At 69.9% G+C, this 93,034-nt stretch carries 83 protein-coding genes and 1 pseudogene (1 of these 84 running past the window's edge); 44 read left to right on the top strand and 40 right to left on the bottom strand.

The genetic code is table 11. The features are described from left to right. The 3 genes and pseudogenes from AB0M51_RS24435 to AB0M51_RS24425 all read left to right on the top strand — a co-directional run. Nucleotides 1-1,795, top strand: a pseudogene (locus AB0M51_RS24435) (hypothetical protein); the annotation flags it as partial. Further along, nucleotides 1,795-2,280, top strand: a complete 486-nt coding sequence (locus AB0M51_RS24430; RefSeq protein WP_344195036.1) for a hypothetical protein — start codon at nt 1,795-1,797, stop codon at nt 2,278-2,280. The pseudogene AB0M51_RS24435 and the gene AB0M51_RS24430, both read left to right, overlap by 1 nt. Then, nucleotides 2,281-2,556, top strand: a complete 276-nt coding sequence (locus tag AB0M51_RS24425; RefSeq protein ID WP_344195038.1) for a hypothetical protein — start codon at nt 2,281-2,283, stop codon at nt 2,554-2,556. It abuts the gene before it with no gap. A gap of 1 nt (nt 2,557) precedes the next feature. Here the strand turns inward: AB0M51_RS24425 and AB0M51_RS24420 are convergent, their stop codons facing one another. After that, the gene (locus tag AB0M51_RS24420) at nt 2,558-3,385 is read right to left on the bottom strand and encodes a hypothetical protein (protein WP_363750490.1); all 828 of its coding nucleotides are present in this window, start codon (nt 3,383-3,385) and stop codon (nt 2,558-2,560) included. 242 nt (nt 3,386-3,627) lie between these two features. On the opposite strand from AB0M51_RS24420, the gene eccCa reads away from it, so the two are divergent. From eccCa to AB0M51_RS24390, 6 genes are all read left to right on the top strand, one after another. Further along, entirely contained in the window at nt 3,628-7,575 is a 3,948-nt protein-coding gene (eccCa, locus tag AB0M51_RS24415) for a type VII secretion protein EccCa (protein WP_344195042.1), read from the top strand. Further along, nucleotides 7,572-7,973, top strand: coding sequence for a hypothetical protein (locus AB0M51_RS24410; RefSeq protein WP_344195044.1), 402 nt, complete (start codon nt 7,572-7,574; stop codon nt 7,971-7,973). Before eccCa ends, AB0M51_RS24410 begins: the two co-directional genes overlap by 4 nt. Before the next feature lies 1 nt (nt 7,974). Next, a complete protein-coding gene (locus tag AB0M51_RS24405; protein ID WP_344195046.1) occupies nt 7,975-9,024 on the top strand; it encodes a DUF6177 family protein in 1,050 nt (349 codons plus the stop codon). A gap of 28 nt (nt 9,025-9,052) precedes the next feature. After that, nucleotides 9,053-10,375: a type VII secretion integral membrane protein EccD gene (eccD, locus tag AB0M51_RS24400; RefSeq protein ID WP_344195048.1), complete on the top strand. Its 1,323-nt coding sequence runs from the start codon at nt 9,053-9,055 to the stop codon at nt 10,373-10,375. Between the two features lie 12 nt (nt 10,376-10,387). Next, a complete protein-coding gene (locus AB0M51_RS24395) occupies nt 10,388-11,785 on the top strand; it encodes a hypothetical protein (RefSeq protein ID WP_344195050.1) in 1,398 nt (465 codons plus the stop codon). 125 nt (nt 11,786-11,910) lie between these two features. Beyond that, on the top strand, nt 11,911-12,444 hold the full coding sequence (locus AB0M51_RS24390) for a Rieske (2Fe-2S) protein (RefSeq protein WP_344195052.1): 534 nt from the start codon (nt 11,911-11,913) through the stop codon (nt 12,442-12,444). A 60-nt stretch (nt 12,445-12,504) separates the two neighbouring features. Here AB0M51_RS24390 and AB0M51_RS24385 read toward each other — a convergent pair whose 3' ends face one another. After that, the gene (locus tag AB0M51_RS24385) at nt 12,505-13,719 is read right to left on the bottom strand and encodes a S8 family peptidase (RefSeq protein WP_344195054.1); all 1,215 of its coding nucleotides are present in this window, start codon (nt 13,717-13,719) and stop codon (nt 12,505-12,507) included. Nucleotides 13,720-13,868: 149 nt separating this feature from the next. After that, a complete protein-coding gene (locus AB0M51_RS24380) occupies nt 13,869-14,324 on the bottom strand; it encodes a DUF6194 family protein (protein WP_344195056.1) in 456 nt (151 codons plus the stop codon). Nucleotides 14,325-14,406: 82 nt separating this feature from the next. Between AB0M51_RS24380 and uvrC the strand changes: the two genes are divergently transcribed. From uvrC to yvcK, 3 genes are read left to right on the top strand one after another with little or no spacing between them, the layout of a single operon-like run. Next, a complete protein-coding gene (uvrC, locus tag AB0M51_RS24375; protein WP_344195058.1) occupies nt 14,407-16,431 on the top strand; it encodes an excinuclease ABC subunit UvrC in 2,025 nt (674 codons plus the stop codon). Between the two features lie 6 nt (nt 16,432-16,437). Further along, nucleotides 16,438-17,304, top strand: a complete 867-nt coding sequence (rapZ, locus tag AB0M51_RS24370) for an RNase adapter RapZ (protein WP_344195060.1) — start codon at nt 16,438-16,440, stop codon at nt 17,302-17,304. Further along, a complete protein-coding gene (gene yvcK, locus AB0M51_RS24365) occupies nt 17,301-18,233 on the top strand; it encodes a uridine diphosphate-N-acetylglucosamine-binding protein YvcK (protein WP_344195062.1) in 933 nt (310 codons plus the stop codon). Before rapZ ends, yvcK begins: the two co-directional genes overlap by 4 nt. Before the next feature lie 82 nt (nt 18,234-18,315). On the opposite strand, the gene AB0M51_RS24360 is transcribed toward yvcK, so the two are convergent. Together AB0M51_RS24360 and AB0M51_RS24355 are read right to left on the bottom strand one after the other, a co-directional pair. Next, complete coding sequence (locus AB0M51_RS24360) at nt 18,316-19,734, bottom strand: hypothetical protein (RefSeq protein WP_344195064.1); 1,419 nt, start codon at nt 19,732-19,734, stop codon at nt 18,316-18,318. After that, the gene (locus tag AB0M51_RS24355) at nt 19,731-20,237 is read right to left on the bottom strand and encodes a SigE family RNA polymerase sigma factor (RefSeq protein WP_344195066.1); all 507 of its coding nucleotides are present in this window, start codon (nt 20,235-20,237) and stop codon (nt 19,731-19,733) included. Before AB0M51_RS24355 ends, AB0M51_RS24360 begins: the two co-directional genes overlap by 4 nt. Before the next feature lie 125 nt (nt 20,238-20,362). On the opposite strand from AB0M51_RS24355, the gene whiA reads away from it, so the two are divergent. From whiA to AB0M51_RS24315, 8 genes are all read left to right on the top strand, one after another. Continuing rightward, on the top strand, nt 20,363-21,346 hold the full coding sequence (gene whiA / locus AB0M51_RS24350; protein ID WP_137256843.1) for a DNA-binding protein WhiA: 984 nt from the start codon (nt 20,363-20,365) through the stop codon (nt 21,344-21,346). An 83-nt stretch (nt 21,347-21,429) separates the two neighbouring features. Further along, a complete protein-coding gene (locus tag AB0M51_RS24345) occupies nt 21,430-21,816 on the top strand; it encodes a hypothetical protein (RefSeq protein WP_344195070.1) in 387 nt (128 codons plus the stop codon). 212 nt (nt 21,817-22,028) lie between these two features. Beyond that, a complete protein-coding gene (gene gap, locus AB0M51_RS24340) occupies nt 22,029-23,033 on the top strand; it encodes a type I glyceraldehyde-3-phosphate dehydrogenase (RefSeq protein WP_344195072.1) in 1,005 nt (334 codons plus the stop codon). A gap of 71 nt (nt 23,034-23,104) precedes the next feature. Next, nucleotides 23,105-24,298: a phosphoglycerate kinase gene (locus AB0M51_RS24335; RefSeq protein WP_344195074.1), complete on the top strand. Its 1,194-nt coding sequence runs from the start codon at nt 23,105-23,107 to the stop codon at nt 24,296-24,298. A 5-nt stretch (nt 24,299-24,303) separates the two neighbouring features. Further along, complete coding sequence (gene tpiA / locus AB0M51_RS24330) at nt 24,304-25,116, top strand: triose-phosphate isomerase (RefSeq protein WP_344195076.1); 813 nt, start codon at nt 24,304-24,306, stop codon at nt 25,114-25,116. Next, on the top strand, nt 25,113-25,346 hold the full coding sequence (gene secG / locus AB0M51_RS24325; protein WP_209695429.1) for a preprotein translocase subunit SecG: 234 nt from the start codon (nt 25,113-25,115) through the stop codon (nt 25,344-25,346). Before tpiA ends, secG begins: the two co-directional genes overlap by 4 nt. Before the next feature lie 15 nt (nt 25,347-25,361). Then, nucleotides 25,362-25,721 (top strand): RNA polymerase-binding protein RbpA, encoded by a 360-nt coding sequence (locus AB0M51_RS24320; protein ID WP_209695430.1) that lies wholly within the window; start codon nt 25,362-25,364, stop codon nt 25,719-25,721. A gap of 94 nt (nt 25,722-25,815) precedes the next feature. Further along, nucleotides 25,816-26,808 carry an SMP-30/gluconolactonase/LRE family protein gene (locus AB0M51_RS24315; RefSeq protein WP_344195080.1) on the top strand — a complete coding sequence of 331 codons (993 nt, stop codon included), beginning with the start codon at nt 25,816-25,818 and terminating at the stop codon, nt 26,806-26,808. On the opposite strand, the gene AB0M51_RS24310 is transcribed toward AB0M51_RS24315, so the two are convergent. After that, entirely contained in the window at nt 26,789-28,489 is a 1,701-nt protein-coding gene (locus AB0M51_RS24310; protein ID WP_363750480.1) for a BCCT family transporter, read from the bottom strand. The genes AB0M51_RS24315 and AB0M51_RS24310 overlap by 20 nt on opposite strands. A 137-nt stretch (nt 28,490-28,626) precedes the next feature. On the opposite strand from AB0M51_RS24310, the gene AB0M51_RS24305 reads away from it, so the two are divergent. Next, nucleotides 28,627-29,487 (top strand): LLM class flavin-dependent oxidoreductase, encoded by an 861-nt coding sequence (locus AB0M51_RS24305; RefSeq protein ID WP_344195084.1) that lies wholly within the window; start codon nt 28,627-28,629, stop codon nt 29,485-29,487. Nucleotides 29,488-29,544: 57 nt separating this feature from the next. On the opposite strand, the gene AB0M51_RS24300 is transcribed toward AB0M51_RS24305, so the two are convergent. After that, the gene (locus AB0M51_RS24300) at nt 29,545-29,748 is read right to left on the bottom strand and encodes a cold-shock protein (RefSeq protein ID WP_134100749.1); all 204 of its coding nucleotides are present in this window, start codon (nt 29,746-29,748) and stop codon (nt 29,545-29,547) included. 423 nt (nt 29,749-30,171) lie between these two features. Here AB0M51_RS24300 and AB0M51_RS24295 point away from each other — a divergent pair, with 423 nt between their 5' ends. Then, complete coding sequence (locus AB0M51_RS24295; protein WP_344195086.1) at nt 30,172-30,447, top strand: protealysin inhibitor emfourin; 276 nt, start codon at nt 30,172-30,174, stop codon at nt 30,445-30,447. Between the two features lie 11 nt (nt 30,448-30,458). Here the strand turns inward: AB0M51_RS24295 and AB0M51_RS24290 are convergent, their stop codons facing one another. The 3 genes from AB0M51_RS24290 to AB0M51_RS24280 are packed head-to-tail and all read right to left on the bottom strand — an operon-like array spanning nt 30,459 to nt 33,847. Further along, nucleotides 30,459-31,904, bottom strand: coding sequence for a beta-N-acetylhexosaminidase (locus AB0M51_RS24290; protein WP_344195088.1), 1,446 nt, complete (start codon nt 31,902-31,904; stop codon nt 30,459-30,461). A 52-nt stretch (nt 31,905-31,956) separates the two neighbouring features. After that, entirely contained in the window at nt 31,957-32,670 is a 714-nt protein-coding gene (locus AB0M51_RS24285; RefSeq protein ID WP_344195090.1) for a fructosamine kinase family protein, read from the bottom strand. Continuing rightward, complete coding sequence (locus AB0M51_RS24280; RefSeq protein WP_344195092.1) at nt 32,645-33,847, bottom strand: MFS transporter; 1,203 nt, start codon at nt 33,845-33,847, stop codon at nt 32,645-32,647. Before AB0M51_RS24280 ends, AB0M51_RS24285 begins: the two co-directional genes overlap by 26 nt. A 48-nt stretch (nt 33,848-33,895) precedes the next feature. On the opposite strand from AB0M51_RS24280, the gene AB0M51_RS24275 reads away from it, so the two are divergent. Continuing rightward, entirely contained in the window at nt 33,896-34,570 is a 675-nt protein-coding gene (locus AB0M51_RS24275) for a CGNR zinc finger domain-containing protein (RefSeq protein ID WP_344195094.1), read from the top strand. A gap of 170 nt (nt 34,571-34,740) precedes the next feature. Then, entirely contained in the window at nt 34,741-35,157 is a 417-nt protein-coding gene (locus AB0M51_RS24270) for a VOC family protein (RefSeq protein WP_325035707.1), read from the top strand. A 45-nt stretch (nt 35,158-35,202) separates the two neighbouring features. Here AB0M51_RS24270 and AB0M51_RS24265 read toward each other — a convergent pair whose 3' ends face one another. Next, entirely contained in the window at nt 35,203-35,937 is a 735-nt protein-coding gene (locus AB0M51_RS24265) for a phytanoyl-CoA dioxygenase family protein (RefSeq protein WP_344195098.1), read from the bottom strand. Nucleotides 35,938-36,006: 69 nt separating this feature from the next. Between AB0M51_RS24265 and AB0M51_RS24260 the strand changes: the two genes are divergently transcribed. After that, complete coding sequence (locus AB0M51_RS24260) at nt 36,007-36,822, top strand: AraC family transcriptional regulator (protein WP_344195100.1); 816 nt, start codon at nt 36,007-36,009, stop codon at nt 36,820-36,822. On the opposite strand, the gene AB0M51_RS24255 is transcribed toward AB0M51_RS24260, so the two are convergent. Further along, on the bottom strand, nt 36,788-37,648 hold the full coding sequence (locus AB0M51_RS24255; protein ID WP_344195102.1) for a DinB family protein: 861 nt from the start codon (nt 37,646-37,648) through the stop codon (nt 36,788-36,790). The genes AB0M51_RS24260 and AB0M51_RS24255 overlap by 35 nt on opposite strands. Nucleotides 37,649-37,707: 59 nt before the next feature. Here AB0M51_RS24255 and AB0M51_RS24250 point away from each other — a divergent pair, with 59 nt between their 5' ends. Then, nucleotides 37,708-38,649 (top strand): WYL domain-containing protein, encoded by a 942-nt coding sequence (locus tag AB0M51_RS24250; protein ID WP_344195104.1) that lies wholly within the window; start codon nt 37,708-37,710, stop codon nt 38,647-38,649. On the opposite strand, the gene hrpA is transcribed toward AB0M51_RS24250, so the two are convergent. Both hrpA and AB0M51_RS24240 read right to left on the bottom strand, forming a co-directional pair. Next, the gene (hrpA, locus tag AB0M51_RS24245) at nt 38,646-42,551 is read right to left on the bottom strand and encodes an ATP-dependent RNA helicase HrpA (protein WP_344195106.1); all 3,906 of its coding nucleotides are present in this window, start codon (nt 42,549-42,551) and stop codon (nt 38,646-38,648) included. The genes AB0M51_RS24250 and hrpA overlap by 4 nt on opposite strands. Before the next feature lie 232 nt (nt 42,552-42,783). Next, nucleotides 42,784-43,188 (bottom strand): universal stress protein, encoded by a 405-nt coding sequence (locus AB0M51_RS24240; RefSeq protein WP_344195108.1) that lies wholly within the window; start codon nt 43,186-43,188, stop codon nt 42,784-42,786. Nucleotides 43,189-43,251: 63 nt separating this feature from the next. Here AB0M51_RS24240 and AB0M51_RS24235 point away from each other — a divergent pair, with 63 nt between their 5' ends. Further along, nucleotides 43,252-44,034 (top strand): LLM class flavin-dependent oxidoreductase, encoded by a 783-nt coding sequence (locus AB0M51_RS24235; protein ID WP_344195110.1) that lies wholly within the window; start codon nt 43,252-43,254, stop codon nt 44,032-44,034. Here AB0M51_RS24235 and AB0M51_RS24230 read toward each other — a convergent pair. From AB0M51_RS24230 to AB0M51_RS24220, 3 genes are read right to left on the bottom strand one after another with little or no spacing between them, the layout of a single operon-like run. Continuing rightward, a complete protein-coding gene (locus AB0M51_RS24230; RefSeq protein ID WP_344195112.1) occupies nt 44,021-45,676 on the bottom strand; it encodes an AMP-binding protein in 1,656 nt (551 codons plus the stop codon). The genes AB0M51_RS24235 and AB0M51_RS24230 overlap by 14 nt on opposite strands. Continuing rightward, nucleotides 45,673-46,551 carry an SDR family NAD(P)-dependent oxidoreductase gene (locus AB0M51_RS24225; protein WP_344195114.1) on the bottom strand — a complete coding sequence of 293 codons (879 nt, stop codon included), beginning with the start codon at nt 46,549-46,551 and terminating at the stop codon, nt 45,673-45,675. The genes AB0M51_RS24230 and AB0M51_RS24225 overlap by 4 nt, the downstream gene beginning before the upstream one ends. A 40-nt stretch (nt 46,552-46,591) precedes the next feature. Beyond that, a complete protein-coding gene (locus AB0M51_RS24220) occupies nt 46,592-47,368 on the bottom strand; it encodes an alpha/beta hydrolase (RefSeq protein ID WP_344195116.1) in 777 nt (258 codons plus the stop codon). A gap of 78 nt (nt 47,369-47,446) precedes the next feature. Between AB0M51_RS24220 and AB0M51_RS24215 the strand changes: the two genes are divergently transcribed. After that, nucleotides 47,447-48,574 carry a Xaa-Pro peptidase family protein gene (locus tag AB0M51_RS24215; protein WP_344195118.1) on the top strand — a complete coding sequence of 376 codons (1,128 nt, stop codon included), beginning with the start codon at nt 47,447-47,449 and terminating at the stop codon, nt 48,572-48,574. Here AB0M51_RS24215 and AB0M51_RS24210 read toward each other — a convergent pair. Beyond that, nucleotides 48,571-49,548: a helix-turn-helix domain-containing protein gene (locus tag AB0M51_RS24210; protein WP_344195120.1), complete on the bottom strand. Its 978-nt coding sequence runs from the start codon at nt 49,546-49,548 to the stop codon at nt 48,571-48,573. The two genes, AB0M51_RS24215 and AB0M51_RS24210, sit on opposite strands and share 4 nt — an antisense overlap. A 70-nt stretch (nt 49,549-49,618) precedes the next feature. Here AB0M51_RS24210 and AB0M51_RS24205 point away from each other — a divergent pair, with 70 nt between their 5' ends. The 3 genes from AB0M51_RS24205 to AB0M51_RS24195 all read left to right on the top strand — a co-directional run bounded on the left by AB0M51_RS24205 (nt 49,619) and on the right by AB0M51_RS24195 (nt 53,628). Continuing rightward, on the top strand, nt 49,619-50,893 hold the full coding sequence (locus tag AB0M51_RS24205) for an MFS transporter (protein ID WP_344195122.1): 1,275 nt from the start codon (nt 49,619-49,621) through the stop codon (nt 50,891-50,893). Between the two features lie 47 nt (nt 50,894-50,940). Continuing rightward, complete coding sequence (gene soxR, locus AB0M51_RS24200) at nt 50,941-51,420, top strand: redox-sensitive transcriptional activator SoxR (protein WP_344195124.1); 480 nt, start codon at nt 50,941-50,943, stop codon at nt 51,418-51,420. Nucleotides 51,421-51,501: 81 nt separating this feature from the next. Continuing rightward, nucleotides 51,502-53,628, top strand: a complete 2,127-nt coding sequence (locus tag AB0M51_RS24195; protein ID WP_344195126.1) for a DEAD/DEAH box helicase — start codon at nt 51,502-51,504, stop codon at nt 53,626-53,628. On the opposite strand, the gene AB0M51_RS24190 is transcribed toward AB0M51_RS24195, so the two are convergent. The 6 genes from AB0M51_RS24190 to AB0M51_RS24165 form a co-directional block, all read right to left on the bottom strand. Beyond that, nucleotides 53,625-54,923 carry a sulfatase-like hydrolase/transferase gene (locus AB0M51_RS24190; protein ID WP_344195128.1) on the bottom strand — a complete coding sequence of 433 codons (1,299 nt, stop codon included), beginning with the start codon at nt 54,921-54,923 and terminating at the stop codon, nt 53,625-53,627. The genes AB0M51_RS24195 and AB0M51_RS24190 overlap by 4 nt on opposite strands. Nucleotides 54,924-54,937: 14 nt before the next feature. Next, nucleotides 54,938-55,960, bottom strand: coding sequence for a LacI family DNA-binding transcriptional regulator (locus AB0M51_RS24185; protein ID WP_344195130.1), 1,023 nt, complete (start codon nt 55,958-55,960; stop codon nt 54,938-54,940). Nucleotides 55,961-55,962: 2 nt separating this feature from the next. Next, complete coding sequence (locus AB0M51_RS24180; protein ID WP_344195132.1) at nt 55,963-56,853, bottom strand: carbohydrate ABC transporter permease; 891 nt, start codon at nt 56,851-56,853, stop codon at nt 55,963-55,965. After that, nucleotides 56,850-57,773, bottom strand: coding sequence for a sugar ABC transporter permease (locus AB0M51_RS24175; RefSeq protein WP_344195134.1), 924 nt, complete (start codon nt 57,771-57,773; stop codon nt 56,850-56,852). The genes AB0M51_RS24180 and AB0M51_RS24175 overlap by 4 nt, the downstream gene beginning before the upstream one ends. Next, on the bottom strand, nt 57,770-59,047 hold the full coding sequence (locus AB0M51_RS24170; RefSeq protein ID WP_344195136.1) for a sugar ABC transporter substrate-binding protein: 1,278 nt from the start codon (nt 59,045-59,047) through the stop codon (nt 57,770-57,772). Before AB0M51_RS24170 ends, AB0M51_RS24175 begins: the two co-directional genes overlap by 4 nt. A 134-nt stretch (nt 59,048-59,181) precedes the next feature. Beyond that, entirely contained in the window at nt 59,182-59,961 is a 780-nt protein-coding gene (locus AB0M51_RS24165; RefSeq protein WP_344195138.1) for a metalloregulator ArsR/SmtB family transcription factor, read from the bottom strand. A gap of 103 nt (nt 59,962-60,064) precedes the next feature. On the opposite strand from AB0M51_RS24165, the gene AB0M51_RS24160 reads away from it, so the two are divergent. The 3 genes from AB0M51_RS24160 to AB0M51_RS24150 are packed head-to-tail and all read left to right on the top strand — an operon-like array spanning nt 60,065 to nt 62,334. Beyond that, on the top strand, nt 60,065-60,850 hold the full coding sequence (locus tag AB0M51_RS24160; RefSeq protein ID WP_344195140.1) for a GNAT family N-acetyltransferase: 786 nt from the start codon (nt 60,065-60,067) through the stop codon (nt 60,848-60,850). 13 nt (nt 60,851-60,863) lie between these two features. Then, nucleotides 60,864-61,598 (top strand): SDR family NAD(P)-dependent oxidoreductase, encoded by a 735-nt coding sequence (locus tag AB0M51_RS24155; RefSeq protein WP_344195142.1) that lies wholly within the window; start codon nt 60,864-60,866, stop codon nt 61,596-61,598. Then, complete coding sequence (locus tag AB0M51_RS24150) at nt 61,588-62,334, top strand: TioE family transcriptional regulator (RefSeq protein WP_344195144.1); 747 nt, start codon at nt 61,588-61,590, stop codon at nt 62,332-62,334. Before AB0M51_RS24155 ends, AB0M51_RS24150 begins: the two co-directional genes overlap by 11 nt. Here AB0M51_RS24150 and AB0M51_RS24145 read toward each other — a convergent pair. Further along, the gene (locus AB0M51_RS24145; protein ID WP_344195174.1) at nt 62,285-63,853 is read right to left on the bottom strand and encodes an adenylate/guanylate cyclase domain-containing protein; all 1,569 of its coding nucleotides are present in this window, start codon (nt 63,851-63,853) and stop codon (nt 62,285-62,287) included. The two genes, AB0M51_RS24150 and AB0M51_RS24145, sit on opposite strands and share 50 nt — an antisense overlap. 128 nt (nt 63,854-63,981) lie before the next feature. Here AB0M51_RS24145 and AB0M51_RS24140 point away from each other — a divergent pair, with 128 nt between their 5' ends. Further along, nucleotides 63,982-65,748: a M1 family metallopeptidase gene (locus AB0M51_RS24140; RefSeq protein ID WP_344195176.1), complete on the top strand. Its 1,767-nt coding sequence runs from the start codon at nt 63,982-63,984 to the stop codon at nt 65,746-65,748. Between the two features lie 24 nt (nt 65,749-65,772). Here the strand turns inward: AB0M51_RS24140 and AB0M51_RS24135 are convergent, their stop codons facing one another. After that, nucleotides 65,773-66,633, bottom strand: coding sequence for a GNAT family N-acetyltransferase (locus tag AB0M51_RS24135; protein ID WP_344195178.1), 861 nt, complete (start codon nt 66,631-66,633; stop codon nt 65,773-65,775). Nucleotides 66,634-66,717: 84 nt separating this feature from the next. On the opposite strand from AB0M51_RS24135, the gene AB0M51_RS24130 reads away from it, so the two are divergent. Further along, a complete protein-coding gene (locus tag AB0M51_RS24130) occupies nt 66,718-67,398 on the top strand; it encodes a GntR family transcriptional regulator (protein ID WP_344195180.1) in 681 nt (226 codons plus the stop codon). Here the strand turns inward: AB0M51_RS24130 and AB0M51_RS24125 are convergent. The 7 genes from AB0M51_RS24125 to AB0M51_RS24095 all read right to left on the bottom strand — a co-directional run bounded on the left by AB0M51_RS24125 (nt 67,380) and on the right by AB0M51_RS24095 (nt 75,184). Beyond that, a complete protein-coding gene (locus tag AB0M51_RS24125) occupies nt 67,380-69,131 on the bottom strand; it encodes a gamma-glutamyltransferase (protein WP_344195182.1) in 1,752 nt (583 codons plus the stop codon). The genes AB0M51_RS24130 and AB0M51_RS24125 overlap by 19 nt on opposite strands. Next, nucleotides 69,128-70,111, bottom strand: a complete 984-nt coding sequence (locus tag AB0M51_RS24120) for an ABC transporter ATP-binding protein (RefSeq protein WP_344195184.1) — start codon at nt 70,109-70,111, stop codon at nt 69,128-69,130. The genes AB0M51_RS24125 and AB0M51_RS24120 overlap by 4 nt, the downstream gene beginning before the upstream one ends. Further along, nucleotides 70,112-71,080: an ABC transporter ATP-binding protein gene (locus tag AB0M51_RS24115; protein WP_344195186.1), complete on the bottom strand. Its 969-nt coding sequence runs from the start codon at nt 71,078-71,080 to the stop codon at nt 70,112-70,114. Further along, nucleotides 71,077-71,955: an ABC transporter permease gene (locus AB0M51_RS24110; protein WP_344195188.1), complete on the bottom strand. Its 879-nt coding sequence runs from the start codon at nt 71,953-71,955 to the stop codon at nt 71,077-71,079. Before AB0M51_RS24110 ends, AB0M51_RS24115 begins: the two co-directional genes overlap by 4 nt. Further along, nucleotides 71,955-72,908: an ABC transporter permease gene (locus AB0M51_RS24105; RefSeq protein WP_344195190.1), complete on the bottom strand. Its 954-nt coding sequence runs from the start codon at nt 72,906-72,908 to the stop codon at nt 71,955-71,957. The genes AB0M51_RS24110 and AB0M51_RS24105 overlap by 1 nt, the downstream gene beginning before the upstream one ends. Then, nucleotides 72,905-74,578: an ABC transporter substrate-binding protein gene (locus AB0M51_RS24100; RefSeq protein ID WP_344195192.1), complete on the bottom strand. Its 1,674-nt coding sequence runs from the start codon at nt 74,576-74,578 to the stop codon at nt 72,905-72,907. The genes AB0M51_RS24105 and AB0M51_RS24100 overlap by 4 nt, the downstream gene beginning before the upstream one ends. 111 nt (nt 74,579-74,689) lie before the next feature. Beyond that, entirely contained in the window at nt 74,690-75,184 is a 495-nt protein-coding gene (locus tag AB0M51_RS24095; protein ID WP_344195194.1) for an N-acetyltransferase, read from the bottom strand. Between the two features lie 170 nt (nt 75,185-75,354). Between AB0M51_RS24095 and AB0M51_RS24090 the strand changes: the two genes are divergently transcribed. Beyond that, nucleotides 75,355-76,044 carry a DUF4232 domain-containing protein gene (locus AB0M51_RS24090; RefSeq protein ID WP_344195196.1) on the top strand — a complete coding sequence of 230 codons (690 nt, stop codon included), beginning with the start codon at nt 75,355-75,357 and terminating at the stop codon, nt 76,042-76,044. Between the two features lies 1 nt (nt 76,045). Here the strand turns inward: AB0M51_RS24090 and AB0M51_RS24085 are convergent, their stop codons facing one another. From AB0M51_RS24085 to AB0M51_RS24070, 4 genes are all read right to left on the bottom strand, one after another. After that, the gene (locus AB0M51_RS24085) at nt 76,046-77,188 is read right to left on the bottom strand and encodes an SWIM zinc finger family protein (RefSeq protein WP_344195198.1); all 1,143 of its coding nucleotides are present in this window, start codon (nt 77,186-77,188) and stop codon (nt 76,046-76,048) included. Then, the gene (locus tag AB0M51_RS24080; protein WP_344195200.1) at nt 77,185-80,043 is read right to left on the bottom strand and encodes a DEAD/DEAH box helicase; all 2,859 of its coding nucleotides are present in this window, start codon (nt 80,041-80,043) and stop codon (nt 77,185-77,187) included. Before AB0M51_RS24080 ends, AB0M51_RS24085 begins: the two co-directional genes overlap by 4 nt. Before the next feature lie 103 nt (nt 80,044-80,146). Next, nucleotides 80,147-80,338, bottom strand: a complete 192-nt coding sequence (locus AB0M51_RS24075; RefSeq protein ID WP_344195202.1) for a hypothetical protein — start codon at nt 80,336-80,338, stop codon at nt 80,147-80,149. Between the two features lie 16 nt (nt 80,339-80,354). Then, the gene (locus tag AB0M51_RS24070) at nt 80,355-82,274 is read right to left on the bottom strand and encodes an ABC transporter ATP-binding protein (protein ID WP_363750825.1); all 1,920 of its coding nucleotides are present in this window, start codon (nt 82,272-82,274) and stop codon (nt 80,355-80,357) included. A gap of 178 nt (nt 82,275-82,452) precedes the next feature. On the opposite strand from AB0M51_RS24070, the gene AB0M51_RS24065 reads away from it, so the two are divergent. The 5 genes from AB0M51_RS24065 to AB0M51_RS24045 all read left to right on the top strand — a co-directional run bounded on the left by AB0M51_RS24065 (nt 82,453) and on the right by AB0M51_RS24045 (nt 89,268). Then, the gene (locus AB0M51_RS24065; protein ID WP_344195204.1) at nt 82,453-83,121 is read left to right on the top strand and encodes a TetR/AcrR family transcriptional regulator; all 669 of its coding nucleotides are present in this window, start codon (nt 82,453-82,455) and stop codon (nt 83,119-83,121) included. Beyond that, nucleotides 83,121-84,854 (top strand): ABC transporter ATP-binding protein, encoded by a 1,734-nt coding sequence (locus AB0M51_RS24060; protein ID WP_344195206.1) that lies wholly within the window; start codon nt 83,121-83,123, stop codon nt 84,852-84,854. The genes AB0M51_RS24065 and AB0M51_RS24060 overlap by 1 nt, the downstream gene beginning before the upstream one ends. After that, the gene (locus AB0M51_RS24055) at nt 84,851-86,944 is read left to right on the top strand and encodes an ABC transporter ATP-binding protein (RefSeq protein ID WP_363750462.1); all 2,094 of its coding nucleotides are present in this window, start codon (nt 84,851-84,853) and stop codon (nt 86,942-86,944) included. Before AB0M51_RS24060 ends, AB0M51_RS24055 begins: the two co-directional genes overlap by 4 nt. Nucleotides 86,945-87,035: 91 nt before the next feature. Continuing rightward, complete coding sequence (locus tag AB0M51_RS24050) at nt 87,036-88,358, top strand: hypothetical protein (RefSeq protein WP_363750460.1); 1,323 nt, start codon at nt 87,036-87,038, stop codon at nt 88,356-88,358. Beyond that, a complete protein-coding gene (locus AB0M51_RS24045; protein ID WP_363750458.1) occupies nt 88,288-89,268 on the top strand; it encodes a nucleoside hydrolase in 981 nt (326 codons plus the stop codon). The genes AB0M51_RS24050 and AB0M51_RS24045 overlap by 71 nt, the downstream gene beginning before the upstream one ends. Nucleotides 89,269-89,362: 94 nt before the next feature. On the opposite strand, the gene AB0M51_RS24040 is transcribed toward AB0M51_RS24045, so the two are convergent. After that, nucleotides 89,363-90,559 carry a M20 family metallopeptidase gene (locus AB0M51_RS24040; protein ID WP_363750456.1) on the bottom strand — a complete coding sequence of 399 codons (1,197 nt, stop codon included), beginning with the start codon at nt 90,557-90,559 and terminating at the stop codon, nt 89,363-89,365. Then, nucleotides 90,556-91,476 (bottom strand): 5'-3' exonuclease, encoded by a 921-nt coding sequence (locus tag AB0M51_RS24035; RefSeq protein WP_363750823.1) that lies wholly within the window; start codon nt 91,474-91,476, stop codon nt 90,556-90,558. The genes AB0M51_RS24040 and AB0M51_RS24035 overlap by 4 nt, the downstream gene beginning before the upstream one ends. A gap of 71 nt (nt 91,477-91,547) precedes the next feature. Between AB0M51_RS24035 and AB0M51_RS24030 the strand changes: the two genes are divergently transcribed. Next, nucleotides 91,548-91,988, top strand: coding sequence for an Lrp/AsnC family transcriptional regulator (locus AB0M51_RS24030; protein ID WP_344195212.1), 441 nt, complete (start codon nt 91,548-91,550; stop codon nt 91,986-91,988). Further along, nucleotides 91,985-92,641 carry an HAD family hydrolase gene (locus AB0M51_RS24025; RefSeq protein ID WP_344195214.1) on the top strand — a complete coding sequence of 219 codons (657 nt, stop codon included), beginning with the start codon at nt 91,985-91,987 and terminating at the stop codon, nt 92,639-92,641. The genes AB0M51_RS24030 and AB0M51_RS24025 overlap by 4 nt, the downstream gene beginning before the upstream one ends. 27 nt (nt 92,642-92,668) lie before the next feature. On the opposite strand, the gene AB0M51_RS24020 is transcribed toward AB0M51_RS24025, so the two are convergent. Then, nucleotides 92,669-93,034, bottom strand: the final stretch of a protein-coding gene (locus AB0M51_RS24020; protein ID WP_344195216.1) for a hypothetical protein. It continues 1,191 nt past the right edge of the window; only the last 366 of its 1,557 coding nucleotides appear in the window; the start codon falls outside the window, past its right edge; its stop codon occupies nt 92,669-92,671.

Here is a 93,034-nt window from a genome sequence, read left to right as displayed (position 1 = left end):
GCAGCCGGCGTACAACCCGGGGCAGCAGCACAACCCGGGCCAGCCGGCGTACAACCCGGGGCAGCAGCACAACCCGGGCCAGCCGGCGTACAACCCGGGGCAGCAGCACAACCCGGGCCAGCCGGCGTACAACCCAGGTCAGCCGTCGTACAACCGGGGCGAGGGGCAGCCGTATAACTCGGGCGAGCCGCAGCAGCCGTCCGGGGCTTGGCAGCAGGGGCAGCCGGAGTACCGGCCGGGGCCGGTGGATCCGCGGTACGCGCCGCCGGGGTCGTTCGGGCCGCAGCACCCGGGATACAACCCGGAGACTGACTTCGGGCCGCGGGGCGGCCAGCAGCCAGGGGAGTTCCCGTCGGGCGGGTACGACCCGCACCGGCAGCCGGCGTACGACCCACGGCAGCCGCAGCAGCCGACGTACGACCCGAGGCAGCCGCGGCAACCTGAATACGATCCCCGACAGCAGCCTGGGTATGACCCGCGGCAGCAGGCGCCTGCGTACGATCCGCGGCAGGCCGGATACGACCCGCGGACGCAGCAGTACCCGGAGCAGCCGGGCTACGCGCCGCATCAGCAGCCGGTGCACGACCCGCGGCAGCCGCAGCAGCCGGGGTATGAGCCGCAGGGTGGTTTCGGGCCGCGAGGGCATCAGCCTGAGCAGCCTGGGTTTGGGCCGACCGGGCATCAGCCCGAGCCTGGGTATGGTCCTGGCGGGCACGCGCCGCACCAGCAGCCTGGGTATGACCCGCGTCAGCCGCAGTCGGCGTATGACCCGCGCCAGCAGCAGCCTGGATACGATCCGCGGCAGCCGCAGCAGGCTAGGTACGAGCCTCGGGTGCAGGAGTACCCGAGCCGGCCGGGGTACGAACCGCAGGGCGGGTTCGGTCCGGTTGGGCATCAGGGTGAGCAGCCTGGGTTCGGGCCGACGGGGCATCAGCCTGAGCAAGGGTTCGGTCCGGTCGGGCATCAGCCGGGGCAGCCGCCGTACGGCGGTCAGCCGCACGGCGGCGAGCCGTCCTATGAGTCTCCGTACGGCGGGCAGCCGCACGGTGGGGAGCCGTCCTATGGTGGTTCGCCGCGTGATGGGCAGGCGCCGTACGGAGGTCAGCCGGGCGGTGGAGAGTCTCCGCACGGGGTTCACGCGCGTGGTGAGCAGCCGTTTGGTGGTCAGCCCGCTCATGGTGGCAGGCCGGGTGGACAGGCCGCCTCTGGCGGGCAAGACCAAGGCCCGGCCGACGCACCGCACGAGACGAACCCCGCGCAGGCAGCGCAGCAACCCGGGGGGGAGCAGGGCTGGCGGGGTGGGGATCCCGCGTATGGGATCAGTGACAAGGCCGGGTTCGATCCTGCCTTCCATCACAAGGCGCTGGGGGACGAGTTCGCGCCCGGTGTGCAGGATGCCGGGAACGTGTTCAGCCCCAAGGAGCGAGCGATCGGGGATCGGCTGGCGGAGGAAGGGTGGCGGGTGGATGCTCGCCGCCCCGACCACACCGTCGACAATCTGAAGAATCCCGAATGCATGCTGCGCAAGGACGGTACCGACGAAGGCCTGATCGCCGAGTACAAGACGTTGGAGAGCGACTCCAACAACGCCGTGAAGCGGAACATCAACGCTGCCAGTGAGCAGGTTCCGGCGGACGGTGAGGTGGTGATCGACGGGCGGGCCGTCGGTCTGACCGAGGAGAACGCGGCGCGAGCCTGGAAGCGGGCGGTGTTGCAGCAGCAGAAGACGGTGGCGAGCGCGGTGCACATCATTCTCGGCGACGGCCGGATGGTGACTTACGTGAAGGAGAGCTGATGGCCGAGCGGGAGAACATCTTCGTGCGGTCCGCGTCCGCGGTGCGGGACGAGGCAGACGGGCTGCAGCAGCTGCTCGGGCTGGAGCCGATCCCGAACACCGAGGGTGCCTTGCCGGACCAGTACGGTCTGCGCGGGCCGGCGACCGCGGTCGCCGGCACCGTCGGGTACCTGGTCCAGCCGAACGGTCACGTCGACCCGGACGCGGAGCCCGAGGACGCCCAGGCGTTCGACAGCTACCCGGTCGAGATCGACATCTGGCTCGGTACGCGGGGGCCGGAGCAGGCCGCGGAGGCCCGCCTGGTGTTCGACCGGCTGGTGGCGGCGCGTCCTGACGTGCCGATGCTGCTCTGTCACGACTTGGACCTGCTGGTCGCGGCGTACCGGCCGGGGCAGGGAGTTCACGATTTTCCCGAGGGTACGACGGTGGACACGCCGGACGCGGACGAGTGGCGGCCGTGGGTGGCCGTGGACCAGGAGGCCTGAGTGTCGGGCGCATACGGAACGCAGGTCATCGAGTCGGTCGCCGTACGCCGGCGCCGGCTGCGGGAGGCGTGGCTCTTCGGGGCCGAGCGGGCCAAGAACACGTTGAACGAGCAGACCGGGAAGGTGCTGGCCAGCGTGATGATCGGTGCGCTGGCGTGTGCCGGATGTGCGGGGGTCTCGTACTTCAAGTCGGCGCAGGCCAAGGAGAAGGACAAGCAGCAGCCGACGCCGGCCCAGACCACGAACGGACCGGTCAGCCCGTCACCGGCGCGGTAGGTCAGCCGCCGAGATCGCCCGACTGCCGACTGAACAGGTGCCGCAGCCAGGTCCGCCGCGGCTGCGGCTTGAGCGCCGCCGGCACCAAGGCGGTCGGGGGAGTCCCCAACGTCACCGGCACCTGCACCATCTGATCGCCCTGCAGCCAGTACAGGTCCGGCGAGCACTGGTCGGTCGCGGAACGGTAGCTCTCGGCAACCATTCCGGCGAGGGTGTCGGCGCGCTCCTGCCCGGCGTCGGCGGCGCAGTAGAGGACCTCGCTCAGCCGCGGTACGCCGATCAGCACGCCCGCGCCCAACGATGCCTCCGGCAACAGGTTGTCCCGGTCGACGACCGCCATCGACACCAGCGGGTCGCCGTCGCGGCGGAGGACCGAGATGCCGTTCTGCTGCTCCGGCCGCAGGTCCGAGATCGCGGCCAGGCTGAGCTGGACGGGCGACGGTACGTCGGGATCCCCGAGCCCGAGCATGGATCGCCGTACGACGGTGAGCCGCCGGAACTGGTCGCCGGTACCGACGAACACCACGACCTCGAAGTGGTCGCCGAACGGGATCAGCGCGTCCGCGACCGGGCCGGCCGTCCGCGCCGACCAGCCGCGCTGGACGAGCACCGCACGCTGCCGTTCCGCGACGTCGCCGAACCGGTGCTCCTCGGTGGCGAGCTCGCCCTCGGCGACCACGGCGTGCAACCAGGCCTCGATCTGCTCCGCCCACCGGGCCGTTGGTAGCTGGAGGCAACGATCGACGATCTCCCCGACGCCGACCACGGCAGACATCTGCAGCGCGCCACGACCCCAGCCGACCTCGACGGTGCGCTGCGCGACGTCCACAACGCAACCCGGTAACCAGATCGGTGCCAGTTCCGCAATCATTTCGACCACGGTTGAATCGCTCGTGTCTGTCATGTACTGACCTCACCCACCACTACAGTGTCTCGCACATCCGTCTGTAAGAAGTACGAAGTCCCCCGCGCAACCGCGGGCTGGTCCAGCGGAGGAATACCTTAGTGGCAAGCCGGATGGTGCACCGCCCGGCGCGGCGTACACCTGTCCCCGCGGGACAGCAGCAGCGCGTGATCGAACCGGCCCCGAGTCTCGGCGGCGGTGGCGGCGGAGGTGGCGGCAGCGCGATGCAGATGCTGCTGCCGATGGTCGGCAGCGTGGGCTCGGTCGCGATGATGACGATGGGCCGGTCCGGTCCGATGGTGATGGTGGGCGTCGGCCTGCTCGCGTTGACCCTGCTCGGGTCGATCGGCGGCATGATCACCTCTCGCGGGAAGGGCGGCAAGGACCGGAAGAACCAGCGCACCCGCTACCTGGACTACCTCGAGCGGATGCGCGACGACTTCTCCACCCAGGAGCGTACGGCGCGCGCGGAGGCTCTGGAACTGAATCCGCCCCCGGACGCCCTGCTGGACTGCGTCGCCGACGTGTCCCGGCTGTGGGAGCGGCGCCGCACGGACAGCGACTTCCTGCAGCCGCGGTGCGGCAGCGGCCGGGTCCCGGTGGTGCCGGCGATGGTCGGTCAGGGCGGTTCCGCGATGGAGCCGCCGGACCAGTTCATGATGGCCGAGGCGAACGCGCTGGTACGGCGTTTCACCGAGATGCCGAACATGCCGCTGACCGTCCCGCTGGACCACGTCGGCAACGTCAGCATCGTCGGCGACCGTGAGGGCGTCGTCCGGGTGGCCCGCTCGCTGCTCGTCCAGACGGCCGTGTTCCACGCGCCCGAGGACGTGTCGATCGCGGCGGCGTTCCCGGGCCAGGCGCTGCCGGACTGGCAGTGGATGAACTGGCTGCCGCACGTCCAGGACCCCGAGCGCCGCCAGGGCGCCGCGCCGTTCCGACGGATCGCGGAGGACCCGCGGAAGCTGTCGCAGTTGCTGTCCGACGACCTGGCCGAGCGCGTCCAGTGGGCGACCGAGTCGCGGCGCGGTTCGGTGAACTTCGAGGACCGCCGCAAGCTGACCCGCCGGCTGCTCGTGCTGCACGACACGTACGGCGGTGTCTCGGCCGAGGTCCGTCCGGACGCCGACGACACGCTCGTCCCGGGTGAGCTCGGGGTGACGGTGCTGCACCTGGTCGCCGACCGGGTCCAGGAGCCGAGTGCGGTGACGATGCGGATCACGGTGTTCGGCGACGAGGTCCGGATCGAGGACCTGCGCGGGCAGTACCCGATGGTCGCCAGCGGCCAGGTGGACCAGCTGGACGCCGCCGTCGCGGAGGGGATCGCCCGCGAGCTGGCGCCGCTGCGGCTGTCCGCGGAGTCGCTGGACCAGGACGGCCAGCACGACGACGTCGACTTCATGGGCCTGATCGGGATCCAGGACGTGGCTCGGCTCGACTTCGGGCAGCTCTGGCAGCCGCGGTCCGAGCGGGCGTTCCTGCGGGTGCCGCTCGGTGTCGACGACAGCGGCGGCATCGTGCAGGTGGACCTGAAGGAGTCCGCCCAGCTCGGTATGGGTCCGCACGGACTGTGTGTCGGCGCGACCGGTTCGGGGAAGTCCGAAGTACTGCGGACGATGGTGATGGCGCTGATGGCCACCCACAGTCCGGAGGACCTGTCGTTCGTCCTGGTCGACTTCAAGGGCGGTGCGTCGTTCGCGCCGTTCGAGCGGGTGCCGCACGTGGCCGGCATCATCACGAACCTGCGGGACGACGCCAGCCTGATCGAGCGCGCGTACAAGAGCCTCGAAGGCGAGGTGCTGCGCCGCCAGCAGGTGCTGAAGGACGCCGGCAACATCGCGAACATCACCGACTACCGGCTGTACCGGCAGCAGCGGCCGGACATGGAGCCGCTGCCGCACCTGTTCGTGATCATCGACGAGTTCGGCGAGCTGCTGAACGAGCGGCCCGACTTCATCGACCTGTTCCTGTCGATCGGCCGGATCGGCCGGTCGATCGGCGTACACCTGCTGTTGTCCAGCCAGCGCGTGGAGTCCGGCAAGCTGCGCGGCCTCGAGACGTACCTGTCGTACCGTCTGGGCCTGCGGACGTTCTCCGAGGAGGAGAGCCGCACGGTGCTGGACAGCACGGACGCGTTCCACCTGCCGCCGCTGCCGGGCTTCGGGTTCCTGAAGGTCGACACGAGCGTGTACCAGCGGTTCCGCGCGGCCTACGTGTCCGGTGCCTACGTGCCGCCGAACGACGAGGTCGTCGAGGACGCGCAGGTGGACGTCCGGCCGCTCGAGATCCCGCCGTACCAGCTGTCCGAGGCGGAAGTCGACGTGTCCAAGCCGCTGGAGGCCACCGAGCGTACGACGGGGCCGACCGAGCTGAACGTGTTCGTCGACCAGGTCCGCAAGGCGGCGCAGCAGGTGCTCAAGATCTGGCTGCCGCCGCTGCCGAAGGCCTGCACGCTCGACGGGCTCGCCGGTCGCACCGACTTCGTCGACGGCCGGGGGCTGCAACTGTCGGTCCGGGCGCCGCAGATGCAGCCGCCGGTCGCGGTGGTGGACGACCCGGCCAACCAGCAGCAGTCGGTGTACCGGCTGGACCTGACCCGGGCCGGCGGGCACGCCGCGATCGTCGGCGGCCCGCAGTCCGGCAAGACGACCGCGCTCCGCACGCTGGTCACCTCGCTGGCGCACACGCACACGCCGCGGGAGGTCGCGATCTACGCGCTCGACCTGGCCGGCGGCGGGATGCAGGCGCTGTCCGAGTTGCCGCACGTCGGCGGCGTCGCGCTGCGCACCGACCGGGAGCGGATCCGCCGGACGGTCGAGGAGATCCGCGGCATGATCGACGAGCGCGAGCAGGTGTTCCGCAAGCACGCGCTCGACACGATGGAAGGCCTGCGCCGGGACCACGCGGCGGGCATGCTGCCGGAGCTGCCGGTCGCCGACGTGGTGCTGGTGATCGACAACTTCGGCGCGATCCGGACCACGTTCGACGAGCTCGACGAGCCGATCACCGACATCCTGCAGCGCGGCAGCAGCTACGGCGTGCACGTGGTCGCGTCGATGATGCGCTGGAACGACGTCCGGATGCAGAACCAGGCGATGTTCGGCACGATGCTCGAGCTGCGGCTGAACGACCCGACCGACTCGAACATCGACCGGCGGCTGCAGGAGGTCCTGCGGAAGGCCGGCCCGGGCCGGATGCTGGTACCGGGCAGCAAGCTGTTCGCGCAGTTCGCGCTGCCGCGGGTCGACGGCGTCGCCGACGACGAGAACCTGTCCGAGATCCTCGAGGCGCAGGCGGTGACGGTCCGGTCCACCTGGCAGGGGCCGCGGGCGCCGGAGGTCCGGATCCTTCCGCTGCAGCTGCCGCGCGATCAGGTCGGGGACGACGTCCGCCGGCCGGCCGTCGTACCGATCGGTCTGGACGAGCGCGCGATGGCGCCGGTGTACCTGGACCTCGAGGGCCGGGACACCAACCTGGTCGTGTTCGGCGACAGCGCCTCTGGCAAGACCAACATCGTCCGGCTGATCGTCCAGCAGCTCGTCGAGCGGCACACCTCGGACCAGTTGGTGTTCGCGGTCCTCGACCCGAGGCGCGGGCTGCGCGAGTTCGTCCCGGAGCCGTACCTCGGCGGGTACGCCCCGACCGGACGGGTCGCCGCCGGGCTCGCGGCCGGGGTGTCGCAGGAGCTGGCCAAGCGGATGCCGGACGACACCGGCGCGATCCCGGAGGCGGGCCAGGGCGGCCCGCGGATCGTCGTACTGGCCGACGACTACGACCTGCTGACCTCGGGCGGCCAGTCGCCGATGGACCCGTTCCTGCCGTACGTCGCGGCCGGCCGGGACATCAGGCTGCACTTCATCGTCACCCGGCGCGCGTCCGGTGCGTCGCGGCAGCTGTACGAGCCGTTCCTGTCCGCGGTGATGGAGTCCGGCGCGGCCGGGCTGGTGCTGTCCGGCGACCGCAGCGAGGGACAGCTCTTCACCGGCGCGTACCCGGGCGACTACCCGCCCGGCCGCGGTTTGTTCGTACGACGAGGCGATGGACCGGAGCTGGTCCAGACGGCGCTGGCCGACGCGGCGCAGTCCGTGAGCCGGAGCAGCGAAGGAGCGATATGACCTACGATCTGGTGGCCCTTGTGGACGGGCGGCCGTCGAGCGAGGACGTGCTGGCCGGCCTGGCCGCCGCGGGGGAGGACCTGGGGGTACGCGCGGTCAGCGGCGGGGCCGTCGTCCAGCTGTGCGGCGACGACAACCTGCCGCTGGTGTCGATCGAGCTGCCGCTGCTGATCCAGGTGCCGGGCGAGGTCGAGCGGATGCTCGGTACGTCGGTCGGCGTCGTGGACACCCCCGCCTGGTGGGTGGAGATCCGCGCCACCTCGCAGGACGGTGCGCGGGAGATCGCCGAACAGTACGCGAGGACGTTGATCAAACGGCTCGGCGGCAAGGTGTGGACGTCGGAAGGCGTCCGGACCGCGGACGAGTTGCCGGCGAGTGCGACCGAGGGAACGAACTGAGATGCCGAACGAACTGACCTTCAGCCCGGGTGTCGACCTGATCACCGACAAGGTCGCCGTCGTCATGCAGGACCGCCCGGTGATCGGCATGTCCGCCTGGCTCAGCGACGCGCTGACCTCGGCGCGGATGGAGGACCGGGACGTCCAGCTGGTGACCCCGAAGCACTCGCGCCTGACCTGGCCGGTGCGGTCCGCACTCTTCACCGGCGTGTTCTCGCGCTGGGTCGTGATCGGCAGCGACGGCGAGTACTTCGACGGTCTGAACGGCATCCGGCTGAAGTGGAACGGCGAGCAGTTCCTCGCCAAGGAGCCGGCTGTCGCAGGCCAGTCGACCTCGGACATGCACCCGGACTACGGCGTCCAGGACGAGCTGGTCGGCCACCTGCAGTTCACCGTGCGGGTGCGGCACAAGCCGGTCGACAGCCTGCTGCTGGGCGGCGTGGCCGAGAAGCTGTTCACCGCGGCGACGGGCAGTGGCCCGGCCGGCTGGTCCACCTCCGAGCCGGTGACGCAGCCGTGGAGCGCGGAGGCGCTCACCGAGTACTGCCGGGATCGGGCGCCGAGCCCGACCTGGCTGATCGTGTCGGGTCAGCCGGGGGCGGAGTTCCGGCCCGCCGTCGGAACGCTGGAGGTGCGCCGGGTGAAGTCCGGCGTCGACGAGACGCTGACCCTCTCGGTCGCGCAGCCCGGCCTGGAGTTCCCGAACGTGAACCAGATCGGCGAGTGGATCGACGCGATCGCCGACGACCTGGAACTGGTCTCGGCGATGGTGCTCGGGGCGAACGGCGAGGCAGACGGGACCTGTCGGCCGCGGTTCCTCGCGATGCCGTGCCCGATCGGGCTGGCCGCCGGGAACGAGGCCGTGCAGGAGCACGGGCTGGACAAGATGCTCGGTCTCGAGGCCGGGAACCGGGCGATGGCGATCGGCCCGGCGCACACCCCGGCGGTCTGGTATCCGATCGGCGACGGGCGGAGCCCGCGCGACTGGGACACCTACTCGGCACTGATGCGCAGCCTGATCCCGTCGGGAGCGCAGGCGGCCAAGGCGTGACGAACCACCAGGACAGGAGAGATCAGCGATGAGCACCTACAGCCGCGTGACGGTGATCGGTGAACGCCGGCGGCTGGACGCCGTGCTGCCCGCCGACCAGCCGCTCGGCGTACTGCTCCCGGACCTGCTGCGGATGCTCGAGGAGCCGATGCAGCAGACCCCGCAACGCCGGTTCCTCACCACCGCGACCGGGGTGCTGGTGCCGCCGGAGGGGACCCTGTCGTCGGCGCAGATCATCGACGGCACCGTGCTCCGGCTGGCGTCGGAGGGCGAGCTGCCCCCGCCGCCGACCGTGTACGACGTGACCGAGGAAGCCGTCGAGGACCTCAAGCGCCGGGGTGCCACGTTCAAGCCGAAGCACCGGCAGATCCTGGCCGGTGCCGGGCTGGTGTTCTCGATCATCGCCGGCGGCATCTCACTGCTGGTCGCGGCGCCGCACGGCCTGACCTCCGCGATCCTGCTGGTGGTCGCGGCGATCTGCGCGTTCGTCGGGATCGCGCTCGGGCGCAGCGACAACAAGCTGGTCGCGGTGCCGCTGGTCAGCGTCGCGACGGTGCTGCTGGCGCTGGCAGTCGGCTTCTGGGCACTGCAGGCGGGCTGGGAGCTCGGGCTGGTCATCACGGTCGGCGCGTTGTGCCTGGCGTTCGGGCCGATGTTCTACGCCGCGGCCGGGGTGGCCGGCGGCGGAGTGGTCGCGGGTGCGACCTCGGTGCTGTTCGTCGCGGTCTGGATGATCGGCGCCGGGACCGGGCTCGCGATGGACCGGACCGGCGCGCTGGCCGGGCTGCTCGCCGTACTGCTGCTCGGGTTGCTGCCGCGGATGGCGCTGTCGTTGTCGGGGCTGGCCAGCCTGGACGACAAGCGGGCGTCGGGCGGCGAGATCATGCGCGGCGACGTCCAGAGCGCGCTGAACGCGGCGCACCTCGGGCTGGCGCTGGCGACCGTGCCGATCGCGTTGTCGTCGGCCGTCGCCGGGATCATGCTGCTGAAGGCGGGCGGGCCGTGGGCGGTCGCTTTGGCGCTGGTGCTGGCGTTCCTGCTCGCGTCGCGGTCCCGGCTGTACCCGCTGGTGAGCGAGGTCGCGGTGCTGTTCGCAGCGGCGTTCACGATCGTCTCGGGGTGTGTACTGATCGCCGCGGTGAACGGTCAGGGCGGCGCGTTCATCGCGCTCGGGCTGCTGGTCGTCGTCGCGATGGTCTGCGCGTTCGGTCTCAGTTTCACACCGGCGGAGTACGTCCGCGCGCGGCTCACGCAGTTGCTCGACTATCTTGAGGTGGCGGCCATCATCACGATGGTCCCGCTGGCGCTGGGAGTCTTCGGCGTCTACTCCAAGCTGCTGCACGCGTTCTGACGTTCGGATGGAATGACTGAATCGAACTGGCAGGGGGACATGCTGCGCCGGATGGCGGAGCAGTCACCGGCCGACCACCCCGACCAGCCCGAGGCTGCCCAGGAAACACCTGCCCAGCAGGCACCTGCGCCACAGCCCCCTGCGGCCCAGCAGCCGACCCCGCCGGAGCAGTACCAGCACCCGTATCCTCAGCCATATCAGCAGCAGCAGTACGAGCAGCCCTATCCGCAGCAGCCGTACCAACAGCCTTACCAACAGCCCTATCCACAGCAGTACCAGCAGCCACCGCCACCTCCTCCGCAGTACCAGCAGCCACCACCACCATCGCAGTACCAGCAGCCACCTCCTCCTCCGCAGTACCCGCCGCAGCAGTACCAGGAGCAGTACCAGCAGCAGTACCCGCCGCAGGGGTACCAGCAGGAGCCGCAGTACCAGCCGCAGTACCAGCAGCCGCCGTACGAGGAGTATCCGCCGCAGGGGCAGCACAACCCGGGCCAGGTGCCGTACCAGGACTACTACGACCAGGTGCCGCCGGAACCCACCGGCGGGACGTGGTCGACGCCACCGACCCCGCAGTCCGACCAGCTCGGCCGGCCGCAGGGGTCCGACGGGGACTCGGTGTTCCGCCGGTTCCGCCGGATCGCGTCCGAGGCGGCGTACGTCGTCGGCGGTTCCGGCCGGATGCGCCGCGACGTGAACCACCTGGCGACCGTCCGCCGCCCGATCGCGATCATGCGCCGGGTCGGCGTGCTCAGCCCGATCACGAACGCCGGTACGTCGACCGTCAGCGCGCTGCTCTCCACGATGCTCAGCACCCAGCGCTCTGACCGGGTCGTCGTGGTGGACGCGGACCCGGCCGGGGCCGAACTGTCCCGGCGGCTGGAGGTGTCGTTCGGAGCCGGGCCGGTCGAGGGCGTCTCACTGGTCCGCAGCGAGAGCACCGCCGAGGCGATCCGTTCGACGCTGGCCGAGGTCCAAGGCCAGGGCGCGCGCGACGTCGGCCTGGCGGTCGTCGACTGCCCGGGCAGCATGTACGACCCGATCGGATCGGAGATGGCGGTCTCCGCGCACTGCGCGGTGCTCGTCGTACCGTCCGCCCAGCAGTTCGCGCAGTACTGCCTCGCGCAGCTCGACCAACTGCCGCCGGAGGGCCAGGACGTCCTGCTGCACCGCGGCGTCATCGTGATCACCGTCGTCGAGAACGTGCCGCCGGATTCGGTGGACTGGCTCGTCGAGGCGTTCCGGCAGCGGGGTCTGCAGCCGGTCGTGCTGCCGTACGACGAGCACATCGTCACCGGCTGGCCGCTGCGGTCGGACCAGCTCCGGTCCGAAACCCGGGACGCCGTGCTCGAGCTGGCCGCCCGGGTCGTCGGCACAGTGACCGGCACGAGGACCGGCGCTCCCAGCTGACTCACAGGAAACCTTCAAACAGCGGTTCAACCCGGATCGGGTGAACCATTCGGCTGATCCGGTCGTTTGAGTAGACGGACAGCGTTCAACAACTTCGATCAGCAGGCTCCTGGAGGTCCAGATTCATGAGCGATGACACGACGGCATCGACCACCCCATCGGCGGACGGCGGGCTGCGGGACCGCAGGACGGTGCTGCGCTGCGCGGCGATGGTCGCCCTGGCGGGTGCCGGCGCGCCGATCCTCGCGGCCTGCGGTGGCAGCGACACGTCCGGGAACGGGAGCACCGGGGGCGCCGGCACGGGTACGTCGCCGTCCGCGACCGGCTCCGCTCCGAGCGCGAGCGCCTCGTCGAGCGCGGGTGGCAGCGGTACGGTGCTCGGCCCGGTGTCCGACGTACCGGTCGGCGGCGGGAAGGTGTTCGCCGACGCGAAGGTCGTGGTGACGCAGCCGACCGCGGGCACCTACAAGGGGTTCTCGGCGGTCTGCACGCACCAGGGAAACCCGATCGGCTCGGTGGAGGGCGGCCAGATCATCTGCCCGTTCCACAACAGCCACTTCAGCATCAAGGACGGCAGCGTGGTCAGCGGACCGGCGCCGTCGCCGCTGCCGGCCGTCAACGTGAAGGTCGAGGGCGGCAACATCGTCGAGTCCGCCTGACACGCAGCCCCGGACATGGCGAAGGCCCGGTCACCGGGGGACCGGGCCTTCGGCGCAGGGTCAGGACTGGTCAGACGCCCCGACGTACAGCAACTTGTTCGGTGAGCCGGTGCCCGGGTCGCCCACCTTGTCGGCGGTCGAGCCGGTGACCAGCGCCTTCGCGACGTCGGCCGGGGTGGCGTCCGGGTGGTCGGCCAGGTAGAGCGCGATTCCGCCCGCGACATGCGGTGTCGCCATCGACGTACCGCTCATCTTCGCGGTCGCGTCCGGGCCGGTGATGCCGACCGAGGTGATGTCCACCCCCGGGGCGAACAGGTCGACGCACTTGCCGTAGTTCGAGAACTCCGCGCGCTGGTCCTGGTCGTCGGTGGCGCCGACCGTGATCGCCGACGGCTCCTTGGCCGGCGAGCTCTGGCAGGCGTCCGCGTTGTCGTTGCCGGCAGCAACGGCATAGGTGATGCCGGCGCCGACCGACGCCTTCACCGCGGCGTCCAGCGCGTCGTCCGCGCCGCCGCCGAGGCTCATGTTCGCGACCGCGGGCTTCTTCGCGTTCTTGGTCACCCAGTCGATCCCGGCCACCACGGACTCGGTCGAGCCCGAACCCTTGCAGTCCAGTACCCGGACCGCGATCAGCTTCGCGGCCTTCGCCAGCCCGTACGTCGTACCGCCGATGGTGCCGGCCACGTGGCTGCCGTGGCCCATGCAGTCGACGCCGTTCTGGCCGTCGCCGACCGTGTCGGTGCCGACCGACGCGCGGTCGCCGAAGTCCTGGTGCTTGGCGTAGATGCCGGTGTCGATGATGTAGACGTTGACGTTCTTGGCGTCCGTCGACGGCTCGTACTTCTTGTCCAGCGGCAGGTCCCGCTGGTCGGCACGGTCCAGGCCCCACGGCGGGTTGTCCTGGGCAACCGTGATCTTCTGGTTCTGCTGGACGTACGCGACCCGGGAGTCGCCGGCGACCTTCTTCGCCTGGTCCTCGGACATGGTCGCCGAGAAGCCCTTGATGGACGCGTCGTACTGGTCCTTGACCTTGACGTCGTAGCTCGCCGCCAGGCTCTGGGTGGCGACCCGCGTCTGGGCCCGGGTGGTCGCGTCGTTCAGCACGACGATGTAGCTGCCGGGGATCGCGTTCGGGTTGCCGGCGCCGCGGATACTCACCGGTGCGGGCTGCGCCGCGTTGCTGCCGGTGGCAGCAGAGACGATTCCGGTGACGGCCAGCGCCGACGCTGCGACGATACCGAACAATGCGCGTGGTCTGCTAAGGGAAGGGGACATGGGCGGAACTCCCTCGAGTCAGCGCAAGGCCTTGTTGCCTCACGCAAAGGACCTGCACATCTACCCTTGTCCACAAGTAAGACAGCTCGCCCATCCCAGCCGGGGATAAATCTCGACTTATGAGCCAACCCGAAACAGGACCGCAATCTTCAGCTCGTTTGCCGGGCCTCGTGGTTGGCGTACTTCCGGGCCGCGAACCCGTACGCCTCCTCGATCAACGGCAGCAGCCGGTCCAGACCGGTCGGGTTCACGATCGCCACCCAGTACTGCGAGGCGTAGAACGGATGCGGCATCAGGGTGTCGCGGGCCGTGTAGTCGTGGCCGGAGTCGAGCACCCAGTCGGCGTCGCGGTCGGTGGGCACCGGGCCGAAGAGCTCGCCGTACGTCGCCTTGGTGAGGCCGAGGTTGAGCCGCCAGGCGCCCGGCTGGTCGAGGTTCGACACCTTCTCGTAGTGGTCGCCGGTGACAATGGTGGCGAAGGGTTGCTGCCGCTCCGGTGGCAGGTCGCCGGCCGGGTCGTACAGGTAGAAGAGGTCGTCCTGGGCCTCGAGCACCCGGACGCCGTCGTACGCGCGGATCGTCCGATCAACATCTCCGAATCTCATACCTTCAAGTGTGTCATTTAAGCGCCCATTGAAGCTTTGTGCCGATTCCGGGTTTGTCGGCGGGCCGAACTAGGGTGGTTGGGTGGCTGATCCGTCCTCGTACCGTCCCGCTCCGGGTTCGATTCCCGATTCGCCCGGCGTCTACCGCTTCAGCGACTCCGCCGGCCGGGTGATCTACGTCGGCAAGGCGAAGAACCTGCGCGCCCGGTTGTCGTCGTACTTCCAGGACCTGGTGAACCTGCATCCCCGGACCCAGGCGATGGTGACGACCGCCTCGAAGGTCGAGTGGACCGTGGTCGGCAGCGAGGTCGAGTCGCTGCAGCTGGAGTACTCCTGGATCAAGGAGTACGACCCGCGCTTCAACGTGAAGTACCGCGACGACAAGTCGTACCCGTGGCTCGCGATCACCCTCAACGAGGACTACCCGCGGGTGATGGTCGGCCGCGGCCAGAAGAAGAAGGGCGTCCGGTACTTCGGCCCGTACAGCCACGCGTGGGCGATCCGCGAGACCGTCGACCTGCTGCTCCGGGTGTTCCCGATGCGCTCGTGCAGCAAGGGCGTGTTCAACCGGCACCGCCAGATCGGCCGGCCCTGCCTGCTCGGGTACATCGGCAAGTGTGCGGCTCCCTGCACCGGACAGGTCAGCCAGGAGGAGCACCGCAAGATCGTCGACGACTTCGCGGCGTTCCTGTCCGGGCAGACCGCGACGTACGTGCGCCGCCTGCAGAAGGAGATGCAGGCCGCGGCCGCCGAGCTGGAGTACGAGCGGGCCGCGAAGATCCGCGACGACCTGGCCGCTCTGGAGAAGGCACTGGCGAAGAACGCGGTGGTCCTCGGCGACGGCACCGACACCGACGTGATCGCGCTCAGCGAGGACCCGCTCGAGGTCGCGGTGCAGATCTTCTACGTCCGCGGCGGCCGGATCCGCGGTGAGCGTGGCTGGATCGCCGACAAGGCCGACGGTACGGCGACCACCGGGGACCTGGTCTCCCGCTTCATCCAGCAGATGTACGCCGACGACTCGGTGGACGCGATCCCGCGGGAGATCCTGGTTCCGACCGTGCCGGAGGACGCCGCGGCGTTGACCGAGTGGCTCGAGGGGATCCGGGGCGCGCGGGTGTCGATCCGGGTCCCGCAGCGCGGCGACAAGAAGTCGCTGATGGAGACCGTCGAGCGGAACGCGCTGCAGACGCTGACCATGCACAAGACCAAGCGCGCCAGCGACCTCACCACCCGGAACCAGGCGCTCGAGGAGATCCAGGCGGCGCTCGACCTGCCGGAGGCGCCGCTGCGGCTGGAGTGCTACGACATCTCGAACCTGCAGGGCACCGAGGTGGTCGCGTCGATGGTGGTGTTCGAGGACGGCCTGCCGCGGAAGAGCGAGTACCGGCGGTTCGTGATCAAGGGCGTCGACGGGCAGAACGACGTCGCCTCGATCGCCGAGGTCCTGACCCGCCGCTTCAAACGCCTCCTCGACGAACGCGCGACGATCACCGACGACGACGATCCGAACGCGGCCCTGATCGACCCGGAGACCGGTCGTGCGAAAAAGTTCGCCTACGCGCCGGGACTCGTGGTCGTCGACGGCGGTCCACCCCAGGTAGCGGCAGCCCGGCAGGCGATGGACGAGCTCGGGGTCGGCGACATCCCGGTCGTCGGCCTGGCCAAGCGCCTGGAGGAGGTGTGGGTCCCGGACGAGGAGGACCCGGTGATCTTCTCCCGGACCTCCGAAGGCCTGTACCTGCTGCAGCGGCTCCGTGACGAGGCGCACCGGTTCGCCATCACCCACCACCGCAACCGGCGGTCCAAGTCGATGGTCGAGAGCACCTTGGACGAGGTGCCAGGACTGGGTGAGGTGCGGCGTAAGACGTTGCTGCGCCATTTCGGCTCGCTGAAGAAGTTGCGCGGCGCCACCGTCGGCGAGGTGGCCGAGCTGCCCGGTTTCGGGCCGCGGCTCGCGGAGTCCGTCGTACTGGCGGTTAACGCTGCTGCAACGAAGGCGGAAACCGGCCGTGCTCCGGCGGTCAACACGGCGACAGGCGAGATACTGGGCGACGACGTCCCGGCGCCTGCCGAGGCGCCCGACGGGGATGCAGGGGAGAACTGAGAACTGATGGACGACACGGGCGGCAACCTGATCATCGTGTCCGGGATGTCGGGCGCGGGCCGGAGTTCGGTCGCCGACGTACTGGAGGACCTCGGCTGGTTCGTGGTGGACAACCTGCCGCCGATGTTCCTGACCACGCTCGTCGAGCAGGTCGTCGGGACCGGCGCGGCGCCGCGGCTCGCGGTCGTCGTGGACGTCCGGACCGGGCTGTTCTTCGAGGAGCTGAGCTCCGCGATCCACGACCTGCGGCTGAAGGGGTACCGGCCGCTGACGCTGTTCCTGGAGGCGTCCGACGACGTGATCGTCCGCCGGCAGGAGAGCGTCCGCCGGCCGCACCCGTTGCAGGGCGAGGGCCGGCTGCTGGACGGGATCCAGCGTGAGCGCGAGCTGCTCGGCGACATCCGGGCCGGCGCCGACCTGGTGATCGACACCTCCGCGCTGAACATCCACCAGCTGGCCGCGAAGATCGTGAACGCGTTCGGCGACGAGGAGAACGCCGAGCTCCGGGCCACCGTGGTGTCGTTCGGGTTCAAGTACGGCATCCCGGTCGACGCCGACGTGGTCGCCGACATGCGGTTCATCCCGAACCCGTACTGGCAGCCGGACCTGCGCCCGATGACGGGCCAGGACAAGCCTGTGTCAGACTTCGTGCTCGGCCATCCGCTGGCCCAGCAGTTCCTGCAGAACTACGTGGACGTGCTGGACACCCTGCGGACCGGCTACCTGAACGAGGGCAAGCGCTTCGTCACCGTCGCGATCGGCTGCACCGGGGGTAAGCACCGCAGCGTCGCGATGGCCGAGGAGATCGCCCGCAGGCTGCGCGAGAAGGGCTCACCGACGTTGGTAGTGCACCGGGATCTGGGGCGCGAGTGACGCGGGTCGTCGCTCTGGGCGGCGGACACGGACTGGCGGCCTCGTTGTCCGCGCTGCGGCATGTCACCGACCAGCTGACCGCGGTCGTCACGGTCGCGGACAACGGCGGCTCGTCCGGGCGGCTGCGGCGCGAGCTCGGCGTACTGCCGCCCGGCGACCTGCGGATGGCGCTGGCCGCGTTGTGCCGGGACGACGAGTGGGGCCGCACGTGGGCCGACGTACTGCAGCATCGTTTCCGCAGCGACGGTGAGCTGCACGACCACGCGGTCGGCAACCTGCTGATCGTCGCACTGTGGGAGCTGCTCGGCGAGGCGGTCGACGGGCTCGACTGGGTCGCCCGGCTGCTCGGTGCGCAGGGCCGGGTGCTGCCGATGTCCGCCGTACCGCTGGACATCACCGCGCGCGTGCTCGGCCTGGACCCGGAGCACCCGGAGGCGATCGCCGAGATCCGCGGCCAGGCGGAGGTGGCGTCCACCGACGGCCACGTGGTCGACGTCGCGCTCGACCCTGCCGACCCGCCGGCCTGCCCCGAGGCGCTGATCGCGATCGCGGAAGCCGACTGGGTCGTCGTCGGGCCCGGCTCGTGGTTCACCTCGGTGATCCCGAACCTGCTGGTCCCCGAGCTGTGCCGCGGCCTCGAGCAGACCAGCGCCCGCCGGCTGCTCACGCTCAACCTCGGCGAGCAGAAGGGCGAGACCGCCGGCTTCTCACCCGAGACCCACCTGGAGGTGCTGGCCGGCCACGCCCCCGACCTCCGGATCGACGTCGTCCTCGCGGACGCCGGTCACGTGCCCGACCCCGAGTCGCTGCGCCGTACCGCGCAGTCCCTCGGAGCCGAGCTCGTGATCGCCGACATCGCCGACGACGACCGCGACCTCCACCACGCTCCCGACAAACTCGCGAAGGTCTACCGGGAGATCTTCAGCTAGGACCTGTCTGGTAATCCAACGCCTACTGCGGGGCACTCGGCACGGCATCTCCTCGCTACGACGCTGGATCACCAGACAGGTCCTAGTCGAAATCGGCGTCGATCTGCTTGGTCGCGGTGTAGATCTGCTTCCCGTGTGCGTCGTACCCCCGGACCCGCACGTTCTGCAGGTCAGAGTTCCCACCGGTCAGGCCCCAGATGTAGAACCCGTTGGAGACCAGGGCCCGGGTCGGTCCCTGCTTCGGCAGATCCACCACGAGTTGCGCAACGCCGTCGGGCACCATCCCGAAGTCGAACGAGTCCGCGAACTTCCCGTTCGCCTGCACAGCACCCCGTGTGTAGTCGTACGGTCCCTTGGCAGTCGCGCCGAGCATGTGGCACCACGCGAACACCTTCCGGTCCGGCGAGATCAGTACGGCGGTCAGCTTGTCGCCGGTGCCGGTCTTGAGCGCGACCTTCCAGTCCTTGGTGAGCGGTCCGGCGGCGGTGATGCGCGGGTCACCCGACGGGTTCTGCATGTAGATGTCGTCGACGCCACGGCACCGCGTCCTGACCTGGTCGTCGGTGAGTGGGCTCGCCGGTGGCGCCGGCACGAGAGCCTTGCCGGTCAGCGGGTCCTTCGTCAGTACGGCGTCCGGGATCACCGGCGCGGCGGTCTTGAGCGTGACGTTCGACGGGACCGTGGGCTGCACGCGTGCTGTTTCCGGGGTCGGGATGGTGACGTCGTAGGTCTTGTGACCCGCTGCGTCGTACCCACGGATGCGCTGGATGCGCGAGGGGAGAGGCAGATCGCCCAGGCTGTAGAAGCCGTCTGCACCGACGAGCGCCTGCCGGGCCTCACCGCCGCCTTCGAGATTCACCACCACCCGGCTGACGTCGGCGGGCACCCGCGGGGCGTTCAGGCTCGCCTCGGAGGGGACCTGCCCGGTGATGGCCTTGGTCGGGAAGCGTCCGTAGGCCTGCACCAGACTGACGCCCGACAGCATGCAGGTGGCGGCGATCGACCCGTCCGGCGACAAGAAGGTGGCCTGCGCGGAGTCGCCGGTGCCCGACTTCACCATGACTTTCCAGTCCGCGGCGAGCGTTCCGGCCTTGTCGGGATCGTTCCCGCCGTGCTCCTGCGCGGCGTCCCGGAACTCTTGGTCGCCGGGCTTGCACCGGTCACGCAGTTCGGCGTCACTCAGGTTGCTGACCGGCGGGGGTGCCAGCACCGGCTTGCCCGTCTCGTCGTCGAGGATCTGGCCGGTCTTCACGTCGATCGTCAGCGTCACGCCAGGCGTCGGCGTACCGACCGGGCCGTTGCCATCGGTGCGGTTCGCGGACCAGGTGGTGACGCCGGCGATGATCGCGCCGGTGGTGAGGACGGCGGTGGAGACCGTCGCGATCCGGGTCTTCCGGACGGAGCGCCGGGCGCGGACCAGCAGGTCGTCGACGTCGGTACTCAGCGGACGGTCGGTGTCGTCGGCGGCCGCGGCCAGCAGACGTTCGATATCGGTGCTCACGAAGCGCTCCTTTCGGTCTGGTCGATGAGTTCACGGAGGCGGGTGAGGGCTCGGGAGGTTTGGCTCTTCACGCCGCCGGTGCTGATGCCGAGGACGTCGGCGGTCTGTTCGAGGCTGAGGTCGGCGTAGTGCCGCAGGACGACGCAGGCTCGTTGGCTCGGCGGGAGCGCGGCGAGGGCCTGTACGACGAACAGCCGGTCGTCGACCGTGCCGGCCGGATCGGGCAGGCGGGTGGCCTGGTCATCGGCATCCACGAGGCGTTCGCGGCGCCACGGCCGGCGGGACTGGTCGAGTACTGCGGTCACCAGACACTTGTGGGCGTACCCGTTCAGGCCTTGCGTACGGTCGATCCGGTGCCAGCGCCGATACACCTTCACCAGCGCGTCCTGCGCGGCGTCCTCGGCGCGGTGCCAGTCGCCGCACATCAGGTACGCCGTACGGCGCAGGCGGCGGATCGCCGACGTCGCGAACTCGGTGAACTCGGCTTCGTCCGGTGCCTTCATGCCCCTCCTCTCAGGTTGTCGACGAGGTAACGGGACCAGCCGCGCGGAAGGTTGCAACGTAACCGCGGCACGCGGCGCCCGTTGGTCCTCCGAGGGTCTTTGACATGGGTGGGAGGATGCTTTCTATGGCGATGACAGCACAGGTGAAGTCCGAGCTGACCAGCATTCAGGTCACGAAACCGTGTTGCCGCAAGGCTGAGGTCTCGTCGATCCTGCGGTTCGCGGGCGGGCTGCACCTGGTGTCCGGGCGGATCGTCGTGGAGGCGGAGCTGGACAGCGGCGCCGCGGCCCGGCGGTTGCGCAAGGACATCGCCGAGATCTTCGGGCATCCGTCGGACGTCGTGGTGATCTCCCCGTCCGGCATCCGCAAGCAGACGAAGTACGTCGTGCGCGTGGTCCGCGACGGTGACGCGCTGGCGCGGCAGACCGGCCTGGTGGACAACCGCGGCCGTCCGGTCCGCGGCCTGCCGCCGGCGGTCGTGTCCGGTGCGTCGTGCGACGCGGTTGCCGCGTGGCGCGGCGCCTTCCTGGCGCACGGTTCGCTGACGGAGCCCGGCCGGTCGTCCTCGCTCGAGGTGACCTGCCCGGGTCCGGAGGCGGCGCTCGCGCTGGTCGGCGCGGCCCGCCGGCTCGGCATCGGTTCGAAGGCGCGCGAGGTCCGCAACGTCGACCGGGTGGTGATCCGCGACGGCGACGCGATCGGTGCGCTGCTGACTCGGCTCGGCGCGCACGAGTCCGTGCTCGCGTGGGAGGAGCGCCGGATGCGCCGCGAGGTCCGCGCCACCGCGAACCGGCTCGCCAACTTCGACGACGCGAACCTCCGCCGCTCGGCCCGGGCCGCGGTGGCCGCGGGTGCGCGGGTGGAGCGTGCGCTGGAGATCCTCGGCGACGACGTACCCGATCATCTGCAGGTGGCCGGCAAGCTCCGGCTGGAGCACAAGCAGGCAAGCCTCGAGGAGCTCGGCCAGCTGCACGAGCCGGCCCTCACGAAGGACGCCGTCGCGGGCCGGATCCGGCGGCTGCTGGCCATGGCGGACAAGCGCGCCGCCGACCTCGGCGTCCCGAACACCGAGGCCAACCTGACCCCGGAGATGCTCGACCCGGCCTGACCGGATCGTTATCTTCACGGGCCCGTACGACGCTTGCGAAGTTGATTGGATCGGCGCAACGGGGGTTGCCATCCGATGAACACGTGAGGACGACGATGGGTACCCAGGAAGAAGAAGCCGCTGCGCTGGCGGAACTCGAACGCGTACGGACCGAGAACGCGATCAAGGAGATGCAGCGCGCGGAAGAGCTGCGGAAGCTCCAGGAGCAGCAGCAGAACAAGATGGTCGCCGACGGCCGGCCGGCGGTCAGTTGGCCGGACAACGAGGTGCAGGCCGCACCTGGTGCGCTGGACAAGGTGGCCGGCGCGCTGCGGGTCGGGAAGGCCGGGGACGCGGCGTTCGCGCATGACCTGCTGAGCAGTGGCCAGACGCCGTTGGGCGGGGTTTCGAAGCCCGAGCAGGGCGCCGACGGAGCCCGGCAGCAGCAGGCCCGCGGGCGGGCCGCGAACCCCGCACTCGGCCTCGGTTGAGCGGTCGATCCGGCACCAGCTGGTCAACTGGTATTCACGACGTGGCCCGGGTCTGTTTCCGGGGCCTTGTCACGTCGGGGTGGTCTGCTCCGACGGCTACCGACCGGTTGCGGTGGTCTGATGTGGACGCTACCAGTTGGCCAGGTGGGCTGTTGGGCTAGGGTTCGGAATGTAGCGGCAGTGAAAAGCCAGTTCAGAGGAGACGTAGTCCCGTGACCGTACGCGTAGGTATCAACGGCTTCGGCCGCATCGGCCGTAACTTCTTCCGCGCCGTGCAGGCGTCCGGTGCCGACATCGAGGTCGTCGCCGTCAACGACCTGACCGACAACCAGACCCTCGCTCACCTGCTGAAGTACGACTCGATCCTGGGCCGTTTCCCGGGTGAGGTCTCCGCCACCGACGACGAGATCACCGTCGCCGGTCACTCGTTCAAGGCGTTCGCCGAGCGCGACCCCGCGAACCTGAAGTGGTCGGATGTCGGCGCCGACGTGGTGATCGAGTCCACCGGCTTCTTCACCGACGCCACCAAGGCCAAGACGCACGCCGACAACGGTGCCAAGAAGGTCATCATCTCCGCCCCGGCGAAGAACGAGGACCTGACGATCGTGATGGGCGTGAACCACGAGCTGTACGACGCCGAGAAGCACACCGTGATCTCGAACGCGTCCTGCACCACGAACTGCCTGGCCCCGATGGCGAAGGCGATCCACGACGCGTTCACGATCGAGCAGGGTCTGATGACCACGATCCACGCGTACACCCAGGACCAGAACCTGCAGGACGGCCCGCACAAGGACCTGCGTCGCGCCCGCGCCGCGGCCCTGAACATCGTGCCGACCTCGACCGGTGCCGCGAAGGCGATCGGCCTGGTGCTGCCGGAGCTCAAGGGCAAGCTGGACGGCTACGCGCTGCGCGTCCCGACGCCGACCGGCTCGGCCACCGACCTGACCGTGAACGTCGGCCGGGAGACCTCGGTCGAGGAGGTCAACGCCGCCGTCAAGGCCGCCGCCGAGGGCCCGCTCAAGGGTTACCTGAAGTACACCGAGGACGAGATCGTCTCCACCGACATCGTCACCGACCCGGCCTCCTGCATCTTCGACGCCGGCCTGACCAAGGTGCTCGGCAGCCAGGTCAAGGTCGTCGGCTGGTACGACAACGAGTGGGGCTACTCGAACCGCCTCGTCGACCTGGTCAACCACGTCGGCGCCTCGCTCTGACGCATCCCGTCGCCCTGCGTCCGGACGAACTGTCCCGGACGCAGGGCTCGTTCACCCGAGGAAGCTGAACTGTGAAGACCATCGAAGATCTCGGCGACCTGGCGGGCCAGCGGGTACTGGTCCGGTCCGACCTGAACGTGCCGATCAAGAACGAGGTGATCGGCGACGACGGCCGGATCCGCGCCTCGCTGCCGACCCTGATCAAGCTGGCGAAGGCCGGCGCGAAGGTGATCGTCACCGCCCACCTCGGCCGCCCGAAGGGCACGCCGAACCCGGAGTTCACCCTGGCCCCGGTGGCCAAGCGACTCGGCGAGCTGCTGCAGCCCGAGGGCATCACGGTGCGTTTCGCCACCGACGTCACCGGTGACGCGGCCCAGTCCGCCGTGCAGGACCTGGACGAGGGCGAGGTCCTGCTGCTGGAGAACGTGCGGTACGACCCGCGCGAGGAGAGCAAGGACGAGGCCGAGCGCGGTGCGCTGGCCGAGGAGCTCGCGGCGCTCGCGGACGTGTTCGTCAGCGACGGCTTCGGTGTCGTGCACCGCAAGCAGGCCAGCGTGTACGACGTGGCCCGCAAGCTCCCGCACGCGGCCGGCGGCCTGGTGCTCGCCGAGGTCGACGTACTGAAGAAGCTCACCGAGGACCCGGCCCGGCCGTACGTCGTGGTGCTCGGCGGCGCGAAGGTGTCGGACAAGCTCGCGGTCATCGACAACCTGCTCGCCAAGGCCGACAAGCTGCTGATCGGCGGCGGCATGGTCTTCACGTTCCTCAAGGCCCAGGGCCACGAGGTCGGCAAGAGCCTGCTCGAGGAGGACCAGCTGGACGTGGTCCGCGGCTACCTGAAGGAGGCCGGCGACAAGATCGTGCTGCCGACCGACATCGTGGTCGCGCCCGAGTTCAAGGCCGACTCCCCGGCGACGGTGGTCGCGGCCGACGCGATCCCGGCCGACCAGCTCGGCCTGGACATCGGCCCGGAGTCCGGCAAGGCGTTCGCGGCCGAGGTCGCGACCGCGAAGACGGTGTTCTGGAACGGCCCGATGGGCGTCTTCGAGATGGCTGCGTTCGCCGGCGGAACCAAGGCGGTCGCACAGGCGTTGACCGAGGTGGACGGCCTGAGTGTCGTCGGCGGCGGGGACTCCGCGGCCGCCGTCCGGCAGCTAGGCTTCGCCGACGACGCGTTCGGCCACATCTCCACCGGTGGCGGGGCGTCGCTCGAATACCTGGAGGGCAAGGAGCTCCCGGGTCTCGCCGTACTGGAAGAGGACTGACACCGATGGCCGACCCCACAGCTGCCCGGACGCCGTTGATGGCGGGCAACTGGAAGATGAACCTGAACCATGTCGAGGCCGTGCACCTGCTGCAGAAGCTGAGCTGGACGCTGCAGGACAAGAAGCACGACTTCGACCGGGTCGAGGTGGCGGTGCTGCCGCCGTTCACCGACATCCGCAGCGTGCAGACGCTGGTCGACGGTGACCGGATGAAGATCAAGTACGGCGCCCAGGACGTGTCCACGCACGACTCCGGGGCGTACACCGGCGAGATCTCGGCGTCGATGCTGACCAAGCTCGGCTGCACCTACGTGTTGACGGGCCACTCGGAGCGCCGGCAGCACCACCACGAGACCGACGAGGTCGTCAACGCGAAGACCGCGAAGGCGATCGAGGCCGGGCTGACCCCGATCATGTGTGTCGGCGAGGGCCTGGAGGTCCGGAAGGCCGACGGCCACGTCGAGCACTGCCTGGGCCAGGTCGACGCCGGACTGGCCGGGCTGAAGCAGGACGACGTCCGCAAGCTCGTCATCGCGTACGAGCCGGTCTGGGCGATCGGCACCGGCGAGGTGGCCACTCCGGAGGACGCGCAGGAGGTGATCGCCGCGATCCGTGGCCGGATCGAGGAGACGATTTCACCCTCGGTCGCCGACTCGGTACGGATTCTTTACGGTGGATCGGTGAAGATGGCCAGTGCAGGTGGCATCATGGCCCAACCGGATGTCGACGGCTGCCTGGTCGGAGGTGCGAGCCTTCAGGTGGACGAGTTCGCCGGCATCTGCCGTTACCTGGACCTTCAGTTAGGCTACTCCTCGTGATTCTCGCTTTCTCGATCGTCGTGATCGTCTGCAGCCTCATGCTGACGTTGCTCGTCCTGCTGCACAAAGGCCGCGGTGGCGGTCTGTCGGACCTCTTCGGTGGCGGTGTGTCGTCCAGCCTGGGCGGCTCCTCGGTCGCCGAGCGGAACCTGGACCGGATCACCATCGGCATCGGTCTGGTCTGGTTCGCTGCCATCGTCGCGCTCGGCCTGCTCTACAAGCTCGGCTGAGGGGAGTAGGTTCCCGTGGCTGGTGGTGGCAGTGCGATTCGTGGCAGCCGGGTCGGTGCCGGGCCGATGGGCGAGGCGGAGCGCGGCGACACCGCGCCCCGGCAGCGCATCGTGTTCTTCTGTGCGAACGGGCACGAGACCGCGACCTGGTTCGCGGTCGAGGCGGCCATCCCGGAGGAGTGGGACTGTCCACGGTGCGGTCTTCCGACCAGCACCGATGTGAACAACCCGCCTCCGCCGCCGAAGATCGAGCCCTACAAGACGCACCTGGCCTACGTGAAGGAGCGCCGCTCCGAGCAGGAGGCCCAGGAGATCCTCGGCGAAGCGCTCGAGAAGCTCCGTGCCCGCCGCGCGCGCGGCGAGGTCATCTACTAGCAGCATCGTGAACAGCCCGGCCGGATCCGGCCGGGCTGTCTCCGTTTCTGTACCGCTTGTGGCCGGACGGCTGCAGCGCGCTAAGGTCGGCGGCATGAAGTCGCCGATCGCTCCGGTCCGCTGGACGCCGCCGCCTGCCCCGCCGGTGCGGCACCCGGCGAACCTCGACGTCGAGGTCGTCGAGCTGCCCGGCCCCGGCCCCGAGGACACGTTGATCGACACCGACGGCAGCGTCCTCACCGGTCTGTACGACGGCCGCATCCTGCGCGTCTCCGCGGACGGCCGCACGATCAGCACCCTCGCCGACACCGGCGGCCGCCCGCTCGGGCTGGAGTGGTTGCCGGACGGCAAGGTCCTGATCTGCGACGCGAACCGCGGCCTTCTCACGCTGGACCGGGACAACCGGATCGCCACGCTGCTGTCCGAGGTCGACGGCCGCCCGATGCGGTTCTGCAACAACGCCGACGTCACCGAGGACGGCACGATCTACTTCACCGACTCGTCGACGCGGTTCGGCATCGACGAGTGGATGGCCGATCTGCTCGAGCACTCGACGACGGGCAGCGTGTACCGCCGCACGCCCGACGGCGAGGTCACCCGGCTCGCGACCGGGCGGGGCTTCCCGAACGGCGTGGCCCTCAGCGCGGATCGCCGCTCGCTGTTCTGGGCCGAGACCGCGACGTACGGGCTCTACAAGCTCGACCTCACCACGGACGGGGTCGAGCCGGTGCAGGTCGCCACGATCCCCGGCCTCCCGGACAACATCGCGCGCGGCTCCGACGGCCTGATCTGGGTCGCCGTCGGGTCGCCGCGGAACGCCGTACTCGATCTGCTGCTGCCGAAGCATCCGGTGTTCCGCAAGCTGGTGTGGTCGTTGCCGGACGCCCTGAAGCCGAAGGCCGCGGACATCATCGAGATCCAGGCGTACGACGAGACCGGCAGGCTGGTGCACGACCTGCGCGCGAAACACCCGGCGTTCCACATGCCGACGGGCGTCCGTGAGCGCGACGGGAAGGTGTGGCTAGGCAGCATCGGCACCAGCTCCCTAGCCACGTTCCCGACGCCGGCTACTCCTGCTGGGGCTTGACCACCAGGGCGAAGTCCTCGCCGTGGTTGCTGACGCCTTCGATGACCGCCGCCTCGACGGCCTCCGAACCGATCGCGTCCCGAAGCATCAACGGGTCGGTGCGCAGGTCCTTCGCGAGTGCGACCGCCAGGCCGACCATCACGACCGCGAACGGCAGGGCCGCGACGATGGTGACGTTCTGCAGACCTTGCAAGGCGTCCGAACCGCCACCGCCGGCCAGCAGCATGACCGCCGCGACGGCGCCGGTGAGGACGCCCCAGAACACCACCAGCGGCTTCTTCGGCTCGATCGCGCCACGCTCGGACAGGGTGCCCATCACGATCGACGCGGCGTCCGCGCCGGAGACGAAGAAGATCGCCACCAGCATCACGACCAGGATCGTCGTCACCGCGCTGAGCGGGAGGTGGTCGAGCATGCCGAACAGCTGGCCTTCGGTGGTCGACGCGCCGGCGATGTCGGTCCCGCCGCGCTGGATGTCGATCGCCGTACCGCCGAAGATGCAGAACCAGATCAGGCTGACCAGCGACGGCACCAGCAGAACGCCGGTGACGAACTGGCGGATCGTCCGGCCCCGGCTGATCCGGGCGATGAACATGCCGACGAACGGCGTCCACGAGATCCACCACGCCCAGTAGAAGACGGTCCATCCGGACAGCCACTTGGCCATCGCGTCACCGCCGCTGGCCTCGGTCCGCGCCGCCATCTCGGCGAGATCGCGGAAGTAGTCGCCGATCGCGGTCGGCACCAGGTTCAGGATCAGCACCGTCGGACCGACGACGAACACGAACACGGCGAGCACCACGGCGAGCACCATGTTGATGTTCGACAGCCACTGGATGCCCTTGGCGACGCCGGAGACGGCAGAGGCGACGAAGGCGGCGGTCAGGACGGTGATCACGCCGACCATGACCCCGTTGCCGGTCTTGTCCAGCCAGCCGAGGATCCGGACGCCGGAGCCGATCTGCAACGCGCCGAGGCCGAGCGAGGCGGCCGATCCGAACAGCGTCGCGAAGATCGCCAGCCCGTCGATCAGCTTGCCGATCGGTCCTTCGGTACGACGTCCGAGCAGCGGGGCGAAGGCCGCGCTGATCAGCTGTGACCGGCCGCGCCGGAAGGTGCCGTACGCGATCGCGATCCCGACGACGGCGTAGATCGCCCACGGGTGCAGTGTCCAGTGGAACAGTGTGGTCGCCATCGCGGTCTCGAGAGCCTGCGACGACCCGCCTTCGACAGTGCCGGGCGGCGGACTGGTGAAGTGCGAGAGCGGCTCGCTGACGCCGAAGAACATCAGGCCGATGCCCATGCCGGCGCTGAACATCATCGCCACCCAGGACACGGTCCGGAACTCGGGCTTCTCGTCGTCGCGGCCGAGCGGGATCCGCCCGTACCGGCCGGCGGCGAGCCAGATCACGTAGACGACGAAGCCGGAGGCCAGCAGGACGAACAGCCAGCCGGTGTTCTGCTCGACCCAGCCGAGGGCCGAGGTGGACGCCGTACCGAGGCCGGCGGCGTCGACGATGCCCCAGGCGACGAACGCCAGGGCGATGACCGCGGTGACCCCGAAGGTGACGCGGTCGAGGCCGGAGCCGCGACTTCGGCTGCCGGGAGGTGGTGGAGTTGCGATAGCGGGATGTGTTGCGGGGTCGGGGGTGTCTGCCTGGCGGTCGATATCGATGGCCACAGGTAAGTCACGCCTCGCTCGGGCGCGCCTCCGTTCTCTCGTCTCGGGATAAGTGCCATCTGACCGTGTCGGAGATCGTGGCGAAACGCAACAATCGTGGTTTCGGCCACACTGCGGGCACCCGCTAGGGTGCGGGCATGCGTTTCGGGATTGCGATTCTTCCGGAGTACCGGTGGCGGGACGCCGCGCCGCGGTGGCGGCGGGCCGAGGAGTACGGGTTCGACCACGCCTGGACGTACGACCACCTGACCTGGGCCGGGTTGCAGGACTCGCCCTGGTACGGGACGACGCCGACGCTGACGGCGGCCGCGACCGTGACGTCGACGATCAAGCTCGGCACGTTCGTGACGTCGCCGAACTTCCGGCATCCGCTCGCGCTGACCCGGGAGATCCTCGCGATCGAGGACGTGTCCGACGGCCGGTTCCTGTGCGGGATCGGCGCCGGCGGCAGCCTGGACGCGACGATCCAGGGCGGGCCGGAGCTGACCCCGCGGCAGCGGCAGGACCGCTACCAGGAGTTCGTGAAACTGCTGGACATCCTGCTGACGACCGACGGCGTGGACTTCAAGGGCGAGTACTACGAGACCCGCAACGGCCGCACTCTGCCTGGTTGCATCCAGCAACCAAGAGTGCCGTTCATCCTCGCCGGTAACGGCCCGCGCTCACTCCGGTTCGCCGCCGGGCACGGCGACGGCTGGATGACGACCGGGGGAGCGGCTGACGACCTGGACGGCTGGTTCCGGTCGGTCGCCGACCTCAGCCACCGACTCGACGACCTGGTCGAAGGCCGCCCGTTCGATCGGTACCTGTCCCTGGACTCGGTCGTCTACGCCCTCTCCAGCCCGGCGGCTTTCGAGGACGCGGTAGGCCGCGCCGCCGCCCTCGGCTTCACCGATGTCATCACCCACTGGCCACGTGCCGAGGGTGTGTACGGCGGCTCCGAGGAGGTCATGGAGCAGGTCGCGACGGACGTGATCCCGAGACTGCGCCGAGCATGACGAAGGGGCCGCACGCCGGTCGGTGTACGGCCCCTTCGTGGTGTGCTGGAAGGGCGATCAGATCGCGCGGATGTTCTCCGCCTGCAGGCCCTTCTGGCCCTGGGTGATCTCGAACTCGACGCGCTGGTTCTCGTCCAGCGAGCGGAAGCCCGACATCTGGATGGCCGAGTAGTGCGCGAACACGTCCGCGCCACCGTCATCCGGGGTGATGAAGCCGAAGCCCTTGTCAGCGTTGAACCACTTGACAGTACCGACAGCCATTTGTCTATCTCCTCGATGGCTATTAACAATCCGTGGCCCACACCTCATGGACCACGCGTCGCCGAAAGGCCCCAGACGACAGACCGGCCATGCAGCACAGCAAAGTCAGGGAGTCCAAAACTGCAACGCCATAACTGTAGCCGTTCTGCGGCGCGATGGTAGGGGTGACCACAAACACGTGTCGCTGATTGTCGCGAATCGCTACCCTCCGTGGCCGGCCGATCCGGGGCGTCCTGGGCCTTGCCCGGAACCGGAAATCCGGCGCCGACCTGCTGTTTCGCGGGCGGCGCCGGGTGCGGGAGATTGGCAACGTCGGACAATTGACCGGTACGCCGGGTGATGGGCGCAGGATTCTGATCGAATTTCCCGGCGTGTCGCGCGGCTGTGGACAGTTGCGCGAAGTGCAACAACAAGGAGACGGAAATGATAGTGACAGTGACGCGGAGTGGTGGTTTCGCGGGACTCACCAAGCGCGGCGAACTGGACACCGCGGGGCAGCCCGACGCCGACCGCGTCGAGTCAGCGGCCCGCGCGCTGGCCGCCAAGGACCTGGGCTCCGGCCGGCCGCAGCCGGACCGGTACGTGTACCGGCTGGAGGTGCGTGACGGCCAGAGCGCGGCCGTCACGCAGCACACCGTCGCCGAGCAGGACGTGGACCCGACCACCGCCTGGCTGCTCGACCGGGTCCTCGACCACTAGGGCACGTCCCACTAGGCCCAGTCGATCTCCGGCGCCCGGTAGAAGTTGACGCCGAGGACGTCCCAGCGCGGACCCTGTTCGGCAAGCCGGCTCTTGTACGCCGTCCAGTCGAGCGCGTCCTCCGCCGACCACCCGAGCTCCGCGATCCCGGGCAGCCGCGGGAACACCATGAACTCGACCTTCGCCAGGTCGTCGAGTGTCTCCGTCCACAGCGGCGCCTCGACGCCGTCGATCGCGCTCGCGGGCACGTTCGGGATCAGCGTGGCCGGGTTCCAGCTGTACGACTGTTCGACGCTGACCAGTCCCGCCCAGTCCAGGCCGAGCGGCGTCTCCGCGTGGTACTTCATGTCCAGGTACGACCGGTTCGCGGGGGAGAGGACCAGCGTCGCGCCCTGCTCGACGGCCTTGACGGCGAGTGCCTGCGCCTTCTCGTCCTCGGTGCCCCAGTACTGCACCACAGTCCCGGCCGGCAGCGGTGCGTCCGCGATCTCGTGCCAGCCCATCACCCGCTTGCCCTGCTTCACCACCAGTTGGGCCGCCTTCGGCACGAAGGTCAGGTAGTCCTCGTGCGGTGTCGAGTGCGCCTCGTCTCCGCCGAGGTGCACGACCTCGGCCGGCGTCTGCTCGGCGACCTCGCGGAACACGTCGTCCAGGAACTCGTACGTACGGTCCAGGTCGACCGTCAGCGTGCTGAAGCCGACCTCGGTCTCGGTGTAGAGCTTCGGAGCGACCCCGTCCGCGTTGAGTTCTGGGTACGACGCCAGCGCCGCGTTGGTGTGCCCGGGCGTGTCGATCTCCGGTACGACGGTGACGTAGTGCTCCCCGGCGTACCGGACGAGCTCGGCGTACTCGTCCTTCGTGTACGAGCCGCCCGTACCGCCTCCGACCTGCAGGCTTCCGCCGTACTGCGTGAGACGTGGCCAGGAGTCGACCTGGATGCGCCAGCCCTGGTCGTCGGACAGGTGGAGGTGCAGCCGGTTGATCTTGTAGAGCGACACCAGGTCGATGAAGTGCTTCACCTGGTCGACGGTGAAGAAGTGCCGGGTGACGTCGAGCATCACGCCGCGGTAGCCGTACCGCGGGGCGTCCGTGATCGACGTACCGGCCACCTGCCACGGCCCGTCCTGCTGGGTGGTGGCCTCTGCTTTCGCGGGCAGGAGTTGGCGGAGCGTAGTGACGCCGCGGAACACGCCTTCGGCGGTGCCTGCCGTGATCGTCACGCCGGATGCGTCCGCGTGCAGCTCGTACGCCTCACCCGCCTGGGAGCCTTGCGTGGAGAGCGTGATCGTGCCGGCGCCGTCCTGCACCGGGAGTGGGTAGCCGGTCGAGCGGCGGAGCCTGGTGGCGAACTGGTTGGCGATCGCGCGTGCGGCGGGGTCAGTGCCGATGGTGGCGTCGGGCTGCAGTGTGAACGTCTGCTCGGGAAGCGCCTGCTGCGCGGTGGGCTGCGGAATCATGCTCGTGAGTGTTCGCGGCGCACACGGTTACGTCAAGAGGCTTCAATATCGCTCAGTATCGCCGCGCGACGTCGAGCGCCTGGCTGATGTAACCGCCGCCGAACAGTTCCGCGTGCACCAGGAGCGGATGGAGTTGGTGCAGCCCGACCCGGTCCCGCCAGCCGTCGGCCAGCGGGTGCACCTCGTCGTACGCGCGGAGCACCCGCTCGAGGTGCGGCAGGCCGAAGAGGGCGAGCATGGCGAGGTCGGACTCGCGGTGTCCGCCGTGCGCGGCGGGGTCGATCAGGTGGACGCCGTCCGGGGTCCAGAGCACGTTACCGGACCACAGGTCGCCGTGGATCCGGGCTGGCTCGTCGGCGGCGTCGTACGCGCCTGCTTCCAGCCGCTCGCAGAGGCGCTCCACACCAGGCAGGCCGTACGGCCGGAGCCGCAGGTTCGCGTAGAACGCGCCCCACGAGGCTGACGGCTCCCTGGCGTGAGGCAGCGGCAGGGCGCCGATGTAGCCGTCTCCGTCCCACCCGTCCGGCGGTACGCCGAAGTAGCGGGCGCCGGCGTCATGCGTGACGGCCAGCCGCCGGCCGAACTCCTCTGCGGCAGCCGCGGTCGGCGGAGCCGTGTCCAACCTGTTGGTGGTCAGGTGCGTGGCTGAGACCTCAAGCGGCTCAGCCACGGGCACTCCGCCTGGTACTGCGAGCCACCGCAGCCCTGCGGCCTCTACCTCGAAGAACCCAGCTGGTGCGTCACGCCGGCTCTTCACAAAGGTCATGCGGCGACTCTTGCACGCCCGTACGCCGCCTTGTCAGCAGGGGCTCGCTCAACATCACCAAAGCCGCGGCCGCGGTCAGCAGCCCGCCGACGAGTGCTACAGCTCGTACGGACGTGTGATCGATCAGTGCGCCACCTACGAACGCTCCTGCCGCGATCCCGACGTTGAACGCCGAACTGGTCCCGGCCGACGCCATGTCCGTACTGCCAGGCGCGACATGCAGCGTCCGGCTCTGAGTGGCGACAGCCAGGCCGCTGAACGCCAACCCGATCACCGCGATCAGGGCCACCGTGACGACCTGCACCTGGCCCAACGCGAACAGCAGGAACAAGCAGGCCGTGAGCAGACCCAGCGGAATCACCACAGCGCCCCACGGGTACCGATCGAGGACGCGCCCCACGACCAACGTGCCGACCAGCCCACCAGCGCCGCTCGCCATCAGCATCGGACCGAGCGCGTCAGGCGAAAGTCCGGTGATGTCCAGCAGGAACGGCGTGACGTACGTGTTGAACGTCAGGAACCCGGTCACGCCGACAGCTGACGTGACCAGCAGTACGACGTACCGCATCCGGTCGGGGGCGGTACCTCGCCGGGACGGGCTGTCCGCGACCTCGGTGCGCGGCAGCAGGACGACGATGCCGGCACAGGCCGCCGCGCCGAGCACGGTCATCACGACGAACGGCATCCGCCAGCCTGCCTGCTCGCCGAGCCAGGTGCCGAGCGGGATGCCGAGGATCGGCGCGAGCGCGGTACCGATCGCGAGCCGGGCAACCACCCGGCCGCGGAACTCGGGCGGGAACAGGCCGGTCGCGATCGGCGGCGCGATCGACCAGAACAGCGCCTGCGAGACAGCGATCAGGAGTCGCGCGGCGAACAGCAGCTCGTACGACGGGGCGGCCGCGGAGAGCGCGGTGGCGACGGTGAGGACCCCGAGCGTTCCGGACAGCACGAGCCGGCGGGGGAGGTGGTGGGTCAGTCGGGCGAGCGGGAGGGACGCGAGCACGACGACCGCGGCGTACCCGGTGACGAGCAGACCGACCTGCGAGCGGGAGCGGTGCAGGTCGTCGGCGATCACGGTCAGCAGACCGATCGGGAGCACCTCGATGGTCACGAACGAGAAAGTCGAGACGCCGAGGAACGCCAGGGCGGCGTTCGCTCGACGGGACGAGAGGGGCATGAGTCACCTGATCCCGGCATGAGTAGGGTTACTGGTAGCGTCTCACCTATGGCCGACAGGTTTCACGGGGAATTCCGCATCGTGGGCGGGCATCCTGCGCTCGACCTGGTGAACACCGTCACCCCGCGGCTGCGCGGCGGCGATCCGGAGCACGACTACCTGACGTCGGCGGCCGACCTGCTCGCCTGGAGCCGCCGGGTCGAGCTCGTCGACACCCGCGATCTCAGCTCGGTCGAGGGCACCTGGCGGACCACGCCGGAGCTGGCCGCGAAGGCACTGCGCGCCACGCTGGAGATCCGCGAGGCGACGTACGACGTGCTCGCGAAGCGCGCCGACGGGGCGGTGGCCGCGGGTCCCGGAGGCAACCGCAGTACGGGTTCCGCGTTCGAGCGCTTGATGTTGCGATGGTCGGCGGCGGCCGCGCGGTCGATGCTGATCCCGGACCGGAGCCGCGAGCGCGGAGTGGCGGAGCTGGTGGTCGGGACGTCGCCGGCCCAGCTGATCCCGGACCGCCTGGTGGTGGCGGCGGTCGAGCTGGTGCGGACGGTCGACCTGCGGCAGCTGAAGGCCTGCCCGGTCGACGACGGCGGGTGCGGGTGGCTGTTCCTGGACCGGAGCCGGAACGGTTCGCGGCGCTGGTGCGCGATGGAGGACTGCGGTACGCGGGTCAAGATCCGCAAGCTCGGTGAGCGCCGGCGTGCTACCGGCGTACCGGCTTTTTAGTGGTAGTAATACCGTCAGCTACGGGCTCACTACGCGAGAACGCGTGTCGAAAGGTGCGAATTGTCCTCGCGACCTGTCATCGTAGGCGGCCGGGCCTTCCGACCAAGTGGGCCTTGGCCCGTCCTGCCCCACCACGGAGCAGGGCGTACGAAACAGGATGTGGAGGACAGATGACGCAGGTGGCAGAGCAGCCGGGCAGTACTGCCGGGCGGCTCGGCTCGGTGGTGCTGGACTGCCCGGACCCACTCGAGCTCGCCCAGTTCTACTCGGCGCTGCTGGGGCTGGACATCGACGAGAACGGCGACGAGGACTGGCGGAGCCTGACCGGCCCGGGTTCCTCGCTGGGGTTCTCGACGCTGGCCTTCCGGCGCTCGGAGGAGTACGTGCCGGCCACGTGGCCGGGCACCGAAGCGCAGGACCTTCACCTCGACCTGATCGTCGAGGACATCTCCAGCGGTCACGCAACGGTCGTCGCCCTCGGCGCCGAGCCGCTCGACCCGCTGGACCCGCCGCCGGCCGAGAACGCTCGCGGCTGGCGGATCTACGCCGATCCGGCGGGGCATCCGTTCCGGATCTGTCTCGAGTAGGTCACCGACGAAGGGCCCGCCGCAGGAGACGGGCCCTTCGTCATGTCAGGCCCCGCTGTAGTTGAAGTGCCGGGAGGCGTCGTACCGCGGGACCGGCTGGTAGCTGTTCACCCCGGGCTCCCCGCGCAGGTGGAACGCGCTCGGGTACGGCGTCTCCGGGTCGGTGATCCGCGTCGACGTCGGGATGTACCGGATGGTCAGCCCGCAGCGCCGGTGCGGGGACGTGTTCGCGTTGCTGCCGTGCACGATGTTCGGGTGGTGCACCTCGACGTCGCCGGGCGCGAGCACCATGTCAACGGCCTGCGCCTCGTCGACCTCGACCGCGATCTCCTTGCCGAGCACGCTCTCCACGGCGGTGTTGTCGCGCATTCCTTCGATCCCTGAGCGATGACTGCCCGGGATCACCCGGACGCAGCCGTTCTCCGGCGTCGAGTGGTCGACGGCCAGCCAGAGCGTCACCACCTCCATCGGGTCGAGCGGCCAGAACGCGGCGTCCTGGTGCCACAGCACCGGCTGGCCGGAGTACGGCGGCTTCGAGATGTAGTGCGACGCGAACAGCGCGATGTCCGGCCCGATGAACTTCTCGGCGATGTCGACCAGCCGGTCGTCGCTCACCAGCCGGACCCAGAACGGGTCGTCGCGCAGATAGACGTGCCCGAGCTGCTCGGGCCGTACGTCGGGGTGCCGGGCCTGCAGCCACTCGACATGATCGTTCACTTCCTTGATCAGGTCCTGGTCGATGACGTTGCGGAAGATGGCATAGCCGTCGGTTTCGAACATGCATCCAGCGTGGGGGACAAGGGTGTGGGGAACTAGCAGCGGTACGACGAGAATTTGTACTGTGTTGAGGTGGAGCAGGTCCTGCGGTTCGAGGCGCACGCGTTCGGCCGGCCGTACCATGCGGCCCGGGTGCGGATCCCGGCGCGCGCCCGGGACACCGAGCTGCACACGCATGCGGACTTCCACGAGTTCATGGGCGTCGTGTCGGGCGGTGGCGAGCACCTGTTGACGACGGGCGTCGAGGAGCTGCGGGCCGGGGACGTCGTACTGGTGCGGCCGAGTGACCGGCACGCCGTCCGTGGGTCGGCGGACGGCCTGGAGTTCGTCAACGTGGCGTTCCCGAGCTCGCTGTGGCAGGGGTTCCTCGACCTGACGCGCACCGCTGGATGGTCCTCCCGCGGCCCGGTCGGCTTCCATCAGCCGGCCGCCGTCCCCGTCTTCGAGCGGGCGCTGGACCGCTTCCAGACCAACCCGAGCACCTATGACCTGTTGCGCTTCTGGACCGATCTGCTGGAACTGCTCACCCCCGGGGAGCCGGGCGCTCCCGGCGTCCCCGACTGGCTGGCCAAGGCGTGTACGGCGATGCGTGCCGAGGAGAACCTCCGCGGCGGAGTCCCGCGACTTCTCCAGCTGGCAGGAGTCAGCGCCGCGCATCTCTCGCGCTCGCTGCGGGCCGCGTACGGCGTGACGCCGACGGCCTTCGTCGCCGATCTCCGGCTGGAGCACGCCGCATCTTTGCTCGCGGCAACCAACACCTCGATCGCCGGCATCGCGAGCCGCTGCGGCTTCAGCAGCCAGTCGTACTTCACCCGCTGCTTCAGCACCGCGCACGCACTCACCCCGAGTGAGTTCAGGCACCGCTCCCAGCGCGCCTTCGTGCCGTGAGGTAGTCGGTGACCTCACGCTGCTGGAAGAACTCCGCCCAGCCGGGGACGTCGACGTCGTACTGCGTGTCCTTCAGCGACAGGTCCGCGCCGCGGTCGATGAGGAAGCGCAGCGTGTCGAGCTCGCCGGTCCCGGCGGCGAGGTGGGCGGCGGTCATGCCGCCGGCCGTCCGCTCGTCGACGCCGAAACCGCGGTCGGCGAGCTGTCGTACGACGTCCCAGCGTTGGGCCGCGGCCGCCTCGGCGAGGAGCCCGGGGCGGTCGGCCGGAGTGAGATCCCCGGCGAGCGCGGCCGGGAACGGATCGTCGGGGTTGAGCCCGCGGTAGAAGTCGCGGACGGTGCCGACCTCGGCGCCGTGGTGGACGAGCTCGTCGAGGATGTGCAGCGCGAACGAGGTGCCGTCGCTCTCGGCGTACGGGCCGGCGATCGGACCCATCGCCCGGTCGAGATCGTCCTGGCTGAGCGCGTCGAGCCGTCCTCGCCAGATCTCGTACGCCCGGTCGAGGGCGGCCAGCGCGTCCGCGGCGGATCCGGGGACGGGCGGCGCCTCGCCGGTCGCGGTGTGCCCGAACCAGGTCGCTGTACGTTCGGCTTGCAGGATGTCGACGATGTGCGTGATCCGCCAGGCCAGGGTCGTGAACGGAGCCGGTGCGGGCGGGATCCGCGATCCGTCGGCGGCGTACCCGCCGGCGGTCCTCCGTACCGTCCAGCAGCCGTCGAACGGTTCCCAGAAGTACTCGTCGTCGGTCAGCCCCTCGACCCGCTGCCGCAGCCGTTGCCAGGCGAAGTCCGACAGGTCCAGGAGGTTCTGCGAGAGCGTCGTCATGTCCTCACGGTAGGACGACCTGCGGACAGGATCGGTCCGCAGGTTGCAGAATATTGACGATGGACACCGCGACCCGGTTGCTGCGCCTGCTGTCCTTGCTGCATTCGCGTCCCCAGTGGGACGGCGCGGAGCTGGCCGCAAGGCTCGAGATCACGCCTCGGACCGTACGGCGGGACGTGACGCGGCTGCGTTCGCTCGGCTACCCGATCGAGGCGGAGGCCGGGATCGGCGGCGGCTACCGCCTCGGCCCGGGCGGCCGGCTGCCACCGTTGCTGCTGGAGGACGCCGAAGCCGTCGCGATCGCGGTCGGCCTGCGCGTCGCGACCACCACGACCGTGTCCGGCGTCGAGGAGGCGGCGATCTCCGCGCTCGCCAAACTCCACCAGGTGCTCCCCGTTCGGCTCCGCGAACAGGTCGACGCGATCGGCGCCCACACGACCCAGCTCCCGCAGGGCGAACTGCCCGCCGTGGACGCCGGCGTACTCGTCACGCTCGCCGCGGGCTGCCGGCGTACCGAGGGGATCCGGTTCGGTTACCGAACCCACGACGGCACCGAGTCCGAGTGCAGCGTCGAACCGTTGCAGATCGTGCACACCGGCAAGCGCTGGTACCTGGTCGCCCGCGACCGTGACCGGCAGGCGTGGCGCACGTTCCGCGTCGACCGCATCACGCATCCCGAGCTGACCGGCTCCCGGTACCGGTTCGACAACCCGCCGGACCCCGCCGCACTGGTTGCCGAAGGCACCGGAGTCGCCCCGTGGGACCTCGTCGCCCGGCTCCGCGTCCGGGCCCCCGCCGAGACCGTCGCTCGGCTGATCCCACCCACCCAGGGAGTCGTCGAAGCTCTGGACGCCACCACCTGCGAGGTCCGCTTCGCCGCGAACGACCTGGGCCCGCTGGTCGCCCAGGTCACCCGGATCTACTGGCCCTTCGAGATCCTCGACCCACCCGAACTACGAGCCGCCGTCCACGACCACGCCCGGCGCCTGCTCGACTCCTAGCTCTCGGCCAGCGCCTTCCGGATGCGCTTCTCGGAGACCGGGTACGGCGTACCGAGGGTCTGGGCGAACAGGCTGACCCGGAGTTCTTCCAGCATCCAGCGGACCTCGAGGAGGGCGGGACTCGGGTACTTGCCGGTCGGGACCGCGCGGAGCTTCTTGCGGTACTCGTCGGTGAGCATGTCGACGACGGCCATCCCGGACCGGTCCCGGGCCGCGTTGGCGCCGAGCTTGTCCAGGCGCTGCTCCATCCCGCGCAGGTACCGAACCAGATCGGGCAGCCGCTTGGCGCCGGTCTCCGTGATGAAGCCCGGGTGCACGAGCCCTTCGAGTTGCCCGCGGACGTCGGACAGAGCGGCGAGCAACGCCGGCGACGACGCGCGGGAGATCTGCTTGTCGACGGTCCGCGCATGCGCCAGCACCTGCTCCACCTGTTGCAGGATGGTCAGCACGGTGTCCGCGAGGTCCGACCGCACGGCGTCCCGCAGGATCGAGAACGCCGTGAGATTCCACGCCGGTCCGCCCGCGGCCGCCATCAGTTGATCGACGGCTGCGCCGATCGCGTCGTCCAGCAGCTCGCCGACGTTGCGGTGCGGCCCGGCCATCAGCGTCATCTTCTGCTGGTTGCTCAGGTGACGCTGCACGACGTCGATCACCGACGGCATCGTGAGCAGCAACAGCCGCCGCGTCCCCGCCCACATTGCCGCCGCCTGGTCCCGCTCGGTCTCCTGCAGGCGGATCGCGACACTCTTGCCCTCGTCGTAGAGCGCGGGATACCCGGCCACGGTGAGACCGTTGCGGTGCTCGGAGAAGCTTCGGGGGAGATCGCCGAAGGTCCAGTCGGTCAGCCCGGACCTCTCCAGCCCGCTGACCGCCTTCGACGCGACCTGGGAGATCGCGGCCGTCGTCTTCGGCTTCAGCTTCTCCTTCAGCCTGGCGAGATCCTTGCCCTCGGCCACCGTCTTGCGCTGGTCGTCCTCGACCCGGAACGTCATCCGCAGATGCTCCGGCACCCGGCTCCAGTCCCAGTCGCCGGTCTCGATGACCACGCCGCGCAGTTCCTGGAGCGCGCGGGCCATCGCGTCGGTGAGCGGCCCGGACGCCGGATCCAGCTCGGGCAGGATCTGCCGCGCGTGATCGGGCGCGGGCACGATGTTCCGCCGTACTGCCTTGGGCAACGACTTGATCAGCGTCGTGACCAGTTCCTCGCGGAAGCCGGGCACGGTCCACTCGAAGCCGTCCGCGGTGACCTGGTTCAGCACCAGCAACGGGATGTGGACGGTCACGCCGTCGGCGTCGGTGCCCGGCTCGAACGCGTAGGTGAGGTCGAACGTCATCCCGTTCTGCGTCCAGTGCAGCGGGAACTCGTCCTCCTTCACCTCGGCGCCCTCGCGGACCACCAGCGAACGCTCGAAGTCGAGCAGGTCGTGGTCGCGCTGCCGGGCCGTCTTCCACCAGGTGTCGAAGTGCCGGCCGGTGACGACCTCGGCGCCGATCCGCTCGTCGTAGAACGCGAAGAGCGTCTCGTCGTCGACCAGCAGGTCGCGCCGCCGGGTCCGCTCCTCGAGCTCCTCGACCTCTTCGATCAGCTTGCGGTTCTCGTGGAAGAACTTGTGGTGCGTGTCCCAGTCGCCCTCCACCAGCGCGTGCCGGATGAACAGCTCGCGGGACACCTCCGGGTCGACCTTGCCGTAGTTCACCTTGCGGCGGGCAACGATCGGCACGCCGTAGAGCGTGACCTTCTCGTACGCCATCACGGCACCGGCCTTGCGTTCCCAGTGCGGCTCGGAGTACGAGCGCTTGATCAGGTGCGGGGCGAGATCCTCGGCCCACTCGGGCTCGATCTTCGCGTTCACCCGGGCCCAGAGCTTCGACGTCTCGACCAGCTCGGCGGCCATCACGAACTGCGGCGGCTTCTTGAAGAGACCGGAGCCCGGGAAGATCGCGAACTTCGTCCCGCGGGCGCCGAGGTACTGGTGCTGGTTCGCCGGGTCCTTCATGCCCAGGTGGGAGAGCAGCCCGGACATCAGCGAGATGTGCACGCTCTGCGGGTCGGCCGGCTCACCCGAGTTCAGCTTCACCCCGATCTGCGAGGCGACCTGACGGAGCTGCGCGTAGATGTCCTGCCACTCACGGACGCGCAGGTAGTTCAGGTACTCGCTGCGGCACATCCGGCGGAACTGGTTGCCGGACAGCTCCTTCTGCTGCTTCTTCAGGTAGCCCCAGAGGTTCAGGTACCCGAGGAAATCGCTGTTCGGGTCGCGGAACCGGGCGTGCGCCTGCTGTGCCTGCGCCTCGGCGTCCGTCGGGCGCTCGCGCGGGTCCTGGATCGAGAGGGCGGCGGCGATCACCATCACCTCGCGGACGCAGGCGTGCTTGTCCGCCTCGACGATCATCCGGGCCAGCCGCGGGTCGAGCGGGATCTGCGCGAGCTGCCGGCCGATCGGGGTCAGCCGGCCGCCCTTCGGGTTCTCGATCGCGCCGAGCTCGGTGAGCAGCTGCAGGCCGTCGGTGATACTGCGCCTGTCCGGCTCGTCGATGAACGGGAACGCGGCGATGTTGCCGAGCCCGATCGCGGTCATCTGCAGGATCACCGAGGCCAGGTTCGTGCGGAGGATCTCCGGATCCGTGAACTCCGGACGGTTCTCGAAGTCCTCCTCGGAGTACAGCCGGATGCAGATGCCGTCGCTGGTCCGGCCGCTGCGGCCCTTGCGCTGGTTGGCGCTCGCCTGCGAGACAGGCTCGATCGGGAGGTGCTGGACCTTGGTGCGGTGGCTGTAGCGCGAGATGCGCGCCGTACCGGGATCGATGACGTACTTGATGCCGGGGACGGTCAGCGAGGTCTCGGCGACGTTCGTGGCGAGGACGATCCGGCGGTTCGAGTGCGGCTGGAACACGCGGTGCTGCTCGGCGTTCGACAACCTGGCGTAGAGCGGGAGGATCTCGGTGGTCCGGCGTTCGCCGCGGAACTTGTCGTTCAGTGCGTCGGCCGTGTCCCGGATCTCGCGCTCACCGGACAGGAACACCAGGACGTCGCCGTCCGCCTCGTACTCGAGCTCGTCGACGGCGTCCAGGATCGCCTGGGTCTGGTCGCGGTCGATCGTGCTCGGGTCGTCCGGGTCGTTGACCGGGCGGTACCGCACCTCGACCGGGTAGGTCCGGCCGGAGACCTCGACGATCGGAGCCGGCGTACCGTCGGCGGCCGCGAAGTGCGCGGCGAACCGCTCCGGGTCGATGGTCGCGGAGGTGATGATCACCTTGAGGTCCGGGCGGCGGGGGAGCAGCCGCTTCAGGTACCCGAGGATGAAGTCGATGTTGAGGCTGCGCTCGTGCGCCTCGTCGATGATCAACGTGTCGTACCGGGTCAGGTCGCGGTCGCGCTGGAGCTCGTTCAGCAGGATGCCGTCGGTCATCAGCTTGACCAGCGAGCGTTCGCTGACCTTGTCGGTGAACCGGACCGCGAACCCGATCGTCTCACCCAGCTCGGTGCCGAGCTCCTCGGCGATCCGCTCCGCCACCGTCCGGGCCGCGAGCCGCCGGGGCTGGGTGTGCCCGATCATGCCGTGGATCCCGCGACCGAGCTCGAGACAGATCTTCGGGATCTGGGTGGTCTTCCCGGATCCGGTCTCGCCGGCGACCACGACGACCTGGTGGTCGCGGATCGCGTCGGCGATCTCGTCCTTGAGCCGGCTGACCGGGAGCTCCTCCGGATACGTGATCTCCGGCACGGCCTGGCGGCGTACCTCGACCCGTCGCTCGGCCTGCTCGACCGCGGTGACCACGGCGCGCAGCTCGTTGGCCCGCTTCTGCTCTTCCTTGGTACGCCGGACCCGCTCGAGCCGCCGCCCGAGCATCTCGCGGTCGTACGCCGTCAACCCGTCGAGCCGGCCGGCGACCTCGCTCAAGCTGGAGGTGTCGCCACCCTCAGCGCCGCCAGGCGTCGGGCTACTGCCTTGGGAAGCGCCGGACGGCGTGTCGGCGGGACTCCTGCGGCCCTTGCCGCCGCGGCGGCGCCGACGGGACGCCGGGGCCGGGGAAGTGGGGGCTGGGGAAGTGGACTCGGTCCGGGCATCAGGCATAACCCGACCAGTTTAGGCGGCCGCCGCGAACCCCTCACCCTGATTACCCGGCGGCCTGTCAGTCGTGCGGAGAGGGGACCTTGACGGCGAGGACCGGGACCGGTGACTCCAGCAGCACACGCTGGGCGGTGCTGCCGAGGATCAGCTTGCCGACGGGGCTGCGGCGGCGGAGGCCGAGGACGATCAGCGCGACGTCGTCCGCCGCGGCGGCCTTCAGGAGCTCGCCGGCCACGTCGCCCTCGGAGAGCGCCTGCTGGATCGTCACCTCGACACCCTGCGCGCGCAGCTTCGCCTCGGCGGCGGCCAACTCGTCGGCGTTGGCGTAGCGGGCGTCGATATAGGTGTCGCCGCGGCTGGTGTTCAGCAGCAGGATCGAGGCCCCGCGCAGCTCGGCCTCGGCCGCCGCCGCGGTGAGCGCCGCCTCACCCTCGGGCGTTGGTACGTATCCGACGAGAATCTTCACGGCCCCCACTCTTCCATCAATCACCCGCTCCGGCGGGCAACCCGCCCCGCATAAGGTCGTACCATGCCCGAACTCCAAGTGGTCCTCCCGAACGAGTCCGCCGCGATGCCGCCGGAACGCCTCGTCGAGCTGGCGATCGCCGCCGAACAGCTCGGCTACGGCACGGCCTGGCTGCCCGACCATCTGCTCCCGCCGGGCGAGTTCGGTTCGACGTACGGCGGTGTCTACGAGCCGCTGGTGACGATCGGCTACCTCGCGGCGCGGACGACCCGGATCCGGTTCGGTACGTCGGTGCTCGTGCTGCCGCTGCGCAGCCCGTACGCCGTGGCGAAGCAGGCCGCGACGTTGCACCGGCTGTCCGGCGAACGTCTTGTGCTCGGTGTCGGCCTGGGATGGGTCGAGGCCGAGTTCGCGGCGGTGGGCGCGGTGTTCGAGGAGCGAGGCCGGCGTACGGACGAGTCGCTCGGGATCATCCGGGACCTGTTCGAAGGCCGGGACCGGGGCGGTGTGTTCGAGCCCGCGCCGCGCGCTCCGCTGCCGGTGATGGTCGGCGGTACGACGGGACCGGCGTTGCGTCGGGCCGCTCGGTACGGGGATGAGTGGCAGGGGCTCGGGCTGGACGGTGCCGGGTTCGCGGCGGCGGTGTCGCGGTTGCGGTCGTACGGCGATCGGCCGGTGCGGGTCGGGACGCGGCTTGACTGGTCCGCCGGTGATCCGGGCCCGGTTGTCGCGATGGCGCACGAGTTGGCCGAGGCGGGGGCGGAGACGTTGGCGGTGTCGTTCGGGGAGGAGAGCGGGGCGCTGGATCGGATGACGCGGTTTCACGCCCTGTTCACGGCGGGGTGAGGCGGTTGCGGAGCACCTTGCCGGTGCCGTTGCGGGGGAGTTCGTCGAGGATCACGATCTGACGCGGGGTCTTGTAGCGGGCCAGGTTCGCCTTCACGTGCGCGATGAGCTCGTCCTCGGTAGCCGGCGCGGCGAGGACGACGTACGCGATCAGTCGCTGGCCGAACTCGTCGTCGGGTACGCCGGCGACAACCGCCTCCGCGACGGCGGGATGCGCGGCGAGGCACTGCTCGACCTCGACCGGATAGACGTTCTCGCCGCCGGACACGATCATGTCGTCCTCGCGGCCGTCGACGTACAGCCGGCCGCCCGCGTCGAGGTGGCCGAGGTCGCCGGTGCTCATCCGGCCGTCGACGACGGTCTTGTTCGAGCCGTCGGAGTACCCGCCGAACACCAGCCCGCCGCCGGCGAAGATCCGTCCGGTCGTGCCGGCGGGCACCGGGCGGTCGTGGTCGTCGAGGATGCGGATCGAGCTGCCGAGACAGGGCCGTCCGACGGTGCCGGGCGCTTCGACGAGGTCGGCGGCGGTGGCGATGGTGGCGATGCCGACCTCGCTGGATCCGTACGCGTCGCACAGGACCTTGCCGAACCGCTCGATGAACTCTCCGGCCAATGGCGCGCCGAGTTGCGCGGCGCCGGAGATCACCGCGCGAAGCGAACGCAGGTCGTACTGCGCGGTCGCCGTCGGCCCCAGCTCGAGCAGCCGCCGCAACATCACCGGCACCGCGACCACCGATCCCGCCCGCGTCGCCTCGACGTCCGCGAGCAGCGTGCCGGCGTCGAACCGCGGCCGCAGCACCAACGGCGACCCGAGGAACAACGCCAGCATCGACATCAACAGCCCGACCCCGTGGAACAACGGCGGAGCGATCACCATCGGCTCCCCGGCCCGCAGTCCGAACCGCTGCAACGCGCTCCCGGTCAACCCCGCCAGCCCGAGTGCGGTAGGCACCCGAGGAGCACCCTTCGGCGCACCCGTCGTCCCTGACGTCAGCAACACGATCCGCCCGACCTGCGTCCCCACTGGCGCCGGTGGCGCATCACTCAGGGCAAGCTCGCGCAGGGTTGCAACTGCCGAGCCGGCCCGGCCTTCCCCCTCCCGGTCCGGCGCCGCAGCAGGAGTGGAGTAGATGGACGGGACTTCGGCGGGTGGGGTGAATTCCGGATCGTGGATGAGGACGTCGGGTTTGTGCTGGTCCAGGACGGCCCGGAGCTGGGGTGCGGCGAATTCTGTGTTGACGAAGAGGACGTCGGCGCCGAGTCGGGAGGCGGACAGCGTGGCCGCGAGGAAGCCGGCGTGGTTGCGGCAGAGGACGGCGACCTTGCTCCCGGCAACGATTCCGTGGTCGGCGTGCAGCCCGGCCGAGATCCGCTCGCACCGGGCGTCCAGCTCGGCGTACGTGAGCTGGTCCTCCCCGCAGATCACCGCCGCCCGCTGCGGGAACCGGATCGCCGCGACCGCGCCGAGAGCGGCCATCGACTGACCCCACGTCCGCAGCGCCCGCTCGATCCGCACCAGCTGCGCGGGGCCGGCCGAGCGCCACACCCCGGACCGGATCAGCGCCACCGACAGACCGCCCACCTCGGCCGCGCCCTGCACCAGCCACCCCGGCGGGCGGAGCGGTCCGATCGGGTGGATCATCGCTTCTTCCCGCCTCCCGTACGCCGGTAGTACTGCTCCAGCAACCGATCCGTCGGCACCCGTAGCAGGTTGCCCACGGCATCGGCCGGCCGGACGAACGGCGGCGTGATGTTGTGCGGCCGGTCCGCGACCGCCGTGCACACCTGGTCGGCGGCCTGCTCCGGCGACAACCCGGGCATCTTGTTCAGCAGCGGTGTCGGCTCGCTCATCCGCGTGTGCACCAGCCCCATGTAGACGGTCGACGTCGTCACGCCGTCGCCGCGCACCTCCTGCGCGACGCACCGCAGCCACACGTCGAACGCACTCTTCGACGCCAGGTAGGCCGACCACCGCGCCATCGGCGGCGTCCGCACGCCGGCTGTCGACACGTTCACGATGTGCCCGGACCGCCGCTCCCGCATCGACGGCAGCAGTTCGAGGACGAGCTTCGCCGGCCCGAGGTAGTTGACCGCGTTGGTCCGCTCGATGTCGTGGAACCGCTGGTACGTGTCAGCGATCGACCGCCGGATCGACTTGCCCGCGTTGTTCACGAGTACGTCGACCCGCCCGTGCTCGGCCAGCACGATCCGCACGAGCTCCTCGACCGCGCCCGGATCCGCCAGGTTCGCCGGATACACGTACGCCGACCCGCCGCCCGACCGGATGTCGTCGGCCACCACCCGCAGCTGTTCCTCGGTCCGCGCGACCAGCAGCACGGTCGCGCCGGCCGCGGCCAGCCGGCGTGCGGTCGCCTCGCCGATCCCGTACGACGAGCCCGTCACCAGGACGACCTTCCCGCGCACGGCAGCAGCGAGCCGTTCGTCGGAGATCCGGGTCCGCCCGTTGGTCAGCGCGACGAGCAACGGCCACCCGATCGGACGCTTCGAAGCCACCATGCCGCCGACATTACCCGCTGGTAGTCATCGGCGGGAGCCCTCAACCCACCCTGAGCAACCACTCCCTGACGAACGCGCGCAGCAGCTCGGGCTGCTCGATCTGCAGGTTGTGCCCGGCAACGTCGAGGACGGCGTACGTCGCGCGCGGATAGTGGGGGAGCAGCGGGAACAGGTCCTCGAACCCGGTCACCGCGTCCTGCCGCCCGCACAGGATCAGCGACGGCCCGACGTACGGCGGGCCGCTTTCCGGCGCGATCGTCAGCGCCCAGTTCTTCTGGATGCGCTCCATCGCGGCCTCGTCGGCGACCGCCAGTCCGGGCGCCACGTCGGCGCGGTAGGCCGCCAGCGCCGCCGCGGTCCGCACCACCGCCAGGTCGGTGAAGTCCTCGCCTTCCTCGAGCGACTCGAGCACGCCGGGCTCCGTCCGGAGCACGACGTGCTCGGGCAGCTTCCGGTCCTTGTGCCAGAGCTCGCCGATCGGGCAGATCATCGCCAGGCCGCGGACCTGCTCGGGTCTCTCCGCGACCAGTCCGCGCGCGAGGTACCCGCCGTACGACTCGCCGACCAGCAGGAACGGCTGGTCGCCGATCTGCTCGTCGATGAACTCCCGCAGCGCCGCCATGATCCCGTCCGAGCTGTCGATGTCGCCGGCCGGGCTCTGGCCCATCGCGGGCAGGTCCGGATACAGCCTGCGGTAGCCGCTCAGCTCGCTGAAGATCGGCTCCAGACAGCCGGTCATCAGCCGGTGGTCCGGCGTCCATCCGTGGATCGCGAGGACCGGTACGCCGTCGCCGTGGGACACGAAGTGCAGTGTCATCGAGGTGCCTTTCGCCGAGCAGGGGTTGAAGCGAAACCCAGTTGTAGCAAGCCCTTCGGACAGTTTTAGAGTCTGACCATGGCCCGTCGCTCAGCACTTCCCCCGATTCCCGATGCCGCCGTACTCCGTGCCCGCCTGGACCGCGCCCGCGAGGCCGCGGCCGGCGCCGGTCTGGTGATCGCGCCGGGCTCCGACCTGCGCTACCTGATCGGTCAGGCGGGCGGTTCGTTCGAGCGGCTCACCGCGCTGCTGATCCCGGCCGACGGCGCCCCGGCACTCGTCGTGCCGAAGCTCGAAGCACCCGGGTACGGCGGCCTGCCACTCGAGGAGCTCGGCGTCGAGGTCGTGACGTGGGTGGACGGTGTCGACCCGTACAAGCTGGCCGCGGAGCGGCTCGGCGGTGCGGCCGAGGTCGCGGTCAGCGACTTCACGCCGGCGCTGCACGTGCTGGCGATCCGGGACGCGCTGCCGAAGGCCGAGCAGGTGCTGGCCGGCCCGATCGTCCGCGAGCTCCGGATGCGCAAGGACGCCGCCGAGATCGACGCCCTGCGGAAGGCGGGCGCCGCGATCGACCGGGTACACGCCCGGGTCGGCGAGTGGCTGCGTCCCGGCCGGACCGAGGCGGAGGTCGGCGCCGACATCGCGGCCGCGATCGTCGCGGAAGGCCACACCGAGGCGGACTTCGTGATCGTCGCAAGCGGCCCGAACGGCGCCAGCCCGCACCACGCGTTGTCCGACCGCGTGATCGAGGCCGGCGACGTGGTGGTCGTGGACATCGGCGGACCCGTTGCCGAGGGCTACAACTCGGACTCCACCAGGACGTACTCCGTCGGCGCGCCGCGGGACACCGACGTGACCGCGACGTACGCCGTACTGCAGGAGGCGCAGCAGGCCGCGGTGGACGCCGTACGGCCCGGCGTGACCGCCGAGGCGATCGACGCGGCCGCGCGGAACGTGATCGCGGCGGCCGGGTTCGGCGACTACTTCATCCACCGGACCGGGCACGGGATCGGGCTGGACGTGCACGAGGACCCGTACATCGTCGCGGGCAACGACCTGACACTGGAACCGGGGATGGCGTTCAGCATCGAGCCCGGCATCTACCAGGCCGGTCGCTGGGGTGCGCGCATCGAGGACATCGTCGTGGTCACCGCGGACGGCGTGGAGCCGCTGAACAAACAGCCCCACGACCTGGTCGAGGTCTAACCGGCTCGGAACGTCTTGCGGTAGGCGAGCGGGGAAACCCCGAGCTCTGACCGCAGGTGGTGTCGCAGGGAGGCCGCCGTGCCGAGGCCGGCCTCCTCGGCGATCCGGTCGACGGACAGGTCGGTCGTCTCCAGCAGGTGGCAGGCGTGCCGCACCCGCTGCTGCAGCAGCCATGTCCCGGGTGACTGACCGGTCTCGGCCTTGAAGCGCCGGCTGAACGTCCGCACGCTCATCTGCGCGTACGCCGCCATCGCCGACAGGCTGATCTCGGTGTTCAGGTGCCGCAGCGCCCACGCCCGGGTCGGCGACGTGCCCTCGCTGCCTTCCTCGGGTACGGCGTGCTCGATGAACTGGGACTGGCCGCCGTCGCGCCAGGGGGCGACGACGCAGTGCCGGGCGGCCCGGTTCGCGATCTCGGAACCGAAGTCGCGGCGGATCAGATGCAGGCAGAGGTCGATCCCCGCCGCGAGCCCGGCGGAGGTGAGTACGTCGCCGTCGTCGATGAACAGCCGGTCCTCGTCGAGCTTCACCTGTGGATAAACGGTGCGGAACAGCTCGGCGCGCTCCCAGTGCGTGGTCGCCGGTCGTTCGTCGAGGTACCCGGCCGCGCCGAGGACGAACGCGCCGGTGCAGATCGAGGCGATCCGGGTCCCGGGCCGCACGGTCGCGAGGGCGGCGGCGAGGTCCGCGGGCAGCGTTCCCTCGTACCGCGGCTGGTGGATGTAGGTGCCCGGGACGATCACCGTGTCCGCCGCGGCGAGGGCCTCGGGCCCGTGGTCCGGGGTGAGGGTGAACCCGGCGCCGGCGCGGACCGGACCTCCGAGGCCGCAGATGCGGACGTCGTACAACTTGCTGCCGTCGGCCGTGGTCGCGGCGCCGAAGACCGTCGGCGGGATGGTCAGGTCGAACCCGACCACCGGCTCGAGCGCGAGCACTGCGATCACGTGCGGTCGTACGGCGGACTGACGGCTCATGGCCATATCTTGACACATGTTGACTATGTGGCCACTAGTTCGATCGGCGTCGAACCGGCACTCTGGTCCGGTGACGCAGATTCTGGAGACGAAGAAGGCTCCCCGGGTGCATCTGGCCTGGGCGGTCGCGGTGGTCGGGTTCGTGACGCTGATCGGAGCAGCCGGCTTCCGGTCGGTGCCGAGTGTGCTGCTCGACCCGTTGCACGAGGAGTTCGGCTGGTCGCACGCGACGATCTCGACGGCGGTGTCGATCAACCTGCTGCTGTACGGCGGCATCTCGCCGTTCGCGGCCGCGCTGATGGACCGGCTCGGGCTGCGGAAGGTGGTCGGCGGGGCGCTGGTACTGATCGCGTTGGGCAGCGGGCTGACCGTGTTCATGACCGCGTCGTGGCAGTTGCTGCTGTGCTGGGGTCTGCTGGTCGGTGTCGGTACGGGCTCGATGTCGATGACGTTCGTGGCGACCATTACCGGCCGCTGGTTCGTGCACCGTCGCGGGTTGGTGACCGGGATCCTCACTGCTGCGGGTGCTACGGGTCAGCTGATCTTCCTGCCGCTCATTGCGGCCCTTGCCGCGCGGTACGGGTGGCGGGTGCCTGCGCTCGTGGCGGCCGGGGCGGCGTTGGCCGTCGTACCGCTCGTGATTCTGTTCCTCCGCGATTACCCGAGCGACGTCGGGCTGCGTGCGTACGGGGCTCCGGAGGGGAGTAGCGCGGGACAGCGGGTCGTGGCGACCGGCAGCAGCGCCGTACGGGCGTTGAATGCGCTGCGGATGGCTGTGCGGCGGCCGGCGTTCTGGATGCTGGCCGGCGGGTTCGCGATCTGCGGTGCGTCGACCAACGGGCTCGTCGGCACGCACTTCGTCACGGCTGCACACGACCATGGGATGCCTGCGACCACCGCTGCGTCGCTGCTGGCACTAGTGGGTGTGTTTGATGTCGGCGGGACGATCTTCTCCGGGTTCCTTACCGACCGTTGGGATCCGCGGTACCTGTTGATCACGTACTACTCGCTGCGTGGGCTGTCGTTGCTGGTGCTGCCGTCGCTGCTCGGTCCGACCGCTGCACCGAGTACATGGGTGTTCATCATCTTCTACGGGCTCGACTGGGTGGCGACCGTGCCTCCTACTGTCGCGCTGTGCCGGGAGTGGTTCGGGCAGGACGGGCCGATCGTGTTCGGCTGGGTGTTCGCGTCGCATCAGGTCGGTGCCGCGCTGGCGGCGACGGGTGCGGGGGCGATCCGGGACGCGCAGGGGAGCTACAACCTCGCGTGGTACCTGGCCGGTGGGTTGTGTGCGGCGGCGGCGTTGATGTCCGCGAGTATCGGGCGCCGGGTCGTGACTGCCTGACTCCGTCCGCTAGCCTCGATATAAGTTGAGGTCGGAGGGCAGGGCGAATGGACATCGAGCCGGGTGAGCTGACTGTCGGGCAGCTCTCGCAACGCAGCGGCGTGGCGATCTCCGCGCTGCACTTCTACGAGCGCCAGGGGCTGATCGTCAGTCGCCGTACGTCCGGGAACCAGCGCCGCTACAAGCGCGACACGCTGCGGCGGGTGGCGCTGGTGCGGATCGCCCAGCGCGTCGGCATCCCGCTCGCCGAGGTGGCCGCGATCCTCAAGCTGCTGCCGGAGAACCGGACGCCGACGCGCGCCGACTGGGAACGCATCTCGGAATGCTGGCAGGCCGAGCTCGACCGCCGGATCCTGCACCTCGAACAACTCCGCGACGACTTCAAGGACTGCGTCGGCTGCGGCTGTCTCTCGCTCGACCGCTGCGCCCTCGCCAACCCGCACGACACCCTCGCCACCACCGGTCCCGGCCCTCGCCGCCTCCTGACCGCCGACGACGCCCCCTGCCACCCCGCCCACTGCGCCTGACCCAGCGGCCCACGTGAGTTGTCCACAGGCTTGGGTGCGTGGACGAGCGGGTTGGGGGTGGCGCCGTCTAGGGTTTGCGGCATGGGTGAGACCGACGCGATGCTGATGCTGACCGAGGACCGGGCGAAGGTCGCCGGGGACGTGATCCGGGCGATCGCGGGAGACGCCGCGCGGCTGCGGGCGGACCAGGAGACCGCGGTCGCGGCGCTGTGCGAGGCGGCGGCGCGGGTGCTCGTGGTGCAGGCGACCGGCTGGGGCAAGTCCGCGGTGTACTGGGCCGCGACCGCGATCCGCCGGGCCGAAGGGTTCGGGCCGACGCTGGTGGTCTCGCCGCTGCTCTCACTGATGCGTGACCAGGTCGCCGCCGCGAGCCGGGCAGGCCTGCGCGCCGCGACCTTGAACTCGAACAACATCGACGCCTGGTCGGAGATCGAGCACGACCTCCGCTCCGGCGCTGTCGACGTACTCCTGGTGTCCCCGGAGCGTCTGGCGAACCCGGGGTTCGGGCGCCGCGTGCTGGACGGCCTTGCGGGCAACATCGGACTTCTCGTCATCGACGAGGCGCACGCGGTGTCGGACTGGGGGCACGACTTCCGGCCCGATTACCGGCGGGTGTCCGACGTGCTGCAGAAGCTCAACCCGGACACCCCCGTGCTGGCGACGACGGCGACGGCGAACTCGCGGGTCACGGACGACGTCGCGAAGCAGTTGGGCGCGTCGACGCTGGTACTGCGTGGTCCGCTGGCGCGGTCGAGTCTGCAGCTGGCCGTGGTCGATGCGCTGTCACCGTTGGACCGGTTCGCGTGGGTCGTCGACGTGCTGCCGCAGCTGCCCGGGTCGGGAATCGTGTACGCGTTGACCGTCGCGGACGCGCAGCGGCTCGCGGCGGTGATCCAGGAGGTGCACGGCCGGGACGTGCCGGTGGCGGCGTACACCGGGCAGCTGGAGGCGGGGGAGCGGGAGAGCCTCGAGGACGCCTTGCGGGACAACCGGCTGAAGGCGTTGGTCGCGACGTCGGCGCTCGGGATGGGGTACGACAAGCCGGACCTCGGGTTCGTCGTCCACGTGGGTTCGCCGCCGTCGCCGGTGTCGTACTACCAGCAGGTCGGGCGTGCCGGGCGCGGGATCGACCACGCGGTGGTGGCGCTGCTGCCGTCGGACGCGGACTCGGGCGTCTGGGACTACTTCGCGACCGCGACGATCCCGGTGCCGGAGAACGTGCAGCGGTTGTTGCGGGCTCTGGAGGGCTACGGTCCGGATCAGCCCGCGTCGGTGCCGGCGCTGGAGGCCGAGACCGGGCTGCGGCGTACGCGGGTCGAGTTGATGCTGAAGCAGCTGGCCGTGGACGGGGTCGTGGAGCGGGTCGAGCGCGGCTGGTTGCGGACCGGCGCCGAGTGGACGTTCGACGCCGCGCACTACGACGGCATCGTGTCGGTACGGCGGCGTGAGGCGGACATCATGCGCGCGTACACCCACGGCGACCGTTGCCTGATGCAACTGCTGCAGGAGTCGCTGGACGATCCGTCGGCGGAGCCGTGCGGACGCTGCTCGGTGTGCCTGGGGAAGCTGCCGGAGCCGCTCACCGCGCGGCCCGATCCGGAGACGGTGGCAGCCGTCACGCGGTTGCTGCGCGGCGAGGTGCATGTGCTGGAGCCACGCAAGATGTGGCCCGGCGGGGCGTTCGGTGCCCGCGGCAAGATCCCGCCCGGGTTGTCCGCGGAACCGGGGCGGATCATCGTGTACGCCGACGCGCCCGAGTGGCGGGAGGTCTTGCAGGGTGCGTTCAGCGGTACGCCGGCCCATGACGCCGTCGAGGCCCTGAAGGCGGGCGCGGTCGCCGCGCTGTCCCGCTGGCGCGGTTCGTGGTCGGCCCGCCCGGAGGTCGTCGTACCACTGGCGGCCGGCGGTCACCCCGACCTGACCTCGGTCGTCGCCGACCACGTCGCCGGCGTCGGCCGGCTCGAGCGGGCCGAGCTGACCGTCGACCGCGCCGGCTACACCGACGATCTCTCCTCGGCGGAAGAGGCCAAGGTCTGGAGAGACGGCATCGTCGTGGACCCCGCCACAACCCAAGCCGTCACCGACAGAACAATTCTCCTCTTGGTAGACGCAACCTCATCCCAGTGGCCGGTCACAGTAGCCACCGCCAAGCTTCGCGAAGCCGGTGCCGCCGCGGTGCTGCCTCTGGTGATCCACAAGCGACCCTAGCCCCGCGGCCGTCGCCAGCCGTCGAGCGCTTCCGACCAGCTCTCGACCTGCTTGCCGAGGTCGGCCAGCACCTCGGGCTCGCGTGCGGCCAGGTCGGTGGTCTCGTGCGGATCCGCGAGCAGGTCGAACAGCAGACGGCCCGGTTGCCGTGGCGCCCCGAGACGTTCGGAAGGATCGGCGACGAGCTTCCAGCGTCCGCGGCGTACCGCGAGCTGGCCCTCGTACTCCCACGACAGCACGCGCTCCGAATCGGTCCGGCCCCGGGACAGCGCGGGCAACAGATCTTCTCCGTCGAGATCCGCGTCCGGTTCGAGGCCGGCGGCGGCGAGGATCGTCGGCGTGACGTCCATCATCATCGACGGCACCTCACACGTCCTGCCCGCGGGCAGGACGGCCGGCCAGGACCAGATGCCTGGCACCCGGATGCCGCCCTCGAAGACCGATCCCTTGTGGCCGCGCAGCCCGCCGGTCGAGCCGCCGGCGTACGCGATCTCCTCGCCGCCGAGCCAGTTCCGCTCCTCGGCGGACGGGCCGTTGTCCGACGAGAAGAAGATGATCGTGTCGTCGAGCCGCCCGGTCTGCCGCAGCGCCTCGACGATCCGCCCGACGCCGTCGTCCACCCGGCTGACCATCGCGGCCATCACCTGCTCGTCCCAGGGCAGATGCGCGTACTTCGCCATCGCGTCCTCCGGAGCGTGCATCGGATAGTGCGGCGCGTTGTAGGCGACGTAGCAGAGGAACGGCTCGGCGGTGTGCCGGCTGTCCTCGATGAACTCGACGGCGCGGTCGGTGATCAGGTCGGTCAGGTACTCGCCGTTGTTCCAGATCTCGGTGTCGTCCGACCACAGGTCGTGGATCGGGTAGCGGACGCCCCAGTACATGATGTGCGAGTAGTAGTCGACGCAGCCTGCGCGGAAGCCGACGTGGTGCTGGAAGCCGTGCCGCAGCGGGGCCGACCCGGGCTCGACGCCGAGGTGCCACTTGCCGAAGATCGCGGTCCGCCAGCCGGCCTCCGCGAGCGTCGAGGCGAGCGTGGACTGGGGCGGGAGCCCGGAGGTGTCGCGTTTGGCGCCGAGGATCGACTCGACTCCGGCGTGCGCGGGGTGCCGACCGGTCAGCAGCGAGGCGCGGGACGGCGAGCAGACCGGTGAGTTCGAGTACCAGTCGGTCATCCGGACGCCGCGATCGGCCAGCGCGTCGATATGAGGTGTGCGGATCTCCGGGCTTCCGTAGCAGCCGAGATCTCCCCACCCCAGGTCGTCGGTGTAGACGATCACGATGTTCGGTCGCGTCACCAGGCAGCTCGCTTTCAAGAGGGGAGTGTGGAGGAACGGAGCGGGTCGAGACGGACCCGGCCGGTCGGTAGCAGCCGGGTGGTCGGCGGCTCGCCGGCGTTCTCGATGCGGGCCGTGAGGAGCTCGACGGCGTTGCTCACGAGCAGCGTGAAGTCCGCCGCGACGAGAGTCAGCGGCACGGGGGAGAGGAACGCCGAGTCGATCTCCTCGGTGCACGCGGCCTCGATGTCCGCACCTTCGAGTGCGATCGCACGCAGTACGCCGAGGAGCAGGAGACCGGTCGTGGTGACGACGGCGGTCGGCGGCCGATCGGAACGCAGCATTCCGGCCACGGCCTCGGTGGCGGTGCCGGCGACCAGGTGGCCGACACTGACCAGATCCGGATCCGGGGTGCCGCCGTGCCGGCGCAGGACGTCGTTCCAGGCCGCGTAGCGCCGCGATCCGGGATCGGTGTCCACCTCGCCGCCGATGAACGCCATCCGGCGATGACCCTGCACCCACAGCTCCTCGACGATTTCGGCCATCGCCTTGTAGTAGTCGAAGGTGACCACGTCGGCGACCACGCCGCTCGGAATCCTGTCGACGTACACGATCGGCGCACCGGACAGCCGGGACCGCTCGCCGAGGACGTCGCCGTTGGCAGGTACGACGAACAACCCGTCGACCCGGCGGCTCGACATCTCCTTGATCAGATGCTTCTCGCGCGCCCACTCCTTCTGCGTCACCGATACGAGCAGCGTGGAACCGTGGTCCTGCGCCGCTCGGTCGAGCTCGGCGATCAGCGTGCTGAAGTAGTGCGACTCGACGGCGTCCACGAGCAGTCCCCAGGTCATCGACCGGACGCCGGGACGCAGCGAGCGTGCGGACGCGCTGAGCACGAAGTCGAGCTGGGTCACCGCGCGGCGTACCCGCTCGGCGGTCTCGCTCTGGACGGCGGCGGACCCGTTGAGCACGCGCGACACGGTGGACATACTCACCCCGGCCAGGACGGCGACGTCCTTGATCGTCGGCGGCTTGGGTTGAAGGTTCCTGCTCATCGTCACTCCTTCACGCTCCCGGTCGCGAGACCGGATACCAGACGTCGCTGAGCGATCGCGAAGAGGATGACGGTGGGAACCGACGCCACCACCGATGCGCACATGACGAGGTCCCATTGTGTCGTGAACTCGCCGAAGAAGTCGGACAGCCCGACCTGCACGGTCTTCAGCTGGTTGTCGGTCATCAGCACCTTGGCGAACAGGTACTCCTCCCAGGCCATCACGAACGTGTTGATCGCGACCGTCGCGACTCCGGGCCAGGCGATCGGGAAGATCACCCGGAACAGCACCCCGAGGGTCGAGCAGCCGTCGATCCGCGCAGCCTCGTCGAGCCCCTTCGGAACGGTGTTGAAGTACCCCATCATCAGGTACGTCGCGAACGGCAGCACCAGCCCCACGTACGCGAGGATGAGGCCCTGGTACGTGTTCAGCAGGTGCAGCTCGGAGAAGAACAGGTACAGCGGCGTGATCAGGATGACGAACGGGAACAGCTGCACTGCGATGAAGGCCACCATCAGCACCCGCTTGCCACGGAACTCGAACCGCGAGAACGCGTAACCGGTGAGGCACGAGACGAACACCGCGACGACCATCGCCACCAGCGCGACCACCGTGCTGTTCAGCACGTAGCGGCCGAAGGCCGAGCCGGCGAACAGTTGCCGGAATCCGTGCACGGTGAAGTGGTCCGGCAGGATCCGGTTGAGGTCGAACATCTCGTCCGCCGGCCGGAAGGCGGTCATCACCATCCACGCGAACGGGAAGACCATCGCCGCCAGCACCACCGCGACCGTCGCCAGCACGGCGGCGTCCCCGGTGCGGGACCGGATCTTCCGCCGGCGCAGCTCGCGGGTCGTCGAGGAGGCTTCGGTCCGGTCGTACGTCGTCGCGGTCATGAGTTCGGCCTCCGCTGCAGGATGCCCAGGTAGAAGATCGTGAACAGCACCATGCAGAACGACATCAGCAGCCCGATCGCGGCACCGGAGCCGAGCTTGTTGTCGACGAACGCCGTGGTGAACAGCTGGGTCGCGAGCACCTGGGTGTAGGTGCCGGGGCCGCCGCCGGTCGTCAGGTACACGTAGACGAAGTTGTTGAACGAGTTGATCGTGATCATCAGCGCGACGACGCCGAGCACCGGCCGCAGATTCGGCAAGGTGACGTACCGGAGTGTCCCGAAGCGGCCGGCTCCGTCGATCGCCGCCGCCTCGTACTGGTCGTGCGGAATGGCTTGCAGCCCGGCCATCAGCACGATGATCACGAACGGCAGCTCACGCCAGGAGATGATCGCGATGATGCACCACCACACAGTGCTGGTCTGACCGAGGAACGGGACCCCTTGGTCGATCACGCCGAACCGCATCAGCAGCTGGTTGAGCAGACCGGCCTGCCCGTCGAGCAGCCACCGCCAGGCGGCGACCGCGACGGTCGGCGGGATCATCCACGGGATCAGCACCAGCGTCCGGGCGAGCCCGACGAGCCGGAGCCTCCGCAACACCGGCGCCTGGAGGAGCAGCGCGATACCGAGGCCCAGGACGAGCCGGATCGCGACCGTCGCCAGCGTCAGCCAGACCACGGTGCTCTTCAGGCTGCTCAGCGTCAACGGGTTCGTCAGCACCGACCGGAAGTTGCCGAGGCCGACGAACGGGCCGTCACCGAGGGCGTCGTACGGCGTGACGTCGTGGACCGACAGCCACAGGTTGTAGGCGGCCGGCACGGCGAACAGCAACAGCAGGATGATCAGCCCCGGGGCGATCAGCCCGTACGGCGTGAGCCCGCCGGACGGACCGCGTCGCCGCGGGACCCGGGTGGCGTTCATCGCGATTTCAGCTCACCCTCGATCTGGCTGATGATGTTCGCGGCCGCCGAGTGGCTGTCGGTCTGGCCGGAGTACACGGCGCCGAACTGGGCGTTGGTGATCTTGCTGAGCGTGTTCACCGGCACCGGGCCGCTGATGTAGCGGCCGAAGGTCTGGGCGTGCGGCAATTGTTGCTGGTAGCCCTCCTCGCCCGGCGGAACCTTCATCTTGGTGAGCACGGTGGTGGCCGCCGGGTACTGCGAGATCTTGGTGAAGGCCTCTGAGCTGTTCAGGTACTTGAGGAACTCCCACGCCTGCTCAGGGTGCTTGGACGCCGCGCTGATCCCGAGCATCCGCCCGCCGAGGTGGGTGGCGCCGTCCTTCAGCCCGTCCGGCATCGGGGCGGTCATCACGGCCGGGTTCGCCTTCTTGGCCTGCCGGAAGGTCTGCGGGGCCATCATCGTCATCGCGCAGGTGCCGCGGGACAGCCCGCCGACGAGCTGCGGGTCGGTCAGCTGCTCGACCGCGATCATCGACTTGGCGGTCGCGCCCGAGGTGAAGAGTTTGTTGAAGTAGTCGATCGCGGACTGCAGCTCGTCCTGCCCGACGCCGACCTTCCAGCTGTCGCCGTCCTGCTTGACCAGCGTCTGGCCGTGCGACCAGAGGTAGTAGTTGATCGGGAACCACTGGCCGGACCCGGGACCGCTCGCGCCGGTGAAGCAGAAGCCGGACCGCTTGGCCTTCGGGTCACTGAGCTTGACCGCGGAGGACGCGAGTTCGTCCCAGGTCGTCGGCGGCTTCAGCCCGGCGGCCGCGAGCAGGTCCGGACGATACGCCAGCGCGTAGGTGTCGACGGTCCACGGGAGCGCCCAGGTCTTGTCCTGGAACTTCGCCAGGTCCAGCGCCAGGAAGTGGTCGACCGGTGTCTCCGGGGCGGACTTCTTCGCCAGCTCGTCGATCGGTTTCAGGATCTTCGGCTTCGCAAGATCCTTCACGTTCACGTTGGCGATCTGGACGACATCCGGTCCGGAGCCCGAGTTCGCCTCGCGCGCGAACTGCTGGGCGCTGTCCGGTCCGGTCAGCGTCTCGAGCTTGACCTGGATGTCGGGATGCTTGGTGTTCCAGGCCTGCACCACCGCTTGCAGGCCGCCGATCTCCGACGGCGGATCGAACTGCCGGAACGTCAGCCGGACGACTCCGCCGGCGGAGTCTTCGTCCCCGGAGCCACCGCAGCCGGACAGTGCCAGCGGTACGGCCAGCAGTCCGGCGGTCAGGGCGAGCATGCTTCGTCTCATCGACTTCTCCTTCGACCCCCGCGCCGTGTCCTGCCGCCCGACGCTAGGATGAAAACGTTGCCATGGCAAGGTCGGAGAAGGAGAAATCACGCCCGCAAATGCCGATACGATGCAGATGCGAACGTTTTCAGCGACTAGTCGGTGAGCGCAGCGCTGCTCTCCACGACGGACTTGAGGTCGGCGAACACCCGCGGCCAGCCGGTCTCGATCATGGTCCGGATCACGCTGTCCGGCCCGAAGCCGCTGTGGACGACGGTGAGCTTGACCTGGCCGTCCACGGGCTCCAGCTCGAAGGACGCGGTCGACAGCGGCTCGCGGCTGGTCGCCTCGTACACGTCGCCGGAGAGGCCGACGGAGTCCGCGAACTCCCGGGTGATGTGGTGCCAGGCGTAGGTGAGCCGCGTGTACGGCGTGTGCTCGACGACGACCTGGCCCGGGCCGGCGATCGTGACGTCGCCCTGGTGCCAGATCATCTCGGAGCCGGCCTTCCAGTCGGTCTCGTGGCTCAGCCCCCAGTACTGCTCGGTGAACTTGGGATCGGTGAGCGCCTGCCACAGGCGCTCGGGGGTGGTCCGGATGTAGGTGGTGTACACGAAATCGTTCACAGTCGTCTCCAGTGAGGTCTTGAGGTCGGCGAGCAGTTGCACCCGCCGCCGGTCGTACTGGTGGATCCACCGGTCCGCGATCGCGTTGATCGGTTCGGCGTTCAGGTGGTGCAACTTCTCCCGCCCGCGCCACACGGTGGTGATCAGGTTCGCGCTCTCCAGGACGGCGAGGTGCTTGCTCACGGACTGGCGGGCCATGTCCAGCTCGGCGCACAGCTCCCGCAGGGTCTGCCCGTTCCGCACGTTCAGCAGGTCGAGCAGCCGTCGCCGGCTGGGGTCAGCCAGCGCCCGGAACACCTCGTCGTCCATCGCACTCCCGTTCCAGATAGGCAGCCATTCGGCTGCATGACTAACATAGGCAGCCAAATGGCTGCATGTCAAACCCGATTGACGGATACGTGAGGATGGCTGCGTGGAGATCACCAGCCTCGGCTTCCGTACCGACCTGTTGCTGCTCGAGCTCGGCGGCAGCGAGTTCCGCGACAACGGCGAGTACGTCGTGGTCCGGACACCGCAGAACCCGGGCTTCTGGTGGGGCAACTTCCTGCTCTACCGGACGCCGTTCGCGCCGGACGACACCAAGCTCCGGCTGGAGGACTTCCGCCGCGAGTTCCCGGACGCGAAACATGTTGCGTTCGGCATCGACAGCACCGACGGCGATGCGGGTGCGGTGGACGAGCTGACCGCGGCCGGCTTCGAGGTGGAGCCCAACGTCGTGATGACCGCCGAACGGGTCGTCCCGCCGCCGCACCCGAACGAGCAGGCGACGTACCGCTTCCTGAGCAGTGACGACGACTGGGAGCAGGTGTACCACCAAAGCCTGGCGTGCGCGGAGATGACCGTCGACGACGACTACAGGGAGTTCACCCGGCGCAAGCTGGTGGCGAAGCGGGCCGTGGTGGACGCCGGGAACGGGAAGTGGTTCGGGGCGTTCGACGGTGACCGGCTGCAGAGTTCGCTCGGGCTGATCTTCGACGGCAGCGGCCTGGGCCGTTTCCAGAACGTGCAGACCTCGCCGGAGGATCGCGGCCGCGGCCTCGCCGGGACGCTGGTGCACCACGCGTCGACTTACGGGCTGACCCAGGCGCGGAAGCTGGTGATGGTGGCGGACCCGGAGTACCTGGCGATCCGGATCTACCGGTCGCTGGGCTTCGCCGACACCGAGACCCAGCTCCAGATCGCCCGCCCGCCCGCGTGACAGACTGGCCAGCATGAGTCGGGTTGTGCTGGTCACCGGAGGAAGCCGCGGGATCGGGGCGGCCGCAGCGCTCGCGCTGGCCGCGGACGGTTGGGACGTCGGCGTGAACTACCGGACGCAGGCCGACGAGGCCGCGCGGGTCGTGAAGGCGTGCGAGGAACGCGGCCGCCGGGCGGTCGCCGTACAGGCCGACGTGGCCGAGGCGGACCAGGTCGAGCGGCTCTTCGACAACGTGACGGCCGAGCTCGGCCCGATCGGCGCCGTGATCAACAACGCCGGCGTGGTCTCGCCGTCCGGCCGGGTCGCGGAGTACGACGCCGCGCGCCTCGAGCGGGTGTTCCGGATCAACTCGGTCAGCGCCTTCCTGGTCGCCGGCGCCGCGGTACGGCGGATGTCCACGGCGTACGGCGGGAACGGCGGCGTCATCGTCAACGTCTCGTCGCGCGCCGCGGTGCTCGGGTCGGCGGGGGAGTACGTCGACTACGCCGCGAGCAAGGCCGCCGTGGACGCCTTGACGGTCGGTCTGGGCAACGAGGTCGCGAAGGAAGGCGTCCGCGTGCTCGGCGTCCGTCCCGGCCTGATCGAGACCGACATCCACGAGCCGGGCCGGCTGGACCGGATCGGCACGACCCCGCCGCTGGCCCGCCCGGGGAAGGCGGCGGAGGTCGCCGAGGTGATCGCGTTCCTGGCGTCGGATCGTTCGTCGTACATGACCGGGTCGACCGTTGACGTCGCCGGTGGCCGCTAAGAAGGCGCTGCGCCCGGTCGATCTGGCCCGTCGCGCCGGGGTCTCGACCCAGCTCGTCCGCAACTACGAGGCGGACGGGATCCTGCCGCCGTCGCCGCGGTCGGAGAGCGGGTACCGGCAGTACGGCCCGGAGCATGTGCAGGCGCTGCTGACGTACCGGGCGCTGGCACCGGGCTTCGGTGCCGAGACGGCGACCGCGATCATGCGCGCCGTCCTCAACGGCGACGAGGCGCTCGCGTACAGGCTCGTCGACGCGGCGCATGCCGCGCTGCACGAGCAACGGCAGGCGACCGATGCCGCGAGCGATGCGCTCGCGGCGTTGGCGGCGGAGTACGTCGACGAGCACCCGGTGACCGGTCCGTCGCTGCTGGTGGGGGAGCTTGCGCACCGGCTGGGCATCCGCCCGTCGGCCCTCCGCGTCTGGGAGGCCGCCGGCCTGCTGGCGCCGACACGCGAGCCGGGGACGAAGTACCGCCGCTACGGCCCGGAGGAGGTGCGGGACGCGCGCATCATCCACATGCTGCGCCAGGGCCGGTACTACTTCGAGCAGATCAGGCCCGTCCTCGACGGACTACGCCGTACCGGCAGCACCGAGGCGCTCCGGACCGCGATCGCCGAACGCCGCGCCGCACACGACCGGCAGACCAAGGCGATGCTGTACGGCGCCGCCCTGCTGCATCAGCTGATCACTGAGGGACCGCGAGCCGCGTCGGCACCGACCGTCCCCGCACCGTGACCAGGTCGCTCTGCCGCCACTGATCCGACTCGTCCGATTCCGCCTTCTCGACCGCGGTCATCGACGCGATCAGCCGCCCGGGTACGGTCTTCGCGAGCTCACTCAGCCGCGCCGCCTCGTTCACCGGGTCACCGATCACCGTGTACTCGTGCCGCCGTACGTCGCCCACCGTGCCGGCCACCACGATGCCCGCGGTGATCCCCAGCCCGGCCGTTGCCTCAGGCAACTCCTCGGCCAGCCGCCGGGCCAGCTCCCGGCCCGCGGTGAGCGCGCTGCCGGCCGGATCGGGCAGCTCGGCCGGCGCCCCGAAGATCGCCAGCGCCGCGTCGCCGGCGAACTTGTTCACGAACCCGCCCTGCCGGTCCACCTCGGCGACCACGATCGCGAAGAACCGGTTGAGCAGCTGCACCACCTCGCCGGGCGGCCGCTGTGCGGCCAGCTCGGTCGATCCGACCAGGTCGACGAACAGGACGGCGGCGAACCGCTCCTCGCCGCCGAGGCTGTCGCTGGTCAGGGCCTCCCGCACGACGCCGGGGCCGACGTACCGCCCGAAGACGTCGCGGATCCGCTCGCGTTCGCGCAGTCCGTCGGTCATCCGGTTGAACCCGGCCTGCAGCGACCCCAGCTCGGTACCGTCGAAGACCGGGATGGTGACGTCCAGCCGGCCCTCGCCGATCAGACTGAGCGCGTCCCGCACCGAGCGGACCGGAGCCACCACCGACTTCGCCGACAACCAGGTGAGCAGGTATCCGTTGCCGAGCGCCACGATGCCCAGGGCAAGGATCACGACGGCCATCCGGGTCGTGGTCACGTCTCCCTCGATCAGCGCGAGGACGGCGGCCAGCATCAGGCCCGCGACCGGTACGGCGGACCCGACCGCCCAGAAGAACAGCGTCCGCGCCTTCAACCCGGCCGCGAGCAGCCGCCGCGGAGGCGACGAGTCGGCCAGCGCCCGCGCCGCGACCGGACGGAGCGCGAACTCGGTGAGCAGGTACGACACCGAGCAGGTGATGATCGCGCCGTCGATCACGGTCAGTGCGACGCGCAGCGCGTTCGCGGGCTGCAGCATCAGCGTCATCACGGTGAAGAACACGGCCGCGACCAGCCAGAGCAGCACCTCGATCAGCGTCAGCCGGAGCGGCAACTGCAGCGTGGCGATCTGTTCCTGCCGGGTGGCCGGCCGGCCCAGCTCGGTCCAGCGCGTCACGCGCCGGGTCAGCCGCCGGCTCCAGACACAGCCGATCGTCATCGCGACCAGGAAGTACGCCGGGATCACGACCGCGTCGAGGAGCTGCAGCTGGTCGACGAGCGACGGACCGGGCAGCACGAAGACAGCCAGCACGAACACGACCAGCGCGCCGATCAGGTTGGTGCCGATCGAGAACGTGGTCATCAGGATCTGCAACCGGATCCGCAGCCGCCGGGTGCTCTGGTCGGCCGGCCCGAGCAGCCAGGACCCGAACGGGCGCCGGTTGAGCACCAACTCAGGATTGCCGTGGGCTGTCCGCTGGATGGTCATAGGCCCTAGTCTGCCAAGTCAGTACCGAAGCAGGGTTTTGGCACGTTGGTGCGGGTGGCCCAGATTGGCCGCCCGAACCGGTCCGGACGTGGGTACTGTTCCCCGGACGCCTCACCCGGGAGCTTCCCTTGACGCACGATCGCCACTCCTATGCCGAGCCGGAGCGGGTCCGGACGACCCACCTGGAGCTCGACCTCGCGCTCGACTTCGGTCAGCAGGTGCTGTCCGGCAGCGCGACGCACACGCTCGCCTGGACGGAGGCCGGGGACCGGCTGGTCCTGGACACCCGCGACCTCACCGTGACCGGTGTCGAGGGGCAGACCGACGACGGCTGGGAGCCGCTCGAGTACACCCTCGCCGACGCCGATCCGGAGCTCGGTTCCGCTCTGACGATCGTCACCGCGGGTCACCCCCGGGTGAAGGTGGGCTACCGGACCGCGCCGACCGCGAGCGGACTGCAGTGGCTGGAGCCGGCGATGACCGCCGGTGGCGTGCTGCCGTTCATGTTCAGCCAGTCGCAGGCGATCCACGCCCGCAGCTGGGTGCCGCTGCAGGACACTCCGAGCGTCCGGTTCAGCTACGCCGCGCACGTGACGGCGCCGCCGGAGCTGATGGTCCTGATGAGCGCCGACAACGGTACGACGTCCCGCCGGACCGGCTCGTACGACGTGGTGATGCCGGAGCCGATCCCGTCGTACCTGCTCGCGATCGCCGCCGGTGATCTGGTGTTCGAGCCGCTCGGCGAGCGCTCCGGGGTGTGGGCCGAGCCCGCGACCGTCCGGAAGGCCGCGACCGAGTTCGCCGACACCGAGGAGATGATGCGGGTCACCGAGGAGCTCTTCGGTCCGTACCGCTGGGGCCGCTACGACCTGCTCGTGCTCCCGCCGTCCTTCCCGTACGGCGGGATGGAGAACCCGCGGATGACGTTCGCGACGCCGACCGTGGTGATCGGCGACAAGTCGCTGGTCAGCGTGATCGCGCACGAGCTCGCGCACAGCTGGTCGGGCAACCTGGTCACCCAGGACAGCTGGGACGACATCTGGCTCAACGAGGGCTTCACGTCGTACGTCGAGAACCGGATCGTCGAGGCCGTGTACGGGACCGAGTTCTCGGTGATGGAGACCGCGATCAAGCAGCACGCGACCGTGGTGAAGCTGGACCCGCTGACACCGGCCGAGCTCGCGGTCGAGCTGCCCGGGCTGCACCACCGGTCCGAGTACCACGGGACGACGTCGACCGGGCCGCTCAAGGGGTCGTGGTTCCTGTCCTGGCTGGAGCAGCGGTTCACGCGGGAGGTGTTCGACCCGTTCCTGCGCGGGTACTTCGACCGGTTCGCGTTCCGCAGCATCAACACCGACGATTTCGTCGACCACCTGCGCGAGCACCTGATCGCGCCGCATCCGGACGTGGTGACCGACGAGGAACTGGCCGCGTGGCTGTACGAGCCGGGCATTCCGGCGTTCGCGGAGCGGGCGGTCTCGGTGCGGTTCCAGATCGTGGACGAGGCACGCAGTACGTGGCTGACGACGGGTGAGCTGCCGCACGGCGCCGAGCGGTGGACGACGCAGGAGTGGCTGCGGTTCCTGGACGCGGCTCCCGACGTCCTGAGCCCGGTGCTACTGCAGCAGCTGGACCGTGCGTTCGGTCTGACCGGTACGGCGAACGGAGAGATCGCGCGCCGCTGGTACCAGATCGTCGCGGCGAGCAGCTACGAGGCGGCCTACGCCGAGATGGCCGAGTTCCTGACCAAGGTGGGCCGGATGAAGCTCGTCCTGCCCGTCTACCAGGCCCTGGCCGGCACCGACCGCGCCTTCGCCGCCGAGGTCTTCGCCAAGGCCCGCCCCGGCTACCACCCGATCACCACAGCAGCCGTACAGAAGATCCTCGGGCAGTAGCTCCAGGTCGAGTTACAGGTCCGGTTACAGGTCCAGCTTGCGGCGGTGGACCTGGAGTCGGGGGCGGTAACCCAGGTGGTCGTTGGTGCGGCGCATCGGCGTGTTGGTGTCGACGGTGTCGGTGAGGAGGCCGTCGAGGTCGGGGAAGCGGCGTCGGGTCTCGTGGATCTGGGCTGCTTTCATCCACAGCGCCAGCCCGCGGCCGCGGTGCTCCGGGAGGACAGCGGTGCCGTACAGCTGGCCGTCCCCCTTCCCGTCACCCGGTACGACGACCTCGGTGAAGCCGGCCATCCGCCCGGTGCCGTCGAGCGCGGCGACGACGTACAGGTGGTCGCCGCGCTGCTCGATCAGCCGCGCGGCGTGCCGGGTCCGATCGACGTCCCACACGTCGACTCCGGACGAGATGGACCCCGACGGTGCGTCGGCCATCCCGGCCCGCGCGTCGGTGAACGTCTGCACGAGATCCTCCGGCGCGACGCCCTCCCACGACACCAGCCGGTACCCGGGCACCGCCGGTACGTCGGGGGTCCGCTGCGCGAGGTCGAGCCGCGCGTAGATCAGCGTCAGGCCGATCTCGAAACCTTGGTGCTGCAGGAACCGGTCACCCACCGACCCGGCGTCGGCGTCGCTGATCAGCGTCCGTACGCCGTGGTCCCGGGCGCCGCCGGCGGCCGCGCCGAGCAGCATCGTGCCGATGCCGTGCCGCCGTTCGGCCGGATGCACGTTCAGCTCGAACTCGGCGAGATGCGAGTGCGTACTGCGGCTGTCGAGGCGGAGGAACGCCGAACCGGCCGGCGTACCGTCGGCGTGCGCGGCCAGCCACGCGATCCGGCGGCTCAACGGACGGTAGTCGGGGTCGGTCAGGGGAATCAGTCTGATGGTCAAGCCGTCAACATAACGCGGCACCGGACCACGTGCCGAGGCCCGGGGGATCGGCTACCGTGACGCGGAACAGGAGAGGAGCCTCGGGTGCGGGAGCTGGACGGGACACGGCCGGTTCGGACGGTCGGCGCCGATCATGTCGCGCTGCGCGAGCAGGTGCTCACGGAACTGCGGCGGCGGATCGTCGACGGCGAGTACCGCGAGGGTGAACGGCTGACCGAGCTGCGGGTCGCGGAGGACTTCGGGGTGTCACGCAATCCCGTCCGCGAAGCGCTGCGCGTGGTCGAGGCCGAGGGGTTCGTGGAGATCCTGCCGCGGCGCGGCGCCGTGGTCGCGACGCTCGACGAGACGGCGGTGCGGGACCTGTTCGCGGTCCGGGAGCAGTTGGAGACGCTCGCCGCCGGGCTGGCGGCGGAGCGCGCGACGCCGGCCGGGATCGCCGGGTTGCGCGCGCTGATCGACGAGGCGGCCGCGGCGACCGCGGGCGGGGACCTCGACCGGGTCGCCGAGCTGAACAGCGACTTCCACCGGGCGGTCATCGACGTCAGCGGGAACCGCTGGCTGCAGTCGATGTCCGCCGCGATGTACCACCACGTCCACTGGGTCTTCCGCGCCGGCGCCGCCCACCGAGCCCCGCACTCCCTCGACGAACACACCCGCCTCGTCGACGCCATCGAAGCAGGAAACGCTGACGAAGCAACCAAAGCCGCTCGCCTCCACGTGCAGGCAGCGGCCACAGCAGCCCTGGTTCAGCGGCCGACGGCGTAGCCCTGCATGCCGCGGGGGTTGGCGGCGGCTGCCAGCACTCCATCGGGTTCTTTGCGTACGGCGCACAGCCGGCCGAGGCTCCACGGATCCGACTCGGTGACGACGTGCCCGCGCCGTACCAGCTCGTCCCGGATCCCCGCCCCGACCCGGCTCTCGAGCACCAACCCGCCCGGTTCCGTCGTCCGCGGGTAGAACGACGACGGGAACCCGGTCGTGTGCCAGGCCGGCGCGTCGATCGCCTCCTGCAGATCGGCACCCGCACCGAGATGCCGCAACAAGAACAGCAGCTGCCACTGATCCTGCTGGTCCCCGCCCGGCGAACCACAAGCCATCACCGCGGCACCGTCCCGCAACACCAACGTCGGCGTCAGCGTCGTCCGCGGCCGCTTGCCCGGCGCCAGCGAGGCCGGCAAACCCTCCTCCAGCCAGAACATCTGGGCCCGGCTCCCGAGACAGAACCCGAGCTCCGGGATCGTCGGCGACGACTGCAACCACCCGCCGCTCGGCGTCGCCGAGATCATGTTCCCCCACCGGTCCACGACGTCGACATGACACGTGTCGCCCCGCGTCTCGCCGACCGCCGACACGGTCGGCTCGCCGGTCGTCGCATCACCCGTCTCGTGGCCGGTAGCAATCGACGGCAGCACCGGCGTACGCCCGTCCGGCCGTCCCGGGCGAAGCTCCAGCGAAGCGTCCGCCCCGACCAGCTTCGCCCGCTCGGCCGCGTACGCGGGGGAGAGGAGCGTCTCCAGCGGTACGTCGGCGCCGTCGCCGTACCACGCCTCGCGATCGGCGTACGACAGCTTCATCACCTCGACCGTCGTGTGCACACCCTCCGCACTGTCGAGGTCGACCTCGCCGAGCGCCGCGAGCACCGCGAGTGACTGCAGCAGTCCCGGGCCCTGGCCCCACGGACCGGTCTTCGCGACCGTGTACCCGTTCCAGTCGTAGGTCGCCGGGTCCTCCCAGCTCGCCTGGAACGCGGCCATGTCCGCGCCGGTGATCAGGCCGCCGTGATCCTCCCCGCTGGAGTCCCGGTGCGGGATCCGCGAGAACTTGTCGACCGCCTCCGCGACGAACCCCTCCCGCCACGCCTTCCGGGCCCGCTCGATCTGCTCCTGGCGGTCGGCGCCCGTCGCCTCGCGGACCAGCCGCTCGAGAGTGTCGGCGTACACCGGGTTGCTGAACCGGCCTGTCACCGGCCGCCCGTCCTTCAGCCAGAGCGCCGCCGACGTCGGCCAGTGCTGCTCGAACAGCTCCTGCACGGTCCCGATCGTGTCCGCGATCCGCGGTACCAGCGGATGCCCGTTCCGCGCGTACTCGATGGCCGGCTCGAGTACGACGCTGAGCGGCAGCGTGCCGTGGTCACGCAGGAGGAGCAGCCAGGCGTCGACCGCACCGGGAACGGTCGCCGCGAGCGGACCCGATCCGGGGACGAGGGCGAGCCCGAGCGACCGGTAGTGCTCGATGGTCGCACCCGCCGGCGCGACACCCTGCCCGCACAGCACCCGTGGCGCCGGGTCGTCCGCGGTCGCGATGATCGCCGGTACCTCACCGCCGGGCCCGTTGAGGTGCGGCTCGACCACGTGCAGCACGAACCCGGCGGCGGCACCCGCGTCGAACGCGTTCCCACCGAGCTCGAGGATCCGCATCGCCGACTGCGACGCGAGCCAGTGCGTGGACGAGACCATCCCGAACGTGCCGCGCAGCGTCGGGCGGGTGGTGAAGGTCATCGGGCAGCTCCTTGGGTTGTTCGTACGTCCGGTCCGGTGCCGTCGTCGTTCACGAGGTGGCAGGCCACCTGGTGTCCACCTTCGCCGATCGTGCGCGGTTCCGGCACGACCGTCCGGCATGTGTCCACCGCGACCGGGCATCGGGTGTGGAAACGACAGCCGGGCGGCGGGTCGATCGCGGACGGGAGGTCGTCACCGAGCAGGACCGGACGCCGGGTGCGCTGCTCGACCGGATCGGGAACGGGCGCCGCGGACAGCAGTGCCTGCGTGTAGGGGTGTGCCGGGTGGCCGAAGATCCGCCCACGCGGACCCTGCTCGACGAGCTGACCGAGGTACATGACCGCGACCTCGTCGGCGAGGTACTCGACCGCGGACAGGTCGTGCGTGATGAACAGACACGCGAACCCGAGGTCCCGCTGCAGGTCGGCCAGCAGGTTCAGTACGGCGGCCTGCACGGACACGTCGAGCGCACTGGTCGGCTCGTCCGCGACGAGCAGCCGCGGCTCGGAGATCAGCGCACGGGCGATGCTGACGCGCTGCCGCTGACCGCCCGACAGCTCGTGCGGTGCCCGCTGTGCGACCTCGGGCCGCAGACCGACCCGGCGCAGCGCTTCGGCGACCTTCGCCTGGACGCCTTTCCGGAGCTGTTGCAGCCGGAGCGGCTCGCCGACGATGTCGCCGACGGACAGCCGCGGATCCAGTGACCCGGCGGGGTCCTGGAACACGATCGACACGTTGCGGCGATGCGGGCGGAGCCGGCGGCGGTTGAGGTGGGTGATGTCGGCGCCGCCGAGCCTGACTGTGCCGCCGGTCGGTTCGAGCAGCCGGACGACGCAGCGGCCGACGGTCGACTTGCCGGAGCCGCTCTCGCCGACGAGCGCGACCACGGATCCTTCGCGGATCCTGAGCGTGATCCCGTCGACGGCACGGACGGGCCCGAAGTGCATGACCAGGTCCTCGACTTCCAGGGCGTCATCCATTCAGACCTCCACTCGGGCGTTCCAGCAGGCCACGCGATGCGGGCCGTCACTCAGCGCGGGCTGGGACGTCGTACAGGTGTCGAGTACGCGCGGGCAACGGTCGGCGAACGTGCAGGCGTCGGGCTGCTCGGTGAGCACGGGCACGAGGCCGGGAATCTCGTTCAGCCGCTGCGATTCCGCGGACCGGGCGGCCGCGGGCGACGCTCCGAGCAGCCCGGCCGTGTACGGGTGCCGCGGGTGCGCGAACAGCTCGTGTACGTCGGCCGTCTCCACCACGCGTCCGGCGTACATCACCGCGACCCGGTCGGCGAGGTCCGCGACCACGCCGAGGTCGTGCGTGATCAGTACGATGCTCGTCCCGAGCCGTTCCCGGAGCCCTCGCAGCACGTCGAGGATGCCGGCCTGGATCGTGACGTCGAGCGCGGTCGTCGGCTCGTCGGCGATCAGCACCTTCGGGTCGCAGGCGACGGCCATCGCGATCATCACGCGCTGCCGCATTCCGCCGGACAGCTGATGTGGATAGTCGCCGATCCGGCGCTCGGCGGACGGGATGCCGACCAGCTTGAGCAGTTCGACCGCGCGGTCGCGGGCGGCCTGGCGGCTGAGGCCGACGTGGGTGCGCAGTACCTCGCTGATCTGGTGGCCGACGGTGAAGACCGGGTTCAGCGAGGTCATCGGCTCCTGGAAGATGTACGCGACCTCCCGGCCGCGGACCGACCGCAGGGTGCGCTTGCCGGCGCCGATCAGCTCGGTGCCGTCGAGGACGACGGAGCCGGTGACTGTGGCAGTCCGGGGAAGCAGGCCGGCGATGCTCATCGCGGTGACGCTCTTCCCGCAGCCCGACTCACCGACGACCGCGAGTACTTCGCCGTCGCCGAGCTCGAGGCTGACCCGGTCGACCGCGGACAGCGGCCCGTCCTCCGTCCGGAAACTGACCGAGAGTTCGTGGAGGGTCAGGACAGGTCTCATCGGCGGCTCGCCTTCGGGTCGAGGGCGTCGCGGAGGCTGTCACCGACGATGTTGAAGGCCAGGGTGAGCAGCATGATCGCGACGCCGGGCATCACCGCGGCCCACGGCGCCCGGGACGCGAACTGCTGCGCGTCCGCCAGCATCGTGCCGAGGCTGGGCGCCGGCGGCTGGATGCCGAGGCCGAGGAACGACAGCACCGCCTCGCCGAGGATCGCCGCCGGGATGCCGACCGTCGCCTGCACGATGATCGCGGACCCGGCGTTCGGCAGTACGTGCCGGCCGAGCACCCAGGCGTCACCGGCACCCTCGACGAGCGCCGCGGCGACGAAGTCGAGCGACTTCAGCCGGAGCGTCTCGGACCGGACGATCCGGATCATGCCGGGGATCTGCGCGATCCCGATCGCGATCGCGGCGTTCCCCAGGCTCGCACCGCGGATCGCCGCCAACCCGACGGCGAGGATCAGGAACGGGAACGCCAGCACCAGATCGGTCAGCCGGGAGATCAGCGCGTCGACCGTCCGGAAGTACCCGGCGATCAGCCCCAGCGGTACGCCGACCACGAGCGAGAACGCGACCGCGAGCAGCCCGACGTGCAGGGATGCGCGGAGCCCGAACATGATCCGGGACAGCACGTCGCGGCCGAGGTCGTCGGTGCCGAGCAGATACCCGGCCGTTCCCGGTGGCGCGAACGCCTGGTCGAGGTGGTTCTGGGTCGGCTCGTGCGGTGCGAGCCAGTTCGCGAACACCGCGAGGACGACCGCGATCGCGAGGACGGCCAGCCCGGTGAGGGCCAGTGGATTGTGGACAATCCGGCGAACCACCCGCCGGCGATTGCTGCGCACCGGGGCCGGTGTGATTGCTTCCGCGACGGCCATCAGCCTTCACCTCGCACTCGGATGCGCGGATCGATGACGGAGTACAGCAGGTCGACCAGCAGATTGATGACGATGTACGCCGTCGCCGTGACCAGGACGACCGCCTGGATGACCGGGTAGTCGCGCTGGAACACCGCGTCCACGGTCAGCTTGCCGAAACCGGGGAGCGCGAAGATCCGCTCGGTGACGACCGCGCCGGAGATCAGCGCCCCGAGCTGCAGCCCGACGATCGTCACCACCACGATCAGACTGTTGCGCAAGGCATGCTTTCCTACGACGGCCTTGGGCGGGAGGCCTTTCGCCTCCGCCGTCCGGATGTAGTCGGCCGACAAGGCGTCGAGCATCGACGACCGGGTCTGCCGCATGATCACCGCGGCCAGGCCGGTGCCGAGGATCAGCGACGGCAGGATCAGGTGGTGCAGGTTCGCGATCGGGTTGCTGAAGAACGGCACGAAGCCGGACGCCGGGAAGAGGCCGAGGGCGACGGACAGGTACAGGATCGCCATCAACCCGAGCCAGAAGTGCGGCACCGACAGGCCGAGCAGCGCGAGCCCGTTCGCGGCCCACTCCGCCGGCCGTCCACGCCGTACGGCGGCGATCACGCCGGCGCCGACGCCGATCACGCCGGCGATCAGGATCGCCAGCACCGACAGCTCGATCGTCACCGGCAACGCGCTGACGATCATCGACCGGACCGGCGCACCGGTCCGGATCGACTGCCCGAGGTCCCCGCGCGCCGCGTGACTGACGAACTGCCAGAACTGGACCAGCCAGGACTGGTCGAGCCCGTACTGCTGCCGGATCGCCCGCAACGACTCCGGATCCCGGTCCTCGCCGGCCAGCGCCAGCGCGGGATCCCCCGGCAGCGCCCGCACTCCGGCGAATACCACGATCGTCGCGAGCACGAGCGTCACCGCCGACTGCCAGAGCCGCCCGAGCAGGTACCGCCTCACTTCGCGAATCCCGCGAACGCGGTGCGGATCACCCCGTCGGGGTAGACCTGGATGCCGAGCAGCTTCTTCGAGACGCCGGTCAGGTTGCGCTGGCGGTACAGGTAGATGATCGGGTCGTCCTGCTGGAGCTTGCCGACGACCTGGCCGTACAGCTGCACCCGCTTCGCCTGGTCGGTGGACTCGCGGGCCTGGGTGAGGAGATTGTCGACGTCAGGGTTGCTGTAGCCGGAGACGTTCTGGCTGCCGGTGGTGCCGACGAAGTTGTAGATGTTCGCGTCCGGGTCCACGCGGCCGGACCAGCCGAGCTGCAGCAGCTCGAAGTCGCCGCGGTCCTGCTGGTCGAGCAGTGCGGCGTACTCCACCGGCTTGATGACCAGGTCGAACCCGCCCTCCTTCACCATGCCCTGCAGCGCCTGCGCCAGGCGAAGGCTGTCCGGGTTGTTGGACGTGATCATCTCGACCTTGTACGGCGTACTCACGCCGGCGTCGGCGAGCAGCTGCTTCGCCTTCGCCGGATCGTGGCCCGGGCACACCTGCGCCGCGTCCGAGGTGAACTCGCTCTTGGGTGAGATCGGCGAGCAGGCGACCGTGTTCAGCCCGTTGAAGATCGACTTCACCAGTGCCTCGCGGTCGATCGACAACGCGAGCGCCTGCCGGACCTTCGGGTTCTTCGCGAGCGGGCTGTCCAGCGGTTTCAAGGCATTGCCGACGCCGTTCGCGTTGGCGATGTTGATCGTCAGGCCTTGGTACCCGAGCGACTGCGACTGCAGGACGCTGACCGCGGAGTCCTTCTGCAGCTCGGGCGCGTCCTGTGTGGACAGCGAGTCCGCGACCTGCGCGTCACCCGACTTCAGGTTCGCGGACCGGATGCTCGAGTCGGTGATGATCCGGTACTCGATCGCGTCCAGGTGCACCTTGGCCGCGTCGTAGTACTGCGGGTCCTTGACCACCTTGATCGAGTTCTGCGCGACCCGGCTGGCGAACTTGAACGGGCCGACGCAGACCGGCGCGTTGGAGAAGTTCGCGCCGAGTTTCGCGACCGCCGCCGGGCTGAGCACCATGCCGGCCCGGTCGGCGAGCGCCGCGGTCAACGGGGCGAACGGCTTCGAGAGCTTGATGACGACGGTCTGCGGGTTCGGTGTCTCGATCGACGTGATCGGGCCGAGCTCGCTCTTCCGGGCGGACCCGGCCAGCGTCAGATGCCGGTTCAGCGAGATCTTCACGGCGTTCGCGTCGAAGGTGCCGCCGTCGGCGAACTTCACGCCCTGCTTGAGCGGGATCGTCAGGCTGCGCCCGTCCGCCGAGACGGTCGGCAACGCGGTGGCGAGCTGCGGGACGATCTTCGCGTCCGGGTCGAGGTCGTACAGCTTCTCGCACATCGTGTGGAAGACGTAGCGCGAGTACAGGCTGCGGGACAGCGTCGGGTCGAGCTTGTCCGGATCCGCGGAGAGCGCGACCGTCAACGTCCCGCCCTGCTTGACCTGCGCCGCGTCGGCCGCCTCCCCGACGGCGTCCTTCCCGGCGGACGACGCGCCTCCCGACGGGCTGTCGCCGGCGGGCTGGACCGGCGAGCACGCCGTACCGGTCAGAACCAGCGCGACCACGGCCGCGCCGGCTCCGATCGGTGTCCGGCGGCAGATGAATCGGTTCAGTGCGAGTCGACGAGTCATCGCATGCTCCTGTGTAGGCGGGGTACTGTCGACTGTTTCATGTATACAAGGAGCGTGCGCAAGTGATTCGGCGAGTTTGAGTGAACCTTTTACGACCTGCCGCCGGGACGGTCAGACCGTGACCGGATAGGTCAGGTCCCCTTGAGGTACGGCACGGTCGCCGAGGGCGAGCGCCATCAGGTTCGGACCGTCGTACTGCGGGTGATGGACGCCGAACTCGGTCGCCTGCCGGAAACCGAACCGCGGGTAATACTCCGCGTGTCCGAGGACGACGACGGCAGGCTCCACGCGGTCACGCGCCGTCGCGAGCGCGGCCCGCACGGCCGCGCCACCGGCTCCCTGACGCTGGTACGCCGGCAGTACGGCGACCGGCCCGAGGGACAGGACCGGTACGTCGCCGATGTGACAGCGGGTGAGCAACGCATAGGCCACCGGCCGGTCCTCGGGGGTAGTGGCAACGAACATCAGCCCGGGGATCCAGGCGGCCGGGTCGGCACGGTGCGCGTCGAGGAAGTCGACCTCGAACTGGCGGCCGAAGGCCTCGCGGGTCAGTGCACGAAGGATTTCGAGGTCGGACGGAGTCTCGACACGGGTGTTCCAGGACAACGGAATTTCCTTCCGGAGAAGCGGATGAGGTGAATGATCGAAGGCGCTGCCGGACGTGCCGCAGCGCGGTCCTGCCGGGTCATCAACTCACCTCCCTCTCCGAAGTCGGACCAACTTTAGCCGAGGACGGGGCGTCAATCATGCGAGTTTGTCGACCGAGGGGAACTGTCATGAACGTTGTCGCCCGGGGGAACCGTCAAGGTCTCGGCAACTGGAGAACGTACGTCCTGGGAGCGGGTCTCACCGCCGCGCTCCTGACGGCCGCCGCGTGCGGCGCGAACGACACGTCGTCGGACGGCAACAAGCCGTCGGACCAGCGAAGCACCACACCGTCGGCGAGCAGCACACCGTCGTCCAGCGCGACACCGTCGGCGACCAAGTCCACCAGCAGAACCACGTCGGCGACCGAGCCGGTCGACGACTCCGCCGACCTGTGCGTGATGGCGGACCTGACCTTCAAGGTCACGGACTACGACGCACCGGGCGAACACGTCCGCCACCTGATGCTCGTCGCCACCAACAACGGTGCCAAGAAGTGCGCCGTGCAGAGCTACCCCGTCATCATGCTCGGCGACGCCCAGCGCCCCGCCCCGGTGATGGCCGGCGGCGCGGACGAGGTGGTCACCCTCGCCCCGGGCGAGAAGGCGTACGCCGGCATCCTCGCCACCGGTGGCCACATGGACACCTACACCGTGAAGTTCATGACCGTCGGCCTCGGCAGCCCCGGCGGCGAGACCGAGCCGGAGCAGCCGGTGAAGGTGAAGATGCCGGTCACCTCGTTCGAGGCCGACGACGGCCAGCGCGTCACGGACTGGGCCGGCACCGAGGGGCTGGCGATGCGCCCGGTGACCGAGTCCTGACCTACCACTCGACGACGAGAGCGTCCTTGGACGGCGGTCCGCTCGGCGTCCAGACGCCGTCGAGCAGCCGGTACGGGTGCCACCGACCCTCACGGTCGAGCCGCAGCTGCGTGTCCGGACCGAGCGTCAACCGGTTGCCCGACACGGTGACGACCACCTCGTCGTCGGCTGCCTGAAGCTCGGTCCGCGCCCGGTTCACCTCCGCGGCGTCAGGCGCCCAAGTGTGTTCCAGTACGTCGAGACCGGGCGCCCCGCCGTACCGCCAGGCTTGGATGCCGAGGGCAACGTCTTCGCCGGCGTCGAGCTGGGGGAAGTCGGCGGCCAGCCGGACCGTGTCCTGCCACTCGTCGAGGTGCTGGGGTACGGCGGTGTTGTGCAGCAGCGCGTTCAGGATCGAGCGGGCCCGCCGGGCCGCGTCCAGAACGAGCAACTGGAACGTCGCCGGGCCGAACCCGTCGGGTGGCTCGATCCCCGCGACGGCGAGCTGATCGATCGTGACCTTGGCAGGCAGTCCCGGCGGCTCGGGCAGCTCGGCGGTCGGAGTCGTGACGACGTCGGCGATCGGGACGCCTGCCTCGACGGGACGGGTCGACGAGTCCTGCAGCTCGTCGAGGAGCGCCTCGCGGGTCCGCCCGCGGAGCAGGAGCAGGACGAACGGATCCGCGTCGAGGAGCCACGCGACCTGGTAGCAGAGCGCCGCCGCGTGCTGGCAGGGGAGCTCCCACGCGTCGCACGTACAGCTCGGATCGAGGTCGCCGATCCCCGGCAGCAGCGTGACACCCGCGTCCGACGCCGCCTCGACCAGGCTGTGCGGCATCTCGCCGTCGAGCAGCGCCGCGATATGTCCGGCGCGGGCGGCGACCTGCTCCTGGAACCGGAGCCAGTCGTCGGCGCTCAGCTCGTCGACGCGGACGGCGGACTCGTAGGTGTCCTCGGGGGAGTAGACGGTGGCGGTGATCCGGCCCGGGCTGATCGTGATCGTGCCGACCTGGCCGGAGTTCGCGTACCGACGGCCCCTGCGGAGCTGGTCGTTGTCCAGCGACGTGTCCTCGAGCGCCTGCACCCAGGCCTTCGCCCACCACGAGCGTCCGCGGGTACTGCGCTGCTGCGCGGAGAACGCCGGGAACCCCTGCGCGGCGGTCATCGTGCACCTCCGCGCAGCTCGACGAGATCGGCCAGCTCGGTGTCGGAGAGCTCGGTGAGTGCCGCCTCCCCGCCGGACAGCACCGCCGCGGCGAGCTCACGCTTGGTGGCGAGCATGCCGGCGATCCGGTCCTCGATGGTGCCCTCGGCGATCAAGCGGTGCACCTGCACCGGCCGGGTCTGCCCGATCCGGTACGCGCGGTCGGTGGCCTGGTCCTCGACCGCCGGATTCCACCAGCGGTCGTAGTGCACGACATGTTCGGCGCGGGTCAGGTTCAGCCCGGTGCCGGCCGCCTTCAGCGACAGCAGGAACACCGGCACCTCACCCGCTTGGAAGCGGTCGACCATCTCCTCGCGCTGCGGCACCGGCGTACCGCCGTGCAGCAGCTGGGTGCCGATGCCACGCTCGGCCAGGTGCCGCTCGAGCAGCCGAGCCATCGCGACGTACTGCGTGAACACCAGCACCGCGCCGTCCTCGGCGAGGATCGTCTGCAGCAGCTCGTCGAGGAGTTCGAGCTTGCCGGACCGGCCCGTGAGCCGCGCGTCCCCGGGCTCCTTGAGGTACTGCGCCGGGTGGTTACAGATCTGCTTCAGCCCGGTCAGCAGCTTCACGATGAGCCCGCGGCGCGCCATCCGGTCGCTCGCCCGGACCTCCTCCATCAGCTCGCGGACCGTTGCCTCGTACAACACGACCTGCTCACGGGTCAGTGACACCGGCTGATCGGTCTCGGTCTTCGGCGGCAGCTCCGGCGCGATCCCCGGGTCGGACTTCTTCCGGCGCAGCAGGAACGGCCGGACGAGCTTCGCCAGCCGGGCGGCGACCTCCTCGTCCTTGTCCGCCTCGATCGGCGTCGCCCACTGGTTGCGGAACGACCCGAGCCGGCCGAGCAGCCCGGGCGTGGTCCAGTCGAGGACCGCCCACAGCTCGGAGAGGTTGTTCTCGACCGGAGTACCGGTCAGCGCGACCCGCGCTTTCGCCGGAACGGTCCGCAGCGCCTTCGCCGTACCGGACGAGGGGTTCTTCACGTGCTGCGCCTCGTCGGCGACGACCAGCGCCCACGGATGCGCCGCCAGCCGTACGGCGTCGCGGCGGAGCGTGCCGTATGTCGTGAGGACGAAGCCGTCCTGCGCCTCGTCGAGCGAGCGGGAGGTGCCGTGGAAGCGGCGTACCGGCGTATCAGGGGCGAACCGGCGGACCTCGCGCTCCCAATTGCCGAGCAGCGACGCCGGACAGACGACAAGCGTCGGGCCGGCGGTGTCCTCGGACTGCTGGCGGTGCAGGTGCAGCGAGATCAGCGTGATCGTCTTGCCGAGGCCCATGTCGTCGGCGAGGCAGCCGCCGAGACCGAGTGACGTCATCCGGGAGAGCCAGCGCAGACCGCGGAGCTGATAGTCGCGCAGGGTCGCCTCGAGACCTGGCGGGGCTTCGATCGGGTCGTCGGCACGGTCCGGGTCGGCGATCCGGGCGCGGAGGTCGTCGAGCCACTTGGCCGGGGTGACCGTGATCTGCCGGCCGTCGATCTCGGTGCTGCCGGTGAGCGCGACGCCGAGCGCGTCGATCGCGGTGACGGGCTTGAGGATCCGCTCGCGGGCCTTGCGGGCCAGCTCGGGGTCGATCAGCATCCACTGGTCGCGGAGCCTGACCACCGGGCGCGTGGACTCCGCGAGCTGGTCGAGCTCCTCGGCGGTCAGCGGGTCGTCCCCGACGGCGATCTGCCAGCTGAAGTCGAGCGTCCGATCGCCCTGGAAGAACCCGGGCAGGTCGCTGGGCGGACCGTCGGCGGAGGTGATCGCGGCGCGCGCGGTGAGCGACCGCGCGAGGCTGCGCGGCCAGTGCACGTCCACACCGGCCGCCGCGAGCCGCTGTGCCGAGCCGGCCAGCAGATCGGCGACCTCCTCGTCGGCGAGCTCCATCCGATCCGGTACGGCGGACTCGAGCAGCTGACCGAGCGGCCGCCAGACCCGCGCCGCCCGGCGGATCGCCAGCGTCGCGTCGATCCGCGCCCGCGGACCGAACCCCGGTACGTCGGTCGACCACACGTCGTCCGCATCGCTGACCAGCGTCGGATCCTTCAAGCTGTGCAGTTGTACGACGGCACCGAACGACTGCTCGGCACCCATCTCGACACGCAACGAGATCCGTACGCCGGCGTCGAGTCCCGCCGACACCTCGTCCGCCCAGCCGCGCAACCGCTCGGCCTTCTGCGGCGCCACCGCCGCGAACAGACTCGTCTGATGCATCTTCGCTGCGGCCGGCGACCGAGGCATCCCGTCCGCCACCGCGTCCAAGAACTCCCGCACCAGAACCTCGGCCACCGGCAACCGCACCCCATGACCCGAGCCACCGCCAAGCGCACCACCTGCACCGGAAGGCGCGGCCGTCCCGCTGGTGGGAGGGGCGGTCAGCGGGAGAGCCCGGGCGGTGAGGGGCATGGACTCGGCGAGGTCGAGGATGCGGGTGACGTCGTCCGGGTCCAGCGGTCCGACACGCCAGGCGTCGTGGCCGGCGGGGGAGACGCCGGGCAGGAGCTTGCCGCGCGCAACCAACTGCAGGGCGACCAGTGACGCGGCGCCCCAGAACGCGGCCGACGGATGCGCACCGGGTGCCCGCCGCAGCCGCCCGAGCACCGGCACTGCCTCCGCGATCGGCACCTCGATCGCCCGGACGGTACGCAACTGCCCGTCCCACCGGCCCGCGTCTTCCGGCACCGCGAGCCTCAGGTCGACCTGCTGTCCGAGACCGAGGGGGAGTGGATCACCGGCCGGGTCCCAGAACGCCAACTGGCTTGTGCGTGGTGGATCGGACGGCCGGAACACCACTGCGTATCCGGCGAGTTCCTGTCCTGCGCCCAGCACCCCGTGAACCTCCGCGTCGATTCGGAACAACAGACAACCCCACGCATCCTCCCTCACCGCACAAGGCGGTTTCCGGAGAAGGCGATGTCAGGACACGGCGGCTTCAGGCAGGCGCCTGGATCCCGGGCAGCTTGCCGTCGCCTTCGCAGGTGCGGCACTCCTCGAGCACCCAGGCCGTGGCCGCAGGTCCGGTCGGGCGGTTGCCCTGCAGATGAACGATCCCGCGGGCGATCCGGATCCCTCCGCTGCCGTCACAGGTCGGGCAAATGGTGTTGATCGTCCCCTGCTCGTCCACGCCACAGTCTCTCCGGTCAGCCCGCCGATGACAAAGCGTCCGCACCGTGCCCGGCCGTGTCGTCCTGCCTGTCGTCCTGCGTGTCGTACTGCGTGTCGTACTGCGTCCGGTACAGCTCCTCGTACCGCCCGCCGGCCGCGAGCAGTTCGGCGTGCCGTCCGCGCTCGACGATCCGGCCGCCCTCGATCACCAGGATCTGGTCGGCGGCACGGATCGTGGACAACCTGTGCGCGATGACGACCGCCGTACGCCCGGCAAGCGCCTCGGTCAGTGCCTCCTGGACGGCGGCCTCGTTCGTCGAGTCGAGTGCCGCCGTCGCCTCGTCGAGGATCACGACCCGCGGTTGTGCGAGCAGCAACCGTGCGATCGTCAGCCGCTGCCGCTCGCCGCCGGACAGTCGGTACCCACGCTCACCGACGACCGTGTCCAGCTGATCCGGCAACGACCTGATCAGCTCACCGAGCCGCGCCCGCTCCAACGCGTCCCACAGCTCATCCTCGGCGGCCTCGGGGCGCGCGAGCAACAGGTTCTCCCGGATGGAGTCGTGGAACAGATGCCCGTCCTGCGTCACCATCCCGAGCGTCTGCCGCAACGACTCCGCCGACACGTCCCGGACGTCGGTCCCGGCCAGCCGCACCGCTCCGGAGTCCACGTCGTACAGCCGGGGGATCAGCTGCGCGATCGTCGACTTGCCCGCGCCCGACGACCCGACCAGCGCGACCATCTCGCCGGGCTCCGCGCGGAACGAGACGTCGTGCAGCACCTCGACCCCGCCGCGGGTGTCCAGCTTCGCGACCTCCTCGAGCGACGCCAGCGAGACCTTGTCCGCCGACGGGTACGCGAAGCTCACCCCGTCGAACTCCACGGCGACCGGCCCGTCCGGCACCCGGCCGGCGTCGGGCTTGTCCTTGATCAGCGGCTCCAGGTCCAGCACCTCGAAGACACGCTCGAAGCTGACCAGCGCGGTCATCACCTCGAGCCGCGCACTCGCGAGCGCGGTCAGCGGCGAGTACAGGCGGGTCAGCAGCAGCGCCATCGACACCACCGCACCGGCCTCGAGTTGGTCCCGCAGTGCGAGGAATCCGCCCAGCCCGTACACCACGGCGAGCGCGAGCGCCGACACCAGCGTCAGCGCGGTCACGAAGATCCACTGCACCATCGCGGTCCGGACGCCGATGTCCCGCACCCGCCGCGCCCGGATCGCGAACTCCGCCGACTCTCGGGCCGGTCGCCCGAACAGCTTCACCAGCGTCGCGCCCGGCGCCGAGAACCGCTCGGTCATCTGCGTGCTCATGGTCGCGTTGTAGTTCGCCGCCTCGCGCTGCAGACCGGCCAGGCGCCGCCCGATCCGGCGGGCGGGGACGACGAAGACGGGCAGGATGACCAGTGCGAGCAGAGTGATCTGCCACGACACCGTGAGCATCACCCCGAGGGTCAGCCCGAGCATCACCAGATTGCTCACCACGCCGGACAGCGTGTCGCTGAACGCGCGTTGCGCCCCGATCACGTCGTTGTTCAGCCGGGACACGAGCGCGCCGGTCCGGGTCCGGGTGAAGAACGCGATCGGCATCCGCTGGATGTGGTCGAACACCGCCGTCCGCAGATCCAGGATCAGCCCTTCACCGATCCGCGCCGACAACCACCTGGTCAGCATGCTCAGCCCGGCCTCCGCGATCGCGATCACCGCGATCAGCAGCGAGAGCCGCAGGACGACGCCGACGGCCTTCTTGCCGACGATCGCGTCGACGACGTTGCCCGCCAGCACCGGGGTCGCCACCGCGAGCACCGCGGCGCCGACGCTCAGGACCAGGAACCACACCAGTTGCGTCCGGTGCGGGCGGGCGAACGCCAGGATGCGCCGCAGCGTGGCGCGGGAGAACGGTCTCTTGTCGTCCTGGGCGTGCATCGCGTGGTACAGCGAGTTCCACGCGGTCATTTCCATGCTCACGGCAGTGCTCCGCAGGTCGGGTCGGGCTGGGACCGTCGATGATTCCGTATGCCACCGACAAAACCGACCGTAGGACCTCGACATAACTTGAGGTCAATCTGCTGTCAGTTGAAATCGCGGGGAAATGGAGTTGTGAGTGAGTACTCACTCAGTTACCTTGGACCCCGTGAGCCCACGAGCGACCCCACTACCTCCCGAAGAGCGCCGCGCCGCGATCATCGAGGCGACGCTGCCGTTGCTCGAGGAGTTCGGTCCCGAGGTCAGCACCAAGCAGATCGCCGAGGCGGCCGGGGTCGCGGAGGGCACGATCTTCCGCGCGTTCGGCAGCAAGGACGCACTGATCAGCGCCGTGATGGTGACCGCGCTGGACACCACCGAACTGATCAAGGGACTGGAGGCCGTCGACCGGTCCCTGCCGTTGCGGGAGCGGACCATCGCCGCCGTCGAGGTAGGGCAGCGGCGGCTGAGCCAGGTCTTCCGGCTGATGCTGTCGATGCGCCTGCGGCAGCCGCCGGACTTCAAGCAGACACCGATGGACGAGGCGCGCCGCAAGCGGCAGTCCGACCAGGCCAACGCGGCGTTCGCCGACCTACTGCGGCCCGACGCCGACCAGCTGCGGCGCCCGCCCGAGGAAGTGGTCCGGATGATCGGCCTGATCACGTTCTCCGCCACCCACCCAATGATTTCCGGCGGCCACGTGCTGACCGCCGAGGAGATCGTCGACTTCGCGTTCGACGGTGTCCGCAAGCACCACACCGGTCAGCCACCGGCCACCGAGGACGTCGTCGAGTTCGCGCTCGGCGGCGCCCGCCGTCACGACTCTGGGGATGATTGATGTTAGTTCGAGTCTTGCGTACGCACCTGCGTCCGTACGCGGGAAACCTGCTCCTGGTGGTGGTCCTGCAGCTTGTCGGGACGATCGCCTCCCTCTACCTGCCGACCCTCAACGCCGACATCATCGACAACGGTGTGGCCAAGGGGGACACCGGCTACATCATGGGCACCGGCGGCTGGATGCTCGGCGTCAGCCTGCTGCAGATCGCCTGCACGATCACCGCGGTGTACTTCGGCGCCAAGACGGCCGCGCTGTTCGGCCGCGACGTCCGGTCGGCCGTCTTCCACCGGGTCGGGGAGTTCTCCGCCCGTGAGGTCAACCAGTTCGGCGCGCCGACGCTGATCTCCCGCAGCACCAACGACGTCCAGCAGATCCAGATGCTCGTGGTGATGACCACGACGATGCTGGTCGCGGCGCCGATCACGATGATCGGCGGCATCATCATGGCGGTCCGCCAGGACGTCGGCCTGTCCTGGCTGGTCGTGGTGGCGGTCCCGCTGCTGGCCGGCTGCGTCGGGTTCATCGCCAGCCGGATGGTCCCGCAGTTCCGGAAGATGCAGAAGAACATCGACGGGGTGAACCGGGTGCTGCGCGAGCAGATCACCGGCATCCGGGTGGTCCGGGCGTTCGTCCGCGAGCCGCACGAGGTCGAGCGGTTCGGCGAGGCGAACGCGAACCTGACCGACACCGCGATCCGGGCCGGCCGGCTGATGGCGCTGGTGTTCCCGACCGTGATGCTGATCCTGAACGTGTCCAGCGTCGCCGTGCTGTGGTTCGGCGCCTCCCGGATCGAGGACGGCAAGATGATGGTCGGCGCGCTGACCGCGTTCCTCAGCTACCTGATCCAGATCCTGTTCTCGGTGATGATGGGCGTGTTCGTGATGATCATGGTGCCGCGCGCCTCGGTCTGCGCGGACCGGATCGCCGAGGTCCTCGACACCGAGTCGTCGGTGCGACCGCCGGTCACGCCGATCAAGAGCTTCACCGGTCGCGGCCAGCTGGTCTTCGAGCGGGCCTCGTTCAAGTACCCGGGGGCCGCGGAGCCGGTGCTGCGCGACGTCAGCTTCGTCGCGTCGCCGGGGCAGACGACCGCGATCATCGGCAGCACCGGTGCCGGTAAGACCACGCTGCTCTCGCTGGTGCCGCGGTTGTTCGACGCGACCGAGGGGCGCGTGCTCGTCGACGGCATCGACGTACGGGACATCGAGCCCGAGGCGCTGTGGGAGCGGATCGGGCTGGTGCCGCAGCGGCCGTACCTGTTCTCCGGGACGGTCGCCAGCAACCTGCGGTACGGCAACCCGGACGCCACCGACGAGGAGCTGTGGGAAGCCCTGACGATTGCGCAGGGTAAGGACTTCGTCGAGGCGATGCCGGAGGGCCTGGAGGCCCCGATCGCGCAGGGCGGTACGAACGTGTCCGGCGGTCAGCGGCAGCGGCTCGCGATCGCGCGGGCGCTGGTCCGGAAGCCGGAGATCTTCCTGTTCGACGACTCGTTCTCGGCGCTCGACCTGGCCACCGACGCCCGGCTACGGGCGGCACTGAGGCCGATCACCCGGGACGCCTGCATGGTGGTCGTCGCGCAGCGGGTCTCGACGATCATCGACGCCGACCAGATCGTGGTGATCGAGGACGGCGCGATCGTCGGCAAGGGCACCCACGAGGAGTTGCTCGACACGTGTCCGACGTACCTCGAGATCGTCGAGTCCCAGCGTTCCGCGGAGGAGGCGGCATGAGCGGGAACGAGAAGCCGTCCTCGAACGGCCGGCGTCCGCAGGACCCGGCCCCGAACGGCCAGGCGCCGGAGGGCGGTGGGCCGGCGACCGTGAAGGCGACCGAGCGGCCGACCTCGGGCCGCGCGTTCGGCCCGCCCGGAGGTATCCCGGGGGACAAGTCGCTGAACTTCCTGCCCTCGGCGAAGCGGCTGCTCGGCCGGCTGCGCCCGCACCGGATGCAGGTCGCGGGCGTCGTACTGCTGGCGATCTGCAGCGTGGGTCTGTCGGTCCTCGGCCCGAAGATCCTCGGCCGCGCGACCGACGTGATCTTCGCCGGCGCGATCGGCAAACGGCTGCCGGGCGGCGTCACCAAGGCGCAGGTCATCGAGCAGTACCGCGCCTCCGGCAACGGCCGGCTCGCGGACCTGCTGCAGGGGATCGACCTGATCCCGGGCGTCGGCATCGACTTCGATGCCCTGCGCAACGTCCTGCTGCTGGTGCTGGCGCTGTACGTCGGTGCGTTCTTCCTGTCCTGGGCGCAGGGTTACATCCTGAACGGCGTCGTCCAGCGGACCATCCTCGGTCTGCGGTCCGAGGTCGAGGACAAGCTGAACAAACTGCCGCTGAGCTACTTCGACGGTGCGCCGCGCGGCGAGCTGCTCAGCCGGGTCACCAACGACATCGACAACATCTCGACCAGCCTGCAGCAGACGCTCAGCCAGCTGCTCACCTCGCTGCTGACGGTGATCGGCGTGATCACGATGATGTTCGTGATCTCCCCGGTGCTGGCGCTGATCGCGCTGATCACGATCCCGGTCTCGATGGTGCTGACCGCGGTGATCGCCAAGCGGTCGCAGGTTCGGTTCGTCGCCCAGTGGCGGCACACCGGCGCGCTGAACGGCCAGATCGAGGAGGCGTTCACCGGGCACGAGCTGGTCAAGGTATTCGGTCGCCAGAAGGAGATCCAGGCGAACTTCGACGCCAAGAACGACGAGCTCTTCAAGGCCGCGTTCGGGGCGCAGTTCATCTCCGGGCTGATCATGCCGCTGATGATGTTCATCGGGAACGTGAACTACGTGGTGATCGCGGTGATCGGCGGTCTGCGGGTGGCGTCCGGCACGATGTCGCTGGGCGACGTCCAGGCGTTCATCCAGTACTCCCGCCAGTTCACCCAGCCGCTCACCCAGGTGGCCTCGATGGCCAACCTGCTGCAGTCGGGGGTGGCGTCGGCCGAGCGGGTCTTCGAAGTACTGGACGCCGAGGAGCAGGTGCCGGAGGACGCGACCCCGGAGAAGGTCACCGATGCCCGCGGGCGGGTCGAGTTCGAGCACGTGTCGTTCTCGTACGACCCGGAGAAGCCGCTGATCACCGACCTGAGCCTGGTCGCGGAGCCCGGGCAGACGGTCGCGATCGTCGGCCCGACCGGTGCCGGCAAGACCACGCTGGTGAACCTGATCATGCGGTTCTACGAGCTGAACGGCGGCCGGATCACGCTCGACGGTGTCGACATCACCGAGCTCACCCGGCACGACCTGCGGTCGCGGATCGGGATGGTGCTGCAGGACACCTGGCTGTTCGGCGGCACGATCCGGGACAACCTCCTCTACGGCAACCTGAACGCCACCGAGGAGGACATGCTGGCCGCGGCGAAGGCGACCTACGTCGACCGCTTCGTGCACAGCCTGCCGGACGGGTACGACACGGTCATCGACGAGGAAGGCAGCAACGTCAGCGCCGGTGAGAAGCAGCTGCTCACCATCGCCCGCGCGTTCCTCGCCGACCCGCAGTTGCTGATCCTGGACGAGGCGACCAGCTCGGTCGACACCCGCACGGAGGTCCTGGTGCAACGCGCCATGGCCGCCCTGCGCTCCGACCGCACGAGCTTCGTGATCGCCCACCGCCTGTCCACCATCCGCGACGCCGACCTGATCCTGGTCATGGAGAACGGCGCAATCGTCGAACAGGGCAACCACACCGAACTGCTCGCCCTCGACGGCGCCTACGCCCGCCTCTACAACGCCCAGTTCAGCGGCGCGGTGGTCGACATCGACGAAGAGGCCGCAGCCCTGGCCTCCACCCCAACCCCAGCCGGCCGCCCCATGGCCCGCTGACCCCCGGCAGGCGAGGCCGCCCCAGGCGCCCTCGCCTGCCTGCTGTGGATAACTTCCGCGGCGCCACGACGAACTGTGCGGTACTTGATGCGTGTTCGACAACGCAGACTTCGTACTGGAACCGAGCGCACGGACCGCGAATCGTGTCGCCGCTCAACTGGGCATCGCGGACGACGCGGATGTCATGACGCTGCGGCACGCGTACCTCGTCGCCTACCAGTTCCCTGCGCCGTTGATGGTCAGGGTCGCCGACGACATGCTCGCCGACCTTCGGGACGATGTCGGAACGCGGAATGTCGGCCGCGTCGTTGCGGTGGGACGCGACGGACATCATCTTGCGCTCGCGATGTCGAAGCTCGACGGAGAGTTCTTCGGCCGGCACGGATCGAACCTGGTGCTGTCCCGCATTCTCGTCGAGAACGCGCTGCAAGACCTGGAACGGCACCAGGGTTTGACGTTTCCGCACTTGCACGGTTTCCGGGGTGCAGCGCCACGAGTGCGCGCCGCCGACACTGTCGGCGGATTTCGGCTGCTCACCGACTACCTGCACGACAACCAGGTGCCGGTCGGCCGTCCGGGCAGCCGGGTCGCGCTCGTCGACACGAGTTTCAAAGGCACCGTGCAGGAGTTGCTCGCCGCGGCGTACCCGGAGACCGAGTTCGTCGGACGGTACGCCTTCCACGCCGAATCCCCGGACGACCCGCATCCGGGGACCAAGAAGGGCTACGAGGTCCACCTGTCCGCGTCGGAAACGCAGCGCGGGAGGGCCTTGGAAGTGCTCCCGGCCGACGAGTCGAAAACGTTCGCGCACCGGATGGCGCTGCACAGCGTGGAGAAGTTGCTGAACGGCCCGATGTCGAGTCCGGAGCGGATCGGCGTACGCCGACCCGAGCAGTCCGCTCAGCGGCACGATCCGGAGATGCTGAGGGGCTTGAGCAGGGCGCGGTTGTCGCCGCGCCTGCGCGACCCTCGGGTCCGTGAGGGCGTGAAGGTGGTGAATCTGCGGGCCGTCGCCGATCTGGCGCGACATGTTGCCATGCTGCGTGATCGGGGAGCCGAGTACCGGCCGTGGCTGGACGACTGGGCCGGGCGGTATCGCCGCGAGGTCCGCGCGTGGATCACCGATCGTCCGACCGATCGGCGGCTGGCGGAGTTCCTCGATTCGTTCGTTTACCGGTCCGACAACCGGCAGGTGGAGGCACTGCAGAAATCGTTGGACCGGGCAAGAGTTCCGGAACGTGACAGGCCGGCGATCTGGGAGGCGTACGAGCGGTGCGGGAGTGAGCGCGACAAGCAGGTGTTCGCCGAGAATGTGTTGAACGCGACGCGGGGAGGTGCGGGTGGTGGGCGATGGTGGCGACGCGGATCCCGTGGACGAGTGGATGGCCCTCGCGGGGGCGGCCGCGAGCTTTGAGGATGCCGGGCTCGTGGGTGGGCCTCCGCCTACCCCCGGACCGCCCGCGATCGCCCGGGCGCCGATGATCATCGACACGGATGCGGGTGGGGATCCGGACGACAGCGTGGCGTTGGTGGTGGCGGCCCGGTTGGTGCCGGAGTTGGCGCTGGTGGTGACCGGGGACGAGTACGGCGGGGAGCGGGCCCGGTTCGTGCGGTGGTTGCTGGACCTGGTGGGGCGGTCGGATGTTCGGGTGGTGGCGGGCGCCGACCTGGGGAATCGTCGCGGTTTCGTCGTCGGGGAGATGTGTCCGGCGGACGTGCCCCGGCAGGAGACGGATGTCGTCGGGGCGGTGAGCGAGGTTCTGGCGCGGCGTGACGGACGGGTGCGATGGGTGGGGATCGGTCCGTTGTCGAACCTGGCGGCACTGCAGCGGAAGCGGCCCGAGTTGGTGGCCCGGATGGCGGTCACGCAGATGGGCGGGGCGATCAACTACCGGCATCCGGAGCGGGCCGAGCACAACTTCCGCGCGGATCCGGCGGCGGCCGTCGAGCTGTTGCCCGCCTTGGAACGGTGGGGCCCGCCGACATTCGTGACCTCGGACGTGACGTTCCACCCGGCGATGGAGACCACCGCGGACTCGCGGCTCTACCAGCGGTGGACCGAGCCCGGCGCGACGCCGTGGGAGCGCGTACTACGGGAGCACTTCGACCGCTGGACGGCGAAGTACGTCGCGATGCAGCACGACTCGCTGGCGCTCGCCGCCGCCCTGCTCTGGCCGGGTGTGCGATTCGCGCGCGAGCGGGTGGTCCTGGACGACCTCGCGCGCATGAGCCTGGCACCGGACGGGACCGAGATCGCCCTGTCGGTCTCGGCCGACTACCCGGCCTTCATGCAGTGGCTGGAGCAGGCGCTGGTACGCCGTTGACGAACCGATCGGGTGAACTGCCTACCCCCGGACATCTCCTGTCGCTCCGCAGACGGCCCACTCGACACGCCCAGCGCCTGTGGGCGTCTCGGCGCTAGTCGGCCCGGTTCAGGCGGCGTACGGCGAGTTCGGCGAGGAGGGCGGCGCCGTCGGGGAGGACCGAGTCGTCGAAGTTCGCCAAGGGGGAGTGGTTGTCGGCGGCCGCGTCCGGGTCGGCGGCGGCGCAGGCGCTGAGGTTGAGGTAGACGCCGGGCACCTCGTTCAGCACGTACGACATGTCCTCGGCGCCGCACCGCGGGTTCGGGCGTTCGCGGAAACGGTCGGCTCCGAACAGGTCCTCGATCACCGAACGGGCGAACTCGTACTCGGACGGGTTGTTCACCGTCACCGGATACCCGACCTGGTACTCCGCCTCGACCTGCAACCCGTGCGCCGCCGCGAGCCCCTCGACCAGCTGGATCGACGACCTCTGCACCTTGGCCCGGGTCGCCTCGGAGAACGTCCGGACGGTCGCGTCGATGAACGCGTCGTCCGGGATGATGTTCTCCTTCGTGCCGCCGGCGATCCGCCCGACCGTGAGCACGACCGGGTCGAACACGTCGAACTGCCGGGTGATCATCGTCTGCAGCGCGGTCACGATCTCGCAGAGCACCGGGATCGGGTCCTTGCCGCGGAACGGCGTCGACCCGTGCGTGCCCTCGCCGATCACCCGGACGTGCAGCTGGTCCGCCGCGGCCATGAAGGACCCGGGCTTGCTGCTCCACATCCCGAGCGGCTGCGACGACGCGCCGACGTGCAGCCCGTACGCCGCGTCCGCCCGCCGGCCGGCCGCCTCGAGGACGCCCTCGCGGATCATGATCGGCGCCCCGCCGGAGGTCTCCTCGCCGGGCTGGAACATGAACACCACGTCACCGGGCAGCTCGTCCTTGAGCGCGCACAGCACCTTCGCCGCGCCGACGAGCCCCGCGACGTGCAGGTCGTGGCCGCAGGCATGCATCATCCCGTCGTGCCGGGACGCGAACGGTACGTCGACCCGCTCGGTGACCGGCAGCGCGTCCATGTCACCGCGCAGCAGTACGACCGGCCCGGGTCCGCGGCCACCCCGCAGTACGGCGGTCACCGAGGACAGCTCCTTGCCGAGCGTGATCTCCAGCGGCAGGCCCTCGAGCGCGTCCAGGACCAGCTGCTGTGTCTTCGGCAGGTCGAGGTCGTACTCCGGCACCTGGTGCAGCGCCCGCCGCAGCGTGACGATCTCCTCGCGGAAGCGCTCCGCCAGCTCCCGGGTGTTCACGCCTTCGGTCCGAGGTCGAGGGCGGACATCACCCGTTGGGCCGAGCCGCCGAGCTCGAGCAGTTCGACGAGGTCCAGCCAGCGTTCCGGGTCCCTGACCTCGCGCGGCAGCGTCGCGTCGTACGTCCCGACCGGGGCGTCCTTCGCGACCGCGACCACCTTCGGCGCGACGTCCAGGTAGTCGCTCGCGGCCAGGATCTTCTTCTTCACCCCGGGCGCCATCGGCGTACCCGGGTCGGCGGCCGCGGCGCGGATCGCGTCCAGGTCGCCGTACGCCGTGACCAGCGCGGCGGCGGTCTTCTCGCCGACCCCCTTCACGCCGGGCAGCCCGTCGGACGCGTCCCCACGCAGCGTCGCGAAGTCGGCGTACCGCTGGGCCGGGACTTCGTACTTCGCGAGCAGCGCCTGCTCGTCGTACACGTCGGCGCGCCCGACGCCGCGGGCGGCGGTGTAGACGACCCGGATGCCGCGGCTGTCGTCGATCAGCTGGAACAGGTCGCGGTCACCGGTGACGACGTCGACCGGCATCGTCGCCTGGTGCGAGAGGGTGCCGATCACGTCGTCGGCCTCGTGGTCCGGGGCGCCGACGACCGCGATCCCGATCGCCTCCAGGCAGGCCCGGATGTACGGCACCTGGACCTCCAGCCGGTCCGGTACGTCCTCGACCTGCTCGCCCTTCGGCGTCACGAACTCGACCCGCTGCGCCTTGTACGACGGGATCAGCGCGACCCGCCAGGACGGCCGCCAGTTGTCGTCCCAGCAGGCGACCAGATGGGTCGGCCGGTGGTTCTCGGCGAGCCGGGCGATGAAGTCGAGCAGCCCGCGGATCGCGTTCGTCGGCGTACCGTCGGCGGCCTTCATCGTGTCCGGCACACCGAAGAAGGCGCGGAAGTAGAGCGACGCGGTGTCGAGCAGCATGAGCCGCTGTCCTGTCTCAGCCATGGGGAGATGCTTTCATGCCGGGCGCTCGCGGCAGTAGGGTCTCCAGGATGGAGGACCTGGACCGCAAGATCGTCGGGCTGCTCGCGTCCGACGGCAGGATGAGCTTCACCGACCTGGGCAAGGCGACCGGCCTGTCCACGTCTGCCGTACATCAGCGGGTGAAGCGCCTCGAGCAGCGCGGAATCATCCAGGGGTACGCCGCCACCGTCGACCACACCGCGCTGGATCTGCCGCTGACGGCGCTGATCTCGATCCGCCCGATCGACCCGTCGCAGCCGGACGACTCCCCGGAACGGCTCCGCGACGTCCGCGAGATCGAGTCCTGCTACTCGGTGGCCGGCGACTCCAGCTACGTCCTGGTCGTCCGGGTCGCGTCGCCGGCCGCGCTGGAGAACCTGCTCGCGGTGATCCGCGCCCGCGCGAACGTCTCAACGACCACGACGATCGTCCTCAGCACGCCGTACGAGCGCCGCCCGCCAGCCCTGTGAAAGTTCTGCTGACGGATCTGTTCAGCACGCTGATCCCGGGCGGCGACGCGGCCCGGGACGTGGTGAACGCTCAGATGGGCGCGGCGCTCGGCGTCGACCCGACCGCGTTCCAGCGCGCCTTCGACGCCTCGTCGTACGACCGCTTCATCGGCGCGTACGGCGACCTGCCCGCAACGCTCCGCCTGATCGCCGAACGCTGCGGCGGCGCACCGACCGAGGCCCAGGTGCAGAAGGCCACCACCCTCCGCCGCACCCTCGCCCGCCGCCTCCTGACCGCGGCACCGGCGGCCACCCTCGACACCCTCGCCACCTTCAAGGCAGCGGGCTGGCGCATCGGCCTGGTCAGCAACATCACTGCCGAAACCCAACTCCAGTGGCCAGGCAGTCCGCTGGCCCCGTACTTCGAGACAACCGCCTTCTCCGCCGAGGTCGGCGCCGCCAAACCCGAGCCGGCGATCTACCTGGCGGCATGCAACGCGCTGGGTGTCGAGCCGGCCGACTGCCTCTATGTCGGCGACGGCAGTGACGGCGAGCTTGCCGGGGCGGCGGCTCTGGGGATGTACGTCGTACGGACCACTGAACACGCCGACAGCGATCCGTCGTGGAACGGATCGTCAGTGGACAAGTACCGTCGGCTGCTCGAGTACCTCTGACTCCCTTTCGAGGCGTCCTGCCTTCCGTCAGTAACCGCCGGCATCGACGACCTGAGACTGGAACGACGCGATCCGGATCTTCCCCTGACCTTTCGGGGGGATCAGCAGGACGGTGTCGTGAATCGTCGTCCTGGTGAGACCGCTCTGGTACTTGGCCGTCGCTGGACTGAACGCGGCCTCGGGGACGCTCTCCCACCAGAATTGCCAATTGCTCCCCGCGAGCAGCGTGTAGTCCTGGGTGAGAGAGACGAACACCATCGCCGTGCCGGACTTCGTGATGAACGCAGGGGACTCGGCCGGCGAGCTGAAGGTGTTCGTGATTCCGCGCACGGACCCACGCTCCTTCGCCTGCTCGGCCTTGTCCTTCGCAATGTCGGCGAACAGTTCCGTGAT

It is taken from the genome of Kribbella sp. NPDC051137, from assembly GCF_040682535.1.
Taxonomy (GTDB): domain Bacteria; phylum Actinomycetota; class Actinomycetes; order Propionibacteriales; family Kribbellaceae; genus Kribbella; species Kribbella karoonensis.
This window is presented reverse-complemented; position numbering and strand designations above follow the sequence as displayed.

Excerpts from the sequence above, each read along its gene's own strand:
- AB0M51_RS24295 (WP_344195086.1), top strand. The coding sequence starts at position 30,172 with ATGATAGTGACAGTGACGCGGAGTGGTGGTTTCGCGGGACTCACCAAG.
- AB0M51_RS24380 (WP_344195056.1), bottom strand. The coding sequence starts at position 14,324 with ATGAGATTCGGAGATGTTGATCGGACGATCCGCGCGTACGACGGCGTC.
- AB0M51_RS24110 (WP_344195188.1), bottom strand. The coding sequence starts at position 71,955 with ATGGCCGTCGCGGAAGCAATCACACCGGCCCCGGTGCGCAGCAATCGC.
- AB0M51_RS24395 (WP_344195050.1), top strand. The coding sequence starts at position 10,388 with ATGACTGAATCGAACTGGCAGGGGGACATGCTGCGCCGGATGGCGGAG.
- AB0M51_RS24100 (WP_344195192.1), bottom strand. The coding sequence starts at position 74,578 with ATGACTCGTCGACTCGCACTGAACCGATTCATCTGCCGCCGGACACCG.
- AB0M51_RS24030 (WP_344195212.1), top strand. The coding sequence starts at position 91,548 with ATGGAGGACCTGGACCGCAAGATCGTCGGGCTGCTCGCGTCCGACGGC.
- AB0M51_RS24090 (WP_344195196.1), top strand. The coding sequence starts at position 75,355 with ATGAACGTTGTCGCCCGGGGGAACCGTCAAGGTCTCGGCAACTGGAGA.
- AB0M51_RS24185 (WP_344195130.1), bottom strand. The coding sequence starts at position 55,960 with ATGAGCAGGAACCTTCAACCCAAGCCGCCGACGATCAAGGACGTCGCC.
- AB0M51_RS24115 (WP_344195186.1), bottom strand. The coding sequence starts at position 71,080 with ATGAGACCTGTCCTGACCCTCCACGAACTCTCGGTCAGTTTCCGGACG.
- AB0M51_RS24385 (WP_344195054.1), bottom strand. The coding sequence starts at position 13,719 with ATGTCCCCTTCCCTTAGCAGACCACGCGCATTGTTCGGTATCGTCGCA.
- AB0M51_RS24315 (WP_344195080.1), top strand. The coding sequence starts at position 25,816 with ATGAAGTCGCCGATCGCTCCGGTCCGCTGGACGCCGCCGCCTGCCCCG.
- AB0M51_RS24300 (WP_134100749.1), bottom strand. The coding sequence starts at position 29,748 with ATGGCTGTCGGTACTGTCAAGTGGTTCAACGCTGACAAGGGCTTCGGC.
- AB0M51_RS24255 (WP_344195102.1), bottom strand. The coding sequence starts at position 37,648 with ATGACGACGCTCTCGCAGAACCTCCTGGACCTGTCGGACTTCGCCTGG.
- AB0M51_RS24180 (WP_344195132.1), bottom strand. The coding sequence starts at position 56,853 with ATGACCGCGACGACGTACGACCGGACCGAAGCCTCCTCGACGACCCGC.
- AB0M51_RS24085 (WP_344195198.1), bottom strand. The coding sequence starts at position 77,188 with ATGACCGCCGCGCAGGGGTTCCCGGCGTTCTCCGCGCAGCAGCGCAGT.
- AB0M51_RS24355 (WP_344195066.1), bottom strand. The coding sequence starts at position 20,237 with ATGAAGGCACCGGACGAAGCCGAGTTCACCGAGTTCGCGACGTCGGCG.
- AB0M51_RS24410 (WP_344195044.1), top strand. The coding sequence starts at position 7,572 with ATGACCTACGATCTGGTGGCCCTTGTGGACGGGCGGCCGTCGAGCGAG.
- AB0M51_RS24225 (WP_344195114.1), bottom strand. The coding sequence starts at position 46,551 with ATGGTGGCTTCGAAGCGTCCGATCGGGTGGCCGTTGCTCGTCGCGCTG.
- AB0M51_RS24035 (WP_363750823.1), bottom strand. The coding sequence starts at position 91,476 with ATGCTGCTCGACACCGCGTCGCTCTACTTCCGCGCCTTCTTCGGTGTG.
- AB0M51_RS24125 (WP_344195182.1), bottom strand. The coding sequence starts at position 69,131 with ATGACCTTCACCACCCGCCCGACGCTGCGCGGCACGTTCGGGATGGTC.
- AB0M51_RS24285 (WP_344195090.1), bottom strand. The coding sequence starts at position 32,670 with ATGACCTTTGTGAAGAGCCGGCGTGACGCACCAGCTGGGTTCTTCGAG.
- AB0M51_RS24070 (WP_363750825.1), bottom strand. The coding sequence starts at position 82,274 with ATGACCGCGTGGAACTCGCTGTACCACGCGATGCACGCCCAGGACGAC.
- AB0M51_RS24195 (WP_344195126.1), top strand. The coding sequence starts at position 51,502 with ATGGGTGAGACCGACGCGATGCTGATGCTGACCGAGGACCGGGCGAAG.
- AB0M51_RS24215 (WP_344195118.1), top strand. The coding sequence starts at position 47,447 with ATGGCCCGTCGCTCAGCACTTCCCCCGATTCCCGATGCCGCCGTACTC.
- AB0M51_RS24270 (WP_325035707.1), top strand. The coding sequence starts at position 34,741 with ATGACGCAGGTGGCAGAGCAGCCGGGCAGTACTGCCGGGCGGCTCGGC.
- AB0M51_RS24290 (WP_344195088.1), bottom strand. The coding sequence starts at position 31,904 with ATGATTCCGCAGCCCACCGCGCAGCAGGCGCTTCCCGAGCAGACGTTC.
- AB0M51_RS24280 (WP_344195092.1), bottom strand. The coding sequence starts at position 33,847 with ATGCCCCTCTCGTCCCGTCGAGCGAACGCCGCCCTGGCGTTCCTCGGC.
- soxR (WP_344195124.1), top strand. The coding sequence starts at position 50,941 with ATGGACATCGAGCCGGGTGAGCTGACTGTCGGGCAGCTCTCGCAACGC.
- AB0M51_RS24405 (WP_344195046.1), top strand. The coding sequence starts at position 7,975 with ATGCCGAACGAACTGACCTTCAGCCCGGGTGTCGACCTGATCACCGAC.
- AB0M51_RS24390 (WP_344195052.1), top strand. The coding sequence starts at position 11,911 with ATGAGCGATGACACGACGGCATCGACCACCCCATCGGCGGACGGCGGG.
- AB0M51_RS24430 (WP_344195036.1), top strand. The coding sequence starts at position 1,795 with ATGGCCGAGCGGGAGAACATCTTCGTGCGGTCCGCGTCCGCGGTGCGG.
- AB0M51_RS24170 (WP_344195136.1), bottom strand. The coding sequence starts at position 59,047 with ATGAGACGAAGCATGCTCGCCCTGACCGCCGGACTGCTGGCCGTACCG.
- whiA (WP_137256843.1), top strand. The coding sequence starts at position 20,363 with ATGGCGATGACAGCACAGGTGAAGTCCGAGCTGACCAGCATTCAGGTC.
- AB0M51_RS24250 (WP_344195104.1), top strand. The coding sequence starts at position 37,708 with ATGGACACCGCGACCCGGTTGCTGCGCCTGCTGTCCTTGCTGCATTCG.
- AB0M51_RS24220 (WP_344195116.1), bottom strand. The coding sequence starts at position 47,368 with ATGACACTGCACTTCGTGTCCCACGGCGACGGCGTACCGGTCCTCGCG.
- AB0M51_RS24210 (WP_344195120.1), bottom strand. The coding sequence starts at position 49,548 with ATGAGCCGTCAGTCCGCCGTACGACCGCACGTGATCGCAGTGCTCGCG.
- AB0M51_RS24060 (WP_344195206.1), top strand. The coding sequence starts at position 83,121 with ATGTTAGTTCGAGTCTTGCGTACGCACCTGCGTCCGTACGCGGGAAAC.
- rapZ (WP_344195060.1), top strand. The coding sequence starts at position 16,438 with ATGGACGACACGGGCGGCAACCTGATCATCGTGTCCGGGATGTCGGGC.
- AB0M51_RS24055 (WP_363750462.1), top strand. The coding sequence starts at position 84,851 with ATGAGCGGGAACGAGAAGCCGTCCTCGAACGGCCGGCGTCCGCAGGAC.
- AB0M51_RS24230 (WP_344195112.1), bottom strand. The coding sequence starts at position 45,676 with ATGATCCACCCGATCGGACCGCTCCGCCCGCCGGGGTGGCTGGTGCAG.
- AB0M51_RS24120 (WP_344195184.1), bottom strand. The coding sequence starts at position 70,111 with ATGGATGACGCCCTGGAAGTCGAGGACCTGGTCATGCACTTCGGGCCC.
- AB0M51_RS24155 (WP_344195142.1), top strand. The coding sequence starts at position 60,864 with ATGAGTCGGGTTGTGCTGGTCACCGGAGGAAGCCGCGGGATCGGGGCG.
- AB0M51_RS24265 (WP_344195098.1), bottom strand. The coding sequence starts at position 35,937 with ATGTTCGAAACCGACGGCTATGCCATCTTCCGCAACGTCATCGACCAG.
- AB0M51_RS24145 (WP_344195174.1), bottom strand. The coding sequence starts at position 63,853 with ATGACCATCCAGCGGACAGCCCACGGCAATCCTGAGTTGGTGCTCAAC.
- AB0M51_RS24235 (WP_344195110.1), top strand. The coding sequence starts at position 43,252 with ATGCCCGAACTCCAAGTGGTCCTCCCGAACGAGTCCGCCGCGATGCCG.
- AB0M51_RS24305 (WP_344195084.1), top strand. The coding sequence starts at position 28,627 with ATGCGTTTCGGGATTGCGATTCTTCCGGAGTACCGGTGGCGGGACGCC.
- tpiA (WP_344195076.1), top strand. The coding sequence starts at position 24,304 with ATGGCCGACCCCACAGCTGCCCGGACGCCGTTGATGGCGGGCAACTGG.
- eccD (WP_344195048.1), top strand. The coding sequence starts at position 9,053 with ATGAGCACCTACAGCCGCGTGACGGTGATCGGTGAACGCCGGCGGCTG.
- AB0M51_RS24165 (WP_344195138.1), bottom strand. The coding sequence starts at position 59,961 with ATGGACGACGAGGTGTTCCGGGCGCTGGCTGACCCCAGCCGGCGACGG.
- AB0M51_RS24175 (WP_344195134.1), bottom strand. The coding sequence starts at position 57,773 with ATGAACGCCACCCGGGTCCCGCGGCGACGCGGTCCGTCCGGCGGGCTC.
- AB0M51_RS24275 (WP_344195094.1), top strand. The coding sequence starts at position 33,896 with ATGGCCGACAGGTTTCACGGGGAATTCCGCATCGTGGGCGGGCATCCT.